The organism is Streptosporangium brasiliense, assembly GCF_030811595.1.
GTDB classification, from domain to species: Bacteria; Actinomycetota; Actinomycetes; order Streptosporangiales; family Streptosporangiaceae; genus Streptosporangium; species Streptosporangium brasiliense.
Genome location: NZ_JAUSRB010000002.1, coordinates 4,496,898 through 4,610,674, shown reverse-complemented (window position 1 = coordinate 4,610,674; position 113,777 = coordinate 4,496,898). Strand labels below are relative to the sequence as shown.

The window sequence follows — 113,777 nt, the reverse complement described above, 5'->3', positions numbered from 1 at the left end:
GGTCTCGGCCCCGGCGGCGACCCGGCTGGCGCCGGTGGAGAAGGTGGCGGGCAGGCATTCGGCGAAGGCCGCGGCGGCGTCCTTGGCCAGGCGTCCGGTGTCGACGGCCGCGTCCACGACGGCGACGACCTCGTGGGAGAAGCCCGCCACCGCGCCGCGCGGGTCGTGGCGGCGCATCGCGGCGGTCCAGCAGGTGACCAGGCGGTCCTGGGCGACGCGCTCGTCGCCCTCCGGGTCGAGCTCGGCCACCAGCACGGTGACCGGGCGTTCCAGGTCCCAGCCGAACGCCTTGGCCCGCGAGGCGACCCGCTCGGAGCCGCCGGCCCGGCCGGTGAGCACGTCGCGCAGGAAGTCGGCGCGGTATTTGCTCTCGACCGCGTTGACCGCCTCCTGCCGGGTCACCACCAGGGCGGCGACGGTAGCGGCACGTTCCAAGATTCCGACGTCGCTGTCGCGCACCGACCCGACGGGGCCGCAGGCGACGATCCGGCCGTGGTGGTGGCCGCCCGCCACGACGGGGACCGAGGTGTGACCGCCCTCGGGGGCGCCGCGCAGCGCCGCCAGATGCTCGGCGGGCCCGGCGGCGGCCAGCACCTGACCGGTCCCGTCCAGCACGGCCACGGCCACGTCGAGCAGCCCGGCCACCTCGGCCGTCACCTCACGCAGCCCGCCCCCGGCGAGCACGACCTGGACCAGGGCCCGGTGCGCCTCCTCGGCCCGGGCCAGCACGGCGGCCTGCCGGTTGAGGATGTCGGTGAGCACCTGGTTGAGGATGTCGTCGAAGCCGACGTCGTCGGGCAGCTGGATCAGCGGGAAGCCCAGCCGGTCGGCCTGCTCCACCATCTCCTCGGGCAGCCGGTCGAGATAGCGGCCGAGCTTGATGGCCAGCGCGGCCAGGCCCCGCTCGTCCAGGTCGGCCACCAGCCGGTCGAGCGACTGGGGGGTGTTGCGCAGCGGGTAGCCGGTGGTCAGCAGCAGCTCGTGCGGCTTCACCCAGGCGAGGACGTCGGGGACCTCCATCACGTTGAGCCGCTGCACGATGCGGCCCAGCCCCCGCTCCCCGGCGATCAGCCGGGCTCCGGCCAGCGTCGAGACTCCGAGCACCTCCCCGACGGCGACGCCGTGGATGATCGTGCCGGTGCTTGCCAGACGCACGGGAGGTTCCATGCAGCGATTGTGACTGATGGAGCCGTCTGTCAGGAAGAGCCAACCATCGGGCTGACTGTTGGCATCTTTCTCCGTACGGAGCGGCTCCAGGACCGTTCTACCGTCGGCTCAATGGATGGGGGGATCCGTGATCGAGCGCATCGAGCGAGCCGACGGGCACGGCACCGGCACGGGGCCGCCGAGGGAGGTCCCGTGACCGTTGGAACGCGCCCGAGGGTCCAGCGGGCCCGCCCGCGGACGGAGGCGACCGGCGCGGCCAGCACAGCCCTGCGCCGGCTGCTGGAGTCGCCCCGCCGGCCCGCCCGGGTGCTGGCGGCCTTCCCCGCCGGGGTCTACCTGGAGGTCCGCACCGAGCTCGAACCCCAGGTGATCGCGGTGGTGACGGGGACGGCCACCCGGCTGCCCAACGCGATGGTGGTCACCGGCCCGATGCCGCGGGTCGCCGTGGGGGACGAGGCGTGCGTCGGCGACGGCTCGATCGAGGTCGGGCGGCTCAGCCTGCGGGCGCACCGCTGGTGGGACCCGGCCCCGCCGCTCGGCCCGGTGGACCCGGCACGGCTGGCGGCCGCGCTGCCCCAGCTGGCCGGCCTGTGCGAGCGGTCGGCGAGGCGTCCGGGGCTGGAGGGCAACGGCGCGGCCGGCCTGCTGGCCGAGGGGTGTGCCCGGGCCTCGCTGCTGCACGGCGTCACGGCCGCCGAACAGCTCGTCGGGCTGGGTCCGGGGCTGACCCCCAGCGGTGACGACATGCTGGCCGGAGTCCTGGTGGCGCTCCGTCACCTGGGCACGGCGGCCGGGGCCGGCCGGGCCGTCTGGCTGGCCGACTGGCTGGCCGCCGCGGTCACCTTCGACGCCCGGGGCAGGACCACCCCCATCTCGGCGGCGCTGCTGCACTGCGCGGCCCGGGGCCAGGCCAGCGGCGAGGTGCTGGCCGTGCTGCGGGGCCTGGCCGGCCGGCAGGCGCTGGAGCCGGCGCTGCAGCGGCTGCTCCAGCTCGGCCACACATCGGGGGCGGACCTGGCCTGGGGGCTGCGCATCGGCCTGGCCGCCGTCGTCAACCTGGGGGTGGGGACGTATGAGCACTGATCTGGTCGACGTACGCACGGGGGTCTACCACGACTCGGTGAGCCTGATGCGGATCAGCCAGGCGGTCACCGCGCTGCCCGGCGTCGAGGTCGCGATGGTGGCGATGGCCACCGAGCTCAACCGAGACCTGGCCACCGACCTGGGCTTCGTCCTGCCCGGGGCGGGCCCGGCGGACCTGCTGATCGCGGTGCGGGGCGGCGGCCCGGCCGCGCTGGAGGCCGCCGCCGCCGAGCTGGAGCGGCTGCTGGGCGGCCTGACCGGGCGGGCCGCGGGCGGCGCCGCGGCCGAACACCCCCCGCGGACCGTCCGCGCCGCCGCCCGCACGGCCGGCGGCCGGACCGCCACCCTGGCGCTGGTCTCGGTGCCGGGGCCGTACGCCTTCGCCGAGGCCCTGGACGCGATCGAGGCCGGCCTGTCGGTGATGATCTTCAGTGACAACGTGCCGGTCGAGCAGGAGGTGCTGCTCAAGAAGCGCGCCGGGGAGCTGGGCGCGCTGGTCATGGGGCCCGACTGCGGCACCGCCGTGATCGGCGGCGCGGGCCTGGGCTTCGCCAACGTGCTGCGGCCGGGGCCGGTCGGGGTGGTGGCCGCCTCGGGGACCGGCGCCCAGCAGGTGAGCTGCCTGCTGGACCTGGCGGGTGTGGGGGTCAGCCACGTGCTGGGCGTGGGCGGCAGGGACCTGTCGCGGGAGGTGGGCGGGCTGTCCACGCTCCGCGCCCTGCGGGCGCTCGACGCCGATCCGGCGACCGAACTGATCGTCCTCGTCTCCAAACCCCCCGCCCCCGAGGTCGCGCACGCCGTACGGCAGGCCGTCGCGGAGCTCGCGACCCCGGTGGTGAGCGCGCTGCTCGGCCCCGGCCAGGACGACCTGACCGCCGCGGCCGAGACGGCGCTGCGCGCGCTCGGCGCGCCGGTGCCGCGGTGGCGCTCCTGGCCCGCGCCCGAGCCGGTGGCCGCGGCGGGCACGGGGACGCTGCGGGGCGTCTACTCGGGCGGCACCCTGTGCACGGAGGCCCGGCTGATCGCCGGGGCCGGGGAGTTCACCGACTTCGGCGACGACGCCTACACCCGCGGCCGGGCCCACCCGATGATCGACCCCACGCTCCGCCTGGAGGCCCTGGCGCAGGTGCCGTCCGGCGACGTCGCCCTGCTCGACGTGGTCCTCGGCCACGGCGCCGACCCGGACCCCTCGGCGCGGCTCGCGCCCGGGATCACCGCCGCCGTCGCCGGGGGCGTGGCGGTGGTCGTCGCGCTGGTCGGCTCCGAGGGCGACCCCCAGGGGACGGCGGCCCAGGCGCGGGCGCTGCGGGCGGCGGGGGCGGCGGTGTTCGTCTCCAACGCCCAGGCCGCCCGGCACGCGGCCGGCCTGCTCCGGGACGCCCGATGACCCGCCGGCCGTCCCGGACCGGCGACCGCCCGGCCTCGGGCCGCCGTTGCCCGCTCAGGAGTATCCGATGACACTGCCCATGCTCTCCGGAGAGCCCCAGGTGATCACGGCCGGCGCCGAGCTGCTCGGCGAGGCCCTGGACGCGCAGGCCGTGCCCAGGGTGGGGGTGGACTGGCGCCCGCCGATGCCCGGCACCGCCGGCGACCTGGCCCGGGTGCTGGCCGACCCGCGCCGGGTCCGCGCCAACGAGACGGCCGTCGGCCGCCTGGTGTCGGCGCGGCCCCAGCTCGTCGGAGTACGGCCCGCGCACGAGGTGCTGGACCTGCCCAGGGGCACGTTCCTGCACGCCGGGCCGCCGATCGAGTGGGAGCGGGCGTCGGGCCCGATGCGCGGCGCGCTCATCGGGGCGATGCTGCTGGAGGGGCTGGCCGCCGACGCCGAGGAGGCCGGTGAGCGGCTCGCGGCCGGGCGGGCCCGGCTGGAGCCCTGCCATCACCACCGGACGGTGGGGCCGATGGCGGGTGTGGTCAGCCCGTCGATGTGGATGTTCGAGGTGCGCGACGCCGAGCACGGCGGCACCGCCTACTGCTCGCTCAACGAGGGTCTGGGCAAGGTGCTGCGCTACGGCGCCTACGGCCCGGAGGTGCTGGAGCGGCTGGACTGGATGGGCAAGGTGCTCGGCCCCGTCCTGCGGACCACCCTGGAGCGGACCGGGCCGCTGGACCTGCGGGCGCTGGTCGCGCAGGCCCTGCAGATGGGCGACGAGCTGCACAACCGCAACCGCGCCGCCACCTCGCTGCTGGCCCGGGAGCTGGCTCCGGCGATCGTGGAGGCCGCGCCCGGCCACGCGGCCGAGGTGCTGCGCTTCGTCAACGGCAACGACCACTTCTTCCTCAACGCCGGCATGGCGGCGTGCAAGGTGAGCGCGGACGCGGCCAGGGACGTCCCGGGCTCCACCATGGTCGTCGCGATGGCCCGCAACGGCACGGACTTCGGCGTCCAGGTCTCCGGGCTGGGCGGGCGCTGGTTCACCGGCCCCGCGGGCGTGCCGGACGGCCTCTATCTCGGCGCGTACGGCCCGGCCGACGCCAATCCCGACATCGGCGACTCCACGATCACCGAGACGGCGGGCCTGGGCGGCTTCGCGATGGCCGCGGCCCCGGCGATCGTCCGGTTCATCGGCGGTGACGTGTCGGACGCGATGGCGGCCACCCGGTCCATGTACGAGATCACCCTCGCCGAGCACCCCGCCTACCAGATCCCCGGCCTCGACTTCCGGGGGACGCCGGTCGGCGTCGACGTCGCGCTGGTCGCCAGGACGGGGCTGCTGCCCACCGTGAACACCGGCATCGCGGGGCGGGTGGCGGGCACGGGACAGGTCGGCGCGGGTCTGGTGAGCCCGCCCGCCTCGGCCTTCACCGCCGCCCTGGCCGCCCTGGCCGAGGCCGCCGACCAGGGCGGCGGAACGGCCGAGTAATCGTTTCCGCGGGCCGTGATCCGGAAATTCGTGATCGGCGCGCGGTGGGGGCGGCGGCGTATCACGGCCTCCGCGGGGAGTCCTCGGAGAGCAGGTCAGACCTGCGAGAACGGCACCGATTGACAATTAGTGCGGCCTGGTTCCCCCTGCATCAACTTCCATTACCGATTGTGATCCCGATATCGTGTCGAACCTTACAAATGGGGTGGCTCGGGGGGACGGGGTACGATGAGCGATCGCTTGTTCGGTAAGGCCCCGGGGGGAACGGAGAGCGCGGGCGTCCCGGCGGCACAGGGCAGGCTGGTCGGCAGGCGCTACCGCCTGGTCTCCCCGGTGGGCCGCGGCGGCATGGGCATGGTGTGGCACGCCCACGACGTCCTGCTCGACCGTGACGTCGCGGTCAAGGAGCTGATGCTCCCCTACGGGCTGGACCACGCCGGCAAGCAGCTGGCGCACCGGCGCATGCTGCGCGAGGCCCGGTCGGCGGCACGGCTCAGCCATCCCGGGATCGTCACCGTCCACGACGTCGTCGAGGAGGACGGCCGCCCCTGGATCGTGATGGAGCTGGTGCGGGCCTGGTCGCTGGAGCAGGCCGTACGGCAGAGCGGGCCGCTGCCCGTGCACCAGGCCGCCGAGATCGGCGTCCGGGTGCTCGACGCGCTCCGCCACGCCCACGCCGCCGGGATCCTGCACCGCGACGTCAAACCCGGCAACGTGCTGCTCACCTCCGACCGGGTGGTGCTCACCGACTTCGGCATCGCCGCGATAGAGGGCGACGTCACGATCACCCAGACCGGCCTGCTGATGGGCTCCCCCGCCTACATCCCGCCGGAGCGGCTGTCCGGCCAGCCGGTCACGCACGCCGCGGACCTGTGGTCCTTCGGCGCCACGCTGTACGCGGCGGTGGAGGGCCACCCTCCGTACGAGGGCCCCGACGCGGTGGCCGTGCTCGGCGCGATCCTCACCCAGGAGCCCGCCCGACCGCAGCGGGCCGGGGCGCTGATCACCGTCATCGAGGGGCTGCTCCGCAAGAACCCGGCCGACCGGATGACCGCCGCCCAGGTGTCGGACCTGCTGGACCGGGTGCTGCGCAGCCACGGCTCCGTCCCCCCGACCCGCGGGCCCGCCGTGCAGGTCCCCGCTCCGGCGCCGGTCCTGGCCGAGTCCGTCGCGGCGCATCTCATGTCACCGGCGGACCCGCCGGCCGGGCCGATGCCCTCACGGATCATCGAGACCCCCTCCGGCCCGGTGCGGGTGCCCTACGATTCGCCGGCCGGCGCTCAGGCCCCCTCCCGCGACGCGCCGTCCGGCGCCCCGGGCGGGCACCACGCGGACCTGCTGTCGGTGGCGGGGCGCTCCCCCTCCAGGCTCGCCGATCCGCCGGCCACCCCGGCCGGCGGGCACCAGCGCGGCTACGAGGCGCTGCGCAGCCCCTCGGCCGGCCTCGGGGGCCCCTTCCCGGGCGATCCGTCGGCCACCCCGGCCGGCGAGCCCGCCGGCGCCCCGTCGCACGGCTCCTCCGGCGCGGCCTCCGGAGCCGGGCTGTGGCCCCTCCCCGCCCCGGCCGGCCGGGCCGTCCGCAACGGCGGACAGGACTCCCAGGCCGTCACGGCGCCCAGCCGGGGCGGAGGCCGCCGGAGCGCGCGCCGCCGGGCGGAGGGCAAGGGCGGCTGGATGCGCGACGGCCGTCCGACACCGCGCCTGCTGCTGGCCGCCGGGGCCGGGCTGCTGGCCGTGCTGGCCGTCGCGCTGTACTTCCTGCTGCCCGGCGACGCCTCCGGCACGGCGGCCCCGGCCTCCCCGGCCCCGGTCCCGGAGGTCTCCACGCCCGCCGATCCGCCGCCGCGGGCGCGCGGCGAGGTCCCGGAGGGGTTCAGGACGCTGAGCGGGGGCGGCGTCTCCGGCGCGGTGGCCAAGGGCTGGACGGTCAAGACGGAGGACGACGGCTCCGTCGCCTTCTCCGGCCCGAAGAACAGCGGGCGGAGCATCCTCGTCACCGAGGTCCCGGTCGCCGATCCGGTGGCCGCGCTCAGGCGGGCGAGCAAGAAGGGCCTGGACGAATACATCGAGGTCGGGGTCGCGCCCGTGCGCTACGGGACGTGGAAGGCCGCCGACTGGGAATACACCTACGTCCGGCCCGACAGCGTCGTCCCCATGCACGGACTGACCCGCTACGTCGCGATCGACGGCCGGACCGCCTACCAGATCACCTTCGCGGTGCAGGACCTTGAGTGGGAGAAGAGCGCCCCGCTCCTGCAGACCTTCTTCGACACCTTCACCCCGGTCGACTGACTCCGGCCCCCGGCCCACCGATTCCGGCCACCCGGATCCACCGGCTCCGGCCCCCGGTCGACGGGCGCCGGCCACCCCGGTCCACCGGCTCCCGGTCGACGGGCGCCCATCCCCCGGTCCACCGGCACCGGAGCCGGCCGGTCCCGGTGCCCGCCCCCGATCTCCGTCACGAGTGATGACAGACTTCACTCGTGACCGAAACCCGCATAAATGCCGACATTTCCCCTAAGAATGGGGGACAAATCGCCGCCGTCCAGCGGCGGACACTCGCCGTCCTGTCCATCGCGCAGATCACCAGCGGGATCGGGGTCGCGGTGGGGTTCGCCTTCAGCTCGCTGGTGGTCGCCCGCCTGTCCGGCTCCGTGTCGATCAGCGGGCTGGCCGGGACCGCGACCGTGCTCGGCGCCGCGCTGCTGGCACTGCCCACCGCCAAGGTCTCGGGCCGTGGCGGGCGCCGTGCCGGGCTGGCGCTGGCCTACGGCTGCGCCCTGCTCGGCTGCCTGGTCACGGTGGCCGCCATCACCGTCCACTCCTGGCCGCTGCTGCTGGTCGGACTGGTGCTGTTCGGCAGCGCGAGCGCGGGCAACCTGGCCTCCCGCTACTCCGCGACCGACCTGTCCCCACCCGGACACTCGGCCCGGCACCTGTCATGGGTGGTGTGGGCCGCCACGATCGGCTCGGTCGCCGGCCCGAACCTCGCCGAACCGGCCGACCTCCTCGGCCGGAGCCTCGGCCTGGCCCCGGACACCGGCCCGTTCATGCTCGCCCTGCTGACCTTCGCGATCGCGCTGGGCGTCATCGTGGTCGGCCTGCGTCCTGACCCCCTGCTCCTGGCCCGCTCGGCCGCCCCCGCGGCGCCGGCGCCCGCCGTCCGGCCCCGGGGCACGCTGCGCACGGCCTGGCAGGTCCTGTGCCACTCCCCGGCCGCGCTGCGGGCCCTCGTCGCCATCGCGGTCAGCCACACGGCGATGGTGTCGGTCATGTCCATGACGCCGGTCCATCTCAACCACGGCGGCGCCACCTACTCGGTCATCGGGATCGTGCTCAGCCTGCACATCGCCGGCATGTACGTCCTGTCACCGCTGGTCGGCTGGCTGGCCGACCGGATCGGCCGGCCCCGGGTGCTGGTGCTCGGCATGGGCCTGCTGCTCGCCGCCGCCGTCCTGGCCGGCACCGCCGGACCGCACGGCGTCGTGCAGGTCTCGGCCGGCCTGGCCCTGCTCGGCCTCGGCTGGTCGTGCGGGCTGATCTCCGGCTCCGCGATGCTCAGCGAGGCCGTGCCGCTGGAGCACCGCCCCGCCGTACAGGGCCTGTCGGACCTGCTGATGAACGTCTGCGGCGCGGGCGGCGCGGTGGTCGCCGGGGTGATCGTGGGAGCCCTGTCCTACGGCGTGCTCGGAACGGTCGTGGCGGTCATGGTGACGGTCACCGGCGCGTGGCTGACGCTGCGGCGCGCATGACGGCTCATTTGGCGTCGGCGTAGCACCGCACCGCGACGGCCTGCATCGGGAAACGCACCGGGGTCGGGCCGAACAGCAGCCGGGTCGCCTCCTCGGCGGCCCGGCCGACCGCCTCGACCACCTCCCCGGCCAGCTCCTGCGGGCAGTGCACCATCACCTCGTCGTGCTGGAAGAACACCAGCCTGGCCGGATCGGGCAGCAGCCCGCGCAGCACGGCCATGAGCACCAGCGCCCACTCCGCCGCGGTGGCCTGGACCACGAAGTTGCGGGTGAAGCGGCCCCGGTCGCGGGCCGCCCGCTTCCCCTCGGGGCCGGAGACCAGCTCCCGCCAGCGGGCCGAAGGCGGCGGGCAGGTGCGGCCGAGCCAGGAACGGACCAGCCTGCCCTCCTCGCCGCTGCGCGCGGCGTCCTCCACGAACTGGTAGGCCCGGGGAAAGCGCTGCCGCATCACGGCCAGCAGCTTGGGCGCGTCTCCGCTGGTCCCGCCGTACATCGCCGAGAGCATCGCGATCTTGGCGTGGTCGCGCTCGCCGCCGAACGCCTGGGCCAGCGCCTGGTAGAGGTCGATCTGCCCGGCCGCCCTGGCCAGGCCGCCGTCGCCGGCCATCGCGGCCAGCACCCGGGGTTCGAGCTGGGCGGCGTCGGCGACGACCAGCGTCCAGCCCTCGTCGGCCACCACGACCTGGCGCATCACCTTGGGGATCTGCAGCGCGCCGCCGCCGCTGGTGGCCCACCGGCCCGACACGACGCCGCCCACCACGTATTCGGGCCGGAAGCGGTGGTCACGGACCCACTGGTCGGCCCAGACCCAGCCGTGGAAGCTGTAGAGCCTGGCCATCTCCTTGTAGGCGAGCAGGGGCGCGACGCCCGGATGGTCGACCTTCTTGATCTCGTGGGCCCGGGTGGAGACGACGGGCACGCCCGCCGACTTGAACGCCCTGACGATCTGCTGCGGGGAGTCGGGGTTGAACGGCGCACCGAAGGCCGCCGCCACCTGGTCGGCCAGGGCCTGGAGCTTGGCCGGCCGCATGCCGTGCACCGGGCGCGGCCCGAGCAGGCCGGTCAGGAGCGTGTCGTGCACGTCCTCCCGCCACGGCATGCCGTCGTGGCCCATCTCCCCCGCGATCAGCGCCCCGGCGGACTCGGCGGCCACCAGCAGCCGGAACCGGTGCGGGTCGGCGGTGGCCTCGATCCGCCTGAGCTGGTCGGCGTGGACCTCGGCGACCAGGTCGACGTCGGGCGCGGGCGGCTCCTCCTCGAACAGCGTGGCCTGCCGCGCCTGCGGCCCCTGGTGGTCCTGCGGCACCGGCAGGCCGTGCAGCCGCGCGTGGGCGGCCGGGGCCGAGCGGGGCTCGTCGTGACGCCCCTCGTAACCCAGGAGCAGGCCCTCCGTCAGCGCCAGGTCGTGGCAGCGCGACAGCCGCACCCCGGCGTCGAGCAGCGCGGGATAGACCTCCCGGGTGTCGGCCCAGACCCAGCGCGGCCGCCCGGCCTCCAGCTCGCGCGCGGCCCCCGCCAGGTCGTCGACGGCCCGCACGGCCCGCCCGTCCGGGCGCAGGAGCGCCCCACCACCGGGACCTGCCGCGACTGCCACGTTCATACGCCCAGCCTGCCACGGAGGACCGACATTCCCGATCAGACGAGCGAGATGACGACCTCGTCCTCGAGCGGGGGTTCGATCTCCTGCGGCAGGCATCCGGTGGCGGCGAAGCAGCGGATCTTCAGGGTCTGCGGCGTCACGGAGACGTGCAGGAAGCTCTTGAAGAACGGCGGGGTGTCCCAGTCCGACAGCTCCGACAGGTAGCGGTGGAAGAACCTGCCCACCGGCAGCCGGAACGGCATCGGCCAGCCGCCGAGGATCCGCGCCGCCCACCGCATCCGCCGCGTGATGGGCACGGGCGGGACGTCCCGGACCGGGGTGTTGCCGATCCACCGCGACATCAGCGTCGCGCTCTGTGCCGGCGTGAGGTAGAGCCAGCGCATGCGCAGCCGGTCGCTGTAGAGCTTGCTGTAGAACGACAGCGAGTCGCCGCGCAGCGGGTAGCACCTGTAGTCGTCCTCGTCCACGCCGCCCACCGTGACCCTGGGGGTGGTGTGGGTGGCGTGCATGAAGGCCCCGGAGCCCCCCGCCACGACGTACTGGATCGTCCGGTCGCCGGCCCTGACCGGGAAACGCTGGTAGTTGTGCACGTCGCCGCCTATCGCCGCGACGTAGTTGTGCGCGGGATCGGTGACGATGTCGTCGATCGTGCCGCCGCCCTCGAGCTTGGAGGGCTTGTACTCGTTGCGGGTGTAGATGGGCTTGCCGGTGATCAGCACCTTGGGCCGGGGATCGCGCGATACCTCGCGCAGCCACCGCGCCTGCTCCCGGTCCAGCGTGCTGTGGATGCCGGTGTCCACGCCCACGATGAGCAGTCCGGGCGTCTCCATCACCCAGTACGGTCCGGGCTGCACGGCCTGCTGCCCGGGCCGCGCCCGGCGCTCGCGCGCCCTGGCCAGCCCGGCCTCGTCGATCTTCTCCGGCCGGCGCCACAGCAGCCCGCGCAGCCCGGAGGGCGTCAGCCTGAACCCCTCCCGCTCCGCCTTCAGCGCCGGGGCGTCGCAGAAGACGCGCATGAAGCCGCCGAGCCCGTCGTACCAGTCGTGGTTGCCGGGGACCGCGTAGATCGGCGCCGGATAGTCCTTGTAGGGGCGGAAGAACTTGTCGTCGTACTCGTTGCCGGACCCCGTGGGGTAGATCACGTCGCTGGCGATGACGGCGAAGGCGGTGCCGGCGCCGAGCTTGAGCATCCCGGGGACCACGGCGTACTGCGAGGCGTCGCCCTCCCCCGTGTCGCCGAGGACGAGGAAGGAGAACTCCGGCCCGACGTCCACCGGGATCCGGAAGGAGGGGTCGACGCCCCGCTCCCGCTGGGAGGCCACCCAGCGGGCCCGGACCTGGCCCGAGGGGTCGCCGAACAGGCCCGCGAGGATCTCGTTCCTCGACTTCCAGACGGTGCGCGGGCTGAGCCAGGTGAAGCTCTCCGCGTTGGGCCGCAGCTCCTTGAAGGCGCCGATCTCGACGCAGTCCCAGCCCGCCCCCTCCTCCGAGACCCGGGAGGAGACCTCACGCCCGCGTTCCGCGGCCTGCCCGACATCGACCATGACCATATCTTGGCGTTGATCTTACGAAGTCGCACCCGTTCCCCGAGACGTGCCCCGTCCCGGATCCGCCCGCGCGCCCTCGGGAGATCGATCATCGCGGCGGGGGCGTCCCGGACCGGCTCTGGAATATGGTTCTACCGTGTACGCCTACTGGGAGACCGTCGCGACCAGGTGGAAGGACAACGACGTCTACGGACACGTCAACAACGCCGTCCACTACTCGCTGATGGACACCGTGATCAACACCTGGCTCGTCAGGACCGCGGGCCTGGACATCCACGACGGCGACGCCATCGGCCTGTGCGTGGAGTCGCACTGCGTCTACAAGGCGTCGGTCTCCTTCCCCGAACCCATCCGGGTCGGCCTGCGGGTCGGGCACCTGGGCCGCTCCAGCGTCCGCTACGAGCTCGGCCTGTTCCGCGAGGACGGCGAGACGGTCGTGGCCGAGGGCCACTTCGTCCACGTGTTCGTGGACCGGGAGACCCGGCGGCCCGCCGGGATCCCGGGACCGCTGCGCGAGGCCATGGGAGAACTGGTGATCGGGGACGACCTCCCGCGTCCACTGTGACCGGCGTACGGCGCCGCCCCGCCGAGGACCTCCGCCCGGCACCGCGGCCGGAACCCACCCGGCCCGATGCCTTTACGTTGTAGATTCAAATCAGCCGCCCGCCCGGCGGCGGGGACTAGCCGACCAGCACACCGGGGTTGAGGATGCCCTGGGGGTCGAGCCTGCCCTTGATCCCCCGCAGGATCTCCACGCCCAGGTCGCCGATCTCGGCGGCGTAGGCCTCCCGGTGGTCGCGGCCGACGCCGTGGTGGTGGGAGATCGTGCCCCCGGCCGCGACGATCGCCTCGCAGGCCGACCGCTTGGCCGCCTCCCACTGCGCGAGGGGGTCGCCGCTCTGCGCCGTGACGACGGTGAAGTAGAGCGAGGCGCCCGTGCCGTACACGTGGGAGACGTGGCACATCACCAGCGGAGAGCCGAGCGAGGCGTGCAGCGCCATCCGTACGGCGTCGTAGAGCCGGGGGAGGTTGGACCAGAACCCGGCCGTCTCCAGCGTCTCCACGGTGGCCCCCGCCGCGAGCAGCGAGTCGCGCAGGTAGGGCGCCGCGTAGCGGCCGTGGGCCCAGGACTCCCCCGGGCCGGGCCCGAGATAGACGCCGCCGCACTCCGACAGCACCGCCGCGGCGCTCTCGCGCCGGCCGGCCACCTCCGAGGAGCCCTCGTGACCCGCGATGACCAGGCAGCCCGCGTCGGCCGCCAGGCCGCCGAGCTCCCCCGGCCTGGCCAGGCCGACCATCGTCTCGGTCTCGTCGGACAGCCGCAGGACGGTGGGCAGCGGGCCCTCCTGGGCGAGCCGGCGCAGCGCGGCCGAACCCGCCGCGAACGACGCGAACCGCCAGCCCTCGTAGACCCGCTCGGCGGGGGCCCGCCGTACGCGCAGCCGCAGGGAGGTGATCACCCCGAACGAGCCCTCGGAGCCGAGGATCACCTGGCGCAGGTCGGGGCCCGCGGCGGACTTGGGGGCGCGGCCGAGGTCGAGGGTGCCCCGGGGGGTGGCCACGGTCAGCCCGACGACCATGTCGTCGAAACGGCCGTATCCCGCCGACGCCTGGCCGCTGGAGCGGGCCGCGGCGAAGCCGCCCAGCGTGGCGTACTCGAACGACTGGGGGAAATGGCCCAGCGTGAGCCCGTGCCCGGCGAGGAGCTGCTCGGCCTGGGGGGCGCGCAGCCCCGGCTCGAACTCGGCCACCATCGACTCGGTGTCCACCGAGACCAGCCGGTTCAGCCGGGCCAGGTCGAGGGCGACGACCCCGGCGAAGCCCTGCCGGGCGGCCACCAGGCCGCCCACCACCGAGGTGCCCCCGCCGAAGGGGACCACCGCGACCCGGTGCGCGGCGCAGGTCCGCAGCAGGTCGAGCACCTCCTCGTGCGAACCGGGCAGCACCACGGCGTCGGGGGCGTCGGAGCCGTCGCCCGCGCGCATGCGGATCAGGTCGGGAGTGGACTTGCCCCGGGTGTGCCGGATGCGGGCGTCGTCGTCGAAGCGGACATGGTCGGCGCCGACGACTCCGCGCAGCTCGGTGAGGACGAGCGGGGAGAGCGCCACGGCGGGCAGCCGGACCTCGCCGAAGCTGGCGGCCGGGGTCGCCGGCGCGCGCACGCCCAGCATGTCCTGGAGCAGCTTGCGGACCGGCTCCGGCAGGTCGGTGGCCTTGGCGGGGTCGCCCCAGCCGGACCAGAGCATGGGTTCGGCGGCGGTCGTCGGAGTTTCCACCTCTACACTGTGACACATGACGTCTATCCGTCACAATGCGACCATGGGCAGCGACGCGGTCCTCGACGCCGCCCGCGAGATGGTGCTCGCGGTCGGGGTGCGGCGGACCACGCTCACCGACGTGGCGCGCCGGGCCGGGCTGTCCCGGATGACGATCTACCGCCGCTGGCCCGACGTGCGCGGCCTCGTCGCCGACCTGATGACCCGTGAGTGGGTGCTCGTCGCGAGCCGGTTCGCCACCGAGGACCCGGTCACCGCGGCGGTCGGGGTGGTCCGGGAGCTGCGCGACCATCCCCTCTGGCGCAAGATCGTCGAAGTGGACCCCGAACTGCTCCTGCCGTACCTGCTCCGGCGCAGGGGCTCCAGCCACGAGGCCATGCTCGCGCTCGTCGGGTCGGCGATCGCGCGAGGCCAGGAGCTGGGCACCGTACGGCCCGGCGACCCCGGGGCGCTGGCCGGCGCCGTGGTGCTGACCGCCCAGTCGTTCCTGCTGTCCGGCCCGACCATGCTCGGCCCCCTCACCCAGGAGGCCCTGGACGCCGAGCTCACCACGCTCCTGGAGAGGTACCTGCGCCCGTGAACTCCTCCCTCAACGCCGCCCGCCGCTCGCGCGAACTCGCCGAGGCCGCGGACCTCGTGGTGGACGTGCTGGTGGTCGGGCTGGGCGCCACCGGCGCCGGGGCGGCGCTCGACGCCGCCTCCCGCGGCCTGTCCGTGGCCGCGATCGACGCCCACGACCTGGCGTTCGGCACCTCCAGGTGGAGTTCCAAGATGATCCACGGCGGGCTCCGCTACCTGGCCAAGGGCCAGGTGGGGGTGGCGCACGAGAGCGCGGTGGAGCGCGGCGTCCTGCTCCGGCACACCGCCCCGCACCTGGTGCGGGCCCAGCCGTACCTGCTGCCGCTGACCCCCGCGGTCTCCGGCGGCCAGGCCGCGACGATGATGGCCGGCTACCGGCTCGGCGACGGGCTGCGGATGGCCGCGCGCACGCCCCGCCGCCTCCTCCCCGGCCCGTCCCGGATCTCCGCGGGGCGGGCCCGGTCCCTCGCCGCGCCGCTGAGCCCGCACGGCCTGCGCGGTGCCCTGCTGTCGTGGGACGGGCGCCTGGCCGACGACGCCCGGCTGGTGGTCGCCCTGGCCAGGACGGCCGCCTCGCACGGGGCCAGGATCCTGACCCGCTGCCGGGCGTTGGAGCTGACCGGGGGCGGGGCGCGGGTCCGCGACGAGCTCACCGGCGGCACCTTCACCATCCGGGCCAGGGCCGTGGTCAACGCCACCGGGGTCTGGGCCGCCCAGCTCGATCCGGCCATCCCGTTGCGCCCCTCGCGCGGCACCCATCTCGTGCTCCGGCCGCAGACCCTCCCCGGGCTCAGGGCCGGGCTGCACGTGCCGATCCCGGGGGAGAGCAACCGGTTCGTCCTGGTGCTCCCCCAGCCGGACGGCCGGGTCTACGTCGGGCTCACCGACGAGCCGGTGCGGGGACCGGTCCCCGACGTCCCGCAGGCGCCCGAGGAGGACGTGACGTTCCTGCTCGGGGTGCTCAACTCGGTGCTGGAGGTGGCGCTCAGGCGGGAGGAGGTGGCCGGGACCTACGCCGGGCTGCGCCCGCTGCTCGGCGGCGAGGGGCGCACCGCCGACCTGTCCAGGAGGCACGCGCTGCTGACCTCCCCGGACGGGGTCGTCACGGTCGTGGGCGGCAAGCTGACCACCTACCGGCGGATGGCCCAGGACGCGGTCGACCGGGCCGTGTCGCTGCGGGGCCTGGCCGCCGGCCCGAGCCGTACGGCGCGGCTGCCCCTGGCCGGGTTCACCGCGGCGGGCGCCGGGGCCGGGGACCGGCTGGCGGAGCGGTACGGGAGCGAGGCGGCGGCGGTGCGGGCGCTGACGGCGGAGGATCCCGCGCTGGCCGAGCCGCTGCCGACCGGGATCACCCGGGCCGAGCTGGTCTGGGCCGTCAGGCACGAGGGCGCGCTGGACGTCGACGACCTGCTCGACCGCCGGACCCGGATCGGCCTGGTCCCCGGGGACCGCGCGGCGGCCCTGCCCGCCGCGCGGGCGGCGCTGGCGTACTGAGGGCGGCGGGCCGCCCGGTCCGCCGGGGTGGCGCCGGCGCCCCGGCGGGCGGGCTTTTCGGTCCGCCCACTGCCGCGGACGGGCTTTTCAGTCCGCCTGACCAGCTTTTTCGGTCCGCCTATTGACAAAGACGCGTTGACGCCTGTTGAGACCGGCCTATTGACGGGGACCCTCCGCAGGCCCTATGGCTCCACCCGGACCGCCCGCCTCCGGAGCCCCGGACGTCACATCTCCGCCAGCATTAGGTTAGTCTTACCTAAGTCGAGATAGGAGGGGTGCGCGGTGGCCACGGGGGGCGTTTCGAGCATGGCGGCCAGGAGCTGCGCGCACCCTCAGGGATGCCACTCGGGCGACCTGCCCGTCCTCGCCAGCGCGACGGTGGGCGCCCGGTTCTGGCTGCTCATCGAGCACTCCGGCCCCTGGGCCTCCCATCTGGAGGACTGCCGGCTCCCCGAGGACGTACACACTCTTATCAAACGGGCCACGAGCCTCGGCATCCGGCCCCAGCTCATCCGCCGCCCGGGGCGCCGGATCCCCTACAGGAACGGCATTCACGTCATGGTCGCCGACTCCACGGCGGCCGAGCCGTGGCTCGCCGAAGGCGTCATCGCAGGTCCGGACGATCTTGACATGGACGCTCTGGTGGCCGGAGTGGTCCCGGAGTCCTGCATACTTGTGAGTGAGCCGGTTTTTCTGGTCTGCACGCATGCCAAGCGCAACGCGTGCTGCGCCCGCATTGGACTACCCCTCGCTCGTTCTCTGGCCGAAGTTTTGCCGGACAGAGTATGGGAAACATCACATGTTGGCGGCGATCGATACGCCGCCAACCTCGTGTGCTTGCCACACGGGCTTTACTACGGCAGCATGTCTCAGGCTGCTGCGGTCGCGGCAGCGAATGCGTACCGGTCCGGCGAGGTCATCCTCGACCGTTTCCGGGGACGCGCAGGCATCCCTGAGCCATTGCAAGCCGTCGAGCATTTCGTCCGCTCCCACACGGGCGAGCTCTCGGTCGGCGGAGTGGCCGTGGAGTCCTCCAGGTCGGACGGCGACACCACCGAGGCTTTCGTGCGCGGTAGTGCCGCTCGTTTTCGGGTAGTGGTTGAACCCATGACGCTAACAACGCCATGTGGTACGGCTTGTGCCGACACGATCACCACCTATCGGCTGGTCGCGCTGGACAGGCTCGCGCCTGTGCGGTACGCCACGTCCGCCCTCACCTGACCTGAGGGAACATCACGGCCTATCCAGGCGTTGGACACAGGGACGCCATAAACGTCCAATGCGGCATCAACCCGAAATACCCTCACTAAAAGGTGGTTTTCTCATGTCTCAGGTACGTCGGCAGACCGCCCGGCCTCGGCCCAGCTGGGGCTGGCAGGATGACGCCGCGTGCCGGGGCGAGGACCTCGTGCTCTTCTTCGGTCCCGACGGCGAGCGTCAGCCTGAGCGCGACATTCGCGAGCGTAAGGCCAAGGCCATCTGCGCCCAGTGTCCCGTACGCGCCGAATGCCTCGACTACGCGCTGTCCCGTCCGGAGAAGTACGGCACCTGGGGCGGTCTGAACGAGGACGAGCGCGCCTCCGAGCGTCGCCGTCGCATGCGCCGCGCCGCCAGCGCCGGCATCAGCGCCGTCGCCTGAGCAGCACCTCCACCCGGCTCTCCCCTCGCGTGTGATCTCGCTGATTCCCCTGCGAGATCACACGTTGTTGTGTATGGTCAGGGTGTTTCGCGGGCCGATCCGCCGATCACGGCCGGTCCGCCGGGGAACACCCGTCGGGGAGGCCGCCATACGCACCACACCGTGGCCGCCTCCCGGACGACTGCCTGCAGCTCCTATCACTGTAAGCCATCATCGACCGCCCGCAGACGGCTCAGCCCTGCGGGGGGACCCCCGGGATGTCCCGCCGGCCACGTGAGGGCAGCGGCTTGACCTGGGGGGCGGAGCAGCTGGGACAGCTGCGGTCCGCCCACGGCGCGGTGGTGACGATCCCCTGCCTGCGCCACACGACCGGCCGGCCGTCATCGGCATGGCACGCCTCGTAGATGTCCTCCCAGACGTGCAGGCAGCGCAGGCACTGGAAGTCCCAGGCCTCGGTGACCTCGTGAATCTCTCGCATGAACTATCTCCTCGCATGGATGTCGTGCTGATCCGGACGGCGGGCCGCCGGACCTATATGCGAGAGATGCTCAGCAGGATCAGCCGATCGGGCTCGGCCTGCGCCGTGGCCGGGGAGCCCCCGGCCATGGCGCCGCGGGCCGGCTGTCCGGCCGCGGGCGGGACCGCTCCCCAGGTCCCCGGTGTCGCGGTCCCTCTGAGCTGCGTGCGCGGTTCGCGCTTGCCCTGGGTGTGACGGGTGACGGGTGCGGCGGGGACGTCGTCGGCGGGCGGCGCGTCACCCGCGACGACCTCGGCGGCCATCCCCGCGGGCAGCCCGAGAACGTCCGAGTGCCAGCCCAGACAGAGCCCGAGGCAGATGAGGATCGCGATCCACGGAGCCGCCCAGCGGCACCGGGACGACCTCCGTCCGCCCGAGTCTGCGATCACACCTAAAGGTTTGCCTACTCACAGTAGTCAAAACCCTACTCTTGGTAAGAGTAGTCGGGTCGCCGGGAACGCGACCGTCGCCGGGCCGGCGAAACGGTGCGGAACGTGGCGGACCGGCGCCGGGCGCGTCCGTCCCCGGCACCGGAGGGCGCCCCGGCCCGGCCCGTGCCATCACGGGCCGGGCCGGGGCGCCCGGCCGTCACGGCCGGTTCCGGCCTGGCTTCCGCATCTCCTTGTGGATGATCTTCCACCTGTTCTGCAGCTCCTTGCGGAGCCGGGCGTCGCTCCTGGAGGCCATCCAGGCGGCCTCGCGCTGGAGCTTGTTCCAGCTCTCCAGCCGCCGCTCGGGCAGCGTGCCGTCCTCGATCGCGGCGATCACCGCGCAGCCGGGCTCGCTGTCGTGCCGGCAGTCGGCGAACCTGCACCGCCCGGCGAGGTCCTCGATGTCGGAGAAGACCATGTCCACGCCCTCGCCCATGTCGTACAGGCCGACGCGGCGGATGCCGGGCGTGTCGATGATGAGGCCGCCCCCCTGGAGCGGGATCAGCTCGCGGTGCACCGTGGTGTGGCGCCCCCGGCCGTCACCGGCCCTGACCTGCTGGGTCTCCATCACCGCCGTCCCCGCCAGAGCGTTGACCAGCGTGGACTTGCCGGCGCCCGAGGCGCCGAGCACCACGGCGGTGCGCGTCCCCTCCAGGTAGCCGCGCACGATCTCGACCCCCTCGCCGGTGAGGGAGCAGATCGGGTGCACGTCCACCCCGGGCGCCGCCGTGGCGACCTCCTCCATCAGGTAGTCGAGGCCCTCGCCGATGAGGTCGGACTTGGTGATGAGGACCACCGGCAGGCCGCCGCTCTCCCAGGCCAGCGCGAGCAGTCGCTCGATCCGGCTCAGGTCGGCGGTGTCGGTGGCGTGCAGGGCGGGCTCGGCGACGAACACGACGTCGACGTTCGCGGCGAGCACCTGCCCCTGTGAGTCGCCGGACAGGCCGCCCCGGGAGAGCCTGCCGACACCGCCGCGGACGAAGGCGGTACGGCGGGGCAGCAGCGTCTCCAGCTCGAAGCGGCCCTCCGGGAGCCGGCGGATACCGGCCCAGTCCCCCACGCAGGGCAGGGCGACAGGGTCGGCGGCGGCGGCCCGCCGTACCTGGGCGCTGTAGTGGGCCTGTGCGTGACCGTCGGCGGACAGCACTTCGGCGGCGCCGCGGTCGACGCGGGCCACCCGGGCGGGGATCAGGCCGGCCGGCAGTTCGGCGGCGAGAGAGTCGTCCCAGCCGAGCGGGGACAGTGCGGACAGACCAGAAATGACTGGCGATGACAACGTGGGTACACCCTTTGTGGAAGCCGGGCGCCCCTGCGTGAAGTGGCTAGGCGGGCACCCGGAGGTTGACGGATGGCAGGCTCGTCACAACGACCCGCATAGTCCTCACCTCCCGTGTCTGCGGCCATCTGTCTGCCAAATGGCGTCTTCGGCTGAAGATTAGCGCAGGTCCCCCCATTCCACGCAACCCATTAACCACGCGTCTCACCCTCGCGCCGCGGCCGGGGCCGCCGTACGGCCCGCGGGTGCCCCGCCCCGGCGGCCCGTACGGCGGGCGCGCCCGTGAGAAGGCCCCGGGACCCGACGGGTCCCGGGGCCTTCCCGACGCGGATCAGGTCACAGGCCCGGGGCCGGGAAGTGCGAGGTCAGCTCCGTGACCTCGCCGTGGACCCGGGTGATGACGTGCTTGGCCTCGTCCTCGTCCTTGGCCAGGGCGGTGACGACCTGGTCGATCCAGGCGCCGATCTGGCGCATCTCGGCCACGCCCATGCCCCGGCTGGTCACGCCGGCGGTGCCGATGCGGATGCCCGACGGGTCGAACGGCTTGCGCGTGTCGAAGGGCACGGTGTTGTAGTTGGTCTCCAGGCCGGCCTTGTCCAGGGCCTGGGCGGCGGGCTTGCCGCCGATGCCCTTCGGGGTCAGGTCGAGCAGGATGAGGTGGTTGTCGGTGCCACCGGAGACCAGGTCGAAGCCGCGGCCGTTGAGCTCCTCGGCCAGCGCCTGGGCGTTCATGACGACCTGGCGGGCGTAGTCCTTGAAGTCGTCGGTCGCCGCCTCCTTCAGCGCCACCGCGATGGCCGCGGTGGTGTGGTTGTGCGGGCCGCCCTGCAGACCCGGGAAGACGGCCTTGTTGAGCGCGGTGGCGTGCTCGTCGGAGGTGGCCATGAGCATCGCGCCGCGGGGACCGCGCAGGGTCTTGTGCGTGGTGGTGGAGATGACGTCCGCGTGGCCGACCGGCGACGGGTGGGCGCCACCGGCCACCAGGCCGGCGATGTGCGCGATGTCGGCGGCCAGCACCGCGCCGACCTCACGGGCGATCTCGGCGAAGGCCGGGAAGTCGATCGTGCGCGGGATCGCGGTGCCGCCGCAGAAGATCAGCTTGGGCCGCTCGCGGAGGGCGATCTCGCGGACCTCGTCCATGTCGACGCGGCCGGTGTCCTGGCGCACGCCGTAGCGGACCGGGTTGAACCACTTGCCGGTGGCCGAGACCGACCAGCCGTGGGTGAGGTGGCCGCCGAAGGGCAGGCCCATCCCCATCACGGTGTCGCCCGGCTGCAGGAAGGCGAGGTAGATGGCGAGGTTGGCGGGCGAGCCCGAGTAGGGCTGGACGTTGGCGTGGTTGACGCCGAACAGGGACTTGGCCCGCTCGATTGCCAGGGACTCGACCTGGTCGATGACCTGCTGGCCCTCGTAGTAACGCTTGCCCGGATAGCCCTCGGAGTATTTGTTGGTGAGGACGGTGCCGGTGGCCTCCAGGACGGCCTTGGAGACGTAGTTCTCCGAGGCGATCAGTTTGACGGTGTCGGCCTGACGGCGCTCCTCCGCCCTGATGAGCTCGGCGATCTGCGGATCGACACTGGAAAGAGAACTCATGGGGCCTTCACTCCTCTGTCGTCGTTGACGTCGCGAAGACCCAGGCGCACGGCCTTCGCCATTACGCTCCCCGGTGGTCCCTCCCACCCAATGCGCCAGTCGCGTCTTAGACGATAGCGGACTAGCCGGCACGGCCGGCGCGGCCCGCTCCGTCCACCGGCCAGAGCCGGTCCACCTCGGCGTTTAGGGTGGCTCCGATGAGCACGGCCAGCGCGGTGATGTAGAGCCACAGCAGCACCGCGATCGGGGCGGCGAGCGAGCCGTAGATCGAGACCGGGGAGAACCAGGCCGCCAGCACCGCGCGCAGCACCGCGGCGCAGGCGATCCAGATGATGAACGCGAGCACCGCCCCGGGCAGCTCGCGCCACCAGCGTGTGCGCACCGGCACGCTCACGTGGTAGAGCAGGGTGAGGAAGAACACCGAGCCGATGATGACCACCGGCCAGTAGAGGCTGTCGACCAGCGGGGCGTAGTCGGGGGGCAGGGCGCCGCGCAGCGCCGCCGGGCCGAGGACGAGCACCGGCATGACGAGCAGCCCGGTCAGCAGGCCCGCGAGATAGAGGCCGAAGGACATCAGGCGGGTGCGGATGATCCCGCGCTCCTCGCCGAGACCGTAGGCGACCGAGATCAGGTCCACGTAGACGAACAGCGCCCGCGAGCCCGACCAGAGCGCCAGCAGGAAGCCCAGCGAGATCAGCGAGACCTGGTTCTCGGGTTTCAGCACGTCGTCGACGAGCGGGGTGACGACGGTGTCCACGGCGTTGTCGGTGAACAGCAGGTGCGCCTGCGCGTCGATCCACTCCCGGACGCTCTGCAGCGTTTCGGGGCCGAACACCCGGGTGAGCTGGCCGAGCACGCCGATCAGGCCGAGCATGAACGGCGGCAGCGACAGCAGCGCGAAGAAGGCCGCCTCACCGGCCAGACCGGTGACCCGGTAGGTGACGCCCGCGTTGACCGTGGCGCTGGCCAGTGCCCAGACGCCCGTCCCGCGTACCCAGGTGAGCCCGGCGCGCAGCCTGGCCCCCCGCCCGCGCGGCGAGCGCCTGTCAGGCCCGGGGCGGTGCGCCTGAGCATCAGTGGACGTCATGGCACACAACGTATTTCCTAGTGACGCTTGATCACGAGTCCGTCCGGCAACGATCGAATCTCTTGTCCACCGTCCGCGCTACCTGCGATAAAACGCCTCCGGGTCGTCCACGTCGACGATCCGGGCGCCCAGCGGCAGCAGCGAGACCGGGATCAGCTTGATGTTGGCGATCCCCAGCGGGATGCCGATGACCGACAGGAAGAGCGGGATCGAGGTCAGCAGGTGCCCGATGGCCAGCCAGATCCCGGCCACCACGCACCAGATCACGTTCCCCACGGTGGACAGGCAGCCGGCGCCGGGATCGCGCACCACGGTCCGCCCGAAGGGCCACAGCGCGTAGGCGGCGATCCGGAACGACGCGATGCCGAACGGGATGGTGATGATCAGAATGCAGCAGATGACGCCCGCGAGGACGTAGCCGGCGGCCAGCCAGATCCCCGCGAACACCAGCCAGATGACATTCAACAGAGTCCGCATGATTTGAGGATGTCAGGCGGGATCGGGCGGGTTCTATCCGGTCCGTCCCTGAGAAACCCCTGATCCGAGCGGTGCCCGCCCCTTGCCCGGGGGCCCGGCGAAGGCCTGGGCGACCCGTGCCCACGCCCGCGCGCCCTCGCCCCGCAGTTCCAGGGAGGTGTCGTCGAGGTGCCGGCGCTGGACCACCAGGAGGCAGAAGTCGAGCACCGGCCCCCTGACCACGTCCGCGGCCCCGGCCGGCCCCGCCGTCCACGGCGACCCGTCGGGCATCGTCAGCTCGACCCGGATCGGCCCGGCCGGCGGCGGCAGGCCGCGCATCGCGAAGCCGTAGGGCATGGCCCGCACCCCGAGCGTCGCCACGTGCCTGAGCCTGGCGGTGGGGACGCGGGCCAGGCCGAGCGCGTCCGCCACGTCCTGGCCGTGGGCCCAGGTCTCCATCAGCCGCGCGGTGACGAAGGACGCCGCCGACATGTCAGGGCCGTACCAGGGCAGCCTGACCCCGGGGTCGAGCCGGGCGAACGCCTCCAGGCTGCGCGCCCTGGCGGCGCGGAACCAGTCGTGGACCTGGCCCGGGGCTAGGCTGCGGGAGGCGGCCGCGATCTCGTCCACCGCCGAGTATCCGCGGCCGAGGAAGGCGGGCAGGGTGGCGCGGAAGCCGTCGGGGTCGGTCGCCGCGGCGGTGGCGGCGTCGTCGAACCAGGCGAGGTGGCTGATCTGGTCGCGCACCGCCCATCCCTCGGCGGGGGTGGGCAGCTCCCAGGCCGCCGGATCGAGCCCGCGGACCATGGCGTCGAGCTCGGCGGTCTCCGCGCGCAGATCGGCCAGCAACTCGCCCAGCAGGCTCACGGCACCTCCCCATCCGGCCAAGGCAAGGGTAACCGAGCGATGTTCTAGGGGATAGTCCTTCGATTCCAGGGGCACCCCACAAGAGTGATCTGCGAACAGTGCAAGGACCGCCGTCACGGTGAGTGCCGGGGCGGCTCATGGTGCGACTGCCAGCACCAGGAGGCCGAGCGGCCCCACGAGTCGGCGCTGGACTGGCCGCGCCAGGGATGATCCGGACAGCCGGAACCGGGCCCGCGGACCAAGGTTGAGCCTGGAGACAGTCCAGAGTGTGGACCCGACATTGGACATCTCAGTCGACCAAGGTATCGTCAGGGACATGCCAGCGGACCCATTGCTCGTCGTGCGACGCCACGTCGACCTCTTGCGTGTCCGCAGTGCCATCTGTTGTGACGTCCGTTGACCGTCGCCCTCCGCTGATTTCACCCAGCTCGGGCGCGCGACAGGCGTCCTCCTTCTTGTGAGCAAGCAACCCCCGCACTCGACGATGAGGCGGTAGGTGCCGTCTGTGCGTGTCCGGAAATCACTCCATCGATCCGAAGGACGCGCAAATGACGACCCCGGCCAAGCCGGCTAACCGCCACCACAAGCGCCCGCGAGGCGAAGGTCAGTGGGCTCTCGGTTACCGCGAACCGCTGAACAAGAACGAGGAGAACAAGAAGAACGACGACGGGCTCAACGTCCGTCAGCGGATCATCGACATCTACGCCAAGAACGGTTTCGACTCCATCGACCCCGCCGACCTGCGGGGCCGGATGCGCTGGTACGGGCTCTACACCCAGCGCAAGCCCGGGATCGACGGCGGCAAGACCGCGATCCTGGAGCCGGAGGAGCTCGACGACCGCTACTTCATGCTCCGGGTCCGGATCGACGGCGGGCGGCTCAACCTGGAGCAGCTCCGCGCCATCGCCGACATCTCCAACCTCTACGGCCGGGGCACCGCCGACGTCACCGACCGCCAGAACATCCAGCTCCACTGGATCGAGATCGAGGCCGTCCCCGACATCTGGAAGCGGCTGGAGGCGGTGGGCCTGTCCACCACCGAGGCCTGCGGCGACACCCCGCGCGTCATCCTGGGCTGCCCGCTGGCCGGGATCGACGACAACGAGGTCCTCGACGGCACCGCGCAGATCGACGAGATCTACGACACCTACATCGGCGACCCGGCCTTCTCCAACCTGCCGCGCAAGTTCAAGACCGCGGTCAGCGGCTGCCCGGCGCACTGCACCGTGCACGAGATCAACGACATCGCCTTCGTGGGCGTGGTCAACGAGCGGGGCGAGAAGGGCTACGACCTGTGGGTCGGCGGCGGCCTGTCGACCAACCCCATGCTGGCCAAGCGGCTGGGCGTCTTCGTCACCCCCGAGCAGGTCACCCCGGTCTGGGGCGGCGTGATCGGCATCTTCCGCGACTACGGCTACCGCCGCCTGCGCCACCGGGCCCGGATCAAGTTCCTGGTCAACGACTGGGGCGTGGAGAAGTTCAGGGAGATCCTCGAGACGGAATACCTGGGGTACGCGCTGCCCGACGGCCCCGCGCCGGAGCAGCCGCGTGGCGGGCGCCGCGACCACGTGGGCGTCTTCCCGCAGAAGGACGGCAACTTCTACGTCGGCTTCGCGCCCAGGGTCGGCCGCCTCGACGGCGACAAGCTGCACCTGATCGCCGACATCGCCCAGCGGCACGGCTCGGACCGGGTGCACACCACGGTCGAGCAGAAGATGGTCATCCTCGACGTCGCGCCCGACCGGGTCGACAGCGTCGTCGCCGAGCTGGAGGCCAACGACCTGCGGGTCAACCCCTCCACCTTCCGCCGCCAGACCATGGCCTGCACCGGCATCGAGTTCTGCAAGCTGGCGATCGTCGAGACGAAGGCCACCGCCTCCGACCTGATCGACGAGCTGGAGCAGCGCCTGCCGGACTTCAAGGAGCCGCTGACCATCAACGTCAACGGCTGCCCCAACTCCTGCGCGCGCATCCAGGTCGCCGACATCGGCCTCAAGGGGCAGCTCGTCGTCAACGACAGGGGCGAGCAGGTCGAGGGCTTCCAGATCCACCTGGGCGGCTCCCTGGGCGTCAACCCGGGCTTCGGCCGCAAGGTCCGCGGCCTGAAGGCCACGGCCGAGGAGCTGCCCGACTACGTGGAGCGCGTCGTGCGCAACTTCGAGAAGCAGAAGAACGACGGCGAGACCTTCTCCGACTGGGTCCAGCGGGCCGACGAGACGGACCTCAAGTGAGCGGCCCGGCGGGCCGCGGGGCGGGCAGGGTCCGATGAGCGAGCGAGCAGTCCCCTTCCACTGCCCCTACTGCGGCGAAGAGGATCTCGAACCCTACGAGGGCGACGGCGGCTGGTACTGCCGCTCATGCGTGCGCGCCTTCAAGTTGAAGTTCCTGGGAATCGGAGTGCGGTCATGACGCGGAGCGAGCCCGGCGCGGTGAGCGCGGTGGCCGGCGAGGCACGGGCGGCCTGCGTGGCGAACGAGGAGTGGTGAGCGACATGACACTGGTGGACATAGAAGTCGGACTACGACAGCAGCGCGGCGCGCTCGACCTGCAGGACATCGTCGAGTCGGCCGCGCAGTTCCTGGAGGACGCCTCCGCCCTGGAGATCATCCGCTGGGCCGCGGCCACCTTCGGCGACCGGCTCTGCCTGACCTCCTCGATGAGCGACGCGTTGCTGATCGACCTGGTCAGCCGGGTCAAACCCGGTGTCGACGTGCTGTTCATCGACACCGGCTACCACTTCGCCGAGACGATCGGCACCCGTGACGCCGTGCGGCAGGTCTATGACGTCAACGTGATCGACGTGAAGCCGTCCCGGACGGTGGCCGAGCAGGAACGCGACCTGGGTCCGCGCCTGTTCGGGCGCAACCCCGACCTGTGCTGCTACCTGCGCAAGGTGGAACCGCTCAACCGGGCGCTGGAGCCCTACCTCGCCTGGGTCTCCGGCATCCGCCGCGACGAGGCCGCCACCCGCGCCGGTGTCAAGGTCGTGGAGTGGGACGCCAAGCGCCAGATGGTCAAGATCAACCCGATCGCCCGGTGGACGCAGGACGACGTCGACAACTACATGGCCGACAACGGCGTGCTCATCAACCCGCTGCACTACGACAACTACCCCTCGATCGGCTGCGCCCCCTGCACCCGCCAGGTCGCCCCGGGCGAGGACCCGCGCAGCGGGCGCTGGGCCGGGATGGCGAAGACGGAATGCGGGCTGCATCTATGACGTGGCGCGTCCACGGCACGGCGCCGGCGGTCCCGCTGGTCGCGGTGGCGCACGGGTCCCGTGACCCGCGCGCCGCCGCGACGGTGGAGGACCTGCTCGACCTGGTACGGCGGGCACGCCCCGAGATCCCCGTGCGCACCGCCTACCTCGACCACGCTCCCCCGACGCTCCCCATGGCGCTGTCCGGGCTGGCCGAGGCGGCGGTGCTGCCGCTGCTGCTCACCGAGGCCTACCACAGCCGCGTGGACATCCCCGGCGCGCTCGCCGAGGTGACGGCCCGCCGCCCGCTGCTGCGCGTGCACCGGGGCGCCACCCTGGGCCCGCACCCCCTGCTGCTGACCGCCCTGGAGCGGCGCCTGGCGGAGGCCGGGGTGGCCTCCGGCGACCCCGGCACCGCCGTGGTGCTGGTCTCGGCCGGCTCCAGCGACCGGCGGGCCAACGCGACGGTCGCGGGGATGGCCGGAGAGTGGGCCGGGCGCGGCTGGTGGTCGGTGACCGCGGCCTACGCCTCGGCCGCCGAGCCCACCCCCGCGCAGGAGGTCCGGCGGCTCCTGTCGGCCGGCGCCCCGCGCGTGGTGGTGGCCCCCTACCTGCTGGCCCCGGGCCACTTCGCCGACAAGATCCGCCGTGACAGCCTGGCCGCGGGCGCCGGGGCCGTCGCCGACGTGCTGGGCGCCGCCCCCGAGCTCGCGGCCGTGCTGATCGAACGCTACGAGCAGGCGGTGCGGCGGGAGAGGGCCTTCGCGACGGCCTGACCGGTGGGGCTCAGCCGATCACCTGACCGGTTGGGCTCAGCCGGTCCCCCCGCCGGCCTCACCGGCCGGGGCGCACCGGACCACGACGACCCGGCCGGTGGCCGGGTCGACCTGGCGGACATCGTCCCGGCAGGCCGGACGGGCCAGCTCCCTGACCGTGACGGACCATTCGAGGGAGAACCTCTCCGCGCCAACGAACTGCCGCTCCCAGCCGTCGAACAACGTGTCCTTCCGGGCGAACAGCTCTTCGACGGTCATCGCGCCCGCGTCGACCTCGCCCGGCAGCACGGCCACGGACACGACGCGCTCCGCGACCTTGGCGGCCTTGGCGGTCCTGTCCTCCCAGTACCCCGCGTAGGTGAGGCCCTCGGGCCCCTGCCCGCAGAACTGCTCGTGGGGGGCGCCGCCGTCGACCCGGATGACCAGCCGCCGTAGCGGCCCGGCGCACATGACCTGCACCATGATCCGGGCCTCACCCGCCTCGACCCGGAGCCTCTCGCGCGTCCCCGCCACGCGGTAGTCCCGCCGTGCGATCTCGCCGCGGGGGACCATGTCCTCCCTCCCGGGCCACGAGACCGTCGGCAGGACAGGCGACGGCTGGGCCATGACCCCGGTCCAGAGGTCGTCGGGGACCGGGGTGACGCCGCCCGCGGGCAGGGTGAACGCCACCGCGACGGCGAGTCCCGCCGCGGCCGCGCCCCCCAGGGCCTGGAGGCGGCGGCGCCTGATCCTGCGGGCGCGCCGGTCGACGTCGGCGACGGTCACGCCCCTGTGCAGACCGTCGCCGCCCTCCTGGCCCAGGATCTCGCGCAGCTCGGATTCGGTGATCGTCAACTCAGCTCCCCGTGGTGATCGCGGCGACCGCCGCGGGATCGACGCGTAGTTTGGCCAGCGCCCGGCTGGCCTGGCTGCGGACGGTCGCCACCGAGCAGCCGAGGATCTCGGCTATCTGCGGGTCGGGCAGGTCGGCGAAGTAGCGCAGGACGATCACGGCGCGCTGCCTGCCGGGCAGCCCCGCCAGGGCGTGCCGTACGGCCTCGCGCGCCCCGATCTCGCCCGTCCGGTCCTCCCCCGCCACGTCGGGCAGCTCAGCCGTCGGCACCTCGGCCCGCCATTTACGCCGCCACCAGGAGGCGTGGGTGTTGGTCAGGATGCGGTAGACGTAGGGGTCGGGGTTGTCGCCCACCCGCCGCCAGGCGAACCATGCCTTGGCCAGCGCCGTCTGCAGAAGGTCCTCCGCCGTGCCCCAGTCGCGGCACAGCAGGTAGGCCGTCTGCAGCAGCCGGGCCGAGCGCTGCTCCACGTAGCGCTCGAAGTCGGCCCGATCTCGCATTCGGGGTCCTCACTGTTCGGTGTCCGTCACCGATCACTACGCGCCGGGCCCCCGCAGACGTTGCACGCCCCGTGGAACGTCCCGGCCGGAGACGGCGCCGGCGGACTCCGGACGGCCGGTGAGGAGCGGACAGCCGACGATCACCCCGACCGCCCGTGAGGAGTGGCCCCCGGGTGAAACCGGGCCGCTCGTGAGGACCGGACGGCCGACGATCACCCCGACCGCCCGTGAGGAGTGGCCCCCGGGTGAAACCGGGCCGCCCGTGAGGAGCGGACGGCCGACGATCACCCCGACCGCCGGTGAGGAGCAGATCCCGATGAAACCGGACCGCCCGTGAGGAGAGAACGGCCGGTGAGGACCGGACGGCCGGTGAGGAGCGGACGGCCGGTGAGGAGCGGACCCCGGGTGAGCCCGGGGCCCCGGTGAGGACCGGACGGTCAGTGGGGCCAGTGATGGCCGGGGTGCCCGTGGGGACCCGCGGGAGGGGCCGGCGGCAGGGGAGGCCGGGGCTCACCCGTGAGCTCGCCGCGCAGCTCGCGCCACTGCTCCCGCCATGCGGCCCAGGGCTTCTTGACGGGCTTGGCCTTGGCGTCGCCGATCACCTTGACGTCGCCCATGACGGCGTACGCCCTGACCCGGATGAGCGGCACGTTCATCCCGGCGGGAGCCTCCAGGACCTGGACCTTCTTGTCCCCCATGATCGCGATGCCCTCAAGGTCGACGTCCACGCCGTCCGGGACGATGATCTTCACATCACCCATGACCGCGGTGGCCACGATGTCCACCACTCCGGTGCGGACCTCGGCCTCACGCAGGTCGAGCAGGACGTCGCCCATGACGGCGACCGCCCCGAGGCCCTGGTCGATCCGCCACTTGCCCCGGCGCTTGGAGTCGCCCATGACGGCCACGAACCAGCGACGCGCCCGGCCGCCCTGCGGCGCCGGAGCCGGGGCCGGGGCCGGGGCGTAGGCGGGCGCGTGGGAGTGGTCGGCCGACGGCAGGTCCGAGGTGATGACGGCCAGCTCAGCCTGGGTGACGGCGGTGTAGGCCATCTCCGTGCGCTCGGTCAGCTCGCCGAGAGTCAGCCGTCCCTCGACGGAGGCGACCCGCAGCCGTTCGACGACGGCCTCCCGCTCGGTGTCGGAGGCCCGTATCGCACCGGGATCGTTCATGAATCACAACATATCGCGAGTTCTCTCCGCGGTGGATCCTTCGCAAGGAGGAGCTACGGCCCGCGGCGGCCTACATCCCGGGCGCCGGGCGCCGGGCGGCCCGCGGGACGGCCGTGTCCCGGACCGGCTGAGCCCTCCCGCGGAGGCGACCGGCGGCCCTCCCGGCCACCTATTATCCGGAGACATGTATGAAGAACTGCTGGACGCGGTGGCCGGGAACGACGCCGAGCGGGTCGAGCGCCTGCTCCAGAGCGGGACGGGCGCCGATCCGGACGGCGCCGGTGAGACGACGGCCCTCTACCGGGCCTCGGTGGACGGCCGGACGGCGATCGTGCGGGCGCTGCTGGCCGCCGGGGCCGACCCCGACCGGATCAGTGGCGGCGAGGAGGAGGGGCTGCCGCTGTGCGGGGCCGCGGCCTGGGGCCACGCCGAGGTCGCGCAGGCGCTGCTGGCCGCCGGGGCCGGGCCCTCCGGCCGGGAGGGCGGCGGGTGGACCGCCCTGCTGTGGGCCGCCTCCAACGGGCGGGCCGAGATGCTCGACCTTCTCCTGGCCGCCGGGGCCGACCCCGAGGAGGCCAACGACAGCGGTGAGACCGCGCTCACCCTGGCCACCCGGCGCGGGGCGCTGGGCGCCGTGCGCGCGCTGCTGGCGGCCGGCGCCGACCCCACCCGCTCCGACGGCGAGGGCGACACGCCGCTGGCCATCGCCTACGACTGGCTGGGCACGCAGCTGGAGAGCGCCCTGCTGGAGCAGGTCACCGAGCAGGCCCCCGAGGACTCCCAGTTCGTCGTGGGCCGCAGCCGCGCCTCCGACGGCACCGACCTGGTGACCGTCACGGCCGTGGGACCGGACGGCGAGCGCGCGGTCGAGGTCGTGTGCCAGCGCGGCCACGCCGCCGTCGCCACCCTCCTGGAGGTCGCGACCTCCGAGCGGCTGCCCTTCGACGAGCTGGTCGAGCGGGCGCTGCCGTACCGGGACATCGACGAGGAGGCCGAGACCTGGTGGACCGTGGCGAGCGCGCTGAGCGAGCGGGGCGACGAGGACACCTTCGAGGCCGCGGCGCGCCTGTGCGTCAGTGAGGACCCGCGCAAGCGGGAGTTCGCCGTCGACGTGCTCGCGCAGTTCGGCTTCACCGACGGCGCCAAGCCCTTCCTCGACCGGACGCTGCCGATCCTGCGGCGGATGGCCGCCACCGAGGGCGACGAGCGGGTGCTGCGTTCGGTGCTCGGCGCGCTCGGCCACCACGCCGACCCGCGGTCGCTGCCCGAGGTGCTGGAGATCATCACCGCCGACGGCTGGACCCGCACCCAGGCCGACCCGGCCGCGCTGGCCGCCGTCCTGCCGCCGGGCCACGCCGAGGGGCTCGCGCTGCTCGTCTCCATGACGGAGGACCCCGACGAGGAGGTGCGCGACTGGGCGACCATGGGCCTGGCCGGGCTGACGGAGGACACCGAGCAGATCCGTGACGCGCTGGCCGCGCGGCTCGACGACGAGGACCTGACCACGGTGGCCGAGGCCACCCGCGGCCTGGCCGCCCGGGGCGACTCGCGCGCCCGCAGAGGCGTGGCCCGCGTGCTCGCCGAGAGCGACGAGGACGACGACTACGTCCGCGACCTGGTCCGCGAGTCCTAGGACACGGCCGGGCGGGGGGCTGGTCCGCGCCGGGCCCGGGGGGCGCCGGTGGCCCGGCTCCCCCGGACGTGTGAAGATCATGGAATGGGTGCTGAGATGGGGACAGCACCCGGTTACGGGTCCAGCTGAGTTCATCGGAGGCCGCGCGTGACCCATGACGTCTTCAACCAGGTCCCCCCGCTCACCGGTCACGACGTGTCCGCCGACCCCGCGCTGCTGGCGGGGACGGCCCGCGAGAACGCCGGCTGGGCCACCGAGGAGCTGCGCCGGCTCGGCACGCTCGCCGGGTCGGAGCAGGCCGGGGAGTGGGGGCGGCTGGCCAACGAGCATCCGCCGGTCCTGCGCACCCATGACCGCTACGGCCACCGGATCGACGAGGTGGACTTCCACCCCGCCTGGCACGAGCTGATGACCGTGGCGGTCGAGAACGGCCTGCACGCCGCCCCGTGGTCCAGTGCCCGGCCCGGCGCGCACGTGGCCCGCGCGGCCAAGTTCTACCTCTGGAGCCAGGTGGAGGCGGGGCACGGCTGCCCGATCTCCATGACCTACGCCGCGGTCGCCGCGCTGCGCCACAGCCCCGCGCTCGCCGCCGACTGGGAGCCCCTGCTGACCTCCCGCAGCTACGACTTCGGGCTGCGCCCGCCGCTGGGCAAGCGCGGGGTGCTCGCGGGGATGGCGATGACCGAGAAGCAGGGCGGCTCCGACGTCCGCGCCGGCACCACCCGGGCCGAGCCCCTGGGGGACGGTGGTTACGCCCTGACCGGGCACAAGTGGTTCAACTCCGCCCCGATGTGCGATGTGTTCCTGGTCCTCGCCCAGGCTCCCGGCGGCCTGTCGTGCTTCCTGCTCCCCCGGGTCCTGCCCGACGGCACCCGCAACGCCGTGCGCCTGATGCGGCTGAAGGACAAGCTGGGCAACCGGTCCAACGCCAGCGCCGAGGTGGAGTATCACGGCGCGGTCGCCTGGCTGGTGGGTGAGGAGGGCCGGGGCGTGCGGACCATCCTGGAGATGGTCAACATGACCCGGCTGGACTGCGTGATCGGCTCGGCGGCCGGCATGCGCTACGGCGTGACGCAGGCCGTCCACCACGCCACGCACCGCGGCGCGTTCGGCAGGAGGCTGATCGACCAGCCGCTGATGCGCAACGTCCTGGCCGACCTGGCCCTGGAGTCGGAGGCCGCGACCACCCTGATGACGCGGCTGGCCGGTGCCACCGACCGGGCCGTCGCCGGGGACCGGGCCGAGAGCGCGCTGCGCCGCACCACGCTGGCGGTGGGCAAATACTGGGTGTGCAAGCGCGGGCCCGTCCACGCGGCCGAGGCGCTGGAGTGCCTGGGCGGCAACGGCTACGTCGAGGAGTCACAGATGCCCCGGCTGTTCCGCGAGTCGCCGCTCAACGGCATCTGGGAGGGCTCGGGGAACGTGGCGGCACTGGACGTGCTGCGCGCGCTGGGCCGCGAGCCGGAGACGCTGGAGGCGTTCTTCTCCGAGGTCACGCTCGCCGCCGGGGCCGACCGGCACCTGGACGAGGCCGTCGACCGCCTGCGCAAGTCCCTGGGCGACCTGACCGACATCGAGGCCCGCGCCCGCCGCGTCGCCGAGGACATGGCCCTGGTCCTGCAGGCCTCCCTGCTCGTACGGCTGGCGCCCGCGGCCGTCGCCGACGCCTTCTGCGCCTCCCGTCTGGCCGGTGAGGCGGGACGCGCCTTCGGCACCCTTCCCCCGCGCCTGGATCTGGACGCCCTCATCGAGCGGGCCGTCATCTGACCCACCCCTGACGCCTCTGGTGGTAGGCCGCCACGGCCGCGGCGGCCCCGCCGTCGCCGGCCAGCAGCCGGACGAGCCGGTCGAGCCTGCGGCTCGCGCAGAGCGCGTAGGTCTCGGCCCACCACTCGGAGGGGTGGTCCCGGTAGCGGTCCAGGCCGAGCAGCGGACGGCAGAACCGCATGATCCTGCGCCACTCCGGGGTCCGGTCCGTCTCGTCCAGGTCGCACAGCGCGTGTCCGATCATGTGGTGGACCAGCGCCCCGGACGAGTGCGCCCCGCCGGCGATGACGACCGTGCGCCCCATGTAGAGGCCGGCGGAGTCGGCCACCCGGGCGTCGCAGGAGCCGTCCGGCTCCGGCTGCTCGGCGAGCGTGTCGGCGCCGAGCCAGATCCCGTCGAGGTCCTCGGCCAGCCGGGTCGCCAGGTGCACGGGGAGCCCGGCGAGCTCGTCCACCGCGGCCACCAGCTCCCGCCGTGGCGCCCCGGACCAGTGCCGGCGGATCACCCGCTCCAGCACTCCGCAGTCGCGGGTGCCGTCGCGGGGCAGCGGCTCGCGGTGGCCGGGGTAACCCGTCTGGTTCCAAGGTGGGATCCGCATCCGGGGCGCTCCGTTCTGCCGGGAAGTGTTTCCGGTGGTAAACGTCCGCCGGAGCAGCGTTCATTACAGGCAGATGCGCGGATGTTCGTTGTGGAAAGAACGCGATCCCTTACCGGTGCGTACCCCATCCGCCGGTCTACTCTCATATCTGCGAAAACCGGTCGGATATCGCCGCCGCGATTGGCCCCCGCGAAAAGGACTAATCATGAGAATCAGCTCCAGGAGACCGGGCGCGGCATGCGCCGTCCTCCTCTCGGGGATCCTCGCCGCGGCCCCCGGCACGGTCTCCGGTGCGCTCCCCGGCACGGTCTCCGGCGCGACCTCCCGCGCGGCCGCGCCGTCCCGGTGCGAGTCCGACACCGCCCGGGCGGTCGCCTCGCAGCTGGAGAGGGCACCCGACGGGCGGTTCGTCCCGCCGGACGCGCTCTCCTACGGCGACGGCGCGGAGGTGATCACGTTCCGGCCGCCGTCCTGCGGCGCCGCCCGGCGGGGCGCCGAGCGCGACTGCGACGAGGACGGCGTCCTCGACAACGCGGTATGCCTGTACGACCGCCGGGCGTTCGAGGGATCCCGTCAGGCCGTCAAGGTGACCGGGCCGATAAAGCTGAACGGGACGGGAATTATCATGTCCATAAAAAACGACCGCCCTTTCGTTTTTCTCGTCCGGCGGAGCCCGGACGAACGCGGGAGCTGTTTCCCGCCGGGCAGGGGCTACGGAAACACCGACCCCGTGGGCGCGTGGCGCTGGGTGAACGCCCATCCCACCCTGCGCGACTGCCGTGATCTCTGAATCCGCGCGTCCGCCGGGCCCCGGACGGCCCGGCGCTCACCCGCCGTCCCGGGCCGCCGGCCGCGACCGGCCGGTCACGGCGTCCGTCCCTCGCCGTCGACCCAGCCGCTGACGGCGTAGGTCCGATACTCCTCGACTGCCGGACGGAGGGACCCGGGGTCGCCGGCGAGCCTGATGAGCTCGGTCGCCAGCAGCCCGCCCGTGGCCGGGCTGACGACGAACACCCCCAGCAGCGGCCCGTCCTCGAATCCGAACCCCCGTCCCGGCCTCCCCGACCGGTCCCTGAGCGGCCCGAGCGAGCGCAGGTCGCCCTGGCGGGCGAGGACCCGCCACAGCGCCGCCGCCAGCTCCGGCTCGACCACGTCGTGGGAGTGGAGGTTCTCCATCGCCCGGACGAGGCGGCGTGTGCGCGTCATCGTGGTCTGCGGCTCGGTGGCCAGGAGCTGCCCGCGCAGCCGTGGCCCGGAGCGCGACAGCGTGGCCGCCCGCGGCCGCAGGTCCGCCGCCCGGCCGGTGTTCTCGGCCGGGCCCGGGACCGAGTGCCGGACCTCGGGCGAGATCCTCGCCCAGCCGCCGCCCCCGAACGGCCTGCCCGCCGTCCGCAGCGTGCGGTAGGTCCCCCGGCCGCTCACCGGGGCCCAGCGCCGGACCACCCACGGCATGATCTCCGAGGTCGCGTCGCCCGGCCCCACGGTGGTGGCCAGCAGCCACTCCTCGGTCCTGACGTAGCTCCACGGCCCGGCCTCGGGACGCGGCCGGGCCTCGGCGAGGGCGGCCAGCTCCAGCAGCTCGGCCGAGGCCGGCGGGAAGGACGCCATCGGGCGGGGCGGCGGCTGCCCCAGGGGCTCGCTGGCCGCGATGCGGGCGATCCTCGCCAGGCCCTCCGAGAGCTCCGGGCCGGCACGGCCGGCGGGGCCCGGCGGCGGCGTGGCCCCGGCGGGCGCCGGGACCGGCCCGGGCTGCGGCGGGATCCGGAAGGGGACCACCGCCGCCACGGCGACCCCGAGGGCCGTGACCGCCAGCGCCGCCCCTCTCCCCCGCAGCCCCCACGGCCGTCCGGGCCGCCGGGCGGCGTCCCCGCGCATGACCCGCCGGAGAGCCTCCTCCGCGCCGGGACCGGCCCCGCGCGCCGTATGCGGGGGGACCGGGTTGTGCCGGACCATCAGCTCGCGGATCTCGTCGTGGTCTTCCGGGATCACCGCTCCCCCTCCCCGCACTCCAGGTGCATCCCGCGCAGGGACTCGGCCAGCCGCAGGCGGGCCCGGCACAGCCGTACGCGGACCGCGTTGGGCGTCAGGCCGAGGATCCGGCCGATCTCCTCGACGGCGAGGTCCTCCCAGTAGTGCAGGCGCAGGACCTCGCCGTCCTTGGGGCGCAGCCGCGCCATGGCCGTCTCCATCGCGCCGCGGACCTCCTCGTCACGGGAGCCGCCCCCGGGCGGGTCGGGCGGCAGCTGCCGCAGCAGCCCCGCCAGCCGCTGCCTGCGGCACTCACCGCGGGTGGCGTTCCTGACGTGCCCCCAGGCCACGCGGTACAGCCAGGCGACGACGGCCCGGTCGTCGTCCCGGGGGATCCGGTGCCTCTTGCGCCAGGCGGTGTGAAAGGTGCAGGAGGCGATGTCGTCGGCCACCGCGAGGCCGACCCGGCGCGCCGCGTACGCCCACACGGGCTCATAGAAGGTGCGGAACATCCAATCGAACCATTTCTCCTCGTCGTCCTCCGACACGGCCGCCCCTTCCCAACATGCCGTCACCGTTCTTACGTCCGGCACCGAGGGTTCGATTACAGAACGGACATGAATGGCGACTGAAAGTGACGATTGTTCTCCCGTGGACCAATGAGAGCGGCGCGGGCGGAGACGGGCGGGCGGCAACGAGCGCTCCGGGGATGATCACCGCTCTCCCGGCGAGTAGGGTCGTTGATGGTTAACGCTTCGTGATCGAAAGGACATCGCCATGGCGACGACACGTACCGCGACGACTCAGTGGAAGGGTGCGCTGCTCGACGGTTCGGGCACCGTCTCGCTCGACTCCTCCGGAGTGGGCACCTTCGACGTGTCCTGGCCCTCGCGGGCCGAGCAGGCCAACGGCAAGACCTCGCCGGAGGAGCTCATCGCGGCGGCGCACTCCTCCTGCTTCTCGATGGCCCTGTCCCACGGGCTGGCGCAGGCCGGCACCCCGCCGCAGACGGTGGAGACCAAGGCCGATGTGACCTTCCAGCCGGGCGAGGGCATCACCGGGATCGTCATCTCGGTCCGCGCCCAGGTCCCCGGCCTGTCGGCCGAGGAGTTCCAGAAGGCGGCCGAGACGGCCAAGGCCAACTGCCCGGTGAGCAAGGCCCTGGCGGGCACGACGATCACCCTCGACGCCGAGCTGCTGAGCTGATCTCCGGCCTCCCGTGGCCGCGCACGCCCGTCCGCGGCGTGCGCGGCCACGAGAGGGCCTCCCGGCGCCCCGACGGCCGGCACTCCGCCCCGGCCGTCCCGGCCCGGCTCCCCGGCCGGGCACCCCGGGCCCGCCCGTCCCCGCGGCTCCCGTACAGCCCCACGGCTCCCGCACGGCCTCCGGCCCGCCCGTCCCCGCGGCTCCCGCACGGCCCCTCGGCCCCGCGCCCGGCTCCCGCCCCGCCCCGGACCGGCGCGCCGAATCCGCAGGTCCCGGCCCTGCCGCCGGGTGTTCCGCACAGTGCCCGGGGGCACATACACTCAGGCAATCCCGCCCTGCTGGGCGCACCATCCGGTGACCGGGACACCCGACGGCGTCGTGTCCCGGCCGAGGGCCGTCCCCGCGGCCCGGTCACGATCCGATCAACAGAGCAAGCAGCCGAAGAAGACCTGGGTAACCTCGTGAGCTCCCCGATGCTCCGGCAGCCGGTCCGGCCGCTCGTGTCCCCCCGCCGCACAAGGGTGACAAGCACGACGACACCCTGCGCACGAGGGCTTAACTGGAGGAGAATAGGGCCACATGCGCGAAGTCTGGCCTGGAGAGCCGTATCCACTCGGTGGCACCTGGGATGGCGTGGGCACCAACTTTTCGGTGTTCTCCGAGGTGGCCGAGCGGGTCGAGCTGTGCCTTTTCGGAGACGACGGCCGCGAGGAACGCATCGACCTGCCAGAGGTGGATGGATTCGTCTGGCACGGCTACTTCCCGGGGGTCATGCCGGGACAGCGGTACGGCTACCGCGTCCACGGCCCCGACGAGCCCTCCCAGGGGCACCGGTGCAACCCCGCCAAGTTGCTGCTGGACCCCTACGCCAAGGCCGTCGAAGGCGACCTGTCGTGGAACGAGGCGCTGTTCTCCTACCCGTTCACCGACCCGGCCGGCCACAACGACACCGACAGCGCGCCCTTCATGCCGAAGAACGTGGTGGTCAACCCGTTCTTCGAATGGGGTGACGACCGGCTGCCCCGCACGCCGTACCACCAGACCGTCATCTACGAGGCGCACGTGCGCGGGCTCACCATGCGCCATCCGGCGGTCCCCGAGGAGCAGCGCGGCACCTACGCGGCCCTGGGGCATCCGGCGGTCATCGAGCACCTGCTGAGCCTGGGCGTCACCGCGGTCGAGCTGATGCCGGTGCACCAGTTCGTGCCCGAGCACGCGATGGTCGCCCGGGGGCTGACGAACTACTGGGGCTACAACACGATCGCCTACCTGGCCCCGCACAACGCCTACTCCAGCTCGGGGCAGCGTGGCGAGCAGGTGCTGGAGTTCAAGGCGATGGTGCGGGCGCTGCACGAGGCCGGGATCGAGGTCATCCTCGACGTGGTCTACAACCACACCGCCGAGGGCGACCACATGGGGCCCACGCTGGGCTTCCGGGGCATCGACAACACGGCCTACTACCGGCTGCACGACGGCGACCGGCGTTACTACCTCGACTACACCGGCTGCGGCAACTCCCTCAACGTCCGCTCCCCCCACGCGCTGCAGCTCATCATGGACTCGCTGCGCTACTGGGTCATGGAGATGCACGTGGACGGGTTCCGGTTCGACCTGGCCGCCGCCCTCGCCCGCGAGCTGCACGACGTCGACCGGCTGAGCGCGTTCTTCGACCTGATCCAGCAGGACCCGGTGATCTCCCAGGTGAAGCTGATCGCCGAACCGTGGGACGTCGGCCCCGGCGGCTACCAGGTCGGCAACTTCCCGCCCCTGTGGACGGAGTGGAACGGCAAATACCGTGACAGCGTGCGTGACTTCTGGCGGGGGAACGGCTCCGCGCTGCCCGAGTTCGCCTCCCGGCTGACCGGGTCCGCCGACCTCTACGCCACCTCCGGCCGCCGCCCGGTGGCCTCCATCAACTTCGTCACCTGCCACGACGGCTTCACCCTGACCGACCTGGTCTCCTACGACCGCAAGCACAACGAGGCCAACGAGGAGAACAACCGCGACGGCACCGACGACAACCGGTCGTGGAACTGCGGCGCCGAGGGCCCGGTGGAGGATCCGGAGATCGTGCGCCTGCGCCACCGCCAGCGCCGCAACTACCTGGCCACCCTCTTCATCTCGCAGGGCGTGCCGATGGTGCTGGCGGGCGACGAGTTCGGCCGGACCCAGGGCGGCAACAACAACGCCTACTGCCAGGACAACGAGATCTCCTGGGTCGACTGGTCGCTGGTCGAGGGGGAGGAGGACCTGCTGGACTTCGTCAGGGGCCTGTCCGGGCTGCGCCGCGCGCACCCGGTCTTCCAGCGGCGCAGGTTCTTCCACGGCCGCAAGGCCGAGGACGGCACCCGCGACATCGTCTGGCTCACCCCGGCCGGTGAGGAGATGTCGGCCTCCGACTGGCACACCGGTTACGCCAAGTCCCTGACCGTCTTCCTCAACGGCGACGCCATCACCGAGCCGGGCCCGCGCGGCGAGCCGATCCTGGACGACTCGTTCCTGCTGCTGATCAACGGTCATCACGAGGACATGGACTTCACCGTCCCCGACGCCAAGTACGGGACGGAGTGGCGGACCGTGCTGGACACCGCCGACGACAGGCCGGTGGACGGGCGGTCGGCCGAGAGGGTCTGGCCGCCGGAGGCCGTGGTGCCGGTGACGTCGCGCTCCATGCAGATCCTGCGCTGCCCCAGGACCTAGGTCCCGCCGGCCGCCGGTGATCGGGCGTGCCCCGCGGGCGGGCGCGCGGGCCGGTGGGTCAGAGCCCGGTGGCGATGGCGGCGGTGAGCAGCACCAGGACGAACGTGGTCACCCCGGCCACGCCGTGCAGCGCGACGGCGAGGACGGGCAGGCGCTGCTCGGCGCCGCGCGCGTGGCGGCCGCCGCCCAGCCAGCGGGTGAACATGGTGAACCCCAGCAGCGCCGAGGCCGCGAGCACCCCGAACGACAGCCACGCGAAGGCCCGCTCGGAGGTGAGCACGTAGACGATCCAGCAGGCCAGCGCGGAGACCGCCAGCCCCGGATGGGCGAAGACCAGCACGGCGGGGAAGCGGGTGACCTTCGTCGCCTGCTGGCGCAGCCCCCCGCCGGACAGCCACAGATACAGCAGGTAGATCCCGACCATCGCGGTGATCAACCATGTCACGATCGCGACCAGCCCCACGGAACCTCCTGGATCTCCATGAGAATCATGTAACGGGAGTCAACCGAAGTCATCAGGCGCGTCGAATCCGTTATCGACCGTGCCGGGGAACCCGGCGACCGGCGCTGTGCCAAGGTAGAGGGATGCGTCTCATCCATCCCATGACCTCCGGCGACGTCGACCTCGCCCGGGTTTACGCCTATCCGGACGGCCGGTGCGTCCGCGTCAACATGGTGGCCAGCGCCGACGGCGGGACCTGGCTGGAGGGGCTGTCCGGCGGGCTGTCGGGCAAGGGCGACCGGCGGGTCTTCGGGGTGCTGCGCGGGCTGGCCGACGTCATCGTGGCGGGGGCGGCGACCGTGCGGGCCGAGGGGTACGGCCCGGCCCGGCCGAGGGAATCGTGGCGCCCGCTGCGCGAGGGCCGTCCGGCCGCCCCTCCGGTGGCCGTGGTGACCCGGCGCCTCGACCTGGATCTGACGGGCCCGCTGTTCGCCGAGGCCGGGCCGGACTCCCGGACGATCGTCATCACCTGCGACGCCGCCCCCAGGGACCGGCGCGAGGAGGCCGCCCGGCACGCCGAGGTCATCGTGGCCGGTCACGACCGGGTGGATCTGGCGGCGGCGGTCGGGGAGCTCGGCGAGCGCGGCCTGGGGCGGGTGCTGTGCGAGGGCGGAGCGAAGATCAACGCCCAGCTCGCCGCGGCCGGCCTGGTCGACGAGCTCTGCCTCACGCTGAGCCCGATGCTGATCGGCGGGGACGCCTCCCGGGTCCTCGACGGCCCGGCCTCGCTCACCCGGCTCCACCTGGCCCACGTGCTGGAGGAGGACGGTTTCCTGTTCACCAGATATATTCGGAGCCCTGGTGAACCGGTGAGGTGAGTTCACCGCCGGGCACGACGACACATGTTCGGAGCCGTAGTGGACGAGCAGAACGAGTCCGACGTCGAGCGCCGCGGCCGGGTCCCCGCCGCCGTCCGTCCGGCCGGGGCCGCGGGATGAGACTGCCGATAGCGCCACCGCTCGCGCCGATGCTGGCCAAGACCGTCAACGGCCTGCCGCCGCAGGACGGCACCCTGTTCTACGAGCCGAAGTGGGACGGCTTCCGGTGCGTGGTGTTCCGCGACGGGGACGAGGTCTATCTCGGCAGCCGCAACGAGCGGCCCTTCACCCGTTACTTCCCCGAGCTGGTCGAGGCGGTGAAGGCGGAGCTGCCCGACCGGGTGGTGGTCGACGGGGAGATCGTCGTCCGCGACGGCCAGCTGCTCGACTTCGAGGCCCTGCAGCAGCGCATCCACCCGGCCGCCTCCCGGGTGAAGCTGCTGGCCGAGCAGACCCCGGCGTCGTTCATCGCCTTCGACCTGCCGGCCCTGGGCGAGGAGTCCCTGCTGGAGGCCCCGTTCTCCGAACGCCGGGCACGGCTGGAGTCGATCTTCGGCGGCGCGGGGCGGGCGATCCGGCTGACACCGGTCACCACGTCCGAGGAGCAGGCGGCCGAGTGGTTCGACACCTTCGAGGGCGCGGGACTCGACGGCATCGTGGTCAAGCCGGGCGGCCTGCCGTACCAACCGGACAAGCGGGTGATGTCGAAGGTCAAGCACGAGCGGACGGCCGACGTGGTGGTGGCCGGATACCGCTGGCACAAGTCGGGCCCGGTGGTCGGGTCCCTCCTCCTGGGACTGCACGACTCCGGCGGCACGCTCCGCCACGTCGGCGTCGCGGCGGCCTTCTCGATGAAGCGCCGGGCCGAGCTGGTCGAGGAGCTCGCCCCGTACGTCAGCCAGGACGGCCACCCCTGGAGCGCCGAGTCGCTGCCCGGCGCGGTCTCCAAGTGGAGCGCCACCAAGGACCTGTCGTTCGTGCCGCTGAGGTCGGAGCTGGTGCTGGAGGTCGCCTACGACCACATGGAGGGCAGCCGGTTCCGGCACGTCGCCCAGTTCCGCCGCTGGCGCCCCGACCGCACCCCCGAGTCGTGCACCTTCGAGCAGCTCGAACGGCCGCTCTCCTACGACCTGGACGACATCCTGGCCGGTTAGGGCGGCCTCCGCGTAGACACGGGCGCCATGAGGCGATATATCTCGACTATGGTGAGATCATCCTCCTCTGACGACGAACTGCGGGCCGCCGTCGCGGCCCGCCGCGACCTCGGCCCCGACTACGAAGACTCCTTGGTCGAGGGCTTCCTGGAGAAGATGGACCAGGAGATCGACCGGCGGGTGGACGACCGGATCGCCGCCCGCTCCCGCAAGGAGGCCCCGGCGGTCCGCCCGTCCGTGGACGCCGGCCAGCGGCTGGCGCTGTCCATCGTCTCCCTGGTGTTCGGCGCGTCGGCGACGACCGGCATCTCCGTCACCGCCCAGGAGATCCCGGTGGTCGTGATACTGATCCTCTGGCTCGGCATCGTGGGGGTGAACGTGGCCTTCGCCCTCGGCCGGCGCCGCTAGGACCCGCCGGTCACGGGTCCCGGCTTCCCGACGTAGTCAAGCAAGCGTACGCTTGGCTACGTTTCTGTACGGCCGACGCGGGAGTGAGCAGTGAACGAGTACCGCAACCTGATCGGCGGGCGCCTGGTGGCCGCGGCCGACGGCCGCACGCTGGATTCGGTCAACCCGGCCACCGGCGAGGTGTGGGCCCGCGTCCCGGCCGGCGGCAGGGCCGACGCCGAGGCCGCCGTGGCGGCGGCGCGCAAGGCGTTCCCGATGTGGTCGGGCATGCCCGCGCTCGGCCGGGCGCACTTCCTGCGCGAGGTGGCCGGGGTCTTCGCCCGGCACGCCGAGGAGCTGGCCAGGATCGAGACCACCGACAACGGCCGCATCCTGCGGGACACCCTGAAGAAGGACCTGCCCGGCATGACCCACCTGTGGCAGATCGCCGCCGGCCAGGTGCTCGACGCGGTCAAGGGCGAGACCGTGATCCTCGGCCCCGGCAGCATGGGCCTCACCCGGCGCGAGCCGTACGGCGTGGCGCTGTGCATCATCCCGTGGAACTCGCCCGTCTCGACCTTCTCCGCCAAGGCGGCCTACGCGCTGGCGGCGGGCAACACGGTGATCGTCAAGCCCGCCGAGCAGGCCTGCGCCTCCGTGCTGCGGCTGGGCGAGCTGCTGGCCGAGGTGCTCCCGCCCGGCGTGCTCAACATCGTCAGCGGCCTCGGCGAGGACGTCGGGGACCCGCTGGTCCGGCACCGCGGGGTCGACAAGATCAGCCTCACCGGCTCCACCCAGACCGGCCAGGCCATCACCCGGGCGTCGGCCGACCACCTGAAGCCGCTGACGTTCGAGCTCGGCGGCAAGTCCCCGAACATCGTCTTCCCCGACGCCGACCTGGACGCCGCCGCCCAGGGCGTGACGGTGAACTCGATCTACACCGGCAACGCCGGGCAGGTCTGCGTGGCCGGGTCCCGCATCCTGATCCACCGCTCGGTCTGGGACGAGATGATCGAGCGGATCACCGCGATCGCGGCGCGCGTCACGCTGGCCGACCCCCTCGACATGACCACCACGATGGGCCCGATCGTGTCCGAGGGGCAGTACGAACGGGTCACCTCCTACCTCGACATCGCCGAGAAGGAGGGGGCCGAGCTGGTGTTCGGCGGCCGGACCGGGGCCGACGTCGTCCCGTCCATGCCCGGCGGTTACTGGGTGGCCCCCACGCTGTTCACCACCTCCGACAACACGCTGCGCGTCTGCCAGGAGGAGATCTTCGGCCCGGTGGCCGTGGCGATCCCGTTCGACACCGACGAGGAGGCCCTGGCCGTCTCCAACGACTCCCCCTACGGGCTCGCGGCGGGCGTGTGGACCCGCGACCTCGGCCGCGCCCACCGGTTCGTCGCCGAGCTGCGGACCGGCACGGTCTGGGTGAACACCTTCCGCCAGATGCCGCCCGGCCTGCCGTTCGGCGGCGTCAAGGACTCCGGCTACGGCCACGACGCCGTGCTGGAGTACACCCGGGAGAAGGCGGCGATCATCCAGTCGTGACCCGCGCCGCCCGGCGGACGGGGCGGCGGCTCCCCTTACGATGGACCGAATATCGTTCTAGAGTCGGCGCATGGGCATCGGAATCACCGAGGAACACCGGGCGCTGGCGGCCTCCGTCCACGGCTTCGCCGGGCGGAACATCACGGCGCGGGGCATGGACCACGAGCCCTTCCGCGCCGCCCTGGCCGCCCAAGGACTGCTCGGCCTCCACCTGCCCGAGGAGCACGGCGGGCAGGGAGGAGGTCTGCCGGAGCTGGCCGTCGCCCTGGAGGCGCTCGGCGAGCACTGCGCTCCCGGCTCCCACCTGCCCACGGTCCTGGCCTCGGCGATCATCGCCCGCGCCGTGACGGCACCCGCCCTCCCCCCGGGCCCCTCTCCGGCCAGGGACGCCCCACCTCCCGCGGCCCCCTCGCCTGCCGGGGACGCCGCGCCCACGCGGCCCGCGCCCCCGCCGGCGCACGGCCTGCTCGCCGCCCTGGCCGACGGCACCCTGACCGCAGCCGTGGCCCTGCCCGGCGGGGCGCGGGCGGCGGGCGGGGCGGGCGGGGCCGTGACCGCGCTCGGCTCCCCCGACGCCGACCTGTACGTCCTGCCGCTCCCCGACGGCCGCTGGGCCGCCCTCGACCGGGCCGACTGCGGGACCGAGGGGGTCGACGGCATCGACCTGTCACGCCGGCTGGCGTCCGTGGAGGCGCGCGCCGTACCGGACGGCCGAGTGCTGGCCGGGGTGACCTCCGGCCTCGTGGCGGACCTGGCTGCCGTCCTGCTCGGCGCGGAGGCCTGCGGGGTGGCCGCCTGGGCGGTGGCCGCCGCCGCCGGCCACGCCAGGGTCCGCGAGCAGTTCGGCCGCCCGATCGGCCAGTTCCAGGGCGTCAAGCACAGGTGCGCCGCGATGCTCGTCACGCTCGAACACGCCCGTGCCGCCGTGTGGGACGCCGCCCGGGCCCTCGACGGGGACGCCCTCGGGGAGGAGGCGGCGCTGGCGGCCGGCACGGCCGGGGTGCTCGCCGCGGACGCCGCCGTACGGTGCACCGCCGACGCGATCCAGGTCCTGGGTGGCATCGGCTACACCTACGAGCACGACGCCCACCTCTACTACCGCCGGGCGCTGTCGCTGCGGGCGCTGAGCGGCGACCCCGGCGAGTGGGCCGAGCGCGTGGCCCGGCTGGCCGCCGGCGGGGTCCGCCGGTCGATGGAGCCCGACCTGCCCGAGGAGGCCGAGACCCTCCGCGCGGAGATCAGGGCCGCGGTGGCGTCGCTGGCCCGGGCGGAGCCGGCCGAGCGGCTGGCCCGCCTGGCCGGCGAGGGCTGGATCATGCCCCACCTGCCCAGGCCCTGGGGCCGCGCCGCCGCACCGCTGGAGCAGGTCGTCATCCACCAGGAGTTCCGGGAACTCGGCAGGCCCAACCTCGGCATCGCCGCCTGGGCCGTCCCCTCGATCGTCCGCCACGGCACCCCTGCGCAGCGGGAGCGTTTCCTGCCCAGGACCCTGACCGGCGAGATCATGTGGTGCCAGCTCTTCAGCGAGCCCGGCGCCGGCTCCGACCTCGCCGCGCTGTCCACCAAGGCCGTCCGGGTGGCGGGCGGCTGGTCCCTGAGCGGCCAGAAGATCTGGAACTCGCTGGCCCAGTGGGCCCAGTGGGCCATCTGCCTGGCCAGGACCGATCCCGACGCCCCCAAGCACGAGGGCATCACCTACTTCCTGGTCGACATGTCCTCTCCCGGGGTGACCGTCCGCCCGCTGAAGGAGATCAACGGCGAGGAGATCTTCAACGAGGTCTTCCTCGACGACGTCTTCGTCCCCGACGACCTGGTGGTCGGCCGGGCCGGCCAGGGCTGGCGGATCGCCCGCGACACCCTCTCCCACGAGCGCGTCGCCCTCGGCGACTCCTGGGGCCCCGGCTCCCGGCACACCGACATGGTCGAGCTGATCGGCGAGCTGGGCGGCCCCGACGCCCTGCGCCCGGCCGCCCTGGAGGAGGCCGGGCGCCTGTGGGCCTCCGGTCAGGCCCTGTCCGCCCTCGGCCTGCGCGTCACCCTGTCCCAGCTGTCCGGCGGCGACTCCGGGACCGCCGCGAGCGTCCGCAAGCTCCTCGGCATGCGCCACTCCCAGGCCGTCTCGGAGTTCTGCTGGTCCATCGCCCCCGCCTCGCCGTACTGGAACCGGATGATCCTCACCACGAGGGCCTTCACCATCGGCGGCGGCACGACCGAGATCCAGCTCAACATCATCGCCGAACGCGCCCTGGGCCTCCCCCGCGACCCCTGATCCCGCACGGCGTGCGGCGGGGCCGGATCCCGTACGGCGGGGCCGGCCCGCCTAGCGGGAGTCGTCGCGGGCCTTGCTCGGCTGCACCCGCTTCGGCTCGCCGGGCATCTTCGGGTAGTTGGGCGGGTAGGGCATGTCCTCCCGGCCGTCGCGCTCGAACCATTCGAGCAGGGCGTCGATCGGGAAGGCCCGGTCGTCGATCGCGGCGTGCACGTCGCCCAGCTTGGCGAAGCGGCCCGGGACCGTCCGGATGTCGAAGTCGCGTGGGTCGGCGTCGGCCAGCTCCTCCCAGGTGAGCGGGGCCGAGACCGGGGCGTGCGGCCGGGCCCGCACCGAGTAGGCGGCGGCCACGGTCCGGTCGCGGGCGTTCTGGTTGTAGTCGATGAAGACCCGCTCCCCCCGCTCCTCCTTCCACCACGCGGTGGTGGCCAGGGCGGGCACGCGGCGCTCCACCTCGCGGGCGAAGGCGATCGCGGCGTGGCGCACCTGGATGAAGTCCCAGCGCGGCTCGATCCGCACGTTGATGTGGATGCCCCGGTTGCCGGAGGTCTTGGGGAAGCCGGTCATGCCGAGCTCGCGCAGGATCTCGTCGGCCGCGAAGGCCACCTTGCGGGCCTCCTCGAAGCCCGTGCCGGGCTGCGGGTCGATGTCGATGCGCAGCTCGTCGGGGTGCTCCACGTCGGCGGCGCGGACCGGCCAGGGGTGGAAGTCGATGGTCCCCAGGTTCGCGCAGTAGGCGATGTGGGCGACCTCGGTGATCCGGAGCGTCTCGGCGGTGCGCCCGCTGGGGAAGCGGATCGTGACCGTCTCGAACCATTCGGGGAGCTTGGGAGGCACCCGCTTCTGGTAGATCCCCTCGGACTCGACCCCGCCGGGATGCCGTTTGAGGAAGGTGGGGCGGTCACGGAGGGCGCGCAGCGCCCCCTCGCCCACGCTGACGTAATATTCGACCAGCTCGCGCTTCGTCGCGCCGATCTCCGGGAAATAGACCTTGTCGGGGTTGGTGACCTTGACGACCCGGTCTCCGACCGCGAGTTCGATGTACGGCGACGCCATGGATCGAAGGTACTCCACAAAGGGCGGGTCCGTCCCGGAGCCGCCACGGCGGCGGGACCGGGCTCTCGACGGGACGGACCCTGTGACCACCCGTCTCGCTCTCCGGTTCCGGGCGCTGGCGCGCCACCCGGCCGGCGGCCTTGACCGCCCAAGTTGATCGGTGGACGGCCTGACAGGTGATCTCACCCTCAATCAGGGAAGGCGAAAAACCCCCCACAGTGATAAAGACGCCAAATCAGACATAAATGGATGCTTCGCCCTAAAAGATTTTTTCGGGCATATCGGGCGGCGTGCCGGCCGGAGCGCCCGGCCCCGCCCGCCCCTCCGGGGGCGCCCGCGACCGCATAGGCTGGCGAGATGGACAAGGTGGTCAAGAGCGACGCCGAATGGCGCGTCCAGCTCTCTCCCGAGGAGTTTCACGTTCTCCGCCAGGCGGGCACCGAGCGCCCCTTCACCGGAGAATACGTCGACACCAAGACCGAAGGCGTCTACAGCTGCCGGGCCTGCGGCGCCGAGCTGTTCCGGTCGGACACCAAGTTCGACAGCCACTGCGGCTGGCCGAGCTTCTACGAGCCGTCCAAGTCGGAGGCGGTGACCCTGATCGAGGACCGCTCGCTGGGCATGGTCCGCGTCGAGGTCCGCTGCGCGACCTGCGACTCCCATCTCGGCCACGTCTTCCACGGCGAGGGCTACGGGACTCCCACCGACGACCGCTACTGCATCAACTCCGTGTCCCTCCGACTGGAGCCCACCGGCTGACCGCCGGACCGCCGCCCGGACGGGAGGGCCGCCCGGGCGGCGGACGGGTCCGGCCCCAGGCGGCGGGCAGGTCCGGGGACGGGCGGGTCCGGGCCGCGCCCGGCGGCCGGATGAGGCCACACTCCCCTTTACGGGAGGTAAGGACGGGCCGCGGCGGGGTAGAGCGAAGTCACGCGGAGTACGCGAGCACATCCGCAAAGTGGTCTTCCTCGAGGAGTCGCCGTGCACATCCGGCACAAGTGGGTGATCATCGAGATCATCGGCCGGGTGGTCACCCAGCGCTGCAAGATCTGCGGCAAGACCCGGGTCCGGGTGACCTGAGCGGCCGGGACGCTCCGCTATCCGCCAGGCCTGGGATGGGTGACGCGGCAGTCGGAGTCGCCGGGCCCGAGGATGTTGGCGAGCACCGGATTGCCGTTCTCCCCGAACTTCGCCTGGACGAAGACCACCGGGCTGGACACCCCGAGCTCCCCGACGAGATAGCTCACACCCGTCTCACACAGTTTGAGCGCCTGTTTGGAGTTGCCCGCCGACTCCGGAAGATCCGTATATATCCGCAGATAGCCGCCGACTATGCGGATGTCCTTGACCCGCTTGGCCGCCTTGTGGCCCTCGAAGTAGGCCAGCGCCTTCTTGTCGGTGTGCTTGGACAGCCCGGCCGCCTCCGACTCGTCGGCCGCCCGCTTCTCCGCGCCGGACTCGGCCGCCGCCACCGGCCCGCCGCCCGCCGCGGCGCCCTGCGGCGCCCCAGGGGCGACCGGGGCCGCCTGCCCGTAGGAGGGCGGCTGCTGCTGCTGCGGGGCCCGCAGCAGGGACCCGCCCAGCGCCAGCCCGGCGACCGCCAGCGCGGCCACCCCCACCGAGACCTCGGCTACCCGAGACCGGGCCCGCCGCCGGCGGCCCGCCCCCTCGCGCCGTGTGGACCGTGCCAGATCTTCGCCCCTTTTCACCCTTGGCCTCACATAGACAGGTGATTTTCCCTGAGTATGACAAATGGCGGGAGAATATCCGAGGTTTCGCCGGATCGGGCCGGACGACGCCCCGGAGAGACCACGTCCGCGCCCGGGGGCGACGGCGCTCCCGCCGCCCCTGGGACGCCCCCCCCCCCGCGCGGTGACGGGCCGCGGTGACAGGCCGCGGCGGCGGGGCCGCGGCCCGGCTACGGCAGCGCGGTGATCAGCTCGCCGACCGGCTTGCGGATCCCCGTGAAGAAGGGAGTCTCCTCCCGGGTGTGCCGCCGGGCCTCGGCGGCGCGCAGGGTGCGCATCAGGTCGACGATCCGGTGCAGGTCGTCGGCCTCGAAGGCGAGCATCCACTCGTAGTCGTTCAGGGAGAAGCACGCGACGGTGTTGGCCCGGACGTCCGGGTAGTCGCGGGCCATCTTGCCGTGCTCGGCGAGCATCCGGCGGCGGTCGGCGTCGTCCAGGAGGTACCACTCCAGGGAACGGACGAACGGGTAGACGCTGACGTAGCGGCGCGCCTCCTCCTCGGCCAGGAAGGCCGGGATGTGCGACTTGTTGAACTCGGCCGGGCGGTGCAGCGCCATCGCCGACCAGACCGGCTCGGTCAGCAGCCCGAGGTCGGTGCGGCGGAAGCGGGCGTAGGTCTCCTGCAGGTCCTCGGCGGTCGGCGCGTGCCACCAGAACATGAAGTCGGCGTCGGCGCGGAACCCGGTCACGTCGTAGAGGCCGCGGGTGACCACGTCCTTCTCCGCCATCTGGGCCAGCAGGTCCTCGACCTCCTCGGCCATGCCCTCACGGTTGCCCGGACAGCGTTCGGTCAGCTTGAAGACCGACCACATCGTGTAGCGGATCACCTGGTTCAGGTCGCGTGCCTTGGGCCGCGGGTTCCCGTCCGTCGTCCTCACCCTTTCGTCAGCTCCGCCGGCGTGTCAGCTCGTCAGCGAATCGGCTCTCTTCTGCCATTCTTCCGTGGGGTCCAGGTGGTCCAGAATCCGGGCCGCCGCGGTACGGGCGGTGGAGACGCAGGCCGGGATGCCGATGCCGTCGTAGGCGGCGCCGCACAGCGCCAGCCCCGGCTGGGAGGCGACGGCGGCGCGGATGCGGGCGACCCGGTCGAGGTGGCCCACGTCGTACTGCGGCAGGGAGCCGCCCCAGCGGGTCACCCTGGAGTCGCGCGGCAGCCCGCGCACACCCATGACCTCGACCATCTCGGCCATCGCCAGGGCGACCAGCTCGGCGTCGTCGCGCTGGAGCACCGCCTCCTCGCCGAGACGGCCGATCGAGCAGCGCAGCAGGATCAGGTTGGGGTCGGCCTCGGCCAGGTGCGGCCACTTGACCGAGCTGAACGTGGCCGCCTTGATCGGGCGCCCGTCGACGGGCGGGACCAGATAGCCGCTGCCGACCGGCGGCTCCGGGAACGCCTCCCGGGGGTAGGCGAGGGTGACGATGGCCATGCTGGCGTAGTCGATCCGGGCCAGCTCGGCGGCGGCCTGGGGCACCTCGGCGGCGAGCAGGCGGCTCGCCGACGGCCCCGGGACCGCGACGATCACCGCGTCGGCCTCGATGACCTCGGGCTCGGGCACCGGCCCGGTCACCAGCCGCCAGCCGCGCTCGGCCCGGTGCATCTCCCGCACCATGACGCCGGTCCTGATCTCCGCGCCGGAGGCCGCGGCCACCGCCTCGGGCAGCGCGCCCATCCCCTGCCGCAGGGTGGTGAAGACGGGTCCGGCGTCCTTGGGCGCCTCGGCGATGATCTCCCGGGCGGCCGCGAGCAGCGACCGCTCCGAACGGGCGGCGATGGCGATCCTGGGCATCGTCGCCTCCAGCGAGAGCCTGTCGGCCTGGCCCGCGTAGACGCCGCCGAGCAGCGGCTCGATCAGGCGCTCGACCACCTCCCCGCCCATCCGGGCGCGGATGTAGGCGGCCACCGACACGTCGGTGTCGATGAGCGTGGCCGGGAGGATCTGGTCCAGGGGCACCCGGGCGAGGCCGCCGGGGCTGAGGACACCGGACCTGGCCAGCGACGTCAGGTCGGAGGGGACCCCCATGACGTGCCCCTTGGGCATGGGCCGCAGCGCGCCCCGGGTCAGGACGGCCGCCTGGGTGGCGCCGGGATGCCGTAACTCGTCGCCGAGGCCGACCATCCGGGCCAGCTCTCTGCCCTCGGGCCGCCGCGCGAGCATGGCCTCCGCCCCGGCGTCCACCGGGACCCCCGCGACCTCGGTGGCGAGGAGCTTGCCGCCGATCCGCCGGGCGCCGTCGAGCACGGTCACCCGGACACCTTCGCCGCCCTGCCGCAGGTACCACGCGGCGGCCAGCCCCGCGATCCCACCGCCGACGACCACCACATGGCACCGGTTGCCTTCCATGACTCCTGACCGTACCGCCCCCGGCAGCCGCCCCCGCTCCCGCCACCCCGTGATCGGCGGGTATGGAGAACGTGACTCCATCGTGATTGCCTCCGCCAAACCCCGCCGGCGCGGCAGCCGTCAAGGAAGGCATGAGCAGATTCCGGTACGGCATGCGCCCGGCGGTCGCGTTGGCGGGGGTGGCGCTGTCGCTGTCCGCCTGCGCGGGCGGACAGGCGACCAGCGGTTCCCCCCTCAGCGCCCCGGCCCCCGCCGCCGACATGAACACCGCGGCCAAGGAGGCGGAATCCGACGCGGGCGGGAGCGCGCGCGGCGCCGAGCCCCGCCAGGTTGACCAGAAACCCGGACAGAACGGGCAGGTGAAGCTGGTCCCGCAGGATCGGGCGATCATCTACACGGCGGAGATGACGGTCCGGGCCAAGGACATCACCGCGGCGGCCGACAGGGCCCGGCAGATCGTCACCACCGCCGGCGGCTATCTGTCCATGGAGAAGTCGGACGCCTACACCGGTGGCGAGGGCTCCGCGCAGTTGGTCTTCAAGGTCCCGCCCGGGGGCTATCCCGGCGTGCTGGAGCGCCTGGGCAAGGACCTCGGCACGCGCGAGTCGCTCCAGCAGAACACCGAGGACGTCACCGAGCAGGTGGCCGACGTGGAGAGCCGGCTGAGGTCGGCGCGCTCGGCGCTCGACTCGCTGCGCGCGCTGCTGAAGAAGGCCGACACGATCGGCGAGGTGCTGGACGTGGAGCGGGAGATCTCCGGCCGCGAGTCCGACCTGGAGGCGCTGCAGGCCAGGCAGAAGACGCTCGCCTCACAGACGAGCATGGCGACGCTGACGCTGAACCTGGTGGGCCCGGCGACCGTGGTGCCCGAGAAGGAGGATGAGCCGTCCGGTTTCCTCGGCGGGCTGCAGACCGGCTGGAAGAGCTTCGTCACGGCCCTCAAGGTCGGGCTGACGGTCCTGGGCGTGCTGCTGCCCTGGCTGATCCTGATCGTGCCGCTCTGGCTGCTGCTGGCCTTCCTGCTCCGCCGTAGCCGGGAGCGCGCCGTCCGGACGGCACCGCCCCGCACGGCCGGTCCGGGCGGGCCGGCGGGGATCTTCCCCGGCGACGGCCCCGGGCGGATCCCCGCCGGCGACGGGCCCGGACGGGCCCCGGACGGTGAGGGAGCCGCGCGGGCCTCCGAACGGTCCCCCGAGCGCGGACGGGCCTCCGAGCGGGCCTCGGACGGCGAGGGAGCCGCGCGGGCCCCCGAGGGGCCTGGGCAGCCGGAGGAGCCGGCTCCGCCCGGGCGTCCGTAGCCCCCGCGGCGGGAGGTCAGCGGGTGGAGGCCTCGTGCACGAAGTCCGTGAGGCGGGCGAGCTGGTCGGGGTCGGCGCCGGGGGGCACGCCGTGGCCGAGGTTGAAGATGTGGCCCTCGGCCTTGGCGCCGCGGACGAGGATGTCGCCCGCGCGGCGCTCGACGACCTCCCACGGGGCGAACAGCGTCGCCGGGTCGAGGTTGCCCTGCAGCGCCTTGCCCGGGCCGACCCGCCGGGCGGCCTCGTCGAGCGGGACCCGCCAGTCGACGCCGACCACGTCGGCCCCGGCCTCGCCGAGCAGGGCGAGCAGCTCGCCGGTGCCGACGCCGAAGTGGATGCGCGGGACGTCCAGGTCGGTCAGGCCGGCGAAGATGCGGCTGGTGTAGGGCAGGACGAACTCGCGGTAGTCCTCGGGGGCGACGGCGCCGACCCAGGAGTCGAAGAGCTGGACCGCCGAGGCCCCGGCGGCGATCTGGATGCGCAGGAATTCGAGGGTGATCCCGGTCAGCCGCTCCATCAGGGCGTGCCACAGCTGCGGCCGGCCGTACATCATCGCCTTGGTGCGGTCGTGGCTCTTGGAGGGGCCGCCCTCGATGAGATAGGAGGCCAGGGTGAACGGCGCGCCCGCGAAGCCGATGAGCGGGGTCGGGCCCAGCTCGCCGGTCAGCGTCCGGACGGCCTCGGTGACGTAGGAGACGTCGTCGGGCTCGATCGGGCGCAGCGTCCTGATCGCGTCGGCGTCCCTGATCGGCTCGGCCACCACCGGCCCGACGCCGGGCTTGATGTCCAGGTCGATCCCGATCGCCTTGAGCGGCACCACGATGTCGCTGAAGAAGATGGCCGCGTCCACGCCGTAGCGGCGGACCGGCTGCAGCGTGATCTCCACGATCAGGTCGGGGGTGGCGCACGCGGTGAGCATCGGCACCCCGCCCCGCACGGCCCGGTATTCGGGCAGCGAGCGGCCGGCCTGGCGCATGAACCACACGGGCGTGCGGGAGACGGGCAGGCGGCGGCAGGCGCGGACGAACGGGGAGTCGGCAAGCTCGGGAGTCACCCTCCCAGGGTGCCATGCCGGGGGCGCGGTCCGCTCATCAAGGCCATTGACCGAGGTTCTCGGTACGAAATCACCTGTTATTCAATGAGATCACGGCGAACAACGCCCAGACAGTTTCAAGTCATGATGACGATCGGGTTCTGCCGGTTTCGAGTGCTTCGTCCGCTAGAAAGCGATGTCGGCAGGCATCCGGCGGCGGCGGAAGGCACGGAGCGATCATGTTTCCGGGTACAGTTTCTCCCATTGATGAACTTGGCACGGCCCATGGCTGGTCCAAATGTCTGTCAAGTCACCGCGCGGCATCGATTCCGGCACCACTTTCGGGACACGCCGAGCACGTTGCGCGGAATTGTCGGCGCGACGTGCCAACGTCGGACCACGACCCGACGAAAGGCCCGTGCGATGTCCACGATGTGGAGTTCAACCGAACGCCGCGGTGAGCACTGTGCTTCCTGTGCCGCCGAGCGGGTTTTCGAGCAGCCCCCCTGTTCCGACGGCCACGGACCGGGCCGGTGCCCCGAGTGGGCCTGCGTCGAGTGCGGCCACGCCCTGTTCCTGGGGGTCCCCGACGGCGAGGGCGCGCCCGCTCTCCGCCGGTCGATGGCAGTGGCTTGATTGGCTCCAATGGCTCCTACACACACCCCAGTGGTCCCAATGCGCTCAGTTCCGACCTACGCTTCCGATATGACCCTCGGTGACGCACCGCCCGCTCCCGCCGCCTTCCGGCGTGCGGCGGCCACTCTGCGCCCGGCCGAGGTCAGACCGGAGATCGAGCTGGAGGACATCCCGGCGCCGCAGCGCCTGGCCCCCTATTCGGCCGCCATCGGCGCGTCGGTCTATCGCGACGACGACGAGCTGGCGGTCGGCCGCCTCATCATGCTCTTCGACCCGGACGGCCAGCGCGGCTGGGACGGGCCGTTCCGCCTGGTCGCCTACGTCCGGGCGGACATGGAGCTGGAGATCACCGAAGATCCGCTGCTCGGTCCCGTCGCGTGGAGCTGGCTCACCGAGTCGCTCGACGCGCACGGCGCCGGCTACGCCGCCGCCGGGGGGACCGTCACCCGGGCGGTCTCCGAGGGCTTCGGCAACAAGGCCGACGACCCGGTGAGCACGGAGCTGGAGCTGCGCGCCTCCTGGTCTCCGCTGGAGGAGGATCTCTCCGGCCATGTCGCCGCCTGGTGCGATCTGATGTGCCTCGCGGCGGGTATACCCCCCCTGCCACCCGACGTGGCGACCCTGCCGCCACGCCGTCGCGAAGATCCGGAGCCCTTCCGAACGTGACCGACGAGACAACCATTGTTCCGCTGCTGGAGCCGCGAGAGGGAATCCCACCCGTCATCGAGGATCCCGCCGGCCTCGCACGCGCCGTGCGCGCCTTCGCCGAGGGCACCGGCCCGGTCGCCGTGGACGCCGAGCGGGCCTCCGGCTACCGCTACAGCGGCCGCGCCTATCTGGTGCAGCTACGCCGCGCGGGTGCGGGCAGCGCCCTGATCGACCCGGTCCACTGCCCGGACCTGTCGGAGCTCGACGCGGCGCTGGACGGCGCGGAAGTGGTGCTCCACGCGGCCTCACAGGACCTTCCATGCCTGGCGGAGCTGGGCTTCCATCCTCGGGAGCTGTTCGACACCGAGCTGGCCGGGCGGCTGCTGGGCTACGAGCGGGTCGGGCTCGGCATGATGGTGGAGAACGTCCTGGGGCTGAAGCTGGAGAAGGGCTACTCCGCCGCCGACTGGTCCACCCGCCCGCTGCCGGAAGACTGGCTGCGCTACGCGGCACTCGACGTCGAGGTCCTGGTCGAGCTGCGCGACGTCCTCCACGAGGAGCTGGAGTCCAGCGGGAAGCTGGCCTGGGCGAAGGAGGAGTTCGCCTCGGTGCTGGCGCACAGGTCCCCGGCGCCGCGCTCGGATCCGTGGCGGCGCACCTCCGGGATCCACAAGGTCCGCTCGCTGCGCGGCCTGGCCGTGGTCCGGGAGCTGTGGACGCTCCGCGACGAGTTCGCCCGCGAGTCGGACCTCGCGCCGGGCCGGGTCCTGCCCGACGCGGCGATCGTCACCGCCGCCCTGGAGCTGCCCCGCACCACCAAGGCGCTCACCGAGATCCCCCCCTTCACCGGCCGCAGCGCCCGCCGGCACCTGCGCGACTGGCTGGCCGCGATCGGCCGGGGGCGGGCGCTGCCGGAGTCGGAGCTCCCGCAGCCCAGCACCCCGGGTGACGGGCCGCCGCCCGCCAACCGGTGGATGGACCGCGACCCGGTCGCCGCCCGGCGGCTGGCCGCCGCCCGGGCCGTGGTGGCCGCACTCGCCGACGAGCACCACATGCCCACGGAGAACCTGCTCCAGCCCGACGCGGTACGCCGGCTGACCTGGGAGCCGCCCGCGGTCGTCGACGAGGAGAGCGTCACGGTCCGGCTGCGCGAGCTGGGCGCCAGGGAGTGGCAGATCGGCCTGACCGCCCACCCGATGGCCAAGGCGCTGATCCGGCTGGAGACCAAGGGCGAGATCTGACCCGGCGGTCCCGGGAGCCGCCCCGAGCGGCTCCGCGCCGGACCGGCCGGCTCCTGCGGCCGCCTCCCCGGTAAGCGCTTGCCGAGGAGGCGGCGGCTGCCGTACGGTAAGCGGGAAAGCGCTTTCCATAGGAGGCTCAAGAAGATGTCCCCGCGAAGCATCGGCGTCGTGATGAACGGCGTCACCGGCCGGATGGGCTACCGCCAGCACCTGGTCCGATCGGTCCTGGCGATCAACGAGCAGGGCGGCGTGGCGCTGTCCGACGGCAGCCGGGTGACGCTCAAGCCGGTGCTGGTGGGCCGGAGCGCCGAGAAGCTGGAGAAGCTGGCCGGCGACCACGGCATCGCCGACTGGACCACCGACCTGGACGCCGCGCTGGCCGACGAGGGCAACCTCGTCTACTTCGACGCCCAGGTCACCCAGGCCCGGGTGAAGTCGGTGCTGAAGGCGATAGAGGCGGGCAAGCACGTCTACGCCGAGAAGCCGACCGCCGAGACCTTCGAGGACGCGCTGGCGCTGGCCGAGGCCGCGACCGCCAGGGGCGTGAAGAACGGCGTCGTGCAGGACAAGCTCTTCCTGCCGGGCCTGCTCAAGCTCAAGCGCCTGATCGACGGCGGCTTCTTCGGCCGGATCCTGTCGGTGCGCGGCGAGTTCGGCTACTGGGTCTTCGAGGGAGACTGGCAGGCCGCGCAGCGCCCGTCGTGGAACTACCGCGCCGAGGACGGCGGCGGCATCGTCCTCGACATGTTCCCGCACTGGGCCTACGTGCTGGAGAACCTCTTCGGCCAGGTGCGGTCGGTCTACGCCCAGGCCGTCACCCACATCCCCGAGCGCGTGGACGAGCAGGGCAGGACCTACCCGGCCACCGCCGACGACGCCGCCTACGGCGTCTTCGAGCTCGACAACGGCATCGTGGCCCAGATCAACTCCTCCTGGAACGTCAGGGTGAACCGGGACGAGCTGGTGGAGTTCCAGGTGGACGGCACGCACGGCAGCGCGGTCGCGGGCCTGCGCAACTGCCGCGTCCAGCACCGCGCCACCACCCCCAAGCCGGTCTGGAACCCCGACCTGCCCGTCACCGCGCGCTTCCGTGACGGCTGGCAGGAGGTGCCCGACAACGCCGAGTTCGACAACGGCTTCAAGATCCAGTGGGAGATGTTCGTCCGCCACGTGATCGAGGACGCGCCCTTCCCCCACGACTTCGCCTCCGGCGCGCGGGGCGTCCGCCTCGCCGAGCTGGGCCTGCGCTCCTCCGCCGAGGGCCGCCGCCTGCCGGTGGAGCCGTGATGAGGATCGCGCTGCCCGGCGGGGAGCACACCCTGCGCGAGCCGGTGACCTGGGCGGTGCCCGCCGGCCCCGCCAGGAGCCGCGTCGTCTACGCCGCCGCCCACGTCGTCGCCGACCCGCTCGGCGACAACACCCCCGGCTCCCCCGCCGCCGTCGACTGGGACGCCACGCTGCGCTTCCGCCGCCACCTGTGGTCACACGGCCTGCGGGTCGCCGACGCCATGGACACCGCCCAGCGCAACATGGGCCTGGACTGGGCGGCCACCCGCGAGCTGATCCGGCGCAGCGCCGCCGAGGCGGCCTCCTTCGGCACGGCCGCCACGCTGGTGGCCTGCGGCGCGGGCACCGACCACGCGCCGCGGGCGGCGACGCTGGAGGAGGTCGTGGCCGCCTACACCGAGCAGATCGAGACCGTGCGGGAGGCGGAGGCCGGCGTCATCGTCATGGCCAGCCGCCAGCTCGCCCGGATCGCGCGGGGGCCCGAGGACTACCACGCGGTCTACGGCAAGCTGCTCTCCCAGGTGGACCGCCCGGTGATCCTGCACTGGCTCGGCGAGATGTTCGACCCCCAGCTCGCGGGTTACTGGGGCTCGGCGGACGTGGCCGAGGCCACCGCGTCGTTCCTGGCGCTGATCGCCGAGCACGCGCCGATGGTGGAGGGCGTCAAGGTCTCGCTGCTGGACGCCGACCACGAGATCGGGCTGCGCGCGGCGCTGCCCGAGGGCGTCAGGCTGTACACCGGCGACGACTTCAACTACCCCTCGCTGATCAAGTCGGGCAGCCACGCGCTGCTGGGCATCTTCGACGCGATCGCCCCGGCCGCGGCGGCGGCCCTGCAGGCGCTCGACGCGGGCGATCTCGCGCGCTACGACGAGATCATGGACCCGACGGTCGCCCTCTCCCGGAAGATCTTCGAGACGCCGACCTACAACTACAAGACCGGCATCGTCTTCCTGGCCTGGCTCAACGGTCATCAGGACGCCTTCGCCATGGTCAACGGCGCCCAGGCGGCCCGCTCGCTCCCCCACCTGGCCGAGGTGTTCCGCCTGGCCGACCGGGCCGGGCTGCTGGCCGACCCCGAGCTGGCGGTCTCCCGGATGAGGTCCCTGCTGGCGGTGCACGGACTGTGAGCGCGGGAGCGGAGAGCGGACGGGACATGAGCCGTTTCGCGCTGAACCAGTGGACCACCCGGCGCTGGTCGGTGGCCGAGGCCGTCGACGGGTGCGTGCGGCACGGCGTCGAGGCGATCGGCCTGTGGCGGCAGAACGTCGCCGAGCAGGGGCTGGAGGAGACCGTCAAGCTCGTCGCGGACGCCGGGCTCCGGGTGTCGTCCCTGTGCCGGGGCGGTTTCCTGACCTCGGGGGACGCCCTCGACGACAACCGCAGGGCGATCGACGAGGCCGCCGCGCTGCGGGCCGCGTGCCTGGTCATGGTGGTCGGCGGCCTGCCGGGGGTGGTCCCCGGCGAACCCCTGGGCACGATCTCCCGTGACCTGGCGGGCGCCCGGGAACGGGTCGCCGAGGCGCTGGCCGTCCTGGCCCCCTACGCCGGCGAGCGCGGCGTCAGGCTGGCCCTGGAGCCGCTGCACCCGATGTACTGCGCCGACCGGGCCGTGCTGTCCACCCTCGGCCAGGCCCTGGACCTGGCCGAACCATACCCGGCCGAGCAGGTCGGCGTCATCGTCGACACCTTCCACGTCTGGTGGGACCCGCAGGTCTTCCAGCAGATCGCCAGGGCCGGGGAGCGGATCGCCGGCTACCAGGTGTGCGACTTCCTGTCGCCCCTGCCGGCCGACGTCCTGCTCGGCCGGGGCGTGATGGGCGACGGCGTGATCGACTTCGCGCCCCTGACCAGGGCGGTGACCGAGGCGGGCTACACCGGGGACATCGAGGTGGAGATCTTCAACGCCGACGTGTGGGCCGCCGACCCCGACGAGGTGCTGTCGCGGATCATGGCCAGGTACGGCGAGCTGATCGGCGGCTGAGACCCGGGGGGACGTGTCCGCCCGCTCCGGACGACCGCTCCGCGTTGGAGTCATGAGGCGGATGAACGTACGGTAAGGACATGACGATCGCAGGCAGCGAAGCCAGCCCCGCCGTACAGCGGCCGGCGGAACATGTGATGGCTGTATTCGAAGCGATCCAGGAGTGGGAGGCCGCCAACCCGGGGTCGTCCCCGTCCGGACAAGGACAGGCGATCCTGTGGGCTCTCGGCAAGAGTGAGCAGGCGCCCGTCAGCGGCCGCCCGACGACGGGAGCCCCGCCGACCCTCGCCGAGGCGCGCGCGGAGATCGACGCCGCCGAACGGGTCCCGCGCGAGGGCCGGGTGGTCCCGGCCGACGGGGTCATCAGCATCCTGCACTGGCTGATCGGTGTCAGGGACACGGTGCCGATGCCCGGCCGCCGCTCCTCCGAAGGATGGGGACATCTGGTCGGCGGCCGCGGGGTGATCGTGCGCACCGAGGCGGAGATCGGCCGGATCGCCGAGCTGGCCCGGGCGGGCCAGGCGGGCACCTCCGGCGAGCCGGACAGGGCGTGGTGCTCCGGGACGGCCGCCGTGTGCGAATGGGTGCTCGGCACCCGTCGGAAGTCACCCGTCCGGAACACGCCGCGGCCCATTCACGGGCCGACCGGGCTCAACCTCGGGATGGAGGAGAGCGCGGCCGAGGACGTCTCCCGGCAGCTCGGCCGGGGCCGCCAGCACCCTCCCGGCTACGGCGACGGGGTCGTCCGCACGATCCGCTGGCTGCGGGGGCAGCTCACCGTCCCGCCCGTGAACGAGCAGGGAAGGCCGGCCTCCGGCGGCCGCTGACCGTCCCTCACGGCGCCACCGGACCGGACCTCCGCGGATGTCCGGTCCGGATCCCCGTCACGGGCCGGCCACCGGGCTCGGGCCGACGGAGCCGTCCCGGCCGGGGCGGGCCGGGGCGGGCCGGAGCGGCGACCCGGACCGCGAGAGACGGCCTCACCGGGACCGGAAGGGCTCCCGCCTGCCACGGCGCGCTCAGGCCGGCCCGCGGGTGCTCTCCCGCAGAGCCACCTCTAGGGCTCCCGCGTGCCGCGGGGCGCTCAGGCCGGTCGGCGGGTGCTCTCCCGCAGGACCACCTCTCCGGCCACGGGCTCGACCCGGACCTCCGGGGCCGCGTCCAGGGCCAGCTCCAGCGCGCGGGCGCCCATGTCGGCCAGCGGCAGCCGTACCGTGGACAGCGCCGGGACCAGGTCGCGCAGGGTGGCGATGTCGTCGAAGCCCGCCACGGAGATGTCGTCCGGCACCCGCACACCCCGGTCCCGGAAGGAGGCCAGCGCGCCCACGGCCATCACGTCGTTGACGGCGAACACGCACGTGGCGCCGGAGACCTCGGCCGCCGCCGCGTAGCCGCCGTCCCGGTCGAAGGAGCCGTGCACGATCTGCGGCGCGGGCAGGCCGAGCCCGGCGAGCGCCCCGGCGAACCCCGCCACCCGGTCGCGGGCCGTGATCAGCCCGGCGGGGCCCGCGAGCACGGCGAAGCGCCGGTGGCCCAGCCCGGCCAGGGACCGGGCCAGCGCGGCGGCGCCCTCGTGGTTGCCCGGCACCACCGTGTCGGCGCCGAGCAGGTCCTGGCCGACACAGGCCACCCGGCCGCCGGTCTCCCGGTAGCGGTCGAGCTCCTCCCGGAGCCGGCGGGTCACCAGGGGGTCGGCGACCCGGGAGCCGGCGAGCAGCACCGCGCAGACCCGCTGCGCGTTCAGGGTCGAGACGTAGGCGATCTCCCGTTCGGGGTCACGGTGCGTGGTGCCGACCATGACCACGAGCTCCTGGCTCTCGGCCACCCGCATGGCCCCGTCCGCGAGCGCGGCGAAGTAGGGGTCGGTAAGATCGTGGACCACCAGCCCGATCACGTTGCTGGCCCCCCGGGCCAGCGTCTGGGCGGCCACGTTGGTCCGGTAGCCGAGCTGGGCGGCGGCCAGTTCCACCTTGGCCCGCAGGGACGCCCCCACCTGACGGGTGCTCCCGTTGAGCACCCGCGACGCCGTGGCGAGCGAGACGCCTGCCCGCCGGGCGACATCTTCCAGCGTGACCATCGGCAACCTCCAGGGAAAGCGTTTTCCCAGTCTGCCAGAGTCGGCCCCCTCCCGCATCCCGGACCCGCCGGACACCCTGGCCGCGCGGAGTATTGTTACTGACCAGTAGCATAGGGGGGAAGCTACCCAGCAACGAGGAGCGAACCCCGTGCCTTCCTCTCGTGACGTCGTATTCGTCGACGGTGTGCGCACGCCGTTCGGCAAGTCGGGCCCCAAGGGGCTGTATGCCGAGACGCGCGCCGACGATCTGGTGATCCGCGTCATCCGCGAGCTGATCCGGCGTAATCCGAACCTGCCGCCGGAGCGCGTCGACGAAGTGGCCATCGCGGCCACCACGCAGATCGGCGACCAGGGCCTGACCATCGGCCGCTCCGCCGCGGTGCTGGCCGGACTGCCCAAGAGCGTGCCCGGCTACTCCATCGACCGCATGTGCGCCGGCGCCATGACCGCCGTGACCTCGGTCGCCGGAGGCATCGCCTTCGGCGCCTACGACGTCGCCATCGCCGGCGGCGTCGAGCACATGGGCCGCCACCCGATGGGCGAGGGCGTGGACCCCAACCCCCGGTTCCTGGCCGAGCAGCTCGTGGACGGCTCCGCCCTGGTCATGGGCATGACCGCGGAGAACCTGCACGACCGCTACCCCACCATCACCAAGCAGCGCGCGGACGCCTTCGCCCTCGCCTCGCAGGAGAAGGTCGCCAAGGCCTACGCCGACGGCAGGATCCAGCCCGACCTGGTCCCGATGGCCACCCGGTCGGCGGAGCAGGGCTGGGGCCTGGCCACCGCCGACGAGGCCCCCCGCCCCGGCACCACCCTGGAGGGGCTCGCCGCGCTGAAGACCCCCTTCCGCCCGCACGGCCGGGTCACCGCGGGCAACGCCTCCGGCATCAACGACGGCGCGACCGGCTGCATCGTGGCCGCCTCCGACGTCGCCGAGGAGCTCGGCCTGGCGCCCAAGATGCGCCTGGTCTCCTACGCCTTCGCCGGCGTGGACCCCGAGGTCATGGGGGTCGGCCCGATCCCGTCCACCGAGCGGGCGCTCCGCCTGGCCGGGCTCTCCATCTCCGACATCGGCCTGTTCGAGATCAACGAGGCCTTCGCCGTGCAGGTGCTGGCGTTCCTGGAGCACTTCGGCATCGCCGACGACGACGCCCGCGTCAACCCCTACGGCGGCGCGATCGCCTTCGGTCACCCGCTGGCCTCCTCGGGCGTGCGGCTGATGACGCAGCTGGCGCGCGAGTTCGGCGAGCGCCCCGACGTCCGGTACGGCGTGACCACGATGTGCGTCGGCATGGGCATGGGCGGGACGGTCATCTGGGAGAACCTGGGCTGGGAAGGTAACAAGTGACGGACATCAAGGAACTGTTCGCCGACGAGGTCGTCACCAAGGCGATCGTCCGCGACGTGGAACTGCCCTACGGCGCGGGCACCATGGCGCTGATCACGCTGGACAACGGCTTCGACCACACCAAGCCGTCCACGTTCGGCCCCGGGGGGCTCACCTCCCTGAACGAGGCTCTCGACTCGATCGCCGGCCGCGGGGACCTGGCGGCCGTGGGCGTCATCGGCAAGCCGTTCATCTTCGCGGTGGGCGCCGACCTCAAGGGCGCCGCCACGGTCGCCGAGCGGGAGCAGGCGCTCGCGATCGGCAGGCTGGGCCACGAGGTGTTCCGCCGCCTCGGCGAGCTGGAGGTGCCGTCGTTCGCGTTCGTCAACGGCGCGGCGATGGGCGGCGGCCTGGAGGTCGCCCTCCACTGCACCTACCGGACCATCTCCTCCGGCGTGCCCGCGGTGGCCCTGCCCGAGTGCTTCCTCGGCCTGGTGCCCGGCTGGGGCGGCACCCAGCTGCTGCCCCGTCTGATCGGCCCGGCCGCGGCCATCAAGCTGATCATCGAGAACCCGCTCTCGCAGAACCGCATGATCAAGGGCCGGGACGCCTTCGCGGCCGGTGTCGCCGACGCGATGTTCGAGCCGGCCGACTTCCTGGAGGAGTCGCTGCGCTGGGCGGCCCGGGTGCTGCGCGGCGAGGTGACCGTCTCCCGCGCCGACCACACCGCCGACGACTGGTCCAAGACCGTCGCCGACGCCCGTTTCCTGGTCGACATGAAGCTGCACGGCGCCTCCCCCGCCCCCTACCGGGCGCTGGAGCTGATCGAGCTGGCCCGCACCGCCTCGCGTGAGGAGGGCTTCGCCGCCGAGGACCGGGCGCTGGCCGACCTCCTCATGGGCGACGAGCTCCGCGCCGGCCTCTACTCCTTCGACCTGGTGCAGCGCCGGGCCAAGAAGCCCGCCGGAGCCCCCGACAAGGCCCTGGCCCGCAAGGTCACCAAGGTGGGCGTCGTCGGCGCGGGTCTGATGGCCTCGCAGATGGCGCTGCTGTTCGCCCGCCGCCTGGAGGTCCCGGTCGTGCTGACCGACCTGGACCAGGCCCGGCTGGACAAGGGCGTCGGCTACGTCCACGCCGAGATCGACAAGCTGCTGGGCAAGGGCCGGATCTCCGGCGACCAGGCCAACCGGCTCAAGGCCCTGGTGACCGGCTCGCTGACCAAGGACGCCTTCGCCGACGCCGACTTCGTCATCGAAGCCGTCTTCGAGGACCTGAAGGTCAAGCAGAAGGTGTTCGCCGAGGTGGAGGAGGTCGTCTCGGCCGAGTGCGTGCTGGCCACCAACACCTCCTCGCTGTCGCTGACCGAGATGGCCGCCGCGCTGCGGCACCCCGAGCGGGTCGTGGGCTTCCACTTCTTCAACCCGGTGGCCGTGATGCCGCTGCTGGAGATCATCCGGGGCGCCGAGACCGACGACGCGACGCTGGCCACGGCCTTCGCCGTCGGCAGGTCGCTGAAGAAGTCGTCGGTGCTGGTCAAGGACGCGCCCGCGTTCGTGGTCAACCGGCTGCTGACCCGCTTCATGGGCGAGGTCATCGGCGCCGTCGACGAGGGCACCCCGCTGGAGGTCGCCGACCACGCGCTGGACGGGCTCGGCCTGCCGATGACCCCGTTCACGCTGCTGCAGCTCGTCGGCCCGGCCGTCGCGCTGCACGTCGCCGAGACCATGCACGCGGCCTTCCCGTCCCGCTACGGGGTGTCGGACAACCTCGCCAGGCTGGTCGCGGCCGGCAAGCCCGGCGTCTACGCGCCGGACTTCTCGCTGGACGCCGAGGCGGTGGCCCTCTTCTCCGGCGGGACCTCCCCGTCGACCGCCGAGGAGGTACGGCTGCGCGCGCTGCGGGCGCTCGCCGAGGAGGTCCGCATCATGCTCGACGAGGGCGTGGTCGCGGCCGCCCAGGACATCGACCTGTGCATGATCCTCGGCGCGGGCTGGCCGTTCCACCTGGGCGGCATCACCCCGTATCTGGACCGGGCCGGGATCGCCGAGCCGCGTTTCCTGCCGCCGGGCGTGGCCTCCGTCCCCGCCTAGCCGCCTCCTGGAGCGGCCTGTACGGGCCGGGCCGTCCACCCGCGGCTCCCTCCCGGCCGTGACCCGCTCACCGGCCGGGAGGGAGCTCCGGGCGCCTGCCCGCGCCGGGGCCGCCGCCCGGCCGGGCCGTACTCCGTGCCGTCCGCGGGCGGACCCGGCCGCGGCGGCTACCGGCCCGTCAGCGGCTGCCGCGCCACCCGGCTGTGGCGGTAGCCGTAGGTGACGTAGACGACGACGCCGATGATCATCCAGACGACGAACCTGAGCCAGGTCTCCACCGGCAGGTTGAGCATGAGGTAGAGGCAGGCCAGCACCGACAGGATCGGCACCAGCGGGACCAGCGGGGTGCGGAAGGAGCGCGGGAGGTCGGGGCGGGTGCGCCGCAGGATGACCACCGCGATCGAGACGATCACGAACGCGAAGAGCGTGCCGATGTTGACCAGCTCGGCGATCGTCGACAGCGGCACCAACCCCGCCAGGACCGCCACGATGACGCCCATCAGGATGGTGATCCGGTACGGCGTGCCGAACCGCGGGTGCACCTTGGACAGCCCGCGCGGCAGCAGGTTGTCGCGGGACATCGCGAACAGCACCCGCGACTGGCCCAGCATGAGGATCATCACGACGGTGGTCAGACCGGCCAGGGCGCCGATGCTGATGAGCGTCGCCGCCCAGGTCTGGCCGACCGCCTTGAACGCGTCCGCCAGCGGCGCGGCCTCGCTGAGCTGCGAGTAGGGCTGCATGCCGACGACGACCAGGGAGACGGCGACGTACAGCACGGTGCAGATGACGAGCGAGGCGATGATGCCGATCGGCAGGTCCCGCTGGGGGTTGCGGGTCTCCTCCGCCGCGGTGGCCACCACGTCGAAGCCGATGTAGGCGAAGAACACGATCGCCGCGGCGCTGAAGATGCCCAGCACGCCGAAGGCGACGGGGGTGATCCCGAACAGCACCTGGATCAGCGGCGCCGCCAGGCCCCCCACCGCGGGGGTGGGCTTGGCCGGCGGGATGAACGGGGTGTAGTTGGCCCCGTTGATGAAGAACAGCCCCGCCACGATGACGAGCAGCACCACCGCGATCTTGATCGTGACGACGACCAGGTTGAACCGGGAGGAGAGCTTGATCCCGGCGACCAGGATCGCGGTGAGCGCCAGCACGACCAGCGCCGCCGGCAGGTTGAAGGTCGCCCCCTCCCCGGCGATCGCACTGGGCAGCGTTATCCCCAGGGACGACAGCAGCGAGGTCAGGTAGCCCGACCAGCCGACCGCCACGACCGCGGCGCCCAGCGCCATCTCCAGGGTCAGGTCCCAGCCGATGATCCAGGCGGGGAACTCACCGAGCGTGGCGAAGGAGAAGGTGTAGGCCGAGCCCGCCACCGGCACGGTGGAGGCGAACTCCGCGTAGCAGAGCGCGGCCAGCGCGCAGACGATCCCGGCGGCCACGAACGACAGGGCGACCGCGGGACCGGCCAGGTCCCTGGCCACCCGGCCGGTGAGGACGAAGATGCCGGTCCCCACGATGACGCCGATACCGAAGACGGTCAGGTCGATGGCGGAGAGGTCCTTGCGCAGCCGATGCTCGGGCTCTTCGGTGTCGCGGATCGACTGTTCTATCGACTTGACGCGGAAAACCTCCATGGGATCCCCCTTGACCATCTGGAGTCGTTGTCATCCACAGATCAAGTCATGCCCATCTGATCAACGGCTGAACGGTGGACTAGGGGTTCTTTCGGGGAAAGTCCCGATGCCCCGGGCCCCTCCGGCGCGGCAACATCAGGTCATGCTCTTGGACATGCTGGGACAGTTAGACCCATATCTGGTCGGCGCGGTGCTGCTGGTGGTGCTGGCGCTGGACGGTTCCCTACTGATCGGGGCCGTGCTCCCCGGGGACGCGGCGATCGTCGTGGCGGGGACGGCGCTGACGGGTCCCGCCGAAATCGTGGTGGCGGCGGTCGCCGGGGTGGCCGGATGCTACCTGGGTGCCACCGGCGGCTGGCTGATCGGCCGCCGGTACGGCTCGCGCGTGCGCCACAGCAGGGCCGGGCGCTGGATCGGCGAGCACCGCTGGGCCCGGGCCGAGCGGCTGGCCACCGGCGAGGGCGGCGGCCCCGCCCTCGCCGCCGCCTACTTCCTGCCCGTGGTCAACTCGCTGACCCCCATCCTCGCCGGGACCCTCGGCATGCCCTACCGCCGGTTCATCCGCTGGGCGCTGGCCGGCGGCACGGTCTGGGTGAGCACCTATCTGGTGCTCGGCTCCCTCGCGGGCGACTTCGTCCGGCACAACGAGCACCTGACGGTGCCGATCGCCGGATGCCTCGCCATCCTGGCCGCCGGCCTCATGGTGATCGGTCGGCGGGTCCGGGCGGCCAGGGCCGTCGCGGTCAGCCAGGTCAGTCAGGGCAGCGAGGTCAGCGAGCCGGGTGGTTCTCCAGCACCGCGGACCGCTTCGCCACCGCCTCGGTGATCTCGCGGGCGATGTCCTGCGAGTTCAGGCCGATCTCGTTGAGGATCTTCGCCCGCTTGGCGTGGTCGAGGAAGCGCTGCGGGATGCCGTAGGTGCGGACCGGGACGTCCACGTCGGCGTCGCGCAGCATGCGGGCGACCGCGTCACCGACGCCGCCCACCCGGCCGTTGTCCTCGACCACCACGACCAGCTTGTGCGCGCCGGCGGCCAGCACCAGCGCCTCGTCCAGCGGCTTGACCCAGCGCGGGTCCACCACGGTGGCCGAGATCCCCTGCGCGTCGAGCAGGGCGGCGGCCTCCAGGCACAGCTCGGCCATCGGGCCGACGGAGACGATCAGCACGTCGGCGTCGCCGGCGCGCAGCACGTCCATCCCGCCGAGCTGCCCGACCGCCTCGATCTCGGTGGCCACCGGCCCCTTGGGGTAGCGGACGACGGTGGGGCCGTCGTCGACGGCCACCGCCTCGGCCAGCAGCTCGCGCAGGCGTGGCTCGTCACGCGGGACCGCGACGGACAGGCCCGGGACGACCTGGAGGATCGACAGGTCCCACATGCCGTTGTGGCTGGCGCCGTCGTCGCCGGTGACGCCCGCCCGGTCGAGCACGACCGTGACCGGCAGCCGGTGCAGGGCGACGTCCATGAGGAGCTGGTCGAAGGCCCGGTTGAGGAAGGTCGCGTAGACCGCCACCACCGGGTGGAGCCCGCCGAGCGCCAGGCCGGCGGCGCTGGTCAGGGCGTGCTGCTCGGCGATGCCGACGTCGTAGAGGCGGTCGGGGTAGGCCTCGGAGAACGGGATCAGGCCGGTCGGGCCGAGCATCGCGGCGGTGATCGCCACGATGTCCTGCCGTTCGGCGCCCAGCCGTACGATCTCCTGGCTGAAGACGTTGGTCCAGCCGTGCGGCTTGGGCTTCTCCTCACCGGTCAGCGGGTCGAAGACGCCCGGCGAGTGGAAGCAGTCCTCGTCGTGGTTCTCGGCGAAGGAGTAGCCGAAGCCCTTCTTGGTGAGCACGTGGACGATGACCGGGCGGCGGAAGCCGCGGGCCTTGCGCAGCGCGGTCTCCACGGCCTGCTCGTCGTGGCCGTCGACCAGCCCGATGTATTTCAGGCCGAGGTCCTCGAACATGACCTGCGGGGCCAGGACGTCCTTGATGCCCTTCTTCACGCCGTGCAGCGCGTCGTAGACCGGGGGCCCCACCACCGGGACCTTCGTCAGGTTGTCCTTGACGAACTCCAGCACGTCCTCGTAGCGCTGGGTGGCGCGCAGCGAGGCCAGGTGCGAGGCGAGGCCGCCGATGGTCGGCGAGTAGGAGCGGCCGTTGTCGTTGACCACGATGATCAGCGGCAGGTCCTTGTGCGCGGCGATGTTGTTGAGCGCCTCCCAGGCCATGCCCCCGGTGAGCGCCCCGTCGCCGATCACCGCCACGACCGTGCGGTCGGCCTCACGGCGCAGCTTGTAGGCCTTGGCCAGGCCGTCGGCGTACGACAGCGCGGTCGAGGCGTGGGAGTTCTCGATGATGTCGTGCTCGGACTCCGCCTGGCTCGGGTAGCCCGACAGGCCGCCCTCCTGGCGGAGCGTCTCGAACCGCCCGGCGCGGCCGGTGAGCATCTTGTGGACGTACGCCTGGTGACCGGTGTCCCAGAGGATGCGGTCGCGCGGCGAGTCGAAGACCCGGTGCAGGGCGATCGTGAGCTCGACCACGCCGAGGTTGGGCCCCAGGTGGCCTCCGATGCGGGCCGTGGAGCTGACCAGCAGGTCGCGGATCTCGGCGGCGAGCCGGGGCAGCTCCTCGGCTCCCAGCAGCTTCAGGTCCCGTGGCCCCTTGACCGATTCCAGAAGACTGCCAGGCCGTCCGGTCCGCTCACTCACGGAATCATCCCCTCTGTCCAGTCAGCATCAGACCGAGTCTAGTTCGCGCGGCGGGCGCTCCTCCCAGGGACGAGGATTCTGCACGTTTTATTCACACTTGCAATAGCCTTTGCCTCACCATGAGCACTCTCCCCTTTAGGCAACTATCGTCACTCATCGTCGCTTCCTTGGCTTTTACCCTGGTCACGGGCGTCGGTGCCGCGAACGCCGCCACTCCGTCGACCGCCAAGGCCTCCGTCGCGAAGGAGCAGGCCGTACCGCGCGGCCGCACCGCCGCCACGGCCAACCCCATCTACCGGACGGGCACGCTGCCCGCCGTGAGCTGCACGACCGGACAGATCCGCGCGGGGAGCGCGGCCTCGTACAAGGTCTTCATGACCCGCGTCAACCGCTGTCTGAACCTGGCGTGGAAGACCCAGTTCAAGAAGGCGAGGCTGCCCTTCGCCCAGCCCAGGCTCCGCTTCACCACCACCAAGGTGGGCAGCCCCTGCGGCCGCTGGCCCGGCGGCGCGGGCGGCTACTACTGCTCCAGCAACCGCACCATCTACATCGGCGTCTTCCGCGACGTCCTGAAGAACCCCTACGCCCCCAACCACGCCCAGTTCATGGCGCACGAGTACGCCCACCACGTGCAGCAGCTGTCCGGCATCATGAACTACTACGGCCAGAGCGTCTGGCGGGCCAGGACCTCCACCAAGCTCGCCTTCTCCCGCCGCCTCGAACTGCAGGCCGACTGCCTGGGATCCGCCTTCCTGCGGCAGATCGCCGACGACCTGCCGGTCGAGCAGGAGCAGTGGGACTCGATGGTCCGCTGGGTCTCCGAGAACGGCCACAAGACCTGGGCGTCCAACGACCACGGCAAGGGCCGCAGCCAGGCCTACTGGATGGAGCGCGGTTTCAACGCCGGCTCCCCGTCGGCGTGCAACACCTGGACCGCCTCCTCCCGTAGCGTCGCCTGAACCCCCTCCCGCCGACCATGCGGCCGTGCGCTCCCCGCACGGCCGCATTTCGCTTTACCCCCACCTGCGCCTCTACTAGGGTTCGGGATCATGCGTACCCCCCTCATCGCCGTGCTGTCCGGCCTGCTCGCAAGCCTGCTGTTGACCGGTACGGCCGGCGCAGGCGTCGCGGAGCGGTCCGGACCGGCGCCCACGGGCAAGACGGCCCTGACCGCCAACCCGATCTACAAGACAGGGCAGCTCGAGCTCAAGCAGTGCGAGGAACAGCCCGTCATCCCCAATGACCTCGACTCCTCACGGGTCTACCTCGAGTTCCTGATGGACTGCCTCAACGAGAGCTGGGAGTACCAGTTCTCCAAGGCGAAGCTGCCCTTCTCCAAGCCCAGGCTGGAGACGATCTCGCGCATCGGCCGCGCCACCGGCTGCGGCGCGTTCCCCGAGGGCGCCCAGGCGGTCTACTGCCCGGCCAACAAGAAGATCACCTTCTTCCTGGACCCGGGGATCCTCTCCCAGTCGACCGAGCTGTTCCTGTTCCAGGTGATGGCCCACGAGTACGGCCACCACGTGCAGCAGCTGTCCGGGATCATGGGCGCCGTCGAGAGCCGTCACTACAAGAACGACAAGGCATTCCTCCCCGAGCTCCGCAAGGTCGAGCTCCAGGCCGAGTGCCTCAGCGGCGCCTTCATCGGCAGCGTCTGGCAGTCCCTGAACCGCCGCGAGTCCGACTTCACCTACGTCCTGCGCGCCGCCTACGACACCGCCACCCACGGCAAGGCCGCCAACATCGCCTACTGGCTGAAGCGTGGCTTCGACCAGGAGAGCCCCGGCGCCTGCAACACCTTCTCCGCCCCCAGGTCCAAGGTCGCCTGACCCCCACCGCGCCGAGAGCCACCCGCCGCCGTCCCACAGCCGCGCGCCGGGTGGTTTTCCTCTACCCGGGTACGGCGTGCGCCACCCCGGCACCGGACACGGACGGCGACCGTCCGCCGACTCGGAGTATCGTGCCCTTACCGACCTGAACGCCTCCGCGCCACGGCAACACCAGGGTCGGCCCCCCGATCGCTCGATGGCGAGGAGAAGAACGCGTTGAACGCGACAGACGCACGCTTGCAGGCCCTGGAGACCGACGTGGCCGTGCTCCACCTGCGGACGGAGGAGAACAGGACGATGACTTCGGCGATGTTCGAGGTGCTCGGCGACCTGCGCACGGTCACCACGGAGCTGCGGACGGAGGTGACGGGGCTCAGGACGGACGTGACCGGACTCAGGACGGACGTGACCGGGCTCAAGACGGACATGACCGGACTCAAGACGGACATGACCGGACTCAAGACCGAGATGACCGAACTCAAGACGGACATGACCGGACTCAAGACCGAGATGACCGAACTCAAGACGGACATGACCGGACTCAAGACCGAGATGACCGGGCTCAAGGCCGTCACCGATGACCTCCGCAGGGGCCAGGACGAGCTCCGCAGGGGCCAGAACGAGCTCCGGGCGAACGTCGCCGGACTCCGGATCGCCACCACCGACCTGCAGAGCGGCCAGAACGAGCTCCGCTCGGACATGGCCTCCGTCAAGCGGTCCGTCGGGAACCTGGAGACCTCGACGCGGCGGGTCGAGGACGACGTGGCCGAGCTCAAGGCCGGTCACGTCGAGCTGCGCAACCTGGTGGCCGGCCTGATCAAGTGACACGCGGCGGCCGCCGGCACTCCTCGGACGAGGGGTGCCGGCGGTTGTCCGTCCCCGGTCCGCTCCGCCGCGGCCGTACGGGGGGTCAGGAGCCCGCGCGGGCGAGGACTTCGAGGGGGTCGGCGAGAACCTGGGCGAAGGCGAGCTCGGCGGCGCCGACGAGGGTGGCGTCATCGCCGAGTGCCGAGGTGCGCAGGCGGAGGCCGTCACGCGAGGGCGGCAGGGCGTCGACGGCCAGGCGGCTGCGGACCTGCGCGGCGGAGCCGAGGTAGACCTCGCGGAGCATGCCGCCGAAGATGACCATCTCGGGGTTGAACACGTTGACGAGGTTGGCGACGCCCAGGCCGAGCCAGTCGCCGACGCGGCTGAGCGCCGCCTGCGCGACGATGTCGCCGCGGTCGGCGGCGTCGACCACGTCACGGACGGCGTCCCTGCCCAGCTGGTGCGTGCCGGAGCGGCCGGCGGCCTCCAGCACGGCCCGCTCCCCCGCCTCGGCCTCCAGGCAGCCGAGCGAGCCGCAGCCGCAGAGACGGCCCTTGGGGTTGACGATCATGTGCCCGACCTCCCCCCCGAAGCCGGCGTGGCCGCCCAGGAGCTGGCCGTTGACGATCACTCCGCCGCCGATGCCCACGTCCCCGTGGAGGTAGATGAGGTCACGGCAGCCGACGCCGACCCCACGGGTGTGCTCGGCGAGGGCGGCGAGGTTGGCGTCGTTGCCGACGGTCACCGGCAGGCCGAGGGCCAGCTTGCGGGCCATCTCCTCGGCCAGCGGCACGTCCACCGAGTGCATGTTCGGCCCGAACCTGATGACCCCGTCGGCGCGGCCCACCCCGCCGGAGAAGGCCGCCGCCACCCCGACGCACACCGTGTCCGGCCGGGTCTTGCGGTGCATCTGCCGGGCGAACCCGGCCAGCGGGCCGACGATCTCCTCCAGTGAGAACGGCCCGCGCCGCCGTACCGCCTCGCGGCGGTCCAGGATCGTGCCGCCCAGGCCGACACGGGCCGCGACCAGCCGGTCGACGCCCACGTCGAGGGCGAAGACGTAGACCCGCGCCGACTCCGGGCGCACCACGAGGGACGGGCGCCCGGCCCTGCCGGTCTCCCTGGGGAGCTCCTCCCTGACCAGGCCGGCGGCGGTCAGGTCGGCGGTGAGGGCCATGATGGTGCTGCGGTTGAGCCCCATCCGGCTGGTGAGCTCCGCACGCGAGGTCGGGCCGCCGAGGTGCACGTGGCGGAGGAGGGCGCCGAGGTTGTGGCGCCGGATCTCCTCCTGGGAGGGGCCAGCCCGCATCGTTTGGGTTTCCTTCGGGGGGTCGGGGTCGCTGATCACCTTAGACCAGTGGCTGCCGCCCGCTTGCGGGACAGTGCGTCCACCCCGGCGGCCAGCAGCAGGACCGAACCGGTGACCATGAACTTCACGCCGGAGCTGTAGCCCATCAGGCCCATGCCGTTCTCGATGACCGCGACCACGGTGCCGCCGAGGATCGCGTCCAGCACCCGTCCCTTGCCGCCGAACAGGCTGGTCCCGCCGATGACGGCGGCGCCCACCGCGTACAGCAGCACGTTGCTGCCGCCGGTGTTGGGGTCGACCGAGCTGGCCCGGGAGGCGGCGATGATGCCGCCGACGGCGGCCATCGACGAGCAGATCACGAACGCGCTGATCTTCATCCGGTCGACGTTGATGCCCGCCCGGCGCGCGGCCTCGGCGTTGCCGCCGACCGCGTAGAGGTGACGGCCGAACGCGGTACGGCGGAGCACGAACGTCCAGATCAGCAGGAGCACCAGGATGACCGGGACCACGATCGGCATGCCCGCGAGCGAGACGACGGCCGCGTTACGGCTGCGCTCCACGTTGAGGAAGTAGACCGCGACCCCGCCGAGCAGGGCGAGGGCGCCCACCCGGACCGCGATCAGCGAGATGGGGTCGGAGGTCAGGCCCCGGCCGATCCGCTTGCGCGCCCGCAGCAGCTGCAGCCCGGCGTAGGCGACGACTCCGGCGGCCAGCAGCGCCCAGCCCAGCGCGGGCGGGAGGTTCTTGTTGGCGACCGCGAGGATCGTCTCGTCGCGGATGGCGATGATGGTGCCGCCCTTGATCAGCAGCAGGACGAGCCCCTGGAAGGCCAGGAAGGCGGCGAGGGTCACCACGAACGAGGGGATCCCGAGTTTGGTGACGATGGAGCCGAGCGTGGCGCCGATCACCACGCCGGCCAGGATGGCCGCGGCCACCGCCACATACCAGGGCAGCCCCTGGTTGGTCAGCAGGATCGCCAGGATCGAGGCGCAGACGCCGCTGGCGAAGCCCGCCGACAGGTCGATCTCGCCGAGGAGCAGCACGAAGACCAGGCCCATGGCGATCACGGTGACCGCGGCGCCCTGGGTCAGCAGGTTGGCGAAGTTGCCCGCGGTGAGGAAGGAGGGGCGCAGGAGGGCGAAGACCGTGCAGAGCACCACCAGGCCGAACACCGCGGGCAGCGCGCCCATGTCGCCGCCGCGCACCCGCTCGGCGTAGCCGCGGACGTTGGCGCTGATCGAGGGTGCCTCGGCCCTGCGCTCGGGGGAAATCGTGGCGCTCATACCGTGACTCCGTTGGTGAGGCCGAGGTCCCCGCTCCGGCCAGAGGTGATCAGTTCGACGACCTGCGCGTGGGTGACGTCGGCGGTCTTCACCTGGGCCGCCATCCGGCCGAGGTAGAGGGCCGCGATCCGGTCGGACACGGCGAACACGTCGTTCATGTTGTGCGAGATGAGCACGACGGCCAGGCCCTGGTCGGCGAGGCGGCGGACCAGCTCCAGCACCTGTGCCGTCTGGGCCACGCCGAGGGCGGCGGTGGGCTCGTCGAGGATGACGACCTTGCTGTTCCAGAGCACGGCCTTGGCGATGGCGACGGTCTGCCGCTGGCCGCCGGAGAGGCTGGCGACGTGCTGGCGGATGGACTTGACGGTCCTGACCGACAGGCTCTCCAGGGTCCTGGCCGCCATCTCCTCCATCGTGTCCTCGTCGAGGACGATGCCGCGCTTGTGCTCGCGGCCGAGGAACATGTTCTGGACGATGTCGAGGTTGTCGCAGAGCGCGAGGTCCTGGTAGACGATCTCGATGCCCAGGTCCGCGGCGTCGCGCGGGCTGTGGATCTGGACGGGTCTGCCGTCGAAGAGATACTCGCCCGAGTCGATCGGGTGGATGCCGCCGACGCACTTGACGAGGGTGGACTTGCCCGCGCCGTTGTCGCCGACCAGGGCGGTCACCTCCCCGGGATAGACGGAGAAGGCGACGTCGTGCAGGACCTGTACGGGACCGAAGCTCTTGTCGATCCTGCGGAGTTCCAGAACGGGGGTCATGTGTGGCTCCTCGGATGCGGGGGCACGGCCGGCGGAGCGCCGCCGGCCGTGCCCCCGGCGCGTTACTGGATTCCGGCCTCGGTGCACTTGGCGGCGTACTCGCCGGTGCACAGCTCGTCCTTGGTCACGTATCCGTCGGTGACGACGTCCTTGACGTTGTCGAGGAAGATGGCCTGCGGGTCGAGCAGGACCGCGGGCACGTCCGCGCCGCTCTCGGTGTCCTTCACCGAACCGCTCACCGTGGGCTTCTCACCCTTGGCCAGCGCGATGGCGAGCTGGGAGCCCGCGTCGGCCTCCTTCTTGATCGCCTTGTAGACCGTCATGCACTGGTCTCCGGCGAGGATGTTCTGCAGGCCCTGCACGGTGGCGTCCTGGCCGGTGACCGGGACCTTGCCGTTGAGGTTGTTCTTCTTCAGCACCGTGATGGCGGCGTTGCCGAGGCCGTCGTTGGCCGCCAGCACGCCGGCGATCTTCGGCTGCTCGGTGAGCATCTGCTCGAAGATCGTGCCCGCCTGGGCGTTGTCCCAGTCCGGCACGGACTGGTCCGGGCCCTTGACGTACTCCTTGGCGTCGTACTTGGGCTTGAGCACGCCGTCGTAGCCGTTCTTGAACAGCGTGGCGTTGTTGTCGGTGGGTGAGCCGTTGAGCTCGGCCACGATCGGCTTGTCGGCCTTCTTGTCGGTCAGGCACTTCACCAGGCCCTCGCCCTGCAGGGTGCCGACCTTGGTGTTGTCGAAGCTGACGTAGTAGGAGGCGCCGCCGTTCAGGGTCAGCCGGTCGTAGTCGATCGTGGCCACGCCCTGGGACTTGGCCTTGTCGAGGACGGCCTTTCCGGTGCCGCTGTCCAGATTGACGATCATCAGCACGGTCGCACCGTTGGTGATCATCTGGTCGGCGATGGTCTGGAACTGGGTCTTGTCACCCTGGGCGTTCTGGATGTCGTAGGCGACGCCCGCGGCCTTGAACGCCTCCTCCAGATACTTGCGGTCCGCGGTCTCCCAGCGGGCGGAGGACTTGCTGTCCGGCAGGATGACGCCGATCTTTCCGGCTGCCTTGCTCTCGGCGGGGGCGGCGCTGTTCTGGGCAGTGGTGGTGTCGCCGCTCTCGCCCCCGCAGGCGGTGAGACCGAGGGTCATCGCCGCGGCAGCGGCGGTCAGGCTGAGGATCCCCTTGCGCATGGTGCACGGGTCCTTTCTTCGAAAAGTTGGGGGGTCTGGGTGGGGCACGGTGAATTCGCCGGCGCGGCCCCCGGATCTCGGCTAGCCGTTCCGTTGAATGTTGTTTGCGGCAACGTATTCCGCCATTGGCCAGGAACGCCAGCCCCCCGGTGGGTAAAGTTTGTTGTGGCCGGTAACAATCCAGAAACGCGGACTCAACCGGGTGCGCTCTGGACGGTCAGCGAGGCGGCCGACGCCGCGGCCCGGCCGGGGATCGCGCCCCGCCCCCCCAGGGGACGGCGGAGCCGGCGCGCTCCCAGAGCGGCAGGACCGGCGCGACGGGCTCAGGTCACCCGACCCGGTCCGCCTGGTCGCAGGCCCGCACCACCCGGTCCGGCGGGATTCAGCCCGGCCTCATCTGAGTACTACCCAATCCGGCACGGTCCAGCCCAGCACCGCCCGGTTCAGCGCGGCCCGGCTCAACCCGGGTCCACCCGGCACGGCCCAGCCCGCCACGACCCGACACGGGTCCAACCCAGCACGGCCCAGCCCGGCACGGCTCAACCCGGCACGGCTCAACCCGGCATGGCTCAACCCGGCACGATCCGACACGGGTCCAGCCCGGCACAGCTCAACCCGGCGCGGTCCGGCTCGGTCGGAGCAGCCAGGTTCAGGCGGCCGGGGCCGGGGCAGTCGAGTCCAGAGCGGCCGGATCCAAGGCGGCCGGGGCCGGGGCAGCCGGGTCCGGAGCGGCCGGATCCAAGGCGGCCGGGGCCGGGGCAGTCGAGTCCAGAGCGGCCGGATCCGGGGCAGCCGGGGCCGGGGCAGCCGGGTCCGGAGCGGCCGGGGTCAGATCGACAGGACGATGCTGTCGGGCACGGCGGCGAAGGTCTCGTCGAGCAGGCGGCCGAGCCCCTGACGCCCGCCCGCGCCGCCCGTCTCGGTCCATTCGAGAGCCGCGCACCGCCAGGCCGCGATCATGATCTCCACCGCGAGGCGGAGCCGTACGTCTCCCGCGAGCCCGGCACGCGCGCCGACCCGCTCGACGGCGACCCCGGTGGTGTCGTTGCAGTATCGCAGGCTGTGGGCCTGCACCGACGGCACCTTCGCGCAGAGCGCGCGGGCGGCCAGGAAACGCCGCTCCCAGTCGTCGTCCATCTCGCCGAGACTCACGTCGAGCGTCTGCCGCAGGTAGGCCAGCAGCGGCCCCTGGAGCTCACGCGCGTCCACCTCCCGCAGCCACGTCGACCACAGCTCGGTGTCGGCGGCCAGCGCCACATCCTCCTTGGAGGGGAAGTTGCGGAAGAACGTGCGCTTGGACACGTCCACCGCGTCGACCAGCTCGTCGAGCGTCGTGGCGTCGTAGCCCTTCTCCGTGAACAGCCGCAGGGCCGTGTCCGTCAGCGCCTTGCGGGTGCGGAGCTTCTTACGCTCACGGAGCGGCATGGTCATGACGCCATCTTACCCCTGAGGGGCGGTTGCTCTTTGACTTCTTTTTGCCACTTGGTGGCATCATCCTTCCGACGGCCACGGGGGGCCGGGACGCGGAACCGCCCGGCGGGATGATGTCCCGCCGGGCGGCTCACGTCCGGGGTGTTCCCCCTGTCGTGGGCGGAGCTTACGTGCGGCTCCGCCCCCCTGCGTCAGCTCTTGGCGAGCAGGGAGCGCAAGACGTACTGCATGATGCCGCCGTGGCGGTAGTAGTCCGCCTCTCCGGGGGTGTCGATGCGCACGACCGCCTGGAACTGCTTGTCACCGGCCCTGACCGTCACGGTCTGCGGGATGCCGCCCTTGTTGAGCTCCTCGACGCCGACGATGTCGAAGCTCTCCTCGCCGGTCAGCCCCAGCGACTCGGCCGTCTCGCCCTCGGGGAACTGCAGCGGCAGCACGCCCATGCCGATCAGGTTGGAGCGGTGGATGCGCTCGTAGGACTCGGCGATCACGGCGCGGACGCCGAGCAGCGCGGTGCCCTTGGCCGCCCAGTCGCGCGAGGAGCCGGAGCCGTACTCCTTGCCCGCCAGGACGACGAGCGGGATGCCCGCGGCCTGGTAGTTGGCCGAAGCGTCGTAGATGAACGACTGGGGGCCGCCCTCAAGGGTGAAGTCGCGGGTGTAGCCGCCCTCCACGCCGTTGAGCAGCAGGTTCTTCAGCCGGATGTTGGCGAAGGTGCCGCGGATCATCACCTCGTGGTTGCCGCGGCGGGAGCCGTAGGAGTTGAAGTCCTTGACCGCGACGCCGTTCTCGCGCAGGTATTCCGCCGCCGGGGTGCCGGGCTTGATGGAGCCGGCCGGGGAGATGTGGTCGGTGGTGACCGAGTCGCCCAGCTTGGCCAGCACCCGGGCGCCGGAGATGTCCGTCACCGGCTCCGGGGAGGCCGGCATGCCGTCGAAGTAGGGGGCCTTGCGGACGTAGGTCGAGGCCGGGTCCCACTCGAAGGTGTCGCCGGTCGGCACCGGCAGCGCCTGCCAGGCCTCGTCGCCCTTGAACACGTCGGCGTAGTCGCGCAGGAACATCTCCTGGTCGATGGAGGACGCGACGACCGCCGAGACCTCCTCCGGCGAGGGCCAGATGTCGGCCAGGAACACCGGCTCGCCGTCGGTCCCGGTGCCCAGCGGCTCGGTGTTCAGGTCGAGGTCCATGGTGCCGGCGAGGGCGTAGGCGACGACCAGCGGCGGCGAGGCCAGGTAGTTCATCTTGACGTCGGGGTTGATCCGGCCCTCGAAGTTGCGGTTGCCGGACAGCACCGCGGTGACCGCGAGGTCGTTGTCCTGGATGGCGGCGGAGATCTCCTCCTGCAGCGGGCCGGAGTTGCCGATGCAGGTGGTGCAGCCGTAGCCGACCAGGTTGAAGCCGACCTTGTCGAGGTACGGCTGGAGGCCGGAGCGCTCGAAGTAGCCGGTGACGACCTGCGAGCCCGGGGCGAGGGAGGTCTTGACCCACGGCTTGCGGGTCAGGCCCTTCTCGACCGCGTTCTTGGCCAGCAGCGCGGCGCCCATCATGACGTACGGGTTGGAGGTGTTGGTGCAGCTCGTGATGGCCGCGATCGTCACCACACCGTGGTCGATCTCGAAGCTCGTGCCGTCGGCCAGCGTGACCTGGACCGGCTTGCGCGGGCGGTCGCCGTTGAGGCCGGGGGCGTGCGGCTTGTCGCCGTTGCCGTCGTGGGAGATCGCCGGGGAGTCGGAGGCGGGGAACGACTCGGCGGACGCCTCGTCGGCCGGGCCCTGGATGCTCGGGGCGTAGTCCTTGACGGCCGCGCGCCAGGCGCTCTTGGCCTCCGACAGCGCGATGCGGTCCTGCGGGCGCTTGGGACCGGCGATGGACGGCACGACCGTGGCCAGGTCCAGCTCGATGTATTCGGAGAAGACGGGCTCCTCGGCCTCCGGGTCCAGCCACAGACCCTGGGCCTTGGCGTAGGCCTCGGCCAGCGCGACCTGCTCCTCGGAGCGGCCGGTGAGGCGCAGGTAGTTGATCGTCTCGCCGTCGATCGGGAAGATCGCGCAGGTGGAGCCGAACTCGGGGCTCATGTTGCCGATGGTGGCGCGGTTGGCCAGCGGCACGCTGGAGACGCCCTCGCCGTAGAACTCCACGAACTTGCCGACGACGCCGTGCTTGCGCAGCATCTCGGTGATCGTGAGCACCAGGTCGGTGGCGGTGGCCCCGGCGGGGAGCTTGCCGGTCAGCTTGAAGCCGACCACGCGCGGGATCAGCATGGAGATCGGCTGGCCGAGCATCGCGGCCTCGGCCTCGATGCCGCCGACGCCCCAGCCGAGGACGCCGATGCCGTTCTCCATGGTGGTGTGGGAGTCGGTGCCGACGCAGGTGTCGGGGTACGCCTTGCCGTCGCGGACCATCACCACGCGGGCCAGGTGCTCGATGTTCACCTGGTGCACGATGCCGGTGCCCGGCGGGACGACCTTGAACTCGTCGAAGGCGGTCTGGCCCCAGCGCAGGAACTGGTAGCGCTCGCGGTTGCGCTCGTACTCCCGGTCGACGTTGCGCTGGAAGGAGTCGGGGCCGCCGAAGAAGTCGACGATGACGGAGTGGTCGATGACCATCTCGGCCGGGGCGAGCGGGTTGATCCTGGCCGGGTCGCCGCCGAGGTCGCGGACGGCCTCGCGCATGGTGGCCAGGTCCACGACGCAGGGGACGCCGGTGAAGTCCTGCATGATCACACGGGCGGGGGTGAACTGGATCTCCACGCTCGGCGCGGCCGCGGGGTCCCACTGGCCGAGGGCGCGGATGTGGTCGGCGGTGATGTTCGCGCCGTCCTCGGTGCGGAGCAGGTTCTCCAGAAGGATCTTCAGGCTGTACGGGAGGCGCCCCGACCCCTCGACGGCGTCCAGCCGGTAGATCTCATATCCCGCGTCACCGACGCGGAGCGTGTCACGGCTGCCGAAGCTGTTCGCGGACACGGTTCGCCTCCCTCATCACCCAGTTGTCCGGCGCGCCACCATAAAAGGCGCAATTGAATCCTGCCGCACCGTCGGAGTGCCCACGTCAGTTAGGTATGCCTAACCGGTGGCCACAGGTTGCAGCGGATGTCTCGACATCAAGATATCCCTAGAGATATCTCGACATCAAGTTACCTCTCAGTATGCTCAGAGCGGGGCGAGCCGGAAGTACAGCAGCCCGAGAACGACCACGGAAAGTACCGGGGCGAGAAACTTCTGCTCGAAGGCACGGCCGGTCTTGATCCCGATCTTCCACGGCAGCAGCCAGCGCTGCTTCATCGGCCACAGCACCGGACAGCCCTTCTCGGTGCAGCAGTCGCCGACGACGTGGGTCAGGCACCCGACCGCGACCGCCAGCCCCAGCCAGGCATAGCCCACGTTGTCGCTGCGGAACACCGCGAACAGCCCGACCGTCAGGGCGATGTTGACCATCGCGGAGGCGAACTTCTTGCCCGGGACGCCGATCCCGATCGACCGCAGCGCGAGGCCGATGAGCAGCACGACCAGGATGTCGCGGCCGATCGGATAGGTGTTGGCGAGGTAGTGGGCGCCGAACCCGGCGGCGATGGCGAACAGCAGCGAGTGGGTGGCGTTGCGGTGACCGCCGCTCAGCCAGGCGACGGCCTTGCTCAGCCCCCAGGTCACCGGGCCGAAGGTCTGGGCGATCGTGGCACTGGGGTGGTCCAGGTCCGGCAGCATCGCGGCCCCGGAACAGACCAGCGCCCCGGCGACGAACTCGGCCGGGGTGAGCGCGTCCGCCATGACGCCGGTCTCGATGAACCGGGAGGACTCGGTGAGCAGCGGCAGGGCCGCGAGCGTCGGCGCCACCCCCAGCCAGGCGATGGCCCCCGTCAGCGCGTGCGTGTGTCCCATCATCGGCCGAACACTCCTATCAAGATCACGCTAAGCGACTGTACGGCAAAGCCCGCGTCAAGCAAGGGACCGTGCCATTTTGCATCATCGGCGCGTCGGGAGGGCGAGACCAATCCGATACATGAGCGCTGTTCACCTTTTCTGGATTCTGGGGTTACCTGAGGTAACAAGCGCTTGTCCCGACCTCCCATCCCTACGCGAGAGGTGACCCCCCATGCCCCTCCGCCTGCCCGGACCCGTCATGGCCGCGCTCGTCGCGGTCATCGGCGCCGTCCTCGCCGCCCCCGCGGCGCACGCCGCACAGAACGAGGTCAGTCCACTCCCTCCGCAGTTGGAGACCGTCCGCAGGGCCGAGGCCGTCAAGCTCTACGGCGACGAGGCCATCCGCCCCATGGACCAGCGCAAGACCGGGCTCGTCTCGCTGGGGGACAGCGAGATCTCCGGCGAGGGCGCCTTCGACCGCTCCCTCTACGAGCCGGGGACGGACGGGCCCGACAACTGGTGCCACCGGTCGAAGAAGGCCGCCGTCCACGTCACCGGCATCCCGGCCGACGTGACCTTCAACCTCGCCTGCTCCGGCGCGCAGACCAACGACATCACCATCGGCGGGACCCACCAGTACGACGAGCTCAACCAGGGCGACAACCTGGCGATCAAGGCCCGCAACACCCGGATCGAGATGATCACGGTGGTGGCCGGGGCCAACGACACCGGAGGCCCCGAGTTCGGGCCGACCATGACCGGGTGCGTGGAGAGACGGGTCCTGTTCAGGGGGAACTGCTGGCCCGCGCACTCCTCGACCTGGGCCGGCCGGATCGACTTCATCGTGCCCCGGGTGGAGAAGGCCCTGCGCGACGTCCGGCAGATCATGACGGAGGCCGGCTACACGCCCGCGGACTACCAGCTCATCGCCATGAGCTACCCCGGCCCCGCCAGCCCGGACGTGGAGGACAACCCGAACTTCCCCGGCTGGTACAACGGCGGCTGTCTCGGCTATCTCTCCGACCTGGCCTTCGCCCGCAACAAGGCGGTGCCGATCTTCGAGCAGGGCATCCGCAGGGCCGCGAGCCTGGCCGGCGCGCGCTACCTGGACGCGAGCCGGCTCTTCCACGGCCGCGAGGTCTGCATGGACGGCCCCTGGGTGACCGGGCTGCACGCGGTGAACGGCGACCTGTTCAACCCCCGGGCGACCCAGCAGTCCTTCCACCCGAACTCCGCCGGGCACGCCGCGTTCGGCGCCTGCCTGGGGCGCTTCTACGCCGCCGACGCCACCCAGGCCACCTGCATGCTCCCCGCCGGCACGCTCACCCCGGCGCTCTACCCCGGCCTGCCCGAGTTCAGGCAGCTCAGGAGCGGCGCGACCGGCGACTGCCTGGACGTGGACGGCAACTCCACGCGCAACGGCCGCAAGCTGATCGGCTGGGCCTGCGAGGGCACGCGCAACCAGGCGTTCTGGTACGACCCGGCGCGCAGGACCCTGCACACCGAGCTCTCGCACGACCGCTGCGTGGACGTCGACGGCGGCCGGCTGGCCGCGGGCACCGCGATCCAGGTGTGGGACTGCCACGGCGGCCCCGCCCAGCGCTGGACCCATGACGGCGCGCGCCTGCACGCCGCCGACGCGCCCACGCTGTGCGCCACGCTCCCCGGTGGTGCCCACGGCGACCGGCTGACACTGGCCCCCTGCGACTCCGGCGACTCCCGGCAGGTGTTCACCTGGGAGACGAAGAAGGCGCTGGCCTACACCGAGCTCAAGTCGGGCGGAAAGTGCCTGGACGTGCCCGGCGGCGCCCCGGCGAGCGGCGCGAACCTGCTGCTGTACACCTGCGACGGCGGAGCCGACCAGTTCTGGGCCCACAACCCGGTCTCCGGGCAGCTGCACAACCTGGCCGACCCGGGCCTCTGCGTGGACCTGGAGGGGGGCACGGTCACGGCCGGGCAGCCCATCCAGGTGGCGCACTGCTCCTCGGCGGTCGGCCAGTACTCGGCGTCGATGCGGTGGGACCTGACCGACGGGACGTTCCTGTCGCGCAAGGACACCGGATGGGCGATCGCGGCGGCCGGGACCTCGGACGGCTCGGCGGTCGTGCTCCAGCGGGCCGCGGGGCAGCGGTGGAGCGCCGGTGCGGGCCGGGCGCCCGACCCGTGGAAATTCCTGACCGCGGACATCTACTGAGAGAGGGGCGGCCGGCCGGAGAATCTCCGGCCGGCCGCCCGCACATCCCGGAAACGACAGACGGGACCGTTCCGCACCGAAAGCACCCCCCAGCCCTTCCGGCACGGAACGAATCCCGTCTATGTCCTTTGTAACGTGCAGGTCTCGATGCTTGTTCCGAAATCAGCCGAGAATTGCGTGATCTAGCTCACTTCTTCGCTGGGTGACAGCGATCTCACTTTCGGTGACGATCATCAGGAAGGGTATGACAGGCAGCGCGGCCACCCCGGCGAAGACCGCAAAAGTCCCGGTCAGGCCCATGATCTCGGCCAGCAGGCCGGCCAGGCCGGCGCCGATGGGGAGCGTCCCCCAGGTCAGCAGGCGGGCCGCCGCGCCGTACCGGCCGAGCAGCCGGTCCGGGACGATCATCTGGGCCATGGTGCGGCTGTTGACCGTCCAGAGGGTGCCGCCCATGCCGCCCAGGAGCGCGGCGGCGCCGACCGCCCAGGCCTCGGGGAACACCGCCGGGACGGTCATCATGACGATGGTGCCGACGAGGTCGGCGAAGAGCGCCCAGCGCACGCCCAGCAGGCGGTTGACCGCGGTGACGAGCACCGCGCCGAGCAGTCCTCCCACCCCGATCGAGCCGAGCAGCAGGCCGTACCCGGCCGGGTCGAGGTCGAGCACCCGGACGGCGTAGGAGGGCAGCAGCGCCAGCCAGGCGCTCCAGCAGGCCACCAGCGCCGCGATGGTCAGCGACATCGTGCGGAGCAGGCGGTGGCGCCAGAGGAAGGCCAGCCCCTCGACCATCTCCTCCCGGACCCTCCCCGGCCGGAGGGGCCGGCCGGAGTCTCCCTCCCCGGGGGCGCTCACGCGGAACCGGCCGACCAGCAGCGCGAGCAGCACCGCCCCCAGGGCGAAGGCCGCGGCCGACGAGCCCAGGGCCAGCGCGGCGCCGACGCCGGCCAGCAGGCCACCGATGGCCGGCCCGGCGAACTCGTTGGCCACGGTCTCGGCGCCGGCGATCCAGGCGTTGACCGGACCGAGCCGCCCCCGCGGCACGGCCGCCGGGACCAGGGCGCCGACGGCGGAGGACGCCACCACCTCGGCCAGGCCGATGGACAGGCCCGCCAGGTAGAGCACCGGCAGCGACAGCGCGCCGGCGGCGACGGCCGCCAGCAGGCCCAGCACGGCCACGAGCCTGACCAGGTTGGCCGCGGCCGCCAGCCGCCTGCGGTCGCCGCGGTCGACGAGCACCCCGACATGGAGCGAGGCCAGCAGCCACGGCAGCGTCAGGGTGAGCCCCACCCCGGCGACCAGGCCCGGCGAGTCGGTGAGCCCGACCGCCAGCAGCGGGAGCACGACCTTCGCCACCCCGTCGGCCAGGTTGGTCGCCACGGTGAACCCGACGAGCACCCTCTCGTTACGCCGCACTGTCACGTCCCCGCCTCACCCAGAAGATCATAGTAACCACCTAAAGCCTTTAGATGGTCACACCTTAGCCGTTCGGCCGGCCGGGTGGAAGCCGCAGGGATCCACCGCCCCCGACCAGCCAAAACCCCCATATCACCTCAATAGCTTGTTCTTAGAACGCTCTCGATATATCTTTGAAGCATCGAGAACGATCGAAAGACGGTCGCGACAGGTGGAGGAACCATGACTTCCGCACACACGATGGGCGGTCACTGGACCGGCGCCATCCCGCACGAGGTGCGGCGCCAGATGAGACGCGCCGCCAGGGAGGCCTGGCGGAACATGGCCGCCGGCTGGCAGCAGGACGAGCCTCACCACGGCGGGCCCGGCCCGCACGGATGGGGTTCCCACGAGCACCGGCACCGGGGGCGCCGCGGCGGCCCCTTCCCCGGCGGCCCCTTCCCGTGGGACTTCGGCAGGGGCGGCCCGGGGCGCGGCGGCCCGTTCGGCGGACGCTCGCCGTTCGGCCGGGGGCGCAAGGCGAAGCGGGGCGACGTCCGCGCCGCGATCCTCGCCCTGCTGTCGGAGGAGCCGCGCAACGGCTACCAGATCATCCAGGAGATCGACCGGCGCAGCCAGGGAGGCTGGAAGCCCAGCCCCGGCGCGGTCTACCCGGCGCTGCAGCAGCTCACCGACGAGGGCCTGGTCCTGGCGGAGGAGAGCGACGGCCGCAAGTCCTTCCGGCTCACCGAGGCCGGCCGGACCTACGTGGCCGAGCACGCCGACGAGGTGCGCGCGCCCTGGGAGGAGATGACACCCGACGTCGACGACAGCACCTGGGAGCTGATGAACCTGGCCCGCCAGTCGGGATTCGCCATGTTCCAGATCCTGCAGACCGGCAGCGACGCGCAGATCCGCCAGGCCCAGCAGATCCTGACCGAGACACGCCGCAAGCTGTACCAGATCCTGGCCGACGGCGACTCCGGCGAGGAGTGAGCATCCGATGACGTCCCGGGACGACCTCCGCATCGGAGACGCCGAGCGTGACACGGCCATGACGGCCCTGCGCGAGCACTACGCGCAGGGCCGCCTGACCCACGAGGAGCTCGACGAACGCATCGAACGGACCCTGGCCGCGCGCACCGGCGGGGAGCTGGCCCTGGTCTCGGCGGACCTGCCTGACCTGTACGGCTCCCGCCACGGAGATCAGGACGCTCCCGAGCACGGATGGGAGGACTGGGGGCCCGGCCGGCCCGGGCCGTGGCACGGGGGCCGCGGCCACCACGGACGCGGTCCCCGCCGGGCGGGCCGCCACCCCGCCGCCTGGCACCACCACGCGGCCTGGCACCACCGGACGGGGCGCCGGGGCGGGCCGCCGATCGCCCCCTTCCTGATGCTGATGCTGGTCGTCGGGGTGGCGACCGCCGGGTTCTGGTCGCTCAAGTTCGTCTTCGCCGCCTGGCTGGCGGTGGCCGTGCTGGGCCTGCTCCGCCGCAGGCGGTGGCACCACCCCCGGACCGGCCGCCCCGGCCACTGAACACCCCCGGCCGCCGGGCGCCCCGGCCCGGTCAGCGCAGGGACTCCCGGAGCCGTCGCATCTCCCCCGCGATCCGCTCCAGCGTCCAGTGGGCGTTCAGGCCGCTCGGGTTGGGCAGTACCCACACCCTCGCGCCACCGATCCTGTCCTCCAGCGGTCCGATCGCCGCCTTCGGCCGGGCGAACGCCATCCGGTAGGCGGTCACCCCGGCCACCGCCACCACCTGGGGCCCGACCTCGGCGACCAGCTCCGCCAGCCGCTCGCCGCCCTCGCGGAGCTCCCGCGCTGACAGCTCGGCCGCCTGCGCGGTGGCCCGCGCCACCACGTTGGTGATGCCCAGCCCGAAGGAGGGGAGCAGATCCTGCTCGGCCGGGGTCAGCAGCCGGGGAGTGAAGCCGGAGCGGTGCAGCGCGGGCCAGAAGCGGTTGCCCGGCCGGGCGAAATGGCAGCCGGTGGCCGCCGAGTAGAGCCCCGGGTTGATGCCGCAGAACAGCACCTCCAGCGACGGCCCCAGCACGTCGCCGACCGTCCGGTCCCTGGCCGCGTCGAGCTCGGCCCGCGTCGGCGGCCCGGCCCTGACGGCGGGGGCGGCCGGGGGCGCGGCGGCGGAGGGCTCCGCCGGGGGCACGGGGTTCACCTCTGGCACGGGCACGGCCCCTAGCCCATCTCCTCCAGCCTGCGCCCCTTGGTCTCCCGCACCATGAACATCACGAAGAAGAAGGACAGCGCGGCGAAGAAGGCGTAGCCCACGTAGGCCCCGGCCAGGCTCCACGCCGCCAGGGACGGGAAGGAGACGGTGATCAGCCAGTTGGCCACCCACTGGGCGGAGGCGGCCACCGACAGCGCGGCGGCCCTGATCCTGTTGGGGAACATCTCGCCGAGCAGCACCCAGACCACGACACCCCAGGACAGCGCGAAGAACAGCACGAAGACGTGCGCGGCGACCAGCGCGACGGTGCCCTGCGTCTCCGGCAGCCTGACGCCCGCCCCGGTGCGGACCCCCGCGCTGAAGGCCCACGCGGCCACGGCGAGCGAGACCGCCATGCCCGCCGAACCGATCAGCAGCAGCGGCTTGCGGCCGATCCGGTCGACCAGCGCGATGGCGATGAACGTGCCGACGATGTTGATGATCGAGGTGGAGAAGCTGATCAGCAGTGAGTCGCTCTGGTTGATCCCGACCGACTGCCACAGCGACGCCGAGTAGTAGAAGATCACGTTGATGCCGACGAACTGCTGGAAGACCGAGAGCAGGATGCCGATCCAGACGATCGGCAGCAGCCCCAGCGCCGGGCCGCGCAGGTCACGCATCCGGGGCCGGTGCTCGCTGCGCAGCAGGTTGTAGATCTCCGTCACCCGGGTGTCCAGGTCGACGTTGTCGCCCTCGACCTCCCGGAGCACCCGGCGGGCCTGCTCCGTCTTGCCCACCGCGATGAGATAGCGCGGCGACTCGGGGATGATGGTCGAGAACAGCAGGTAGAGCAGGGCGGGGACCAGGCAGGCGCCGAGCATCCACTGCCACGCCTGCAGGCCGAACAGCTCGTTGTTGACGTTGCCCCCGGCCGTCTTCGCGATCGCGTAGTTGACGAGCTGGGAGACCGCGATGCCCAGCACGATCGCGAGCTGCTGGAAGGAGCCCAGGCGGCCCCGGTAGGCGGGTGGCGCGACCTCGGCGATGTAGGCGGGGCCGATCACCGAGGCCATGCCGATCCCGACGCCGGCGAGCACCCGCCAGAAGGCCAGGTCCCAGATCGCGAACGGCAGCGCCTGGCCGACGGAGCTGACCGCGAACAGGAGTGCGGCCACCTGCATGGTCCTGGTGCGCCCCCAGTGGTCGGCTATGCCTCCGGCGATCCACGCGCCCACCGCCGATCCCAGCAACGCGATCGCCACCACGACGCCGATCTGGACCGGACCGACCCCGAAGTGCTTCTGGATCCCGGTGACGGCGCCGTTGATGACGGCGCTGTCGTAGCCGAACAGGAACCCGCCCAGCGCCGCTGCGGCGGTGATGAAGACGACGTGTCCGAGGTGCTCGCTGGATGTGCCCGAAGAGGCGGTGCCGACCATGACGGTCCTTTCCCCCGAAGAACGCAGGTATCCCTGGATCGACCGCGAGAGATCGCACCCGATCCGGTCCGGGGGGCTTGTTCACGACATGAGCTGCGAAAACGTAATTCGACTTAATGGAGAGTGTCTCACAGCGTCCCGCTGTGGATCAGCGCGGCTCTCGGGTTCCCGGCCCGCGCAGCCGGTGCCCGGACACGGCGGACGCCCGCCCCCGGGGATGGGGGCGGGCCCGCGAGGTCGCGGCGGCCCCGTGGGATCGGCGGCTACCAGCGCAGGATCGCGGCGAGCCCGTCGAACTCGGCCAGGGCCTCGGACGCCTGCTGGTCCAGCACGATCACCTCGGCGTCGATGTCCAGGGCCCGTTCGATCATGCGCTCGCCCATCCTGGGCTCCTGGACGAGCGTCTGCTCCGACTCCCCCTGCGGGACCTGGTCCGGGGGCCAGAGCCGCCCGTCGGCCGTACGGCTGCCGCTCCACTCGCGGGACTCGGCCAGCAGCAGCTGCGCCACCCGGCTCTCGTTCAGCGCGTTGAGCGTGTCTCCCATGCCGAGGGCCCCGCGCCCCCCGGACAGGGCGGCGTCCTTGGCCCGCTCCGCCAGCTCGGTGGCACGCCGGGTCCGGGCGGCCAGCAGCTGCGGTTCCGCGTACTCGGCGATCTTCGCCGGGGGCAGCGAGTCGACCACCGCGTCGATCTGGATGACGTCTCCGGTCAGCTCCGCCGCCACGACCTCGGTCAGCTGGACGTCGCCGACCAGCACGACCGTGGTCCAGCCCCGGCTCTCGGCCTGCTGGGCGACGTCCGGCGCGGCGGCGCGCACCAGCCTGGTGAGGTTGTCCTCGACCCGGCGCTCGAACCTGTCCCGGTGCGCCGCGCCCTGCCGGGCGAGCTCCGAGGCGGCGGGGCCGCGCATCTGCCGCCAGTCCTCGGCGGAGACCTCGAAGTACGCCCGCTCGGCGTCCTCGGCCGTGCCGTACCGATAGTCGATCATGCGCAGCCCGTCCCGGGAGACGAGCACGAGGCCGGCCGGCGGCGCGGTCTCGACCGTGTTGACCAGCGGGCGCACGTAGGCCGTCGACTCCAGCACGATCTGGTCGGCGACCGGCAGCTGGAAGGAGAAGGTCCACACCTCGTCACTGCTGATCGGCGCGAACAGCACCCGCCCCAGCCCCGACTCGGTCGGGTTGAGCAGCAGCCCGAGCTCCTGGTCCAGCCCCTCCAGCCGTTTGAGGACGGCCATCCGCCGCGCCCGGTCCCCGTCGGCCGAGACCTGCTCCCGCAGTTCGGTGAGCTGGTTGCCGAAGCGGATCCGCCACGCGGGCCGGACCGCCGCCTCCTCCCGGGGGTCGGCGGTCACGTAGAACGACAGCACTCCCTTGTCGTCGTGGATGGCGACGACGTCCCGCAGAGCCGCACGATCGAATCTCATGACGCCCCCCTGGTGGTCCGGCCTCCAACGATATGGACCTGTATGGGGGGAGCGATCGCCCGAATCGGGAAAATGCCTTGCTTCTTCACCTGTCTTTACCTGGAGATCACAGACGCGGGTCCACCGGCTCGGACTCCAGCGCCAGGACGGCGAAGACCGGCTCGTGCACGCGCCACAGCGGCTCGCCCTCGGCCAGCCTGGACAGCGCCTCCAGCCCGAGGGCGTGCTCGCGCAGGGCGAGGGAGCGCTTGCGTCCCAGGAAGCGGCGGCGCAGGACCTCCAGGCTCTCGGTGTAGTCGGGGCCGTAGATGATCCGCAGGTATTCCCGCCCGCGCACCTTGATCCCCGGCTGCACCCGGCCCCCGGGCACGGCCGCGCCCGCTCCGCCCGCCCGCTCGCCGTCGGCCTCCCGCGGCCACCGCAGCGGCTTGACCACCATGCCCTCCCCGCCGTCGGCGGTCAGCGCGGACCACCAGTCGGTCGCCGTGTCCCTGGACTCCTGCGAGGCCAGGTCGACGGAGACGTGCCGGGTGGGCGCGATCAGCGGATCGGTGAGCCGGGAGAGCATGTCCAGGTGCCAGGAGTGCGTCTCCTCGGCGGCGGTCGCCCGGCCCTCGCAGGCGAGGATCTGGAACGGCGCCAGCCGTATCCCGTCCAGACCCGAGACCGGCCAGCAGTAACGCGCATACGCGTCCCGGAACCGGGCAGCGTTGGCGTGGCGGCGACGGGTGCGGCCCAGTAGATCGCCCACATCCAATCCGCGCCCGGCCGCCGCCTCCAGGACGGTGATCGCCTCGGGCAGCGCTGTGCGGGCCGCGGCCCCCACCGAGGCGTACTGGCTGCGGATCAGCCCCTCCGCCTTCGCCGACCAGGGCAGCAGCTCGCAGTCGAGGGCGAGCCAGCCGGTGCCCAGCTCGTCCATGAGCGGCGCGCACGCCCGGCTGAGCCGGTCCACCAGTTCGGTGGTGTCGGGGAAGAACGGCCTGCCGGTCCGGGTGTAGACGGCCCCGGTGGTCCCGTCCGAGACCCCGAACCGCGCCGCCGCCGTCTCCGGGTCCCTGGCCAGTACGGCCACCGCCCGCGAGCCCATGTGCTTCTCCTCGCACACGACATGGGTGATCCCCGCGGCCGCGAACTCGGCGAACGCCTCGGCCGGGTGCTCCAGGTAGCCGTCGAGCCCGGAGGTCTCCGGCGGCGCCATCGTGGGGGGAAGGTAGACCAGCCAGCGCGGGTCGACCGCGAACCGGCTCATGATCTCCAGTGCCGCGGCCGAGTTCTCCTCCCGGACCTTGACGCGGCCGCCGCCGTGACGCACCTCGATGTGCTTGGTGCCCTGGACGTCGCCGATGGCGAGCGCCTCGGGGTCACGCCGGCCCGGGGCCCCGAACGGCCTGACCGACTCGTACCAGACCTTCTCGGCGGGCACCGAGACGATCTCCTTGGACGGGTAGCGCAGCGCGGTCAGCCTCCCGCCGAACACGGCGCCGGTGTCCAGGCAGATCGTGTTGTTGATCCACTCGGTCTCGGGGACCGGGGTGTGGCCGTAGACGACCATGGCCCGGCCCCGGTACTCCCGCGCCCACGGGTAGCGCACCGGCAGCCCGTACTCGTCGGTCTCGCCGGTGGTGTCGCCGTACAGCGCGAAGGCGCGCACCCGGCCCGAGGCGCGGCCGTGGTAGTCCTCCTTCAGCCCGGCGTGCGCGACGACGAGCCTGCCGCCGTCGAGCTGGTAGTGGCTGATCAGCCCGTCCATGAAGGCCAGCGCGGCCCCGCGGAACTCCTCGGGCTCGGCGGCGAGCTGGTCCAGCGACTCCTGCAGCCCGTGGGCGACCCTGACCTTGCGGCCGTTGAGCGCGCGGGCCAGCTTCTGCTCGTGGTTGCCCGACACGCACAGCGCGGTCCCGGCCGCGACCATGCCCATGACCAGCCGGAGCACGCCCGGCGAGTCGGGCCCCCGGTCGACCAGGTCGCCGACGAACACCGCCGTCCGGCCCTCGGGGTGGGTCGCGCCGGTGCCGCCGGGGTCGATCTCCCACCCCAGGGCGCGCAGCAACGTCTCCAGCTCCGACCGGCACCCGTGCACGTCGCCGATGATGTCGAACGGCCCGGTCAGCTCGCGCCTGTCGCTCCACGCCTTCTCGGTGACGACGGTGGCGGCCTCGATCTCGTCGGTCCCGCGCAGCACGTGGACCCGGCGGAAGCCGTCGCGGGAGATCTTCGCCATGGAGCGCCGCAGGTCCTTGCGCTGCCGCCGGATCACGTGGGGGCCGAAGTCCCGGTCGGGCCGGGCGGCGTTGCGCTCGATCGCCACCTCCTCCGGCACGTCCATGACGATCGCGTCGACGAGCACGTTGTGGGACTTGGCCAGCTCGACCAGCTTCTTACGCGCCTCCCACTGGACGTTGGTGGCGTCCACGACCGTCAGCAGGCCCCGCCTGAGCCGGGTGCCGACGATGTAGTGCAGCACGTCGAAGGCGTCGGAGGTGGCGCTCTGGTCGTTCTCGTCGTCCGACACCAGGCCGCGGCAGAAGTCGGAGGAGACCACCTGGGTCGGCCTGAAGTGCCGGCGGGCGAAGGTCGACTTCCCGCTGCCGGAGACCCCGACGAGCACGACGAGCGACATCTCCGGCACGGTGATCTCAGTCATCTCCGCCTCCCGCGTTCACACCGTCTCCGAGGCCGAACAGGGCCATCTGGGTGGGCGGGCCCACCTCGGGGTCGTCGTCGCCGACCGGCCGGAAGGCGACGTGGTAGCCGTAGTCGTCGCAGACCTTCGCCGCCCACGCCCGGAACTCGGCCCGGGTCCACTCGAAGCGGTGGTCGGGGTGGCGCATGCCCTCCAGGGAGTCGTAGCGCACGTTGTACTCGGCGTTGGGCGTCGTCACGATCACGTGTCCGGGCCGGGCGGCGCCGAAGACCACCCGCTCCAGCGCGTCCAGCCGTGGCGGGTCGACATGCTCGACGACCTCCATGAGAACGGCCGCGTCGTATCCGGCGAACCGGGCGTCGGTGTAGGTCAGCGCCCCCTGGAACAGCTCCAGCCGCTCCCGCTGCCGGTCGGGCATCCGGTCGGGCTTCAGCCGCCTGACCGCGAGTGCCAGCGCCTGCGCCGACACGTCCACCCCGGTCACCTTCGTGAACTCCGGCCTGCCCAGCAGCGCCCCGACCAGCTGCCCGGAGCCGCAGCCCAGGTCGATGACGCGGTGCGCGCCGAGCTCCCCCAGCGCCTCGACCACGGCCTCGCGGCGCAGGACGTTCAGGGGCCGCCTGGGCGCGCCGCCCGGCTCTCCCCCGGGCGCGGGGACCTGTCCCGCCGTCGCGGAGGGGGCCTCCACCGGCGGGGGCCCGGCCGCGGCCCCCTCGGCGCGGGGACCGGCGGCCTCCTCCGGGAGGACACCGGCTGCGGCCTCCAGGAGGGCACCGGCGGCGGCCTCCTCCTCCACGGGAGGTTCGAGGTCCTCCTCCACGTCGTCGCCGAGCTCGGCCAGGCGGGCGAAGGCGGTGCGGGTCAGGGCCTGGCTGCGGCCGAGGTAGCGGCGGGTGATCAGGCTCCTCTCGGGATGGGCGGCCAGCCAGGACTCGCCCGCCCGGATCAGCTTGTCCACCTCGTCGGAGGCGACCCAGTAGTGCTTGGCGTCGTCGAGCACCGGCAGCAGCACGTAGAGCTGGTTGAGCGCGTCGGCCAGCCGTACCTCGCCGCGCAGCGACAGCCGGACGTAGCGGGAGTCGCCCCACTCGGGGAACTCCGCGTCCAGCGGCACGGGCAGCGCCTCGACCTCCCAGCCCAGCGGTTCGAACAGCCGGTGGGCCATCCCGGGGCCGCCCCGGCAGGGCAGCACGGGCAGCGCGATCTCCAGCGGGATGGGGCCGGCGGCCAGCTCGGGACGGCTGTCGCAGCGACCGGCGCGGGCCGTGCGGAACACCTCCGCCAGCGCCACGGCCAGCAGCGACGACGCGGCGTAGGGCCGGTCGTTGACGTACTGGCCCAGCGCGTAGTCGGGGGTGGAGCGGCCGCGCGAGCGGACCAGGCGGACCGGGTCGACCTCGAGCATCAGCGCCGCCGTGCAACGCTCCTCGTCGGCCTCCGGGTAGAAGACGCGGGCCACGCCGTACGACTGGCCGAACTCCTGAACCCGGTCCGGATGCTTGTGCAGCAGGAAACCGAGGTCGGTGGCGGGCCGTACGGTCGTGGAGATCGTGAGCAACACCCGGCTCAGTCTGCCCGACATCCGGCCGGACGGGCCATGGGTTAACGGGCCGGACGTGATCGCGGAACCCCGGTGCCCGCGGTCACGCCGGACGGGCCGGGGCCGCCCGGCGGCCTCCCGGGCGGGCGGCGGCGCGTCCCCGGCCCCCCGCCGATCCGGCGGTGATCCGGCCGGGCCGCCGCGCCCGTGAGGGGTGCGGCGGAGGTCCACGGCCTACACGTGGGGCAGGACCTCGGCGGCGATGAGCTCCAGGTGGTCCAGGTCCGACAGGTCCATCACCTGGAGGTAGACCCGCTCGGCGCCCAGCTCGGCGAACCTGCCGAGCTTGTCGACCACCTCCGCCGGGGTGCCCGCCAGGCCGCTCGCGCGCAGTGCGGCGAGGTCCTGTCCGGCGGCCTCGGCCCGGCGCGCCACCTCGGCCTCGTCGGAGCCGACGGCGACGGTCTGGGCGGCCGAGAGCACGATCTTCGAGCGCCCCTCCGCCTCGCACGCCTCCCGGACCCGGCCGAAGGCCAGCCCGGTGTCGTCCAGGGTGTGGAAGGGCAGGTTGTACTCGTCGGCGAAGCGCGCGGCCAGCCGCGGGGTGCGCTTGGCGCCGAACCCGCCGATGATGATCGGCGGCCTGGGGCTCTGCACGGGCTTGGGCAGCGCCGGCGAGTCCGCCAGCCGGTAATGGGCGCCCTCGAAGGAGAACTTCTCCCCCGCGGGCGTGGTCCACAGGCCGGTGAGGATCTCCAGCTGCTCCTCGAAGCGGCCGAAGCGCTCACCCATCGGCGGGAACGGGATCCCGTACGCGGTGTGCTCGGCGTCGAACCAGCCGGTGCCCAGGCCCAGCTCGACCCGGCCCCCGCTCATCCGGTCCACCTGGGCCACGCTGATCGCCAGCGGGCCGGGCAGCCGGAAGGTGACCGGGGTGACCAGGGTGCCGAGCCTGATCGTGGAGGTCTCCCTGGCCAGGCCCGCGAGGGTCACCCAGGCGTCGCTGGAGCCGGGACCGGGGTCGCCCGGCCCGATCCGCATGTAGTGGTCGGAACGGAAGAAGGCGTCGAACCCCAGACGCTCGGCGGTCCGCGCGACCGTCAGCAGTTCGTCGTAGGTGGCGCCCTGCTGCGGTTCGGTGAAGATCCTCAACTTCATGAACCCCATTATCCGGGCACTCCGGACGGCATCCGCAGAAAGCCCGCGCGGCGGCGGGGCGCTTGCTAGCGTTCAGACTTCCGGTCCGCTCTGTAGCGGCTCATGCACTCAAAGCGACGGATCGACGCCGTGGAGAAGGTGGAACCCATGCCGGTGGCGACAGACCACTCCGCCGCTCGCCGGACCCGCGAGCCGGGCACCCCTCCCCGATCGCTGGTCGCGCTCGCGGCGGCCGCGCTCGTCACCGGGACCGGCTTCGCCGTCTGGCTCCTGCCGGCCGGGACCGGCGGGCGTCCGGCGGCCGGGCAGGCCCCCCACCCCAGGGTCGGCCCTCCCCGGCTGACCACCCTGCCCGCGGCCGACCAGGCCCCCGGAGCGCCCCTCTCCCCGCGCGCCTCCGTCCGCCCGTCGGGCTACGTGCCGTTCGTCGACACCGGCGACGGGCCGCTCTCCAACCTGACCAGGACCGCCCGGCAGGGCGGCGTCCGCTGGTTCACCCTCGGCCATCTCACCGCCGGACCGGACGGCTGCACGGCCGAGTGGGCCGGCGGCCGGCAGCGGCCCGGCGGCCCGGTCGCCGGCCGCCTGGGCCGCCTGCGCGCGGCCGGCGGCGACGCGGGCCTGGCCTTCGGCGGTCCGGCCGGCCGCGAGCTGGCCACCGCCTGTACCGACCCCGGCCGCCTCGTCGCCGCCTACCGCCGGGCGGTCGCCGCCTTCGGGGCCACCTACGTCGACTTCGAGGTCCGGGACCCGGGTGACGGCGAGACCGTGCTGCGCCGCGCGGGCGCGATCGCGGCCCTCCAGCGGGAGGCCGCCGCGCGGGGCCGCCCGCTCACCGTGAGCTTCACCCTGCCGGTGTCCGGGACGGGCCTGACGCCAGGCGACCAGACGATGCTCCGTTCCACCCGGGAGGCCGGCGCCGAGATCGCCGCCGTCAACCTCCTCGCCCCGCTCCAGGCCGCCGCCGGCGGCCGGTCGGACCTGCGCGCCGTCGCCGCGGCCGTCCGCGCCGCCCACCCCCAGGTGGCCGGCTCCCTCGCCGAGCCCACCGCCTGGCACAGGATCGCCCTCACCCCGGTCCTGACCGGCCCCCAGGACCTCACCGCGACCGACGCCCGCAAGCTGACCGCCTTCACCGCCCGCAACGGCCTGGCCTGGCTCTCCACCCGGGGCGCCGCCCCCACCCCCGAGGTCGCCCGGCTCCTCGCGGCCGTCTCCCCCTAGACAGCTACCCCCAGCAGGGTTATAACTGGGTTATAACCCTTTACTAACCCTACAAGGGGGCGTGATGCCGAAGATCAACGTCTATCTACCCGACGACCTGGCCGAGGCGGTGAGAGAGTCGGGGGTGCCGGTCTCGGCCATCTGCCAGCGCGCCCTGGAGCAGGCCGTACGGCGGGTCACCGCCATCCGGGAGACGGCGCTGGGCAGCCCCGACCTCGACGACCCGGCGGCCCGCCTGACCCACTTCACCGAGCGTGCCCGCGCCGCAATCAAGCTCGCGGTGGAACGGGCGCGCGCCGAGGGGACGGCCGAGGTCGGCACCGAGCATCTGCTGGGCGGCATGCTGGCCGAGGGGAGCAACCTGGCCCTGCACATCCTGCGCGCCATGGAGATCGACCCCGACCACGTACTGCGCGAGCTGGAGCGGCCGGCCTCCGGCACGCCCTCCGCCGCGCCGGGCGACTCCCCGCTCCAGTTCAGCCGATCCGCGGCGGGGGCCCTGGAGCTGGCCGTCGTCGACGCGACCGGCATGGGGCACAACTACGTCGGCTGCGAGCACCTGCTCCTCGGGCTGATCGCCGAGCCCGAGGGGGCCGGCGGCCGGATCCTGCGGAGCCTCGGCGCCGAACCCCGGCTGACCCGCCGCACCGTCACCGCCGCCCTGGCCGGCTACGTCCACCTCCGGGCGCAGACACAGGCCGCCGGCGCCCCGGCCGACTCGGCCGCGGCCCTGTCCGCCGCCATCCGCCAGGAACTGGGGCCGGTCCTCCAGCGGCTGGACCGGCTGGAGGCGCGGCTGGGCGAGGAGTGAGCCGGCCCTGGTCGGCGCCGTTGACCAGCAGGGCCACGCACTCCACGTGGTGGGTCGTCGGGACCACGTCGAATTAACGTCGCCGCAGGTCGGAGTGGGGTAACCGGCTCACGATCGCTCTCCGCGCGCTCCCGGTGCGCGTTGATCTTGAACTACGCGCCCTCCATCGGCGTCGTCACCTCGGCATGGACAACTTCGTTCTGCGCCTCGACCGGCATCCACGCGGTTTCAGTGTGCGGCGTGCCTCGCCGCACCGGTGGCCGGGGCTCGCCCATCACACCTGTTGAAGCTCAGGGGATGTACACCTCGTAGTAGAAACCCGCCAGATAAGGGCCACCCCCGCGGAACCAGTGACAGTAGACGAGCCCGGTGTATTGACCGTTCTGCGCAGCGTCCTCGTAGGCGAGGTCGCAGGCGGCCAGGGTCTGGTAGGGGCCCTGCAGGTACCAGTCCGGTGTCGGCCAGCCCCCGGAGGCCACGGCCGCGCCGGTCTGGGTGGCGGCGAAGGCGGGGGTACTGGCCAGGACACTGGCGCCCAGCGCCACGGCGAGTACAGCGGAATGTAATCGGCGGATCTTCATTGTGGGTGACTCCTCATTCGGGAAGGAGAACACCTTCAGAGGAGCACCGGCTACCGGGCTTGAGGAGATACCGGTTCTCCATATTTCGGCCATGATGGCGCTCTGGGAAGCGGCGCGGGCCTGGAACGCGTACGTTGAGGAGAACAGCCACATCGGGCGGTGACCTATTCGGATGGTCAACCAAGCCGCCTCGTCCTACTAGGAGGGACCATGGCTCTTAGTCGCCTTGCGCGCGAATTCGCTGCAGAGATCGCAAACCACGACTGGAGCGACGCCACAGAGCGGCTGGATCGCGCCGGTCACAGGCGGGAGTGGGACTCGAAGGTAAGCGGTGAGCCTCCTCTCACCGTCAAGGAGACCCGCTGCGTGAAGACCAACGTCATGTGGGTGACCGCGCAAGTTCTCGGGCACGCAGACCCGAACTTCGACATCCACGAGTTCGCCCGTCTGTGCGGTGTGACCGGCTTGTCTCCCCTATCGCTGGAGAACGGGCTTCGCCGGGATCCCAACGGTAACTACCTGCAGGCTCCTCCGGTCGCATAGCGCCTGGTGTCCGCGACAGAACGGCCTCGTCCTCTACGGAGGGCGGGGCCGTTCCTGCATGTCTGGACTCAGATCGTGCCTGCCATCTCCACCAGGCGAGCGGTCGGTAGCGCGGACCGGTCACGCCAGGCGAAGGCCGACACCTCCTCCTCCTGGATCGACACCTCGCCGGCCTTCACCCAGAAGGCGAACCGGAAGTCCGCGTGCCAGTGCGCGGGCTCACCCTTGACCGGGTTGGCGGGAATCTCGTGGATATCCACGTCGAGCGGCACGATGTCGTGCGCCGGCGGGGAGACCGCGTGCTGCCAGGGAATGCCGGTCTCCTCCTCCAGCTCCCGCAGCGCGGCGCCGTACAGACTGAGGTCCTCCGGCTCGACGTGCCCGCCGGGCAGCAGCCAGCGGTTCAGCGCCCGGTGGTGGATCATCAGCACCTGCCCGGCGTCGTTGATCGCGGCGGCGCTGCACGTGACGTGCAGGGGGAGAGACTTGCGGGAGGTGAGGTCGTGGTCGCCGGCCAGCGCGTCGGTCAGCGGCGCGACGTCCTCGACGCGGCCCGGGTGGGCGGCGAGGTAGCGGTCCAGGACGGCGCGGATCTCGTCACGAGAGACTGTCATGACACCCCATCGAAGTAGCTGAGCCACTGGGCGGCAATCGACTGCCGGATATCGGCCGGAACCTCATGCATGCCCGTGTCGTGCTCGGTGGAGGCGAGAAGCGCGAGAGCGGCGATGATCTCGGCCTGGACGAGGAAGATGAACGCGCCCACGCTCGCGCCGTGCAGGAAGTTGACGGCGTTGCCGTCGGCCAGGACGTAGAAGTAGTGGCCGGTACGGGCGTACCGGGTGACGTGCGGCTCGACCCGAGCCCGGTCGTAGAGCCCATCGAGGGCGCCGAGCTCCAGTTCGTCGTCGGAGCTGGTGACGGAGGCGATGTAGGCGCCGTTGGCGACCCGGCCGAAGTCCTCCTCCCGCAGCGCCATGTTGCCGGTGGCGCACACCACCAGGCCCGCGCCGGCGAGGGCGTCGGCCAGGGTGGGGGTGGTGCGGTACCCCTGGGAGAGGGCCTGGGCCCGCCGGACCGGGTCGAGGTCGAACACGCGGACGGGGATGTGCTTGGCGTGCAGCATCGCCGCGATGCTGCGGCCCAGCTTGCCGTAGCCGATGACGGCGGCAGGCCGGCCGTGCAGGATGTCGCCGCGGGCCCGCACGAGCGCCTCCGTGGAGAAGACGACGGACTGGCCGACGAGGTAGTCCTCCGGGTCCTTCAGGGGGCTGCGGGCGACGCTGTAGACCGGGCACGGGGGCTTGTCGAGCTGGGCGTAGCGCTGATGGCCGTTCTCGGTGTCCTCGACGACGCCGACGATCTGCCCGGAGAACTGGGCGCACAGGTGGTCCAGGGCGGGGGCGAAGTAGCCGCCGACGTCGAGCAGGACGAGGCGCTGACCGGCTGCCCGTGACTCCAGGTAGGTGAGGGTCTGGGCGGGGTCGGCGAAGCGGCTGCGGTCGAGCTGGTCGACGGGCATGACGCCGCTGATTTCGCGGAGCGCTGCGGTGTCGATCGACTTCGGCTTGGGGAGTACGGCGGCGACGTTGGCGAGGCGGGCGACGGCGCGCAGGAATGCCGGTCGCTCGGGGAGCAGGTGGGTGACGACGACGGCGGAGACGCCGCGGTGAGGGGTGGGGCGGAGCTCGGTGACTCTTCGGAAGAAGGCGTCTACCCGGGACTTCTCGAAGTCCTCTTGCATGGTCCACCTCCGGGAACAGGATTAGGTAACTACCTAACGCAGAGTGTTAGCACGCGTACAGCTTCCGTCAATAGGTAGTGATGTAATGAGTATCCGAAAGAGGTGAGAACGACATGACCCGCTGGCAAGACGTTGCCGACGACCTCCGCACCGCCATCCTGAACGGCACCTACCCGCCCGACAGCACGATCCCCAAAGAGGAGCAGCTGGAGGCGCGATACGACTGCAGTCGCACCATGATCCGCCGTGCTGTCGCCCAGCTCACCAAGGAAGGGCTCCTGCGGCCGGTCCGCAAGGGCGGCACTTACGTGCAGCAACACCCCGCCCGGCAGCGCCTCACCCTCGACACCGGCGCTTATCGCGATGAGCTCGGCTACTTCTTCGCAGCGGCCACGCAGCCCCTGCGCCCCCTGCAGCCTCCCACCGTGACTGAGGGACCCTGCCCGCCGGACCTGGTTGCCCTGCTCGGCCTGGAGACCGGCGCCTCAGTGGTAATCCGCGACCGCGTCATGGGCGACCCGGGCGCCGGCCGGGCCGTGCAGCTCGCCACGTCGTATCTGCCGGCGGATCTCGCCGCCGGCACCGTGCTCGCCGAGGCCGACACCGGCCCGGGCGGCATCTACGACCGCATGGAGCAGGATCTCGGCTGGGGTGTCCTGGAGTGGGCGGGCGCCATCTCCGCGCGTGCAGCCACCCCAGAGGAGACCAGCCTGCTCGGTCTGGCGCCGGGGGTGCCGGTGCTGTGCGTCACCCGCACGACGACCGCGACCGCGGGGCCGACAGCGGGGCGGGTGGTCGAGGTCAACGTCACCCGACGCGACGCGTCGAGGTTCGAGGTCGGCTACCCCATCGTGCGCGAGTAGGCACCGGACATGACGAAGCCCCCGCCCGTGCGGATGCTGTTGGCGAATCCTGAGACACGATCACCCTGCCTATGATGACTAAATGTAATCAACCCATCACGGACAGGCGGCCGCGATCGGGAGGTTCGGTGTCCTTGCATCCATCTGAGCCGGCAATCATTTCCCAACAAGATCAGGGTTGGGCATACAGGCCACACTCAAGGCGGGCGACGTGGCCGTCATCAGCGAACTGGCCGAGAGCGTTGCGGACCGAGCCGAGCCGGACCGGCTTGCCGCCGTCCTCCAGCACAGCGGCCAGGATGTCGTCGGCGCTCATCGCGTTCTCGGCGGCACCGAGGGCGGCCAAGATACGGCCCTCCAGGCGGCCGGCCTTCCTGCCACTGCCGGCTGGAGCAGTGACCGCCTGCTGCTTCTGTTCCTGTTCGGCCTGTAAGACGCGACACAACGCGGCCATGGCGACGGCGTCACGGCGGACGGCGTACGCCTCGCCCGCAGTCGCGTGGGAGGCGACCTCCAGGCGGGCATGCCCCCCGAGCCGTACAGGACGAGGATCTCCGGGTCCAGACCCGGCGTCGGCGCGATGGAGCCGATGCGCAGGTGTCGCATCATCGAGGTCGGATGCGGGCCGGATAGCACGCACCCAGTGCCCTGGCGCTCAGGGCGTCGTCCTCGTCGCCGCCGGGGTTCAGGGCGAACTGGCCGGTGAGGGTGCGCGGGCGAAGCGTCTTTGGGATGGGCATGAGCTGCTCGCCAGCAGGCAGTAGCCCAGCCGAGACGAGCTGCCGCATCATCCGCACCCGAAGGCGCCCTACTGCGGCAGTTCCCCGCTGGCCAAGGCGAGCCCGGCGAGCAGGCCACTGTACGGGAAACACTGGAGGAGACCGGCCTCGATGTTGTTGCTATCGAGACCCTCGGCGAGCACATCCACCCGGCGACTAGCTGCCGGATGATCCATGTGGCGCGCGAGGCCCTCGATTACACGGCTGCGGACGAGCTGGACGCGGTGAAGTGGTGCGATCATGCGAGGACGATGGAGCTGTAGCACTCCCGTTCCTTGAGCCCGTCCAGGAGTATCTCAACGCTGCGCTCGACTAGCTCGCAGACCAGGAAGGGCGGCCTACACCTGCGGAATGATCTTCTACCAGAAGATCCACAGAAACTACGCACGATGATCCCTAAGGTGTGCAAGAATCGGACAGAGGTGACGTTGAAGCCTTTTTGGCACACCGACGCCGCTTGCTCCCTTCCGCGCCCTCCCATCGCCCTGACCCCACGCGACCCCTCGCAGATTCACACGGAACCTCGCGGAACGTAATTGGTCTGCATGAACCATCCATGGTTCACAGGCACCCAACAAGAGGATGCCGCTTGAGCGCTATATCTGAATCAGATTCAGATATGAAAGGGATATAAGAAAGGCATTTTCGCAGGTCAGCGCCACATCAATGCTCAAGGAACTTGTCCACGAAGGGAGTCCGGGACCCCTAGGACGCCTCGCGACACCCTCTTCGCAGAAAAGCTGTATTGTTACCCCAACAACGAAAAAGCCCGACCCCTCGGCAAAGGGATCGGGCTCTCGTAGAACAACCGGACCTGGGTCCAAGCGCTGTTCTGGCATGTCAACACTGCCCAGTGTAGCGCTCTGCCGCTGAGCGGTCCCCGGGTCCGGCGACCATCCACGTCTCACGACAGCGAGGAAGCCCCCGTGTCCGACAGCAAGAACTTCTCCATGAGCGTGACCGTCCCCGAAAGCTGGGGCCGGCAGGTGCGGGTCATCATCATCACGATCGTGGTGGTGGCGCTTGTGGTGGCGTATGGCCGCGAGGATCTGCTCGCGCTCCTGGCGCGCCCGTAAATCCTTGGGCCCTTCACTTCGGCCAGGGCTCACCGCCCGTTCCACTCCGCATTCGCGGGGATGATCCATGACCACACGAAGGGCCTCCGCCGCGCGGCGGAGGCCCTTCGCTTCGGCGGCCCGCTTCCCCCTCCAAGGGCGTGGCCGCCGTTCCGACCGGGACCCGGGTGATGCCGGGTGCGCGCATGCCCGGCGGACGTCAGGGAAATGCAGGCCGCGCGGCCCACTGCACTGACCGAGCCATAGGAAGATGACGTACAGGTAGCCCGTCGCGCTGTTGATCCGGAGGATGTGGTGGCCACAGTGCGCGCAGATCTACCGGCCCAAGGCGTGCCAGGCGGCCATGAACTCCTCCCGCGTCATGCGGCTCATGCGCCGACCGCACGTTTACCTGACTATGCATAGCTATGGCTATGAGCTGCCACGAGTCGCTATGAGCGCAGCTCAGGCCCTACGTACAGTCATGATCATGTTCAAGTACGACCCGCCCAGCCGAAGTGGCGCCAGATCTACGCCGTCATCAAGGAGCGCATCGAGGCCGGCGAGTATCCGCCGAAGAGCTTGATCTCCGAGGTGCGGCTCGAATCCGAGTTCGGCGTCGCCCGGGTCACGATCCGTAAGATGACCGCGCAGCTTCGCGAGGACGGGCTGATCATCACGACGCCCGGCGTGGGATCGTTCGTCGCCGAGCCGGCCGAACAGTAGCCCGGACAGCGGAGAGCCCCGGTCCTTCCCGGACCGGGGCTCTCGCACAGGACGAACAGCTGGTCGGCCGCCACGGAGTGGGGATCCGCGGCGGCCGGAGATCATGAGGTGGACGGACACCGTATGTCGCTCACGGCTATGACGTCCAGGTCGCCCCGATTGCTCACAGGTCCGGTCCGGGAGCCGGAGCAGCCCCCAGATGCCCCAGTGAGGCACGGACACCCTTAGGCGCACGTCAGAGCCCACAAGACCTTCAGACGGCTCCTGTGGGCGCCCAGAGGCTCGACGGGCCACAGTGAGGGTTCCGCTCCCCGTCCGGCCGACCGGTGGCCGATCACATGGCTCTGCGAACGACGCACCGCGACCGGATCGGTCCCGGCGCGCTTTCATGATCGTGCGCTCTCCGTGCGCCATGATCTTGTTCTGCCGTGGGTGACGCCGGGGTTCGGTGAGACATCACGTGTTGCGTTTTCGCCGGTCAGCGCCTAGATCGAATCGCTGACCAGCAGGGCCACGCACTCCACGTGGTGGGTCATCGGGAAGGCGTCGAAGGCGCGCAGGTCGGCGAGGCGGTAGCCGTGCTCGGCGAGCCAGGCGAGGTCGCGGGCGAGGGTGGCCGGGTCGCAGGAGACGTAGACGATCCGGGTGGCCCGGAGGGTGGCGATCCGGTCGACGACCTCGCGCCCCAGACCGGCCCGGGGCGGGTCGACGACGACCAGGTCGGCGCGTTCGATGTCGAAGCGGTCGAGGGCGTGCTCGACACGGCCCCGGGCGAAGCTCGCCTGCGGCAGGTCCCGGAGGTTGCGTTCGGCGTCGCGCACGGCCACGGCCTCGGACTCGACGCCGAACACGGCGCCCTCCGGGCCGACGGCCTCGGCCAGCCCCGCGGCGAACAGGCCCACGCCGCAGTAGAGGTCCAGGGCCCACTCCCCCGGCTGCGGGGCGGCGAGGTCCAGAACGGTGGCCAGCAGCGTGGCCGCGGCGCCGGGGTGGACCTGCCAGAAGCCGCTGCCGGTGATCTGGAAGTCGCGGTCGCCGACGCGCTCGGTGAGATGGTTGCTGCCGTGGACCACGCGGGTGCGGCCCTTGCCCTCGTCCACGAAGACGGCCACGCCCGTGTCGAGGTCGGGCACGGCCACCGTACGGCGGGGCTTGGGGGCGACCACGACGGCCTGTTCCCCGGTGCTGGAGGCGATGACCTCGACCGAGGAGGCGTTGCGCCAGTTCATGACCTCGGCCCCGACGTTCTCCACCTCGGGGTGGGCGATCAGGCAGGCGTCCACCGGCTCGATGTCGTGGGAGCGGTGGCGGCGCAGGCCGAGGACGCCGTCACGGTCGACGGCGAACTGGACGCGGGTGCGCCAGCCGAGGCCGTCGGGGGCGCCGGGCACCTCCTCCACGATGCCCTTCCACTCGATCCCGGCCAGCCGCCGCAGCTGCTCGGCGACCACGTCGGTCTTCAGCAGGCGCTGGGCGTCGAGCGAGGCGTGCTGCCAGTCGCAGCCGCCGCAGCGGCCGGGGCCGGCGAACGGGCACGGCGGGGTCACCCGGTCGGCGGAGGGCTCCAGGATCTCGACCGCGTCGGCCCGCAGGAACCGGCTGGTCTCCTCGGTGATCTCCGCCAGGACGCGCTCGCCGGGCAGGGCGTGCCGTACGAAGACCACCCGGCCGTCATGGCGAGCGACGCACCAGCCGCCGTGCGCGACCGGTCCCACCGTCAGTTCGATCGCCATGCCATGTCCTCGCAGTCCGTCGTCGTTCGAGCCTCCCTGTGGCCAGGAGTACATACGAAAGGTTATGCCTTGCCGTCCTCGCCCCGGGCCATCCCGTCACGGGGGGCCGCGCCGTCTCCTCACGGGTACCGCGCCGTCTCCTCACGGGGTGCCGTGCTGCGGGCGGGGCCCCTCCGCGGTCCCGTCGCCGGCCGCCTGTCCCCGGGCCGCCTCGTCGTGGCGCGCCTCGTCGCCGGCCGCCTCGCGCTCCCGGCGGCGGACGGCGTTGGGGGCGTAGCGCTCGGGGCGGCCCTTGAGGCGGTCGGAGGAGTGGAGTTGCCAGGGCACGCTGGTGACCATCACGCCGGGCTGGAAGAGCAGGCGGCCCTTGAGCCGCAGGGCGCTCTGGTTGTGCAGCAGGTGCTCCCACCAGTGGCCGACGACGTACTCCGGGATGTAGACGGTCACCACGTCGCGGGGCGAGCGGCGGCGCAGCGACTTGACGTACTCCAGGATCGGCCGGGTGATCTCCCGGTAGGGCGAGTCGAGCATCTTCAGCGGCACCGGGATGCCCCGCCGCTCCCACTCCTCCTGCAGCCCCCGGGCCTCCTCGCCCTCCACTCCCACGGTGATCGCCTCCAGGGTGGAGGGCCGGGTGGCGCGGGCGTAGGCGAGGGCGCGCAGGGTCGGCTTGTGAATCTTGGAGACCAGGACGACGGCGTGGTTGCGCGCGGGCAGCATCGTCTCGTCCACCTCGGCGTCCTCCGACACCGCGAGCTCCTGGGCCACGTTGTCGTAGTGGCGGTGGATGGCCTTCATCATCAGGAACAGCACCGGCATGGCCACGCAGACGATCCACGCGCCGTGGGTGAACTTGGTCAGCAGCACGACCACCAGCACCACGCCGGTCATGACGCCGCCGAAGAAGTTGATGACCCGCGAGCGCCTCATCTGCGCGCGGACCTTCCGGTCGGTCTCGGTCCGCAGGTGCCGGGTCCAGTGCCGGACCATGCCGATCTGGCTCAGCGTGAACGACACGAAGACGCCCACGATGTAGAGGTTGAGCAGGCGGCTGACGTCGGCCTGGAACCCCCACAGCAGCAGGCAGGCGGCAGCGGCCAGGATGACGATGCCGTTGGAGAACGCCAGCCGGTCGCCCCGGGTGTGCAGCTGGCGGGGGAGGAAACGGTCCTGGGCCAGGATGGAGCCGAGCACCGGGAAGCCGTTGAAGGCGGTGTTGGCGGCGAGGAACAGGATCAGCGCAGTGACGGCGGCGATGACGAAGAAGAACAGCGACCCGCTGCCGAAGACCGCCTCGGAGACCTGGGCGATGATCGGCGGCTGGTAGTAGCCGGGCCCGGCGGGCCGGCCGTCGATGAGCACACCGTGGGCCGCGGTGGCGGGGTCGGTGAGCTTGACGCCGGAGGCCAGGCCGAGCGTGATGATGCCGACGAACATGGTCACCGACACCAGGCCCATCATCAGCAGCGTGTTGGCGGCGTTCTTGCTCTTGGGCTTACGGAAGGCGGGCACGCCGTTGCTGATCGCCTCGACGCCGGTGAGCGCGGCGCAGCCGGAGGAGAACGCCCGCAGGATCAGGAAAGCCGCCGCGAAGGACGTCAGGTTGGCCTGTTCGGCGACGATCTCGTAGTCGGCGGTGGGCGCGCGCAGCTCGTCGCCCAGCACCAGCAGCCGGAAGCCGCCCCACACGACCAGGCCGATGACCGCGAACATGAACGCGTAGGTGGGGATGGCGAAGGCGACGCCGGACTCGCGGATGCCTCGGAGGTTGACCACCGTCAGCACGACGACGATGGCGATCGCGACCGTCGGCTTGTGCTGGGCGACGTACGGGATCGTGGCGCCCACGTAGTCGACGCCGTTGGCCACCGACACCGCGACGGTGAGGACGTAGTCGACCATGAGGGCGCTGGCGACGGTCAGGCCGGCGTTCTGGCCCAGGTTGACGGTGGCGACCTCGTAGTCTCCGCCGCCGCTGGGATAGGCGTGCACGTTCTGCCGGTAGGACGCCACGACCGTGAGCATCACCAGGACGACGGCGACCGCGACCCACGGGGCGAAGCCGTAGAAGGAGATCCCGGCGATGGAGAGGATGACAAGGATCTCCTGCGGCGCGTAGGCCACCGAGGAGAGCGCGTCGCTCGCGAAGACGGGCAGTGCGATCCGTTTGGGGAGCAGTTGCTCATGCAACTGCGTGCTACGCAGCGCACGCCCGATGAACAGGCGCTTGACAAGGTCCGTCACCTTTGACACGTCTGCCGATGCTAGTCCTCATCCACCCGCCCCGCTGACGCGGCACTCCCTCAGCGGGCCATACTGACTAAGTACATCGGGAACAAGATCCGCCTCAACGCGACCGGCGGGGGAGCATGCATATCGTGATCATGGGGTGTGGCCGAGTGGGTTCGACCCTGGCGCACATCCTGGAGGACAGCGGCCACTCGGTCGCGATCATCGACCGGGATCCGCAGGCGTTCCGCCGCCTGCGGGCCGGTTTCCGAGGTCGCCGGGTGACCGGGATCGGCTTCGACCGCGACGTCCTGGAAGAGGCCGGCATCGAGTCGGCCGGCGCCTACGTGGCGGTGAGCAGCGGCGACAACTCCAACATCATCTCCGCCCGGGTCGCACGCGAGACGTTCGGCGTGGACAACGTGGTGGCCCGCATCTACGACTCCCGGCGCGCCGAGGTCTACCAGCGGCTGGGCATCCCCACCGTCGCCACGGTCCGCTGGACCGCCGACCAGATCCTGCGGCGGGTGCTGCCCGAGGGCGCCGAGCCGCTGTGGCGCGACCCGACCGGGTCCGTCGTGCTGGCCGAGGTGGCCTACCACCCGGGCTGGATCGGCACCAGGACCAAGGACCTGGAGGAGGCCGCGGGCACGCGCATGGCGTTCGTCAACCGGATGGGCGAGACCCTGCTGCCCAGGAACGACTCCGTGGTGCAGGAAGGCGACATCCTGCACGTCATGGCGGTCGAGAGTGACATGGACCGCATCAACAAGGTGCTGTCCGGTGCGCCGGAGGAGGGTCACTGATGCGCGTCACCATCGCGGGTGCCGGAGCCGTCGGCAGGTCCATCGCCGCCGAGCTCCTGGAGAACGGCCACGAGGTCCTGCTCATCGACATCGACCCCAAGGCCATCAAGATCGACACGGTGCCGCGGGCGGAGTGGCTGCTCGCCGACGCCTGCGAGATCTCCTCGCTGGACGAGGCGGGCCTGGCCGACTGTCACGTGGTCGTCGCCGCCAGCGGCGACGACAAGGTCAACCTCGTCGTGTCGCTGCTGGCCAAGACGGAGTACGGCGTGCCGCGCGTGGTCGCCAGGATCAACCACCCCAAGAACGAGTGGCTGTTCAACGAGTCGTGGGGCGTGGACGTGGCCGTCTCGACCCCGCGCCTGCTGAGCGCCCTGGTCGAGGAGGCGGTGAGCGTCGGCGACCTGGTCCGGCTGATGACCTTCCGTCAGGGCCAGGCCAACCTGGTGGAGCTCACCCTGCCCGAGGACGCGCCGGTCGTCGGCCAGCGCGCCGGTTCGGTGCCGTGGCCGACCGACACCGCCCTGGTCGCGATCCTGCGCGAGGGGCGGGTGCTGGTGCCCACCGCCGACGACCCGCTGGAGGCCGGCGACGAGCTGATGTTCGTGGCCAGCCAGGAGGTCGAGGAGGAGCTGGCCCGGCTCCTGTCGGCGCACCGCTCCATCCACTGACCGCGCCGGTCCCGTACGGCGTCGCCGTACGGGACCGGGGGCCGTCAGGAGGGCCGGACGCCCATCCCGGAGCGGGACGGGCCGCCTCGGACCTCAGGGCCGGACGGGCGGCCTTCGGGGCCGGGCGGGCGGCCTCAGGCCAGCACGGACGGCCTCAGGGCCAGCACGGACGGCCTCAGGGCAGGGCGGGCGGCCGGACCGGGGTCCGGCCCCTGGCCAGCAGCCACACCATGGCGGCGAGGGCCGCGACCTGCAGCGGCCAGCCCATCACGATCTTGAGGATGCCCAGCTCGGCGACCGCGTCGTCCCCGCCGATCAGGTAGACGGGCAGCTGCACCGCCACCCGGACCACGCACGGGACCATCAGCATCCAGGTGAGCTTGGAGCAGAGCCGCACCACGGCCGGGTCCTTGCGCCAGCCCGTCGGGTCGCCGGTGACAGACCCGATCATGAAGCCCACCACCGGCCACCGGGTGATGACGGATATCAGCATCGCCACCGAGTAGGCGGCGTTGTAGAGGATGCCGGGCAGGTAGACGTCACGGGCGTCGCCGGTGCGGGAGGCGAAGAACGCGCCGATGCCGATGCCGACGAGGCTGTTGAGGACGAACTGCGGCGTCGAGCGCTGCAGCACCCGCACGATCAGCAGCACCACCGCGGCCGAGATGCTGACGATCAGGGACGTCTTCAGCTCCGAGGTGGCGATCCACATCCCGGTGAAGGTGATCGTGGGCACGGCGGCCTCGATGATGCCGCGCACCCCGCCGAAGGCCTTGGCGAGCTGGACGCGCATCGCGGCCTCCACCGTGTCGTGCGCGGTGGTCTCATCGCTGGTGGTCATCTTCTCGCTCACCGCTCCGTGGTCGTCGATCGCTCACGCACCGCCCGCCGGACGTAGCTCGTATCGGGGGTTGAACATCACCTTGCGCCCGTCCTGCACGCTGACGAGCCCCTCGGCCAGGACCATCCGGCCGGGCTCTATCCCAGCGATCTTCCGGCGGCCCAGCCAGATCAGGTCGATCACATCCGAACCATCGTAAAGCTCCGCTTCGAGCGCGGGTGCGCCGCCGCGGGGCCTCAACGTCACGGTCCGTAGCGTACCGGTAACGCAGAACCGGCGGCGGGCGCCGCACGAGACGATGGGTGTGGCGCCATGACGATCGAGGTCCTGCTGGAGTTCGGTGGCCTCCAGCTCCGCCTGACTTGTCGTCAGCCGCCGGAAAAAGCCCCGAAACCCGCCCTGTTTATGCGGTTCCTGAGAACCCACGACCTCTCCTTCACATACGTGTTGAATCAGCGTACGCGATCCCCCACGTCAGCGGAGCTCGGCTATCTCCGGGCCTCGCTTGAACGGGTTGAGGTCGGGCACCTCGCCCCCGGCGGCCTGCTGCTCCACCGCCTGCCTGGCCTCCGGCGGGAGCCGCAGCTCGATCGCCTCCTTGGGCGCCATCGGCTCGTCCCCGCGGACCACCACGATGTCGCGGATGACCCCCTCCAGGGGCGCGGCCGCCTCGGCGTCCAGCGCGGCACGCCCGCTGATCACCGCGCGGAGGAACCAGCGCGGGCCGTCGACGCCGATGTAGCGGACCGGCTGGGCGACCCCGTCGGCCGGGACCTGCGCGGCCAGCTCGACGCCGAACGGCCCCTGCCGCTCCTCGGCCGTGCCACCGGCGCCCTTGACGCCCTCGGCGAGCTCGTCCCGCACCTCGTCCCAGATGCCGTTGCGCTTGGGCGCCGCGAACGCGTGCACCTGGAGGGCGCTCTCGCCGACCATGACGACCGCACCGACGATGTGGTCACCGGCCAGGTTCAGCTGGACCTCGAATCCCGGGTCGACCGGCAGGCGCATGCCGCCGAGGTCGACCCGTTCCCGCTCGGGATACGGCTCACCGGAGTCCCACGGGCCGGACTCGCGTGCCGGCTCCCGCTCGACCCGCTCGTCCTGCCCGGCCTCCCCGGCCACGGCCGGGGACTCTTCGCGACGGCGACGTCCGAACACTTCTCTCACGCTCCTTGTCGGGTTCGCTCTCTGTCAACGGCCGGTGGACCCGAACCCGTCGGCGCCCCGCGCCGATCCGGGCAACCGGTCCACCTCGTAGAACGCGGCCCTCTCCACCCGCTGGATCACCAGCTGCGCGACGCGGTCTCCCCTGCGCAGCCGTAGCGAGTCCTTGGCGTCGGTGTTGAGCAGCGTCACTTTGATCTCGCCCCGGTAACCCGCGTCCACGGTGCCGGGGGCGTTCACGAGCGTCACACCGTATTTGGCCGCCAGACCGGAACGCGGATGGACGAACGCGGCATACCCATCGGGCAGGGCGATCGCCACCCCGGTGCCCACCATCACCCGCTCCCCGGGGAGCAGCTCGACGTCCGCGGCGGCGTAGAGATCGGCGCCCGCGTCGCCCGGATGAGCGTAGGACGGCAGCGGCAGCCCGGCGTCGAGCCGGTGGATCAGCACCTCGACGTTGTCGGTCACGGATTCACCTCGTACTCGTGATGTTCGTCGATGAGGGCCTGGGCGTCACCGTGTTTGGCGAAGTGTTCCATGCCCACCTCGACGAAGAGCGCGGCGGCCCGCACGGCGACCGGGCCGTCCGGGGAGCCGGTCCGCCCCTCAGCCTCAAGGTACGCCTTCCGGCCGGACACGCCGGTGCACCAGGCGCGCAGGTGCAGCGTGGTGCCGACCGGGACCGGCGCGAGGTAGTCGGTCTCCAGCCGCCCGGTGACGTAGGGGCGCTGGAGGAGCCAGATGGACATGCCGATGACCTCGTCCATCGCCGCGGCCAGCACGCCGCCGTGCGCGAGGCCCGGCGCGCCCTGGTGCGCCTCCCCCACGGTGAACTCGGCGGTCACCGTGATCCCGTCGGGCGAGGTGGCGTTCAGATGCAGGCCGGTCGGGTGCTGGCCGCCGCAGCCGAAGCAGCGGCTGTAGTGCGGGCCGAGCGGGGTGCCGGGGGCGGGGGCGCCCGGCAGCGCCTGCGGCCGGACCGCTCCCGGGGGAGGGGTTGTCACGGTGGAACGGGTCACGGAGCAGAACGTTACCCCTTGGGCTGCGGTGATCCCTCATCCGCCGGACGGACCAGGGGGACCGGACGGAGCGGCCCGGCCGGCTCCGGCCCCTCGGACGGGCCGAGCGCCTCGGACGGGCCTGCCGGCTCCGCCGGCCCGGACGGCTGGACCGGACCGGCCGCCTCCGGCGGTCCGGGCGGCCCCGGCGGCTCGGGAGATGCCGTCCCGGCG

Annotated in this window: 102 protein-coding genes and 1 riboswitch (2 of these 103 cut by a window edge); of the genes, 51 read left to right on the top strand and 51 right to left on the bottom strand. The window is 72.2% G+C overall.

All coding sequences use genetic code 11. From position 1 onward, the window contains the following. Window positions 1-1,167: the 5' portion of a PucR family transcriptional regulator gene (locus tag J2S55_RS29760; protein ID WP_306867780.1), read on the bottom strand. 396 nt of this gene lie to the left of the window's left edge; the window shows 1,167 of its 1,563 coding nt (coding positions 1-1,167); its start codon is at window positions 1,165-1,167; the stop codon falls past the left edge of the window. A gap of 192 nt (window positions 1,168-1,359) precedes the next feature. On the opposite strand from J2S55_RS29760, the gene J2S55_RS29755 reads away from it, so the two are divergent. The 5 genes from J2S55_RS29755 to J2S55_RS29735 all read left to right on the top strand — a co-directional run bounded on the left by J2S55_RS29755 (window position 1,360) and on the right by J2S55_RS29735 (window position 8,866). Next, window positions 1,360-2,250, top strand: a complete 891-nt coding sequence (locus J2S55_RS29755) for an oxamate carbamoyltransferase subunit AllH family protein (protein WP_306867778.1) — start codon at window positions 1,360-1,362, stop codon at window positions 2,248-2,250. Next, the gene (locus tag J2S55_RS29750; RefSeq protein ID WP_306867776.1) at window positions 2,240-3,637 is read left to right on the top strand and encodes an AllF/FdrA family protein; all 1,398 of its coding nucleotides are present in this window, start codon (window positions 2,240-2,242) and stop codon (window positions 3,635-3,637) included. Before J2S55_RS29755 ends, J2S55_RS29750 begins: the two co-directional genes overlap by 11 nt. A gap of 67 nt (window positions 3,638-3,704) precedes the next feature. Continuing rightward, on the top strand, window positions 3,705-5,114 hold the full coding sequence (locus J2S55_RS29745) for a YlbE family protein (RefSeq protein WP_306867774.1): 1,410 nt from the start codon (window positions 3,705-3,707) through the stop codon (window positions 5,112-5,114). Window positions 5,115-5,342: 228 nt separating this feature from the next. Next, window positions 5,343-7,406 (top strand): serine/threonine-protein kinase, encoded by a 2,064-nt coding sequence (locus tag J2S55_RS29740; protein WP_306867772.1) that lies wholly within the window; start codon window positions 5,343-5,345, stop codon window positions 7,404-7,406. A 191-nt stretch (window positions 7,407-7,597) separates the two neighbouring features. Continuing rightward, complete coding sequence (locus J2S55_RS29735) at window positions 7,598-8,866, top strand: MFS transporter (protein ID WP_306867770.1); 1,269 nt, start codon at window positions 7,598-7,600, stop codon at window positions 8,864-8,866. A 4-nt stretch (window positions 8,867-8,870) separates the two neighbouring features. On the opposite strand, the gene J2S55_RS29730 is transcribed toward J2S55_RS29735, so the two are convergent. Together J2S55_RS29730 and J2S55_RS29725 are read right to left on the bottom strand one after the other, a co-directional pair. Next, complete coding sequence (locus J2S55_RS29730; protein ID WP_306867768.1) at window positions 8,871-10,466, bottom strand: bifunctional 3'-5' exonuclease/DNA polymerase; 1,596 nt, start codon at window positions 10,464-10,466, stop codon at window positions 8,871-8,873. Window positions 10,467-10,501: 35 nt separating this feature from the next. Further along, entirely contained in the window at window positions 10,502-12,010 is a 1,509-nt protein-coding gene (locus tag J2S55_RS29725; protein WP_306867766.1) for a metallophosphoesterase family protein, read from the bottom strand. A 139-nt stretch (window positions 12,011-12,149) separates the two neighbouring features. Here J2S55_RS29725 and J2S55_RS29720 point away from each other — a divergent pair, with 139 nt between their 5' ends. Then, a complete protein-coding gene (locus J2S55_RS29720; protein WP_306867764.1) occupies window positions 12,150-12,578 on the top strand; it encodes an acyl-CoA thioesterase in 429 nt (142 codons plus the stop codon). Window positions 12,579-12,693: 115 nt separating this feature from the next. On the opposite strand, the gene J2S55_RS29715 is transcribed toward J2S55_RS29720, so the two are convergent. Then, window positions 12,694-14,259, bottom strand: coding sequence for an FAD-binding oxidoreductase (locus J2S55_RS29715; protein ID WP_306875620.1), 1,566 nt, complete (start codon window positions 14,257-14,259; stop codon window positions 12,694-12,696). A 46-nt stretch (window positions 14,260-14,305) separates the two neighbouring features. Between J2S55_RS29715 and J2S55_RS29710 the strand changes: the two genes are divergently transcribed. The 4 genes from J2S55_RS29710 to J2S55_RS29695 all read left to right on the top strand — a co-directional run bounded on the left by J2S55_RS29710 (window position 14,306) and on the right by J2S55_RS29695 (window position 18,001). Beyond that, window positions 14,306-14,869, top strand: a complete 564-nt coding sequence (locus tag J2S55_RS29710) for a TetR/AcrR family transcriptional regulator (RefSeq protein ID WP_306867762.1) — start codon at window positions 14,306-14,308, stop codon at window positions 14,867-14,869. Beyond that, window positions 14,866-16,362, top strand: a complete 1,497-nt coding sequence (locus tag J2S55_RS29705) for a glycerol-3-phosphate dehydrogenase/oxidase (RefSeq protein ID WP_306867760.1) — start codon at window positions 14,866-14,868, stop codon at window positions 16,360-16,362. The genes J2S55_RS29710 and J2S55_RS29705 overlap by 4 nt, the downstream gene beginning before the upstream one ends. A 558-nt stretch (window positions 16,363-16,920) precedes the next feature. Further along, window positions 16,921-17,583, top strand: a complete 663-nt coding sequence (locus J2S55_RS29700; protein WP_306867758.1) for a sucrase ferredoxin — start codon at window positions 16,921-16,923, stop codon at window positions 17,581-17,583. Between the two features lie 103 nt (window positions 17,584-17,686). Further along, complete coding sequence (locus J2S55_RS29695; protein ID WP_012893126.1) at window positions 17,687-18,001, top strand: WhiB family transcriptional regulator; 315 nt, start codon at window positions 17,687-17,689, stop codon at window positions 17,999-18,001. Between the two features lie 232 nt (window positions 18,002-18,233). Here J2S55_RS29695 and J2S55_RS29690 read toward each other — a convergent pair whose 3' ends face one another. The 7 genes from J2S55_RS29690 to J2S55_RS29660 form a co-directional block, all read right to left on the bottom strand. Then, a complete protein-coding gene (locus J2S55_RS29690; RefSeq protein WP_306867753.1) occupies window positions 18,234-18,479 on the bottom strand; it encodes a hypothetical protein in 246 nt (81 codons plus the stop codon). 53 nt (window positions 18,480-18,532) lie between these two features. Further along, window positions 18,533-18,907: a hypothetical protein gene (locus J2S55_RS29685; RefSeq protein WP_306867751.1), complete on the bottom strand. Its 375-nt coding sequence runs from the start codon at window positions 18,905-18,907 to the stop codon at window positions 18,533-18,535. A 199-nt stretch (window positions 18,908-19,106) separates the two neighbouring features. Further along, window positions 19,107-20,225 carry a ribosome small subunit-dependent GTPase A gene (gene rsgA, locus J2S55_RS29680; RefSeq protein ID WP_306867750.1) on the bottom strand — a complete coding sequence of 373 codons (1,119 nt, stop codon included), beginning with the start codon at window positions 20,223-20,225 and terminating at the stop codon, window positions 19,107-19,109. A 336-nt stretch (window positions 20,226-20,561) separates the two neighbouring features. Beyond that, a complete protein-coding gene (glyA, locus tag J2S55_RS29675) occupies window positions 20,562-21,818 on the bottom strand; it encodes a serine hydroxymethyltransferase (protein WP_306867749.1) in 1,257 nt (418 codons plus the stop codon). Between the two features lie 31 nt (window positions 21,819-21,849). Next, window positions 21,850-21,931, bottom strand: a riboswitch (ZMP/ZTP riboswitch). A gap of 8 nt (window positions 21,932-21,939) precedes the next feature. Then, window positions 21,940-22,905 (bottom strand): YihY/virulence factor BrkB family protein, encoded by a 966-nt coding sequence (locus tag J2S55_RS29670; RefSeq protein WP_306867747.1) that lies wholly within the window; start codon window positions 22,903-22,905, stop codon window positions 21,940-21,942. 78 nt (window positions 22,906-22,983) lie between these two features. Beyond that, complete coding sequence (locus J2S55_RS29665) at window positions 22,984-23,382, bottom strand: YccF domain-containing protein (protein ID WP_306867745.1); 399 nt, start codon at window positions 23,380-23,382, stop codon at window positions 22,984-22,986. Window positions 23,383-23,415: 33 nt separating this feature from the next. Beyond that, a complete protein-coding gene (locus J2S55_RS29660; RefSeq protein ID WP_306867743.1) occupies window positions 23,416-24,228 on the bottom strand; it encodes a TIGR03084 family metal-binding protein in 813 nt (270 codons plus the stop codon). Window positions 24,229-24,776: 548 nt separating this feature from the next. On the opposite strand from J2S55_RS29660, the gene J2S55_RS29655 reads away from it, so the two are divergent. The 4 genes from J2S55_RS29655 (at window position 24,777) to J2S55_RS29640 (ending at window position 28,203) form a co-directional block, all read left to right on the top strand. Further along, complete coding sequence (locus tag J2S55_RS29655) at window positions 24,777-26,459, top strand: nitrite/sulfite reductase (protein WP_306867741.1); 1,683 nt, start codon at window positions 24,777-24,779, stop codon at window positions 26,457-26,459. Window positions 26,460-26,493: 34 nt separating this feature from the next. After that, window positions 26,494-26,637: a hypothetical protein gene (locus tag J2S55_RS29650; protein ID WP_012893136.1), complete on the top strand. Its 144-nt coding sequence runs from the start codon at window positions 26,494-26,496 to the stop codon at window positions 26,635-26,637. Window positions 26,638-26,719: 82 nt separating this feature from the next. Then, window positions 26,720-27,448: a phosphoadenylyl-sulfate reductase gene (locus J2S55_RS29645; protein ID WP_306875619.1), complete on the top strand. Its 729-nt coding sequence runs from the start codon at window positions 26,720-26,722 to the stop codon at window positions 27,446-27,448. Further along, on the top strand, window positions 27,445-28,203 hold the full coding sequence (locus J2S55_RS29640; RefSeq protein ID WP_306867737.1) for a sirohydrochlorin chelatase: 759 nt from the start codon (window positions 27,445-27,447) through the stop codon (window positions 28,201-28,203). The genes J2S55_RS29645 and J2S55_RS29640 overlap by 4 nt, the downstream gene beginning before the upstream one ends. A 36-nt stretch (window positions 28,204-28,239) precedes the next feature. Here the strand turns inward: J2S55_RS29640 and J2S55_RS29635 are convergent, their stop codons facing one another. The 3 genes from J2S55_RS29635 to J2S55_RS29625 form a co-directional block, all read right to left on the bottom strand. Beyond that, a complete protein-coding gene (locus tag J2S55_RS29635; protein WP_306867735.1) occupies window positions 28,240-29,037 on the bottom strand; it encodes a hypothetical protein in 798 nt (265 codons plus the stop codon). A gap of 1 nt (window position 29,038) precedes the next feature. Next, entirely contained in the window at window positions 29,039-29,536 is a 498-nt protein-coding gene (locus J2S55_RS29630) for a SigE family RNA polymerase sigma factor (RefSeq protein ID WP_306867733.1), read from the bottom strand. Between the two features lie 437 nt (window positions 29,537-29,973). Then, the gene (locus J2S55_RS29625) at window positions 29,974-30,708 is read right to left on the bottom strand and encodes a DUF1707 SHOCT-like domain-containing protein (RefSeq protein ID WP_306867731.1); all 735 of its coding nucleotides are present in this window, start codon (window positions 30,706-30,708) and stop codon (window positions 29,974-29,976) included. A 184-nt stretch (window positions 30,709-30,892) separates the two neighbouring features. Between J2S55_RS29625 and J2S55_RS29620 the strand changes: the two genes are divergently transcribed. Together J2S55_RS29620 and J2S55_RS29615 are read left to right on the top strand one after the other, a co-directional pair. Further along, on the top strand, window positions 30,893-32,341 hold the full coding sequence (locus tag J2S55_RS29620; RefSeq protein ID WP_306867729.1) for an ankyrin repeat domain-containing protein: 1,449 nt from the start codon (window positions 30,893-30,895) through the stop codon (window positions 32,339-32,341). Between the two features lie 147 nt (window positions 32,342-32,488). Further along, the gene (locus J2S55_RS29615; protein WP_306867727.1) at window positions 32,489-34,108 is read left to right on the top strand and encodes an isovaleryl-CoA dehydrogenase; all 1,620 of its coding nucleotides are present in this window, start codon (window positions 32,489-32,491) and stop codon (window positions 34,106-34,108) included. Here the strand turns inward: J2S55_RS29615 and J2S55_RS29610 are convergent. Next, a complete protein-coding gene (locus J2S55_RS29610; protein ID WP_306867726.1) occupies window positions 34,101-34,706 on the bottom strand; it encodes a hypothetical protein in 606 nt (201 codons plus the stop codon). The genes J2S55_RS29615 and J2S55_RS29610 overlap by 8 nt on opposite strands. Window positions 34,707-34,911: 205 nt before the next feature. Between J2S55_RS29610 and J2S55_RS29605 the strand changes: the two genes are divergently transcribed. Then, window positions 34,912-35,496 (top strand): hypothetical protein, encoded by a 585-nt coding sequence (locus tag J2S55_RS29605; protein ID WP_306867724.1) that lies wholly within the window; start codon window positions 34,912-34,914, stop codon window positions 35,494-35,496. Between the two features lie 74 nt (window positions 35,497-35,570). Here J2S55_RS29605 and J2S55_RS29600 read toward each other — a convergent pair whose 3' ends face one another. Both J2S55_RS29600 and J2S55_RS29595 read right to left on the bottom strand, forming a co-directional pair. After that, complete coding sequence (locus J2S55_RS29600) at window positions 35,571-36,695, bottom strand: hypothetical protein (RefSeq protein ID WP_306867722.1); 1,125 nt, start codon at window positions 36,693-36,695, stop codon at window positions 35,571-35,573. Continuing rightward, a complete protein-coding gene (locus J2S55_RS29595) occupies window positions 36,692-37,222 on the bottom strand; it encodes an RNA polymerase sigma factor (protein ID WP_306867721.1) in 531 nt (176 codons plus the stop codon). The genes J2S55_RS29600 and J2S55_RS29595 overlap by 4 nt, the downstream gene beginning before the upstream one ends. 229 nt (window positions 37,223-37,451) lie before the next feature. Between J2S55_RS29595 and J2S55_RS29590 the strand changes: the two genes are divergently transcribed. Further along, the gene (locus J2S55_RS29590; protein WP_306867719.1) at window positions 37,452-37,880 is read left to right on the top strand and encodes an OsmC family protein; all 429 of its coding nucleotides are present in this window, start codon (window positions 37,452-37,454) and stop codon (window positions 37,878-37,880) included. Window positions 37,881-38,459: 579 nt separating this feature from the next. Continuing rightward, window positions 38,460-40,580 (top strand): glycogen debranching protein GlgX, encoded by a 2,121-nt coding sequence (glgX, locus tag J2S55_RS29585; protein ID WP_306867717.1) that lies wholly within the window; start codon window positions 38,460-38,462, stop codon window positions 40,578-40,580. A 58-nt stretch (window positions 40,581-40,638) separates the two neighbouring features. Here glgX and J2S55_RS29580 read toward each other — a convergent pair whose 3' ends face one another. Further along, complete coding sequence (locus tag J2S55_RS29580; protein WP_306867715.1) at window positions 40,639-41,043, bottom strand: hypothetical protein; 405 nt, start codon at window positions 41,041-41,043, stop codon at window positions 40,639-40,641. Between the two features lie 122 nt (window positions 41,044-41,165). On the opposite strand from J2S55_RS29580, the gene J2S55_RS29575 reads away from it, so the two are divergent. The 5 genes from J2S55_RS29575 to J2S55_RS29555 all read left to right on the top strand — a co-directional run bounded on the left by J2S55_RS29575 (window position 41,166) and on the right by J2S55_RS29555 (window position 47,261). Next, window positions 41,166-41,900 carry a pyrimidine reductase family protein gene (locus tag J2S55_RS29575; RefSeq protein ID WP_306867713.1) on the top strand — a complete coding sequence of 245 codons (735 nt, stop codon included), beginning with the start codon at window positions 41,166-41,168 and terminating at the stop codon, window positions 41,898-41,900. Window positions 41,901-42,016: 116 nt separating this feature from the next. Then, entirely contained in the window at window positions 42,017-43,054 is a 1,038-nt protein-coding gene (locus J2S55_RS29570; protein ID WP_306867711.1) for an ATP-dependent DNA ligase, read from the top strand. 48 nt (window positions 43,055-43,102) lie between these two features. Then, window positions 43,103-43,462 carry a hypothetical protein gene (locus J2S55_RS29565; RefSeq protein ID WP_306867710.1) on the top strand — a complete coding sequence of 120 codons (360 nt, stop codon included), beginning with the start codon at window positions 43,103-43,105 and terminating at the stop codon, window positions 43,460-43,462. A 90-nt stretch (window positions 43,463-43,552) separates the two neighbouring features. Beyond that, window positions 43,553-44,992 (top strand): aldehyde dehydrogenase family protein, encoded by a 1,440-nt coding sequence (locus J2S55_RS29560; RefSeq protein ID WP_306867708.1) that lies wholly within the window; start codon window positions 43,553-43,555, stop codon window positions 44,990-44,992. 70 nt (window positions 44,993-45,062) lie between these two features. Beyond that, window positions 45,063-47,261: an acyl-CoA dehydrogenase family protein gene (locus tag J2S55_RS29555; protein ID WP_306867705.1), complete on the top strand. Its 2,199-nt coding sequence runs from the start codon at window positions 45,063-45,065 to the stop codon at window positions 47,259-47,261. Window positions 47,262-47,312: 51 nt separating this feature from the next. On the opposite strand, the gene ligD is transcribed toward J2S55_RS29555, so the two are convergent. Then, window positions 47,313-48,317, bottom strand: coding sequence for a non-homologous end-joining DNA ligase (gene ligD / locus J2S55_RS29550; RefSeq protein WP_306867703.1), 1,005 nt, complete (start codon window positions 48,315-48,317; stop codon window positions 47,313-47,315). Between the two features lie 357 nt (window positions 48,318-48,674). Between ligD and msrB the strand changes: the two genes are divergently transcribed. Beyond that, the gene (msrB, locus tag J2S55_RS29545; RefSeq protein WP_306867701.1) at window positions 48,675-49,076 is read left to right on the top strand and encodes a peptide-methionine (R)-S-oxide reductase MsrB; all 402 of its coding nucleotides are present in this window, start codon (window positions 48,675-48,677) and stop codon (window positions 49,074-49,076) included. Between the two features lie 338 nt (window positions 49,077-49,414). Here msrB and J2S55_RS29540 read toward each other — a convergent pair whose 3' ends face one another. The 3 genes from J2S55_RS29540 to hemG all read right to left on the bottom strand — a co-directional run bounded on the left by J2S55_RS29540 (window position 49,415) and on the right by hemG (window position 52,407). Further along, window positions 49,415-49,930, bottom strand: coding sequence for a hypothetical protein (locus J2S55_RS29540; protein WP_306867699.1), 516 nt, complete (start codon window positions 49,928-49,930; stop codon window positions 49,415-49,417). Window positions 49,931-50,235: 305 nt separating this feature from the next. Continuing rightward, entirely contained in the window at window positions 50,236-50,877 is a 642-nt protein-coding gene (gene hemQ / locus J2S55_RS29535) for a hydrogen peroxide-dependent heme synthase (protein ID WP_306875617.1), read from the bottom strand. A 90-nt stretch (window positions 50,878-50,967) separates the two neighbouring features. Beyond that, entirely contained in the window at window positions 50,968-52,407 is a 1,440-nt protein-coding gene (gene hemG, locus J2S55_RS29530) for a protoporphyrinogen oxidase (protein WP_306867697.1), read from the bottom strand. Window positions 52,408-52,538: 131 nt separating this feature from the next. On the opposite strand from hemG, the gene J2S55_RS29525 reads away from it, so the two are divergent. Continuing rightward, window positions 52,539-53,705 (top strand): DUF4349 domain-containing protein, encoded by a 1,167-nt coding sequence (locus J2S55_RS29525; protein WP_306867695.1) that lies wholly within the window; start codon window positions 52,539-52,541, stop codon window positions 53,703-53,705. A gap of 16 nt (window positions 53,706-53,721) precedes the next feature. On the opposite strand, the gene hemE is transcribed toward J2S55_RS29525, so the two are convergent. Continuing rightward, window positions 53,722-54,759 carry a uroporphyrinogen decarboxylase gene (gene hemE / locus J2S55_RS29520; RefSeq protein WP_306867693.1) on the bottom strand — a complete coding sequence of 346 codons (1,038 nt, stop codon included), beginning with the start codon at window positions 54,757-54,759 and terminating at the stop codon, window positions 53,722-53,724. Window positions 54,760-55,443: 684 nt separating this feature from the next. On the opposite strand from hemE, the gene J2S55_RS29515 reads away from it, so the two are divergent. From J2S55_RS29515 to J2S55_RS29490, 6 genes are all read left to right on the top strand, one after another. After that, window positions 55,444-56,040, top strand: a complete 597-nt coding sequence (locus J2S55_RS29515) for a DUF3000 domain-containing protein (protein ID WP_306867692.1) — start codon at window positions 55,444-55,446, stop codon at window positions 56,038-56,040. Beyond that, window positions 56,037-57,263: an HRDC domain-containing protein gene (locus J2S55_RS29510; protein WP_306867690.1), complete on the top strand. Its 1,227-nt coding sequence runs from the start codon at window positions 56,037-56,039 to the stop codon at window positions 57,261-57,263. The genes J2S55_RS29515 and J2S55_RS29510 overlap by 4 nt, the downstream gene beginning before the upstream one ends. Before the next feature lie 144 nt (window positions 57,264-57,407). Then, a complete protein-coding gene (locus J2S55_RS29505; RefSeq protein ID WP_306867689.1) occupies window positions 57,408-58,550 on the top strand; it encodes a Gfo/Idh/MocA family protein in 1,143 nt (380 codons plus the stop codon). Then, the gene (locus J2S55_RS29500; RefSeq protein WP_306867687.1) at window positions 58,550-59,680 is read left to right on the top strand and encodes a dihydrodipicolinate synthase family protein; all 1,131 of its coding nucleotides are present in this window, start codon (window positions 58,550-58,552) and stop codon (window positions 59,678-59,680) included. The genes J2S55_RS29505 and J2S55_RS29500 overlap by 1 nt, the downstream gene beginning before the upstream one ends. Window positions 59,681-59,706: 26 nt before the next feature. Further along, window positions 59,707-60,534, top strand: coding sequence for a sugar phosphate isomerase/epimerase family protein (locus J2S55_RS29495; RefSeq protein WP_306867685.1), 828 nt, complete (start codon window positions 59,707-59,709; stop codon window positions 60,532-60,534). Between the two features lie 137 nt (window positions 60,535-60,671). After that, entirely contained in the window at window positions 60,672-61,361 is a 690-nt protein-coding gene (locus J2S55_RS29490) for a hypothetical protein (protein WP_306867683.1), read from the top strand. 257 nt (window positions 61,362-61,618) lie between these two features. Here J2S55_RS29490 and J2S55_RS29485 read toward each other — a convergent pair whose 3' ends face one another. Next, complete coding sequence (locus tag J2S55_RS29485; protein WP_306867682.1) at window positions 61,619-62,611, bottom strand: LacI family DNA-binding transcriptional regulator; 993 nt, start codon at window positions 62,609-62,611, stop codon at window positions 61,619-61,621. 148 nt (window positions 62,612-62,759) lie between these two features. Here J2S55_RS29485 and J2S55_RS29480 point away from each other — a divergent pair, with 148 nt between their 5' ends. Beyond that, window positions 62,760-63,959 (top strand): thiolase family protein, encoded by a 1,200-nt coding sequence (locus J2S55_RS29480; RefSeq protein ID WP_306867681.1) that lies wholly within the window; start codon window positions 62,760-62,762, stop codon window positions 63,957-63,959. Next, a complete protein-coding gene (locus J2S55_RS29475; RefSeq protein ID WP_306867680.1) occupies window positions 63,956-66,028 on the top strand; it encodes a 3-hydroxyacyl-CoA dehydrogenase NAD-binding domain-containing protein in 2,073 nt (690 codons plus the stop codon). The genes J2S55_RS29480 and J2S55_RS29475 overlap by 4 nt, the downstream gene beginning before the upstream one ends. Window positions 66,029-66,195: 167 nt before the next feature. Here J2S55_RS29475 and J2S55_RS29470 read toward each other — a convergent pair whose 3' ends face one another. Then, complete coding sequence (locus J2S55_RS29470; protein ID WP_306867678.1) at window positions 66,196-67,665, bottom strand: amino acid permease; 1,470 nt, start codon at window positions 67,663-67,665, stop codon at window positions 66,196-66,198. Between the two features lie 154 nt (window positions 67,666-67,819). Here J2S55_RS29470 and J2S55_RS29465 point away from each other — a divergent pair, with 154 nt between their 5' ends. Then, the gene (locus J2S55_RS29465; protein WP_306867676.1) at window positions 67,820-68,491 is read left to right on the top strand and encodes a DedA family protein; all 672 of its coding nucleotides are present in this window, start codon (window positions 67,820-67,822) and stop codon (window positions 68,489-68,491) included. Here the strand turns inward: J2S55_RS29465 and dxs are convergent. After that, the gene (dxs, locus tag J2S55_RS29460) at window positions 68,436-70,355 is read right to left on the bottom strand and encodes a 1-deoxy-D-xylulose-5-phosphate synthase (protein WP_306867674.1); all 1,920 of its coding nucleotides are present in this window, start codon (window positions 70,353-70,355) and stop codon (window positions 68,436-68,438) included. The two genes, J2S55_RS29465 and dxs, sit on opposite strands and share 56 nt — an antisense overlap. Window positions 70,356-70,522: 167 nt before the next feature. Here dxs and J2S55_RS29455 point away from each other — a divergent pair, with 167 nt between their 5' ends. The 3 genes from J2S55_RS29455 to J2S55_RS29445 all read left to right on the top strand — a co-directional run bounded on the left by J2S55_RS29455 (window position 70,523) and on the right by J2S55_RS29445 (window position 73,009). Further along, window positions 70,523-71,314 (top strand): neutral zinc metallopeptidase, encoded by a 792-nt coding sequence (locus tag J2S55_RS29455; protein WP_306867673.1) that lies wholly within the window; start codon window positions 70,523-70,525, stop codon window positions 71,312-71,314. Between the two features lie 90 nt (window positions 71,315-71,404). Then, a complete protein-coding gene (locus tag J2S55_RS29450; RefSeq protein WP_306867671.1) occupies window positions 71,405-72,184 on the top strand; it encodes a neutral zinc metallopeptidase in 780 nt (259 codons plus the stop codon). Between the two features lie 216 nt (window positions 72,185-72,400). Next, entirely contained in the window at window positions 72,401-73,009 is a 609-nt protein-coding gene (locus J2S55_RS29445; protein ID WP_306867669.1) for a hypothetical protein, read from the top strand. Window positions 73,010-73,094: 85 nt separating this feature from the next. Here J2S55_RS29445 and J2S55_RS29440 read toward each other — a convergent pair whose 3' ends face one another. The 7 genes from J2S55_RS29440 to J2S55_RS29410 all read right to left on the bottom strand — a co-directional run bounded on the left by J2S55_RS29440 (window position 73,095) and on the right by J2S55_RS29410 (window position 82,831). Continuing rightward, window positions 73,095-74,300: an ROK family transcriptional regulator gene (locus J2S55_RS29440; protein ID WP_306867667.1), complete on the bottom strand. Its 1,206-nt coding sequence runs from the start codon at window positions 74,298-74,300 to the stop codon at window positions 73,095-73,097. A gap of 35 nt (window positions 74,301-74,335) precedes the next feature. Next, window positions 74,336-75,583 carry a sugar ABC transporter permease gene (locus tag J2S55_RS29435; RefSeq protein WP_306867665.1) on the bottom strand — a complete coding sequence of 416 codons (1,248 nt, stop codon included), beginning with the start codon at window positions 75,581-75,583 and terminating at the stop codon, window positions 74,336-74,338. Beyond that, on the bottom strand, window positions 75,580-76,344 hold the full coding sequence (locus J2S55_RS29430) for an ATP-binding cassette domain-containing protein (protein WP_306867663.1): 765 nt from the start codon (window positions 76,342-76,344) through the stop codon (window positions 75,580-75,582). The genes J2S55_RS29435 and J2S55_RS29430 overlap by 4 nt, the downstream gene beginning before the upstream one ends. A gap of 62 nt (window positions 76,345-76,406) precedes the next feature. Then, on the bottom strand, window positions 76,407-77,522 hold the full coding sequence (locus tag J2S55_RS29425) for a sugar ABC transporter substrate-binding protein (RefSeq protein WP_306867660.1): 1,116 nt from the start codon (window positions 77,520-77,522) through the stop codon (window positions 76,407-76,409). Window positions 77,523-78,350: 828 nt separating this feature from the next. Continuing rightward, entirely contained in the window at window positions 78,351-78,953 is a 603-nt protein-coding gene (locus J2S55_RS29420) for a TetR/AcrR family transcriptional regulator (RefSeq protein WP_306867657.1), read from the bottom strand. Window positions 78,954-79,144: 191 nt separating this feature from the next. Next, on the bottom strand, window positions 79,145-81,916 hold the full coding sequence (gene acnA, locus J2S55_RS29415; RefSeq protein WP_306867654.1) for an aconitate hydratase AcnA: 2,772 nt from the start codon (window positions 81,914-81,916) through the stop codon (window positions 79,145-79,147). Window positions 81,917-82,102: 186 nt separating this feature from the next. After that, complete coding sequence (locus tag J2S55_RS29410) at window positions 82,103-82,831, bottom strand: metal-dependent hydrolase (protein WP_306867651.1); 729 nt, start codon at window positions 82,829-82,831, stop codon at window positions 82,103-82,105. 211 nt (window positions 82,832-83,042) lie between these two features. Between J2S55_RS29410 and J2S55_RS29405 the strand changes: the two genes are divergently transcribed. Next, window positions 83,043-85,004, top strand: coding sequence for a ricin-type beta-trefoil lectin domain protein (locus J2S55_RS29405; protein ID WP_306867648.1), 1,962 nt, complete (start codon window positions 83,043-83,045; stop codon window positions 85,002-85,004). A 162-nt stretch (window positions 85,005-85,166) separates the two neighbouring features. On the opposite strand, the gene J2S55_RS29400 is transcribed toward J2S55_RS29405, so the two are convergent. After that, on the bottom strand, window positions 85,167-86,423 hold the full coding sequence (locus J2S55_RS29400; RefSeq protein WP_306867645.1) for an MFS transporter: 1,257 nt from the start codon (window positions 86,421-86,423) through the stop codon (window positions 85,167-85,169). A gap of 216 nt (window positions 86,424-86,639) precedes the next feature. Here J2S55_RS29400 and J2S55_RS29395 point away from each other — a divergent pair, with 216 nt between their 5' ends. Both J2S55_RS29395 and J2S55_RS29390 read left to right on the top strand, forming a co-directional pair. Next, window positions 86,640-87,392, top strand: a complete 753-nt coding sequence (locus J2S55_RS29395; RefSeq protein ID WP_306867642.1) for a PadR family transcriptional regulator — start codon at window positions 86,640-86,642, stop codon at window positions 87,390-87,392. Between the two features lie 7 nt (window positions 87,393-87,399). Continuing rightward, window positions 87,400-87,933: a DUF1707 SHOCT-like domain-containing protein gene (locus tag J2S55_RS29390; RefSeq protein ID WP_306867640.1), complete on the top strand. Its 534-nt coding sequence runs from the start codon at window positions 87,400-87,402 to the stop codon at window positions 87,931-87,933. A gap of 31 nt (window positions 87,934-87,964) precedes the next feature. On the opposite strand, the gene mug is transcribed toward J2S55_RS29390, so the two are convergent. From mug to J2S55_RS29360, 6 genes are all read right to left on the bottom strand, one after another. Then, window positions 87,965-88,450 (bottom strand): G/U mismatch-specific DNA glycosylase, encoded by a 486-nt coding sequence (gene mug, locus J2S55_RS29385; RefSeq protein WP_306875616.1) that lies wholly within the window; start codon window positions 88,448-88,450, stop codon window positions 87,965-87,967. A gap of 140 nt (window positions 88,451-88,590) precedes the next feature. Continuing rightward, a complete protein-coding gene (locus tag J2S55_RS29380) occupies window positions 88,591-90,000 on the bottom strand; it encodes a sugar porter family MFS transporter (protein ID WP_306867638.1) in 1,410 nt (469 codons plus the stop codon). Between the two features lie 263 nt (window positions 90,001-90,263). After that, window positions 90,264-91,427 carry a VLRF1 family aeRF1-type release factor gene (locus J2S55_RS29375; RefSeq protein WP_306867635.1) on the bottom strand — a complete coding sequence of 388 codons (1,164 nt, stop codon included), beginning with the start codon at window positions 91,425-91,427 and terminating at the stop codon, window positions 90,264-90,266. A 106-nt stretch (window positions 91,428-91,533) separates the two neighbouring features. Beyond that, the gene (locus tag J2S55_RS29370) at window positions 91,534-94,074 is read right to left on the bottom strand and encodes a polynucleotide kinase-phosphatase (RefSeq protein ID WP_306867632.1); all 2,541 of its coding nucleotides are present in this window, start codon (window positions 94,072-94,074) and stop codon (window positions 91,534-91,536) included. After that, complete coding sequence (locus J2S55_RS29365; RefSeq protein ID WP_306867629.1) at window positions 94,067-95,635, bottom strand: 3' terminal RNA ribose 2'-O-methyltransferase Hen1; 1,569 nt, start codon at window positions 95,633-95,635, stop codon at window positions 94,067-94,069. The genes J2S55_RS29370 and J2S55_RS29365 overlap by 8 nt, the downstream gene beginning before the upstream one ends. Window positions 95,636-95,848: 213 nt before the next feature. Further along, a complete protein-coding gene (locus J2S55_RS29360) occupies window positions 95,849-96,772 on the bottom strand; it encodes an LLM class F420-dependent oxidoreductase (RefSeq protein ID WP_306867626.1) in 924 nt (307 codons plus the stop codon). A 147-nt stretch (window positions 96,773-96,919) separates the two neighbouring features. Between J2S55_RS29360 and J2S55_RS29355 the strand changes: the two genes are divergently transcribed. Together J2S55_RS29355 and J2S55_RS29350 are read left to right on the top strand one after the other, a co-directional pair. Then, the gene (locus J2S55_RS29355; RefSeq protein WP_306867623.1) at window positions 96,920-97,996 is read left to right on the top strand and encodes a glycoside hydrolase family 18 protein; all 1,077 of its coding nucleotides are present in this window, start codon (window positions 96,920-96,922) and stop codon (window positions 97,994-97,996) included. Between the two features lie 64 nt (window positions 97,997-98,060). Beyond that, the gene (locus J2S55_RS29350; protein ID WP_306867620.1) at window positions 98,061-98,807 is read left to right on the top strand and encodes a Clp protease N-terminal domain-containing protein; all 747 of its coding nucleotides are present in this window, start codon (window positions 98,061-98,063) and stop codon (window positions 98,805-98,807) included. Window positions 98,808-99,097: 290 nt separating this feature from the next. Here J2S55_RS29350 and J2S55_RS29345 read toward each other — a convergent pair whose 3' ends face one another. Further along, entirely contained in the window at window positions 99,098-99,388 is a 291-nt protein-coding gene (locus J2S55_RS29345; RefSeq protein WP_306867617.1) for a hypothetical protein, read from the bottom strand. A 210-nt stretch (window positions 99,389-99,598) separates the two neighbouring features. On the opposite strand from J2S55_RS29345, the gene J2S55_RS29340 reads away from it, so the two are divergent. Then, entirely contained in the window at window positions 99,599-99,931 is a 333-nt protein-coding gene (locus tag J2S55_RS29340) for a hypothetical protein (protein WP_306867615.1), read from the top strand. A 68-nt stretch (window positions 99,932-99,999) separates the two neighbouring features. Here the strand turns inward: J2S55_RS29340 and J2S55_RS29335 are convergent, their stop codons facing one another. After that, a complete protein-coding gene (locus tag J2S55_RS29335; protein ID WP_306867612.1) occupies window positions 100,000-100,545 on the bottom strand; it encodes an NUDIX hydrolase in 546 nt (181 codons plus the stop codon). Next, window positions 100,542-101,675, bottom strand: coding sequence for an adenosylhomocysteinase (locus tag J2S55_RS29330; RefSeq protein WP_306867609.1), 1,134 nt, complete (start codon window positions 101,673-101,675; stop codon window positions 100,542-100,544). The genes J2S55_RS29335 and J2S55_RS29330 overlap by 4 nt, the downstream gene beginning before the upstream one ends. 113 nt (window positions 101,676-101,788) lie before the next feature. On the opposite strand from J2S55_RS29330, the gene J2S55_RS29325 reads away from it, so the two are divergent. The 5 genes from J2S55_RS29325 (at window position 101,789) to J2S55_RS29305 (ending at window position 105,098) form a co-directional block, all read left to right on the top strand. Next, window positions 101,789-102,538 carry a GntR family transcriptional regulator gene (locus tag J2S55_RS29325; RefSeq protein WP_306867606.1) on the top strand — a complete coding sequence of 250 codons (750 nt, stop codon included), beginning with the start codon at window positions 101,789-101,791 and terminating at the stop codon, window positions 102,536-102,538. A 211-nt stretch (window positions 102,539-102,749) separates the two neighbouring features. Next, on the top strand, window positions 102,750-102,971 hold the full coding sequence (locus J2S55_RS29320) for a hypothetical protein (RefSeq protein WP_306867604.1): 222 nt from the start codon (window positions 102,750-102,752) through the stop codon (window positions 102,969-102,971). Between the two features lie 378 nt (window positions 102,972-103,349). Next, a complete protein-coding gene (locus J2S55_RS48390; protein ID WP_370879802.1) occupies window positions 103,350-103,580 on the top strand; it encodes an NUDIX hydrolase in 231 nt (76 codons plus the stop codon). Between the two features lie 663 nt (window positions 103,581-104,243). Continuing rightward, the gene (locus tag J2S55_RS29310; RefSeq protein ID WP_306867600.1) at window positions 104,244-104,393 is read left to right on the top strand and encodes a hypothetical protein; all 150 of its coding nucleotides are present in this window, start codon (window positions 104,244-104,246) and stop codon (window positions 104,391-104,393) included. Window positions 104,394-104,900: 507 nt separating this feature from the next. Continuing rightward, complete coding sequence (locus J2S55_RS29305) at window positions 104,901-105,098, top strand: GntR family transcriptional regulator (protein WP_306875614.1); 198 nt, start codon at window positions 104,901-104,903, stop codon at window positions 105,096-105,098. 485 nt (window positions 105,099-105,583) lie between these two features. Here the strand turns inward: J2S55_RS29305 and J2S55_RS29300 are convergent, their stop codons facing one another. Both J2S55_RS29300 and J2S55_RS29295 read right to left on the bottom strand, forming a co-directional pair. Next, window positions 105,584-106,831, bottom strand: a complete 1,248-nt coding sequence (locus J2S55_RS29300) for a class I SAM-dependent RNA methyltransferase (protein ID WP_306867597.1) — start codon at window positions 106,829-106,831, stop codon at window positions 105,584-105,586. A gap of 141 nt (window positions 106,832-106,972) precedes the next feature. Continuing rightward, complete coding sequence (locus J2S55_RS29295; RefSeq protein ID WP_306867594.1) at window positions 106,973-109,084, bottom strand: APC family permease; 2,112 nt, start codon at window positions 109,082-109,084, stop codon at window positions 106,973-106,975. A gap of 116 nt (window positions 109,085-109,200) precedes the next feature. Between J2S55_RS29295 and J2S55_RS29290 the strand changes: the two genes are divergently transcribed. Both J2S55_RS29290 and J2S55_RS29285 read left to right on the top strand, forming a co-directional pair. Continuing rightward, window positions 109,201-109,866: a potassium channel family protein gene (locus J2S55_RS29290; RefSeq protein WP_306867592.1), complete on the top strand. Its 666-nt coding sequence runs from the start codon at window positions 109,201-109,203 to the stop codon at window positions 109,864-109,866. Next, window positions 109,866-110,537 carry a potassium channel family protein gene (locus tag J2S55_RS29285; RefSeq protein WP_306867589.1) on the top strand — a complete coding sequence of 224 codons (672 nt, stop codon included), beginning with the start codon at window positions 109,866-109,868 and terminating at the stop codon, window positions 110,535-110,537. The genes J2S55_RS29290 and J2S55_RS29285 overlap by 1 nt, the downstream gene beginning before the upstream one ends. 175 nt (window positions 110,538-110,712) lie before the next feature. Here the strand turns inward: J2S55_RS29285 and J2S55_RS29280 are convergent, their stop codons facing one another. The 6 genes in view from J2S55_RS29280 to J2S55_RS29255 are tightly spaced (at most 48 nt apart) and all read right to left on the bottom strand, a layout consistent with a single transcriptional unit that may run on beyond the window. Then, window positions 110,713-111,378, bottom strand: coding sequence for a DUF3159 domain-containing protein (locus J2S55_RS29280; RefSeq protein ID WP_306875612.1), 666 nt, complete (start codon window positions 111,376-111,378; stop codon window positions 110,713-110,715). Window positions 111,379-111,411: 33 nt separating this feature from the next. Continuing rightward, on the bottom strand, window positions 111,412-111,804 hold the full coding sequence (locus tag J2S55_RS29275; protein WP_306867587.1) for an OB-fold nucleic acid binding domain-containing protein: 393 nt from the start codon (window positions 111,802-111,804) through the stop codon (window positions 111,412-111,414). A 48-nt stretch (window positions 111,805-111,852) separates the two neighbouring features. Further along, window positions 111,853-112,536, bottom strand: coding sequence for a DUF3710 domain-containing protein (locus J2S55_RS29270; RefSeq protein WP_306867585.1), 684 nt, complete (start codon window positions 112,534-112,536; stop codon window positions 111,853-111,855). Window positions 112,537-112,569: 33 nt separating this feature from the next. Then, the gene (gene dut, locus J2S55_RS29265; protein ID WP_306867582.1) at window positions 112,570-113,013 is read right to left on the bottom strand and encodes a dUTP diphosphatase; all 444 of its coding nucleotides are present in this window, start codon (window positions 113,011-113,013) and stop codon (window positions 112,570-112,572) included. Beyond that, entirely contained in the window at window positions 113,010-113,564 is a 555-nt protein-coding gene (locus J2S55_RS29260) for a PaaI family thioesterase (RefSeq protein WP_306867579.1), read from the bottom strand. Before J2S55_RS29260 ends, dut begins: the two co-directional genes overlap by 4 nt. Before the next feature lie 11 nt (window positions 113,565-113,575). Further along, window positions 113,576-113,777, bottom strand: the 3' portion of a protein-coding gene (locus tag J2S55_RS29255) for an AI-2E family transporter (RefSeq protein WP_306867576.1). It continues 1,037 nt past the right edge of the window; only the last 202 of its 1,239 coding nucleotides appear in the window; the start codon falls outside the window, past its right edge — the gene reads right to left on this strand; the stop codon is at window positions 113,576-113,578.

Excerpts from the sequence above, each read along its gene's own strand:
- J2S55_RS29750 (WP_306867776.1), top strand. The coding sequence starts at position 2,240 with ATGAGCACTGATCTGGTCGACGTACGCACGGGGGTCTACCACGACTCG.
- J2S55_RS29745 (WP_306867774.1), top strand. The coding sequence starts at position 3,705 with ATGACACTGCCCATGCTCTCCGGAGAGCCCCAGGTGATCACGGCCGGC.
- J2S55_RS29740 (WP_306867772.1), top strand. The coding sequence starts at position 5,343 with ATGAGCGATCGCTTGTTCGGTAAGGCCCCGGGGGGAACGGAGAGCGCG.
- J2S55_RS29730 (WP_306867768.1), bottom strand. The coding sequence starts at position 10,466 with ATGAACGTGGCAGTCGCGGCAGGTCCCGGTGGTGGGGCGCTCCTGCGC.
- J2S55_RS29725 (WP_306867766.1), bottom strand. The coding sequence starts at position 12,010 with ATGGTCGATGTCGGGCAGGCCGCGGAACGCGGGCGTGAGGTCTCCTCC.
- J2S55_RS29715 (WP_306875620.1), bottom strand. The coding sequence starts at position 14,259 with ATGCTCTGGTCCGGCTGGGGCGACCCCGCCAAGGCCACCGACCTGCCG.
- J2S55_RS29710 (WP_306867762.1), top strand. The coding sequence starts at position 14,306 with ATGACGTCTATCCGTCACAATGCGACCATGGGCAGCGACGCGGTCCTC.
- J2S55_RS29700 (WP_306867758.1), top strand. The coding sequence starts at position 16,921 with ATGGTCGCCGACTCCACGGCGGCCGAGCCGTGGCTCGCCGAAGGCGTC.
- J2S55_RS29695 (WP_012893126.1), top strand. The coding sequence starts at position 17,687 with ATGTCTCAGGTACGTCGGCAGACCGCCCGGCCTCGGCCCAGCTGGGGC.
- J2S55_RS29690 (WP_306867753.1), bottom strand. The coding sequence starts at position 18,479 with ATGCGAGAGATTCACGAGGTCACCGAGGCCTGGGACTTCCAGTGCCTG.
- glyA (WP_306867749.1), bottom strand. The coding sequence starts at position 21,818 with ATGAGTTCTCTTTCCAGTGTCGATCCGCAGATCGCCGAGCTCATCAGG.
- J2S55_RS29670 (WP_306867747.1), bottom strand. The coding sequence starts at position 22,905 with ATGACGTCCACTGATGCTCAGGCGCACCGCCCCGGGCCTGACAGGCGC.
- J2S55_RS29665 (WP_306867745.1), bottom strand. The coding sequence starts at position 23,382 with ATGCGGACTCTGTTGAATGTCATCTGGCTGGTGTTCGCGGGGATCTGG.
- J2S55_RS29655 (WP_306867741.1), top strand. The coding sequence starts at position 24,777 with ATGACGACCCCGGCCAAGCCGGCTAACCGCCACCACAAGCGCCCGCGA.
- J2S55_RS29650 (WP_012893136.1), top strand. The coding sequence starts at position 26,494 with ATGAGCGAGCGAGCAGTCCCCTTCCACTGCCCCTACTGCGGCGAAGAG.
- J2S55_RS29645 (WP_306875619.1), top strand. The coding sequence starts at position 26,720 with ATGACACTGGTGGACATAGAAGTCGGACTACGACAGCAGCGCGGCGCG.
- J2S55_RS29640 (WP_306867737.1), top strand. The coding sequence starts at position 27,445 with ATGACGTGGCGCGTCCACGGCACGGCGCCGGCGGTCCCGCTGGTCGCG.
- J2S55_RS29630 (WP_306867733.1), bottom strand. The coding sequence starts at position 29,536 with ATGCGAGATCGGGCCGACTTCGAGCGCTACGTGGAGCAGCGCTCGGCC.
- J2S55_RS29625 (WP_306867731.1), bottom strand. The coding sequence starts at position 30,708 with ATGAACGATCCCGGTGCGATACGGGCCTCCGACACCGAGCGGGAGGCC.
- J2S55_RS29620 (WP_306867729.1), top strand. The coding sequence starts at position 30,893 with ATGTATGAAGAACTGCTGGACGCGGTGGCCGGGAACGACGCCGAGCGG.
- J2S55_RS29610 (WP_306867726.1), bottom strand. The coding sequence starts at position 34,706 with ATGCGGATCCCACCTTGGAACCAGACGGGTTACCCCGGCCACCGCGAG.
- J2S55_RS29605 (WP_306867724.1), top strand. The coding sequence starts at position 34,912 with ATGAGAATCAGCTCCAGGAGACCGGGCGCGGCATGCGCCGTCCTCCTC.
- J2S55_RS29590 (WP_306867719.1), top strand. The coding sequence starts at position 37,452 with ATGGCGACGACACGTACCGCGACGACTCAGTGGAAGGGTGCGCTGCTC.
- glgX (WP_306867717.1), top strand. The coding sequence starts at position 38,460 with ATGCGCGAAGTCTGGCCTGGAGAGCCGTATCCACTCGGTGGCACCTGG.
- J2S55_RS29575 (WP_306867713.1), top strand. The coding sequence starts at position 41,166 with ATGCGTCTCATCCATCCCATGACCTCCGGCGACGTCGACCTCGCCCGG.
- J2S55_RS29570 (WP_306867711.1), top strand. The coding sequence starts at position 42,017 with ATGAGACTGCCGATAGCGCCACCGCTCGCGCCGATGCTGGCCAAGACC.
- J2S55_RS29565 (WP_306867710.1), top strand. The coding sequence starts at position 43,103 with ATGGTGAGATCATCCTCCTCTGACGACGAACTGCGGGCCGCCGTCGCG.
- J2S55_RS29555 (WP_306867705.1), top strand. The coding sequence starts at position 45,063 with ATGGGCATCGGAATCACCGAGGAACACCGGGCGCTGGCGGCCTCCGTC.
- ligD (WP_306867703.1), bottom strand. The coding sequence starts at position 48,317 with ATGGCGTCGCCGTACATCGAACTCGCGGTCGGAGACCGGGTCGTCAAG.
- msrB (WP_306867701.1), top strand. The coding sequence starts at position 48,675 with ATGGACAAGGTGGTCAAGAGCGACGCCGAATGGCGCGTCCAGCTCTCT.
- hemQ (WP_306875617.1), bottom strand. The coding sequence starts at position 50,877 with ATGTGGTCGGTCTTCAAGCTGACCGAACGCTGTCCGGGCAACCGTGAG.
- hemG (WP_306867697.1), bottom strand. The coding sequence starts at position 52,407 with ATGGAAGGCAACCGGTGCCATGTGGTGGTCGTCGGCGGTGGGATCGCG.
- J2S55_RS29525 (WP_306867695.1), top strand. The coding sequence starts at position 52,539 with ATGAGCAGATTCCGGTACGGCATGCGCCCGGCGGTCGCGTTGGCGGGG.
- J2S55_RS29515 (WP_306867692.1), top strand. The coding sequence starts at position 55,444 with ATGACCCTCGGTGACGCACCGCCCGCTCCCGCCGCCTTCCGGCGTGCG.
- J2S55_RS29505 (WP_306867689.1), top strand. The coding sequence starts at position 57,408 with ATGTCCCCGCGAAGCATCGGCGTCGTGATGAACGGCGTCACCGGCCGG.
- J2S55_RS29500 (WP_306867687.1), top strand. The coding sequence starts at position 58,550 with ATGAGGATCGCGCTGCCCGGCGGGGAGCACACCCTGCGCGAGCCGGTG.
- J2S55_RS29495 (WP_306867685.1), top strand. The coding sequence starts at position 59,707 with ATGAGCCGTTTCGCGCTGAACCAGTGGACCACCCGGCGCTGGTCGGTG.
- J2S55_RS29490 (WP_306867683.1), top strand. The coding sequence starts at position 60,672 with ATGGCTGTATTCGAAGCGATCCAGGAGTGGGAGGCCGCCAACCCGGGG.
- J2S55_RS29485 (WP_306867682.1), bottom strand. The coding sequence starts at position 62,611 with ATGGTCACGCTGGAAGATGTCGCCCGGCGGGCAGGCGTCTCGCTCGCC.
- J2S55_RS29470 (WP_306867678.1), bottom strand. The coding sequence starts at position 67,665 with ATGGAGGTTTTCCGCGTCAAGTCGATAGAACAGTCGATCCGCGACACC.
- J2S55_RS29465 (WP_306867676.1), top strand. The coding sequence starts at position 67,820 with ATGCTGGGACAGTTAGACCCATATCTGGTCGGCGCGGTGCTGCTGGTG.
- J2S55_RS29450 (WP_306867671.1), top strand. The coding sequence starts at position 71,405 with ATGCGTACCCCCCTCATCGCCGTGCTGTCCGGCCTGCTCGCAAGCCTG.
- J2S55_RS29440 (WP_306867667.1), bottom strand. The coding sequence starts at position 74,300 with ATGCGGGCTGGCCCCTCCCAGGAGGAGATCCGGCGCCACAACCTCGGC.
- J2S55_RS29435 (WP_306867665.1), bottom strand. The coding sequence starts at position 75,583 with ATGAGCGCCACGATTTCCCCCGAGCGCAGGGCCGAGGCACCCTCGATC.
- J2S55_RS29430 (WP_306867663.1), bottom strand. The coding sequence starts at position 76,344 with ATGACCCCCGTTCTGGAACTCCGCAGGATCGACAAGAGCTTCGGTCCC.
- J2S55_RS29425 (WP_306867660.1), bottom strand. The coding sequence starts at position 77,522 with ATGCGCAAGGGGATCCTCAGCCTGACCGCCGCTGCCGCGGCGATGACC.
- J2S55_RS29420 (WP_306867657.1), bottom strand. The coding sequence starts at position 78,953 with ATGACCATGCCGCTCCGTGAGCGTAAGAAGCTCCGCACCCGCAAGGCG.
- J2S55_RS29410 (WP_306867651.1), bottom strand. The coding sequence starts at position 82,831 with ATGATGGGACACACGCACGCGCTGACGGGGGCCATCGCCTGGCTGGGG.
- J2S55_RS29405 (WP_306867648.1), top strand. The coding sequence starts at position 83,043 with ATGCCCCTCCGCCTGCCCGGACCCGTCATGGCCGCGCTCGTCGCGGTC.
- J2S55_RS29395 (WP_306867642.1), top strand. The coding sequence starts at position 86,640 with ATGACTTCCGCACACACGATGGGCGGTCACTGGACCGGCGCCATCCCG.
- J2S55_RS29390 (WP_306867640.1), top strand. The coding sequence starts at position 87,400 with ATGACGTCCCGGGACGACCTCCGCATCGGAGACGCCGAGCGTGACACG.
- J2S55_RS29380 (WP_306867638.1), bottom strand. The coding sequence starts at position 90,000 with ATGGTCGGCACCGCCTCTTCGGGCACATCCAGCGAGCACCTCGGACAC.
- J2S55_RS29375 (WP_306867635.1), bottom strand. The coding sequence starts at position 91,427 with ATGAGATTCGATCGTGCGGCTCTGCGGGACGTCGTCGCCATCCACGAC.
- J2S55_RS29370 (WP_306867632.1), bottom strand. The coding sequence starts at position 94,074 with ATGACTGAGATCACCGTGCCGGAGATGTCGCTCGTCGTGCTCGTCGGG.
- J2S55_RS29360 (WP_306867626.1), bottom strand. The coding sequence starts at position 96,772 with ATGAAGTTGAGGATCTTCACCGAACCGCAGCAGGGCGCCACCTACGAC.
- J2S55_RS29355 (WP_306867623.1), top strand. The coding sequence starts at position 96,920 with ATGCCGGTGGCGACAGACCACTCCGCCGCTCGCCGGACCCGCGAGCCG.
- J2S55_RS29350 (WP_306867620.1), top strand. The coding sequence starts at position 98,061 with ATGCCGAAGATCAACGTCTATCTACCCGACGACCTGGCCGAGGCGGTG.
- J2S55_RS29345 (WP_306867617.1), bottom strand. The coding sequence starts at position 99,388 with ATGAAGATCCGCCGATTACATTCCGCTGTACTCGCCGTGGCGCTGGGC.
- J2S55_RS29340 (WP_306867615.1), top strand. The coding sequence starts at position 99,599 with ATGGCTCTTAGTCGCCTTGCGCGCGAATTCGCTGCAGAGATCGCAAAC.
- J2S55_RS29335 (WP_306867612.1), bottom strand. The coding sequence starts at position 100,545 with ATGACAGTCTCTCGTGACGAGATCCGCGCCGTCCTGGACCGCTACCTC.
- J2S55_RS29330 (WP_306867609.1), bottom strand. The coding sequence starts at position 101,675 with ATGCAAGAGGACTTCGAGAAGTCCCGGGTAGACGCCTTCTTCCGAAGA.
- J2S55_RS29325 (WP_306867606.1), top strand. The coding sequence starts at position 101,789 with ATGACCCGCTGGCAAGACGTTGCCGACGACCTCCGCACCGCCATCCTG.
- J2S55_RS29300 (WP_306867597.1), bottom strand. The coding sequence starts at position 106,831 with ATGGCGATCGAACTGACGGTGGGACCGGTCGCGCACGGCGGCTGGTGC.
- J2S55_RS29290 (WP_306867592.1), top strand. The coding sequence starts at position 109,201 with ATGCATATCGTGATCATGGGGTGTGGCCGAGTGGGTTCGACCCTGGCG.
- J2S55_RS29285 (WP_306867589.1), top strand. The coding sequence starts at position 109,866 with ATGCGCGTCACCATCGCGGGTGCCGGAGCCGTCGGCAGGTCCATCGCC.
- J2S55_RS29280 (WP_306875612.1), bottom strand. The coding sequence starts at position 111,378 with ATGACCACCAGCGATGAGACCACCGCGCACGACACGGTGGAGGCCGCG.